Origin of the sequence: Dyadobacter sandarakinus (assembly GCF_016894445.1) — a bacterium.
Classification (GTDB): Bacteria; Bacteroidota; Bacteroidia; order Cytophagales; family Spirosomataceae; genus Dyadobacter; species Dyadobacter sandarakinus.
The window spans coordinates 3,002,933-3,118,275 of sequence record NZ_CP056775.1 but is presented as its reverse complement, the minus strand read 5'-3'; the positions used below and the strand labels follow the sequence as shown (position 1 = coordinate 3,118,275).

The following is a 115,343-nucleotide window of genomic DNA, read 5'->3' as shown; positions in this document are numbered from 1 at the left end:
ACCAGGAAAAGAACGACACCCAGGAAAAAGCACATCTTGAAATGATCCGCGACGGGAATAGATTCCGCAAAGGAGCCCAGAAAAGCCATAAAGCCTTCGCCCAGCTGCAACACGGATGCCTTGGGCTCGGGGATGGCTTCGGTTTTCTGGTACCAGTAGAAATAGGCGAACAGCTGAACCGCACTGATGACAAGCCACAGCGCAAACCGTTTTCTGTTATGGGTCAAAAACAGCAGCAATGCCCCGAGCGGCAACACCAGCAGGCCGTTTCCGCTGGTCAGTACCGTCAGCACCGACAGCACGATCGCCAGGCAAAATGGAATGACATCAGGCTTGATGCACAGGTACAATGTCCAGAGTACGAGCGTGACAACCCCGAAGTTCTGAATGGCAGCCATGCCCCAATACATATTTTCCCAGAAAGCAAGCGTCAGCCAGAGAAAAGGTACCGGTATGAGCGCCGAGAATGGTTTTTTGTTTTTTTTCAACAACTCCCACCACAAAGGAATGAAGCCCAGCAGCAGGATATTGCCGGCCATCATCATGTGGCGGTAGTTGAGGTGGCCGGTCATGGAGAAATCCAGCCAGGCAAATGCGCGCGTGAGGGCTACGCGGTGCTCATTGTGCTGGCGGAGCAGAGCTTTGAGCTTGCCCTGCCAGCCGGGAGCGGCGGCATATTCAATAATAAATGCCTTGAATGCATGATCGTCCCATTTGGGAATATTAATGGCATAATAATCCCAGACTGTGAAATAGACCAGTACCGGTATCAGAAGAATCAGGCTCAGGATGATTGTAAAAGCCTTTTTTGTCATGCCGGAGTCAGAATTTGGCTAAGCTGTTCAAGAATCGAATTCGCATCCAGTCCTGATTTTTTCTGGTGAAAACCCTGGCTTCCGTACAGTCCGTCCGGGTAGCCCTGTGCACGCAGGCTCCGGAAGCTTTTCGGGGCAATGCCTTTTTCAAGCAGCTGAATCGATAACTGCTGCGCCAGCCCGCCGATGCTGATATGTTCTTCGACCACCAGGAGGTGAGGCGTTGCGGAAATGAGTTTCGTGATGTCGGCTGTCAGTTCAAGCGGAAAGCGAAGGGCAGTGATCACGTTCACTTTCTGACTCAAATCTTCTGCCAGGGTCAGTGCATTAAGCACATTGTTTGCCACCGGGCCCAGCGCGAAAATGGTGATTTCTGCCACGGGAGACTGATGAATCACTTTAAATGAGCCCGACACAAAGCTGTTGGCAGGTGTTACCTTGCCTGCTCCCAGTCTGAGGTAAGCCGGCCGGCCTTCCCCGCTGATGGTATGTACAATTTCACCTACTTCATCCGAAAATCCCGGTACCCATACTTGTGCATTCTGCATGCCGCTGAGTACAGCCAGGTCTTCAATAGCATGGTGGCTGCTGCCCATGATCCCATAGCCGTAGCCGCCGCCATTTCCTACCAGGAAAACAGGCAAGTTGTTAAAGCACACATCATTGCGGAATTGTTCCAGGCAGCGGTAGACGATAAAAGGCGCAATGCTGTAACAAAAAACTTTATAGCCTTTATGTGCAAAGCCTGCTGCTACGCCCACCATATTCTGCTCAGCAACACCTGCATTGATAAAGCGCCTGCCTAGCTTTTCCTGTAAATTTTCGAGGGCATTATAGCCAAGGTCGCCTGTAATAAAAACAATGGAGTCGTCCTCCATTGCGAGCTGTTCCATGGCATTTGAAAATTCTTTTCTCATGGGTGAATTCAGGTAAATATGCCTGCGTTGCTGTTTCTAAACATTCCTGAGTAAAAACCCTGGATCAACGCCTAGCTTTAAATAAACTGCTTTCAGAAACGATACGTCCGGCTCTCTTTTTCCATTCAGTATTTGTGAAAGCTTGTCGGTAGTAATTTCAAGCAGTGCGGAGAGTTGCTTCTGAGTGATCTTTCGTTCGTACATCTTTAATTCGACCATCTCGATAACCGTTTCCGGCTTTGGAATAGGATAGTAGCGTTTCTCATATTCCTGAATCGATTTGGCCACTTCCAGAAATTCCTTTCTCCCGGCTTCGCTTTCCTCGAACTTGCCGGCAATCAGCGCATCAATTTTCCGGAATGCGTCATTGTACTCGTTTTCCGTTGAAATGCTCATGACAATTTTCATTTAGATTTTCGTCACATCGATCTTGCTGTATTCAGCATGGGTACCAAACCATCTGATGTAAACAGTCCGGACTGTAAAAAAGATCATCGCTACCATCCGGTACTTGTTCCCCTTTATGTTGAAGACATACCGGTCGTCACCTACGTAGTCTGTGCTGTTAAACATTGACTTAACTTCTGAAAAGTTAGCCCAGTCGGCACGTTCTGTCTTCTCTGCCCACTCGCTGATTGCAATTTTGGCTTCGGGGTATTCACGTGAATAGGTGTGTAAAGTCTTCTGTTTAATGATAACCATCTAATCTCAATATTATTTGAGTATTTCAAATTTTCTTTGACTTTTTCAAATTGTTGAGATATGCTACTTATTTCCTCAGCTGCTCCACCAGCGTTCTGATTTCCTCGGCGGTTTTATAGGCTTTGGCACCGCGGCGAATTCTGGTGCGGATGTACTTTGGCCGTTTTTTGGTTTCTTCAAATATCTTGGTAATGTATTCGCCCAGGAAGGATATGCCCAAAATGGTCAGCCCGCCGAAAAATACGATCAGTACAATCACTGTGCTGATACCCCGGGGCGTGTCGGGAAAGAAGAATAGTTTTGCCAGTATCTGCCAGATAATGCCCAGGATGGACAGGCCCGTCAGTGCAAAGCCTGCATAGCTCATCAACTCAAGAGGAGCAAAGCTGAAAGAGAAAATAGCTTTTTTCGCCCACCAGATATTTTTTGTCCAGTTGTTGGTTGATACCCCGAACATACGTTCCGGCCTTACATAGGGTACACCGGTTTGTTTAAAACCGACCCACGCACGCAGTCCGCGCAGAAACTGCTCTGTTTCGGGCAGGTTCACAAGCTCTTTTACCACCTTCCTGTCAATCAGTGAAAAGTCGCCGGCGTCACGGGGAATCGGGATGTAGCTTAGTCCCTGGAATATTTTGTAAAATGATTTATAAAAAAAGTGGATATGCGGCTTCATCTCACGCTGCACCCGCACGCCGTACACGACATCGTAGCCTTCCATCCATTTTTCATAGAAAGAAGGAATGATCTCGGGTGGGTCCTGCAAATCGCCGTCCATGAGCACCACACTGTCACCCGTAGCAATTTCCATCCCGCTCAGGAAAGCGGACTGCGACCCGAAGTTACGCGAGTGGCTGATCCCCACCACATTGGGGTCCTTGTCACAGATGGCATTGATCACTTCCTCCTGATTGTCGGGCGAATTATCATTTACAAAAATGATCTCATACCTGACTTTCAGTTGATTGAATGTTTTTACCAAGCGCTCATACATAAAAGGTATCGCCTGAGCATCCTTGTAGCAGGCAATGATGGCCGTGATAACCGGGTTCAGCTTGGGGTTTTCAAATGCCGGGATCACTGCGGATTCGTAGCCGATCTGCTCCTGCCACTGCTCCGTTTTGCGCAGGCCTGCTTCCAGCGAAGTACGCGGCAGCCAGCCAAAGTCTTTCTCAAATGCCGTTGGATCGCCATACCACTCAGCCAGGTCCCATTTACGGTTCGACATGCTGCCCCATTTTGGTTCCTGCATGATCCCGAAGGCTTCCCGCGACGTATCTACGAGGTCTCCGATGGTGGTTTTGCGGCCGGTAGCAATGTTGTAGGACCGTCCCGAACTGGTTGCATCAATCTTTAATGCCGCATCCAGAAATGCTTCCACGCAATCTTCCACAAACACGAAGTCGCGGCTGATTTCCGGGGAGACAAGCGATGGCAGCTGCTTTTTGCGCGCAGCTTCGACCAGCTTGGGGATCAGCCGGTCGGGTTCTTCCCAGTAGCCGTAAATGGAGTAGAGGCGCAGATTCAGCGTTTTCAGCTGTGCTACTTTGGCATAGTATTCCAGCAGATAGGCAGCCGAGACCTTGGACACGGCATAGTGACTATTGGGCTCTACGCGATCCGTTTCTTTGGGGGAAGTACAATTAAAACCGTATTCAGAGCTGCTGCCGGCATGAATGTAAACCATCTCACGCGTACAGTTCTGCAGAATATTGACCGTCCCGAGCACATTGGTATCGTAAGTCAGATGAACATTACTTTGCTTGCTGTAAGCTCCATACGCTGCCAGGTTAAAGATCGTTTGTGGTTTATACCTTTCAAAAACCTCCTGTACCGAGCTGCTGGATGTGATATCGCAATGGACAATGTTCTCAAAGGGAACATCCAGCAGTTTCAGCCGCCATGCTTTTGTAGCATCGTGCGTGAGCGCATAACAGTCTTTCCTGATCCTGAAAATGTCATTGAAAAGGTTGGCACCAATGAAGCCGCTGGCACCAAAAACGAAGACCGGCCCTTTTAACTGTTCAATTTTTTCGCGGTAAACCGGTATATGATCAAGCATTCGTTAATTCATTAAGGTAGCGTTCCTTCACTTCCGCAACAGCCTGCTCGTACTGCGCCTGGTTCATGGGCAGGTAATGCCATTCGAGGCGGTTTTCCATGTACGATACACCTTTGCCTTTCACAGTGTTGGCGATAATAGCTTTGGGAAGTCCGTTTTTACGACTTTTTAATTCATTCACGGCATAATGGATGGTAGCAATATCGTGTCCGTCCAGCTCAATGGTTTCGAAACCGATCGCATTCCACTTCTCCACGGATGCTGTTTCGCCCAGCACTTTATCGGTAAATCCAAAACCCTGCAACCCGTTTTTGTCGATAAACATGATCAGGTTGTCCAGCTGATTCTGGATCGCATAATGTGCAGCTTCCCAGGTGGTACCTTCGTTGGTTTCACCATCGGACAGCAGCACGTAGGAGTAGGAGTCTTCCCCGCTGATTTTGGCAGCATGGGCAATGCCGGTTGCGATGGGCAGCCCGTGACCCAGGGAGCCAGTGGCAAATGGAATGCTTTTGTACTGGCGGGGTGCAGGATGCGCGGGCAGGGTAGTGCCGTCCAGGTAAAAGGTGCCGAGCTGCTCGTCGGTGATCTCTCCCAGCATGTTCAGGCTGGCATACAGCGCAGCCGCAGCGTGCCCTTTGGACAGAATGAAGGTATCTTCCTCCGTTTTTTGTAAAAACAAAACAGAAATGATCAGGTCAATGCAGCTGAGCGAGCATCCGATATGGCCGGCATTGGCCTGGTGGTAGAGACCCAGGATTTTCAGCCGGAGCTCCCCGCTGATCTGCCTGGGGTCATTCAAGATTTCTGCTGCTGTCATGGCTGATGGTGTATGTCTGTGTATTGGCTTACTGGAAAAATGACGGCCCTAAGCGGGATATTTGCCGTGCAATATACAAAATCTTATTTGACCGCTCCCAAGTGTCAGGCCACCTACTCCGAGCCGTAGCGCAGACCTTTAAGACGCATAATTTCTATTGGTTTGGTGCTGCCGGGCCTTTTCAGAAGGATACTTTCGGTTTGTGTTGTATCCATTGCCTGTACATAGGCAGCATCTTTGGGAAGGTAGAGATTGGTCAATTGCGCGTCCTGCACGGAGTAGGGCAGGAAGGTCCTGTCCATTTCGGATAAGATGATAAAGCCACGTGCCGGATAGCGTACCGTATCACCTTTCTGGTACATCATTTTGATACGTTCCGCGGCTTCATAGTACGGGTTGGGCTGGCGCGGGTTGGGAAAGTAGCCGTATTTGACAGACCTGTCTTCATAAAATTCCTGCAACCGTAAAGCCACAAAGCCCAGCTGCAATGCCAGGAAACCATACACGATCAGCCTGAATGCCGGAGCCAGCCTCAGGTAGTACTGCAGCAAAAGCGAAAGCAGGATAATCACATAGGGAAAGGAAAAGCCCGAGTACCGCTGCGTGATCCCAAAGGTATGCCCGTTTTTGAAAGACATTAATATCAGGAAAAGCGTGGGCACCAAGCCCATAATATAAAGCATCCACAATCTCCTGCGCTGAACCTGGTTGGCCTCTGCATGCAGGGCCGGGATAAACGACAATGCGAAAACCGCCACCGGGAGGATGGTAAACTGGATGCGGTGATTGGTGTAAACCGCAAAACCCACAGCCAGAAGCACAAAAGGTACTATACCCGCAACCGACTCTGAAACCCGCACTCTTCCCTTCACCCGGTTCCAGATGATGAGCAGGATGCCGATCAGGATGGCAATAACTACATTTCTTTTACCCAGAAGCGCATCCGTGAGTCCGTTTGTGAAAATGATCAGATCCGCAAAGACAGGCAGTGCCTTGTTGAACACATTCAAAGGCGTAGCCGGCAGGATCACACCGAAAGGATTGTTGTAGGGCATTGTTTCGGCCATGCGGCGGTACAGGTCGGCCTGGTAGCTGAGGGAATACAGGGTGTACTGCCCGCCGCCCGCTACCATCCACCACGTGACCCCGCTCAATGCAACCAGGGCCGTGACCGCCATTTTGATCCAGCCCTGCACATTTCTCAGGAAAAGCAATGCATAAAATGCATGCGCCAGCAGCACCGAGATCGTGAGGAAATGGGAGAGCAGGCTCAGGCCGGCAGCCAATGCATACCCTGCGTACAGCCAGAGGTTTCTGTTTTTTTCTTCCATAATCCGCAGGAAGAAATAGGTAGCCAGCAGCGTGAGGAAAAAAGTAAGGGAATAGTTACGCGCCTGATGGCTGTAAGCAATAAAAAAAGGCTCGACGGCCACAATGGCAGCTGCGATCAAGCCCGTACGTTCATTGAAAAATCTTTTACCAAAAATATAGGTAAGCCCGATGATCAGGACACTGAAAATCACCGAAAAAAACCGCACTGCATAGTCCGACATACCGAAAAACTTTATCCAGTAATGCAGCAGCAGGTAGTAGAACGGGCTGTTTCCGATATCGCTGCGCGTCATGGCATCATAGTAATCCTCAATGGACTTGGGTGCCCAGAATTCTGCCGGCGTGAAGGTTTTGGGGATAAATGTTTCCTTGTAGGTAAATGAGCGCAGCACCTGCAAAGGCTTGTAGTCCAGCTCCGGTTTTTTCCAAAACTCGGGTACCGAACGTACGGTATGCGCAAAAACGTCTTTCTGGTTGGCACCTTCAAGCACAATGCCCTGACTTACGACGAGCGTGCTTTTTTCGTCAAAAAATATGCTGTAATTATCAAGTTTGTACACCCGGAGCAGAAATCCCCCGACGAGGATTATGCACAGGAATATCCAGGATCTCCTATCATTTTTGACGCTGCTAAAAGGCATTATTTAAGTAGGGTATGCTGACGGACTGGCGCGAAATTAAGGAAAATTCGATTTTCCGGGCATTTTCTAAATTTTAAGGATCGTGAACTCCACGCGCCGGTTCCTCTGGCGGGTCTGCTCGGTAAGGTTGCTTGCGATGGGCTTAGCCGGTCCCCAGGCCTTGGTCTGAATGCGGCGCGCGTCTATTCCTTTGGAGAGGAGGTACTTCTTGACCTGCTGCACGCGGTCTTCGGACAGCTTCACATTCTTCTGCACCTCGCCCTGGTTGTCGGTATGGCCTTCAAGCAGGATTTCCATAGCAGGATAGTCGTTCATGGTGCTCACAATGCGGTCGAGCTCCGAGAAGGAGGAAGGTATTACTTCGGCACTGCTCTGGCTGAACATGGTATTGTTCAGGCGGATCTGCTGCCCGGGCTTGATAGGTTGCAGATACAGGTTTTTCCGGATTGTCCGGTAGGTAGTTTCATTGGAAAGATCAACCTCCTCCGTGGCTGGAAAATAGCCTTTCTCGACGGCAGATATGCGGTAAATCTCCTTTAAGGGAAGGATCAGCCGGTACTCGCCGGACTCCGGTTCGAAGCTCGCCGTGGTAAATACCTCATTATTTTTCTTGATATCGGCAATGATGTCGGAGCGGAGCGGCTTGCTGGTTTCGGCCTCGAAAATGGTCCCCGTAATGATGGCTACCGGCTCGGGCTTCATTTCGGGCGTCATGCGGATCCTGAAAATATCTTCCTGCCCGATTGCTTTGTCGCTGGCGCTGAAATACGCGTAGTCACCCGTGGCCGGAATGTTGATGTAGGCATCCCACAGGGGCGTGTTGATCGATGGTCCGAGATTCTGCGGCTCCGACCAATGCACCCAGGTATCATCCAGGCGCCGGGTCACAAAAAGGTCGCCTTCGCCGTAACCGCTGTGTCCCTGCGACGAAAAATAAAGCGTTTTGTTATCAAGCGCCAGAAAAGGTGTACCCTCATAATCAGCCGTATTGATCACATTGCCCAAGTGCCGCGGCTCCGACCAGCTGTCGTCTTTTTGTAAAAATGAAACATACAAATCCTTGCCGCCCTCGGTATCCGGGCGCTGCACGGAAATGATCATGACGTTTCCAAAAGGTGAAACCGTAAGCTCCATGCTGCCTACATATCCCGCCAGGTTCTGGATCTTGTATTCCTTCGGGAAGGTCCAGCCGTTTTTGGTCCTGAATGACCTCGACAGACCGAAGTACATGCTGCCGTCGGGCCGGTAAATGTTGATCAGGTAAATGGTTTTACCATCTGCGGAAATGCTGGTAATTGCATTATCACCCGCATTGTTGATGGGAGGTCCGATATTTACCGCTTCGCTCCATTGATTTTTGTCGTTGAGTGTGGCATACCATACATCCTGCTTTTGGGGTGAGCCTATATTCCCTGCAAAATTACTCCTCGTGAAATACAGCGTTTTGCCATCAGGAGAAATGATCGGGGCCACTTCCTGTCCCTTGCTGTTAACTTCTTTGCCAATATTCTCCTTCTGGTATTTCAGCTGCGTGTCTGCCAGGTTGATCGTGGCCTGTACAGGAATGTCAGAGGCGGAAATGCCGATCGCGTCGATCTGGTTAAAACCGGAAACCCTGTCGGGCTGCATGACAATTTTCACGGCATTGGCAGTAATACTTTCCTGCTTTGGAAAAACATGCAGCATCCTGCCTTTCACCTGTTGCTGACCGGCAGGCGTATTGTAAACCAGGTACTCCTTGCCTGCGGCATCATAGGCATAAATGCGGGTGATGGAGCCTGGATTGAAGTTTTCAGCTACCGCGATCTGTTTCAGCGCAATGGTTTTTTCAAACCCGACCTTAATCCATTCTTCATTACGGCTGTCGGCCTCAGCAGGTGACCAGGCGCACGGGCTGTCGCCAAAGTCGGGCAGCTTGTTGGGTTTTCCGAGGATTTGTTTGGCGCGGTACGCGTGGCCGTATTGTGCAGGACGTAATTCTGACGAGTACCCGAGGATTTTGCCCGCCCATACTACCTCCTGTCCGTACCCTTTAATGCATGCAATTACCAGCAGGAGATAAATTGTAAAGCTTTTATAAAACCAATTCATGGGTGAGCTGCAAGCCGTCAGGCCTCATTTTAAATGCGCAAAAGTCAGGTCTGACTAAGAATATGACTGAATTTTCAACAACTAGTAATATTATCAAGAATCCGACGGAATGTCAAACGAAGCAGCTGTAAGCGCCGGCCTAGTTCTTAACACCCACCAGTACAATCCAGTCCCAGCCCGGCTGCGCATCGGGAGGCTGTATGGCGGCATCCGGTCCCGGTTTCAGGTCCGGACCTGTCCATCGCCGGCCAGTCCTCGGACTGTACCACACCACCCCGAATTCACTGCCATTGAGGTAGGAAAGATTGAGGCGGGCAGGCCGCGATTCCGGGAAGTACATCATGGCCATTTTCTTGTTGGACAACGATACTACGCCTATTTCACGCTGGTCGGTGGAGTCGGGCAGGAGGGTCTGTTCAGGATCGGGCTGCATGTATTCCCAGGGGATCCCTTTCAGTATTTTTACCAGTTCATGAATGTATTCGGCCCCATCTTTGGTAATGTTCGCTTTCCAGGTCGGGTAAAAGTTTTTGATCGTGCTCATGTGGCAAAACCCGGCCGCAGAGCTCAGTATAGACTGGTAGGCCTGGTTCCTGATCTGCACGGACTGGTCTTTCAGCTCCCGCGGAAACTCCGAGTTTGCGATCAGAAACGGCCGTAATGATGCCTCAGCAGAGTTTTTCTGCCAGTTGGCCAGCGCTGCATATTCGGAGTGGGTTACGGTGGAGTCGGGGATAATGAATTTCAGATCCGAGCGGTTTGCATTGCCATTGTCGACAGGAGCCGGCGAGCAGGTACTCAGGGAAGCGATAATCTGGTCGCCACCGGCAGCACGCAGCCCGGCCGAGATCGCCTTGAACTGGGCTGAGCTCTGGTACTCCTCCTCGCTCACGATCCAGAGCACATTCGGGAAGCTGGCAAACTGTTTACCGACATACTCCCCGTATTGTTTCCAGGCATTTTCGCCGAAACCATCAAATACCACGTTCCAGCTTTTTCTTGAAACCACAATACCCACTACCAGATCGCGCTCGCGTGCCGCAACGATGATTTTTGTCAGGTAGTCAAAGTAAGCTTTATTGGGTTTGGCAAGATCATTACCTGTAAAAGGCTGGACTTTCTGATAGTTTCGCTGGGTAGGAAATGCCGGCAGCAGCTGTATGAGGAAAGTATTAAATGATTGCGACTTGCGGATGTCCATGTACCGGACTGCATCCGTGTAGCTCATGCGCCGCAGCAGTTGCCAGGCTACATCTGCCACCATCAGGAACGGCGTGCCATGATTATCAACGATGTGATGGCCGTTCGGGCTTATTTTAAGCGGAAACCGCTGGGCTTCGGACACCTGATTGGCGGCCAGAGAGGTGTTTGCAATGATCAGCATCAGGAATATCAGCTGTGTTGCCCGGGTTCTCAAATCAAAAAAATGGATCAGGGTAGTGGGGATCAATGGTCTGTCAGCTTTGTTTCAGTTGCGCAATGGTTTCGCGCGGATTTTCTGCACTAAAAACGAAACTTCCTGCCACCAGTATATCTGCGCCTTCCTTTACCAGCAAAGGTGCATTGCCCAGGTTTACGCCCCCGTCCACCTCAATCCTGAAACTGAGTCCGCGTTCCTGCCTGATCCGGTGAAGACGGGCAATTTTGTTGTAGGTGTTTTCGATAAATTTTTGTCCTCCAAATCCGGGATTGACCGACATGATGAGCACGAGCGAAAGTTCGGGCAGTATGTCTGTCAGCAGCTCCACCGGTGTATGCGGGTTCAGTGCCACGCCCGGGGCAGCTCCCGTTTCGCGAATGTGCTGCACCGTGCTGTGCAGGTGCGGACAAGCTTCGTAATGCACCGTAATACCATTCGCGCCAGCTTTTCGGAAAGCTTCGAGGTAGCGGTCGGGCTGCTCGATCATCAGGTGTACATCCAGCGGCTTGCGCGCATACCGGTTGACAGCCTCACAAACAGGCATGCCGAATGAAATATTAGGCACAAACATCCCGTCCATAATGTCGACGTGAATAAAGTCTGCATCGCTTGCGTTGAGCATTTCAATGTCGCGTTGCAGGTTGGCAAAGTCAGCGGCAAGTATGGAAGGGGCAATGGAAGCCATAGGTCAGGTGAAATGGTTAAGTGCGTGAAAATAGTGATTGTGGGGGTACCGGCCAAAAAGTGAGGGAGTAGGTCAGGTCGCCTCGGCTAACACCGTAAGCTGAAAACCAAATGAATATTTGTCCTGTAAGAAATAAAACGGTTGGCAAAAGTATGATTTGGAAAGTAGTTTTATTCTCTTTTTGCATTTTCATCCAGTTTGACATTTTCGTTCAGGATGTATTCTAATGCGCCAGTAACTGAATTCTTAATGGTATTTACCCTGTTATAAGGAAACTTGAACTCAATGTAGTTGCGAGCATCGCTTTTACCAATCTCATACTTATTGTTCCTACGCCCTTGTTGATCTGGAACTCGACAAGTACACACTCAGCCGCATGCAGGAAGTTTCTAAAATGCCGGAGGCTGACCACAAATAGATTTTTATGCTCATTGATGCACTGATACGCGATTTTAATGCCGAAAGGCACTATGCCGTATAAAAGAATAGGCTCCACTCCGGAGCCTGTTCTGTTATAAGTTATCACCCTGTTTAGAATCTAAATACTCTCATCAAACCAAACATCTTCAAAGTTATCAGCCACCATAAAGCGCCATCCTGGCCCAAGTCCTAAGTATTTCGATATATTTGGGACCCAATTTTCAATGTGTTCGATATGGAGCGGAACAAAAAAATCATCATCCTGAGATAATTCTTCTCCTGCCCAAATATACCATCCCGTTGTATCGCCTTCGGGGTTTATTCTCAATCCATTTATGGGAAGAATTCCACTTTTTACATTTTGAGAGATACCCATTTTAAGATGTAACGGGGATTCCAAAAAAGTAGCTTTATACTTCTCACAGATGTCTTTTTGCTGGCTTATTATGTTAGTCCAATCCATTTTTCTTCTTTTGCTCAACCAACATCTGAGATATAGAAAGCACGATTTAGCGGATCAATTATTGATTCAATAAAATATCCTAACTCATTTGGCTCTGAATCTGGTCTGACTCCTTGTTCTGAGAGCAGCTTTGATAATCCATCCAACAAATATTCAATCTGTTCATTTTCTAAAGACACAATATTACTTTGAAATTTTACTGTACTTTTTTCAAAGACGGGCATCAAATCTGGAAAGTTGTCTATTAGGAAATCAAACTGGCTGTGTGAAAATTCTATTTCTTTCATTATCGTATTTTTTTCGGATCATACTCTAATCCTAGTTGCTTGGCTCTATTTAATGCATTATTGCCTTTTCCGTTAGGATATATCATTTCTCCCCTAGGTTTCCCAAAAGTACTTATGACTTTTCCATTTGAATTTACTACAACTTAGCACCAGCACCATCGTATTTTACTCCACCGTTGTCTTGGGGAGTCACCTTTTTAGGATTTTTAACGGCTTCTACGATTTCTGAGGCTTTAACACCCCTACCACCATCTCGTCCGATGGATTGATTTATTCCATGCCTAGTATAACCGGTTATTACTCCTTCAACTCCATCCCTACCTGCTTTTACAACCTGTGATTCCGCGCTGGTCTTTGAAAGCAAATTCCCAGGATTTGCAGGGCTTGACCCGGCCGTGGCAACCAAAGCAACATCAGCTACCGTATTTACGGCCTCTCTTACTACACCTCCAAGCGAGTTGTCAACGGATTGTCGATAGATTTGGGTCTCAAAGGTCTGATTTTCCTCATTATCCGTTTTGTACCCCGCCCGGATATCCGAACCCAACAGCCTTGCCCCTGTATTGATGATGGCATGCTTGGTATCGTAAAATGCCGTTGTTATCAGTCTTGCGATCAGGAAAGGGTCATTCCCTTGATTTTCCGGCCACATCCCATCCGGATCAATAAACCGCATTGGATTATCAAATCCATAATTGTATGGAGACCAACGCCTTCCTTGCTCTGCTAGTGGATCTATCTTTCCCCATCGCCCAATCTCCGGCATATAGAACCTGGCCCCATAATCCAGATACCCGCTCCCGACCTGCAACTCCTTGCCATTGTACAAATACCTGTTCACTCCATTCCTGGCCTTCTGCGAAGCCCCGTCCCGGTTAATCCCCAGCCCAAACGGATAATAATCCGTTCTTTGCAACACATTCCCTTTCTGATCAAAGACAATGCGGATGTTGCCCAGATGATCTTTGAGGTAGTACTCAAAGACCAGCTTACCACTGCGCATCACGGCCTGGCCTTCGCTCAAACTAACCCGGTACAAGTTGTTTGCATTGCCCACCTGCCGGTACTCAAAGGCACCTGCGTATTTAAGCGTCAGGGTGTCGGAGGTATACTTGTGCTTTTCTCCTGAGGCATCGTAATCGTAGAGCTGGGTCTTGCCTGCGATGGTGATGGTCTTAGGCTGGTCAATTTGATTGTAAGCAATTGCCGCTCCCCGGGTGCCATCGCTGGTCATGTTCCCATTCAGATCGTAGGCAAAGGTGCTGCTGCCGGACTTCACCCCGGTGTTACTGGCCGAGTTGTCGCTAACGGCCGAAAGCCGATTGCCGGTGTAAGTATAGGCCAGGTTGTCAGTAGCCGCTCCGGCGCGGTTCAGCGTCTTGATGTTACCGTTCTTGTCGTAAGTGATGCTACTTTCTGTATCGGCATAGCCGTTGATTCCTGTCGAGCCCGTCAGGCGGTTTGCCCCGTCGTAGGTGAAGGTGAGCCCTTTGGTAAAGCTGGCTTCATCGGGGTTGGCCCATTGCATTTGGCTAATGTTGCCGTTGGTGTAGGTGTTTGCTTTCTGGTAGGTGAGCCCAAAGCCAAAGTAGGGCAGCTCAGGGCCGTTTTCGTTTTTCTTGTAGACGGTTTTCCCTTCTGAAAGCCAGCCTCTAATATTGTGGGTGTAATTGGTTTTTCGCAGGTAATGGATGCCGTCTGTGGAATGCAGCCACTTGCTTTGCAGCTGCCCCAAGGCATTGTAGCGCTGGGCGGTGGTGTAAGCCTCGGCTGTACCAGCACCCGCAGTTACTTTTTCTTTCACGTCCAGCAGCCGGTCTGCATGGTCGTAGGTGTAGCTGGCAAGGTGGGTATTGACGATATTGCCCGAAAGTAGCTGCTCGGTTTTTTGCTGGGCAGCTATGGGGGCCAGATCGTACTTGTACTGGGTTGATGCCCGCTCGACAGCGCCAGCGCCCAGCTCATACAGTTCCCGGCTCACCTGGATAGGCCGGTACTCGGTGTCATAGTAGGTCACAGCAGTCAGCCAGCTGCCTAGGTTCCCACTTCCCAAAAGCATGCGGCTGCGGCTGCCGGTCAGCTGGCCTTTTACGGCCGGATTGTAGGCGGGGTAGTAGACAGGTGTATAGGCCAGTCCTGCTGCTTTGGAAAACAAGTAATCATCATAGAAGGTAACGGAAAGCAGATCAGCCTCACTGGCCGTTTTCGGCGCGGTTTTATCCAAAGTATAACCTGAAACACTCCCATTCACCCGCTCTTCATGGTGCTGGGTCAAGGCATCTACGATCACCGACCAGTTGGTGCGGGTAGCATTGGAAATAACCTCCCCAGATGCAATCGGCCTGTCCAAAGCATCGTACTTGGTAAAGCCCCACACGCCCCGGCCCAGCTGGCCCGGATCGCGCGATAGTGCCAGCCGGTCATACTGGTCATAGACCAGCTCGGTAGCGCCCTGGCCGGGCACACGTTTGACGATCAGCCGCTGGCGCTCGTCGTAGTCGTAGGTGAATGCATGATCAGAGAGCGAAGCTAAATCCTGGTAGGCAGGTTGCAAAATGCCCCGCAGCAGTCCCAGATCATCAAAGACGTAGTAGGTGGAAAGAGAGCTGCCTGCCGCAGCGATCACCTGCCGGCAGATCATTTGTCCCAAAAGATCGGTAAACTCATTGACCACATTGCCCTGCTCGTCGGTAGTGTTCAGGTACACCAGGGTGCCGGGTGCATACTGGCCTACCTGGATGATCTTGTTAGAAGCCACATCATAGTCATAGCGGTTAACCTGGTTGGCCCCGTTCACCTTGCGCTTGATGGTGGAGGCTGCGCTTTTATCGCCGGCAAACCGCTGGCCCGACACCCGCCCCAGGGCAGAAGGCTCAAAGAAGGTCTCCGAATATGGCCTTCCCAGATCAGAGGCCAAGAGGCCAGCAGCGTTGGCAGAGTACCAAGCCGTACCATTGGCAGCGGCATTGAGCTGAAAGGCGCCTTTGCCCGAAACAGCATAAGGCAGATACTTCTTAAACAACCTGCCGGCTGCATCGTACTCAGCGGTTTCTACCAGGTCCTGACCCGAAGGGCTCTGTCCCACCAGCACGCGCTGGACAGGCCGGCCCAGCCCGTCAAAGTACTGCACCTGGGTGATGACTTTGCTGACATCATCGGGAGCAGCACCTGATTGTTTGAAGGTGCGATGCAGGATGTAGTTGCGCGAGTTGGTCTGCTGGGCGTGGACGGGGAAGCAGGCCAGCAGGAGGATAAGTGGAAGGAAAAGTTTTTTCATTGATTGTCGTTCAAATTCAACCCACCTGAAAGACGGGCAGCGACAATGAAGCAAACTTCCGATAGGTACCCGCAAGCATTGATCCGGCGGCAGGGTTCGTCGAGCAAGTGGAAGCAGCGGTGGCAACCTTTGACCTAAATCCACCCTGCATCCATGAAAATCGCCCGGTTTTCTCATTAAATTTGGCCACAACATCATTAGTCGTCAACATCATGGATCCCCAACAGCAGATCATTGATCTTACCCGGAAACTCAACCATTACAATACCCGCTACTATCAGGACGATGTTTCCGAAGTGTCGGATTTTGAGTTTGATCAGATGCTCAAACAGCTGAAAGCGCTTGAAGATCAGTATCCTGCGTTCATGCAGGGTGATTCACCCACACAGCGCGTCGGTGGCACTGTGACGAAGACATTCAGCGCGGTATACCATCGTTATCCCATGCTTTCGCTGGATAATACTTATAATGAGCAGGAGCTGCGCAACTTCGACGACCGGGTGCGCAAGGGACTTGATGGTGAGGCTTACGAATACATTTGCGAGCTTAAATTCGATGGTATTTCACTCAGTTTTACCTACGAAAACGGCGTACTGGTGCGCGGGGTAACCCGGGGCGACGGTACCCGGGGCGACGATATTACCACCAATATTAAAACCATCAGGACATTGCCTCTCCGGGTAAGCGGAGAAGCTTTGCCGCCGGTGTTTGAGGTCAGAGGGGAAGGTTTTATGCCAATCAGCTCTTTTCAGAAGCTCAACGAGGAAATGGAATCGCTGGGAGAAAATCTCTATGCGAACCCCCGGAATGCAGCTTCGGGCTCATTCAAGTTACAGGACTCTGCCGAAACTGCACGCCGGGCACTTGACTGCTACCTTTATTCTTTTATCACCGACAATGATTTTTTCAAAAGTCACGAGGAAAGCCTGCTCAGCCTGAAATCCTGGGGCTTCAATGTATCGCCGGGTTGGCGGAAAGTGCAGACCATCGACGAAGTAATTGCATTTATTCACGAGTGGGAAGAAAAACGCCTGTCGCTGCCGCTTGCTACGGATGGGATTGTGATCAAGGTAAACTCTTTTGAGCAGCAGCGTGAGCTGGGTTTTACGGCTAAGAGTCCGCGCTGGGCCATTTCATACAAGTATAAGGCCGAAAACAAGCCGGCTGTGCTGCGGTTTGTAACCTACCAGGTCGGGCGGATCGGGACAATTACGCCGGTAGCCAACCTGAGCGACCTCACGGAGCGTACTCTGCCGTACAATCAGGTGAAAGGTGTGCATTTGTCGGGCACGCGGGTGAAGCGCGCTACGCTGCACAATGCCAATGAGCTCGAACGCCTGGGGATTCGTTTGTACGACACCGTTTTTGTAGAAAAAAGCGGTGAAATCATTCCGAAAATTACGGGAGTAGACGTTTCTCAACGTGAAAGTTATGAGACGAAGCCTATTGTTTTCCCAACACATTGCCCCGAATGCGGCCATGAGCTGCAAAGGAACGAAGGAGAGGTAGCCTATTTTTGTCCCAACGACAGCCACTGTCCTCCCCAGCTCAAAGGCCGGATCGAGCATTTTATCCATCGCAAAGCCATGAATATCGAGAGTTTGGGCGAGGGGAAAATCGAGCTGCTGTTTGATCTGGGACTGGTAAAAACGCCCGCAGACCTGTATGATCTCAATGAATCAAACTTGCTGGGGATTGAAAAAAGCATCCTGAATGAAGAAACCGGGAAGGTCAAGAAGATCAGCTTCCGCGAAAAGACCGTGGAAAACATCCTGAAAGGCATAGAGCTGTCCAAAACGGTTCCGTTTAAGAATGTCCTTTTTGCACTGGGCATCCGGTTTGTAGGCGCTACGGTGGCTGAAAAACTAGCCACCTACTTCAAGTCCATCCGTGCGCTACGGGCGGCTACCTATGAGCAGCTTACCGGCGTTCCCGAGATTGGCGGCCGCATTGCCATGAGCATTGAATCCTATTTCAGTGTGCCCGAAAACCAGCTGCTGGTGGAGCGCCTCGAACAGGCTGGCCTGCAAATGGAAACCAATGAAAAGCCAGTCGAAAAGGAAAGCGAGGTGCTGGAAGGGAAAACTTTCGTGATTTCAGGCGTATTTGAGCATTTCGAAAGGGACGATCTGAAAGAGAAAATCGAGGCAAACGGCGGACGTGTACTGAGCGGGGTTTCGGGTAAGCTCAACTACCTGCTGGCGGGTGCCAACATGGGCCCGTCCAAACTGGAAAAAGCCAGGAAGCTGGGCGTGACCATTCTGAGCGAGGAAGAATTTTTAGCAATGATTGCCAACATTTCATGAAAAACGGGCAGGAAGCCTAACTTTGCGTTTTAAAATCTAACATTTATACAGGAATAATGCCATTAGACCAACGTTTCAAAGGGGTAGGGGCCGCCCTGATCACTCCCTTTGATGAGCAGAATGAAATTGACTATGCGGGTTTGAAAAACCTGATTGACCTGGTTTCGGAAGGTGGGTCGGATTACCTGGTAGTGCAGGGTACTACCGGCGAGTCGCCTACCGTGACGCCTGCTGAAAAGAAGGAAATACTGGCATTTACCATTCAGAATAACTACAAGTCGCTCCCCATCATCTACGGGATCGGCGGGAACAATACCAGAACAGTACTGGATACCATCCGCGATACGGACTTTACGGGCGTGGACGCGATCCTGTCTGTTTGCCCATATTACAACAAACCTACGCAGGAAGGTATTACGGCGCATTTTACGGCTATCGCTGATGCTTCGCCTGTGCCGGTAATTCTCTACAATGTACCCGGCCGGACGGTCGTGAACATGAAGCCCGACACCATCGTGAAGCTTTCGGAGCACCCCAATATCATCGGGATCAAGGATGCCGGCGGCAGCCTGGAACAAAGTATGGAGCTGGCGGCCCGGGCACCTGAGGATTTCCTGCTGCTTTCAGGTGATGACAACCTGGTGACGACCATGATCAGCGTGGGGTGGCACGGTGTGATTTCTGTGATTGCCAATGCATTTCCGAAGGAATTTGGCGAACTGACATGGCATGCGCTGGAAGGACGGTTTGAGGAGGCTGCAAGGTTGCAGCTCGCATTCCTCGAATTTGATACGCTGCTGTATATTGAGTCCAATCCCGTCGGCATCAAGAAATGCCTTGAAATTAAAGGTATCTGTCGCTCGGATGTACGTCTTCCGCTGCTGAAAGCTTCCGCTGAACTGGGCGAAAAGCTTGAAAATGCAATGAAACGTGAAGGTTTTATCTGAATCTATACTTGAACTACCGCCCTGCGGCCATGAAGGTTTTAGCCGGATGATCACATTTTATCCAGGTCCGTCCAAGGTATATCCGCAGGTCGGGCAGTATGTACAGGAAGCATTTGAAAGCGGGCTCGTGAGCGCCAATCACCGCAGCGAGTCATTTATGAAAATGCTGCGGGAAACCATTGATCTGCTCAAATTCAAGCTGGCCGTGCCCGATGAATACGAGGTGTACTTGGTTTCTTCCGCTACCGAATGCTGGGAGATCGTGGCCCAGTCGCTTGTAGAGCATGCAAGTCTGCATATTTACAATGGTGCATTTGGAGAAAAATGGATGGAGTACACCCAGCGCCTGGTTCCCCAATCGTTCGGTGCGGGCTACGACTTCAACGCGGCACCGGCCATGGATGCACTGGATGTGCCGGTGAGCCAGGTAATCTGCTTCACGCACAATGAAACTTCCAATGGTACCAAGCTGCCCGATACATACCTCGCCGGGGTGAGGCAGCATGTGGGCAATGTAATTGCGGTAGATGCTACCTCCTCCATGGCAGGGGTAATGCTGCCCTGGTACGATGCGGACCTCTGGTATGCTTCCGTGCAAAAATGCTTCGGCCTGCCCGCAGGACTGGGCGTGATGATCGCCTCTCCGCGGGCTATCGCACAGGCTGAGCGCGTGGGTGAGCGAAATCATTATAACAGTTTTCTTTTTGTCCGGGAAAATTTCCTCAAATACCAGACACCTTACACGCCCAATATCCTCGGTATTTACCTGCTCAACAGGGTAATGCAGCTGGTACAGCCCATTCAGGTGGTGGACGGAAGTACCCGGGCCACAGCCAAAATCTGGTATGATTTCCTTGCTGCCAACCATTACCAACTTCACGTTGAAAATGAAGCGGTAAGATCCGATACCGTTATTGCGGTCCGTGCTTCTGCAGCGCGTATTTCGTACCTGAAAACAGCTGCAAAAGAGCAGGGGATCATCCTGGGTAATGGATATGGTGCGGACAAGGAAACCACTTTCAGGATTGCGAACTTTCCTGCAATTACCGGGCAGGAGATGGCCATTTTGCAGGGTTTCCTGGTTCGCGAGGCCGAAAATCCATCTCATGAGTAGTAATAATGCCTGTGTGCATTTATTAACAGAAACAGGAATTACTCACTCCGCAGCTAACCATTGTGCGATTAGATATTTTAAAACAGTACCAGGCACAAACCAAATGCCTGGTTGCCCTTGATTCTATCATTTTCGGGTTCGACGGCGACGAGCTCAAATTGTTACTTGTAAAAAGGGGCATTGAAGAGGAAGACCATACCTGGTCGCTCATGGGCGGCTGGGTGCAGCCCGACGAGAGCCTTGAAGGTGCGTCCACACGCATCCTGTATGAGCTTACTAACCTTACCGACATTTACCTTGAACAGCTCCATACCTTCGGAAACCCCCGTCGCGACCCGGTGGAACGGACGGTTTCGGTGGCGTATTTTGCGCTGATCAATGTGGAAGATTATGATCACCGGATTTCCAAAAATTTTGAAACGCATTGGTTTTCACTGGATGAACTTCCAAAAATGCTTTTTGATCACGACGCGATGGTGAAAATGGCGATCGATCACCTCCGCTACAAAGCATCACAGCATCCGATCGGGTTTGAGCTGCTGCCTGAAAAATTTACCATTCCCCAGTTGCAGAAACTGTACGAGGCGATTTTCGGGACGGAGCTCGACAAGCGGAATTTCAGCAGAAAGCTCCTGTCGACCAACCTGCTCATCAAGCTCGACGAAAAGCAGAAAGGGTACTCCAAAAAAGGCGCTTTTTTTTACAAGATTGATGAAGAGAAATACCGCAAACAATTCAACAACTTTCTCAATTTTCTTCCCGGCAGCGCCTCCTGACCAGTCTGATTTTCACCGAAAGACAGGTGAACGTTGCGTAAACACAGGGATTTGATCAACTTTGCGGGATAGTCTCGACAAGTACTTCCCATGTTCAACTTCAAGGAAATCGTTTCGATTACACTTATTCTGTTCTCGGTTATTGACGTATTGGGCTCGCTGCCTGTGATTGTGGACTTCCGCAGGAAGCTGGGCAAGATCGAGTCTGAAAAGGCGACCCTGGTAGCGGGCATTATCATGGTGGTTTTTCTTTTTTTAGGAGAAAAACTGCTGGACCTTTTTGGTGTGGATGTTGCTTCGTTTGCGATTGCAGGGGCGATCATCCTGTTTCTCCTTGGCATGGAAATGATCCTCGGGCGCAACATTTTCAAGCACGACGACCTGGATGTGGGTGTGGCATCCATTGTGCCTATCGCATTCCCGATCATAGCTGGCGCTGCTACCATGACCACCCTGCTCGCACTCCGGTCTACCTACCAGATCCAGAATATCCTGGTCGGTATCCTGCTCAATCTTTTCTTCGTGTACCTCGTTCTCAAATCATCCAACTGGCTTGAAAAGAAGCTTGGGCAGGGTGGCACCGATATACTCCGGAAGGTTTTCGGGATCATATTGCTGGCAATCGCCATCAAGCTTTTTAAGACAAACCTTACTTTGTAACAATCCATTGATTTAAATCATCATATCCCATTCAATATGCAGCAGCTCGACAGCCTGAACCAGGTCGCAGAATTTCATAAGACATTCAAACATCCTATCCTTGACAAACCTGCCATCCCGTCCGAAGACCGCAGCAAATTGCGCGTAGCATTGCTCGCCGAAGAGCTCAAAGAGCTGGAAGTAGCGATTCTGGAAAAAGATATCGTGGAAGTGGCCGATGCATTGTGCGACCTGCAATATGTCCTGGCAGGTGCCGTACTGGAATTTGGTTTGGGCGAAAAGTTCAGGGAGCTGTTTGATGAAGTGCAGCGTTCCAACATGTCCAAGGCCTGTCTGACGATAGAAGAGGCCGAAGCCACCGTGGCGCATTATCAGGCCAAAGGGACCGAGTGCTATTACAAGGAAGATGAAGGCAAGTACCTTGTGTACCGCAAGGCAGACGACAAGACGCTGAAAAACATCAACTATTCGCCCGCAGATCTGGCTTCCATCCTGGTTTAACTACTCCGTATTATGTCATCCGTTCTTGAACGTTTTCTCCGCTACGTGCAGATCGACACCCAGTCGGATCCCAATTCGGCCACTTTCCCGAGTACCGCCAGGCAAAAGGACCTGAGCCTGCTGCTGGTGCAGGAGCTGCGGGAAATCGGCATTGCCGATGCGCACCTGGACGAACATGGTTACGTTTACGCGACCATTCCGTCCAACACCGATCAGCATGTTCCTGTGGTGTGCTTCTGCTCTCATGTGGATACGTCGCCCGATGTGACAGGTGCGGGTGTGAAGCCCATTGTGCATTACAATTGGGACGGAACCGATATTGTACTGCCCGACGATCCTTCGCAGGTGCTGCGGATCATTGAGCTGCACGACCTGGATCAGCAGATCGGGAACGATATCGTGACGGCCAGCGGAACAACCCTGCTCGGAGCGGACAACAAAGCCGGCGTGGCCGAAATAATGGCTGCTGCCGAATACCTGCAGGCACATCCCGAGATCGTTCACGGAGCTGTTAAAATCCTTTTTACGCCGGATGAGGAAGTAGGCAGGGGAACGGAGCATGTAGATTTGCAAAAGCTCGGCGCAGACTTCGGCTATACTGTGGACGGAGAGGCTGTAGGGACGCTGGAAGATGAAACATTCTCGGCCGATGGGGTCAGGATTACCATTCATGGCGTGAGTACCCACCCGGGATACGCATTGGGCAAACTCGAAAATGCGCTGAAAATTGCAGGTGAGATCCTCGCCGGGCTGCCCAAAGAATTATCTCCCGAAGCGACTACGGGTAAGGAAGGGTTTATTCATCCCGTACAAGTGGAAGGTATTCAGGAAAAGGCAGTTATACAGTTTATCATCCGCGACTTTACTACGGCTGGTTTGCATGAAAAAGAAAACCTGCTGCAAAATATCATGCAGGAAGTGCTGGCCCGCTACCCGCATTCCACCGCTGAATTTACGGTTCAGGAACAATACCGGAACATGAAGGAAATCCTCGACCAGCATCCGAAAGTGGTTGAGTATGCCTTGAAGGGCATGAAAAGGGCCGGTCTTGATCCCATTCAAAGAAGCATCCGGGGCGGAACCGACGGCTCCCGTCTCTCCTTCATGGGCTTACCCTGTCCCAACATCTTCGCCGGCGAACACGCCTTCCACTCCCGGCTCGAATGGGTGTCCGTGCAGGATATGGAAAAAGCAGTGGAGGTGATTGTGGGCATTTGTGAGGAAGTAGCGAATTTAGTTTTGAATGATTGAATGACTGAATGAGTTTTGGGAGAGAGGAGGAGGGAGGATGGATAAAGATAGGATCATGAACTTCGGAAGTTGTCCTGTGACATCGTTTTGACATCGTGAGGGAGGAAGTGATCATTGATCGGTTTATCATGATGGTTAGCAGGTATACCATAGTCCAAGTTTTGTTACTATGTTCTTCTGAGCGCTGTTGCCTTGTCACCTAAGCGGAGTTGGCTTGTGACCTGAGCGGGCCGCTTTGTCACCCTGAGCGGGGCCGCCTTGGTACCGTAGCGGAGCTGCTTTGTCACTGAGCGATGTTGCCTTGTAACCTGAGTGGAGTCGCTTTGTCACCCTGAGCGGAGTCGAAGGGCATTTTGGCGACCGCATCTCCCTTCGACTCCGCTCAGGGTGACAAAGGTTGACCGCATCTCCCTTCGACTCCGCTCAGGGTGACAAAGGTTGACAGTCCATAAATACTCACTAACTCACTCCCTCACTAACTCAAAACTCATTCAATCATTCAATCATTCAATCATTCAATCATTCAATCATTCAGTCATTCAAAATTGAAAAAGACCAAATTCTACGTAGTCTGGCAGGGAAGAAAGACGGGCATTTTTACCGACTGGAAGGAATGCGAGAAGCAGATCAAGGGTTTTGAGGATGCGAAATACAAGTCCTTTGATTCGATCGCCGAGGCGGAAGCTGCGATCCAGGGTAGTTACTGGGAATTTGTGACCAAAAAAGAAGCCAAGCCGGCATTGAAGGAAGCACCCGCATCCATAGGCAGTCCCATTAAGGACAGTATCGTGGTGGATGCCGCCTGGAATACCGCCACGGGCGATATGGAGTACCAGGGAATTTATTACCAGACCGGTCAGCGTATTTTTTTGCAGGGGCCATTTGCCGACGGTACCAACAACATCGGCGAGTTTCTGGCGATCGTACATGCACTTGCGTATCTCCAGAAAAAGGAAAGCAACCTGCCGGTTTACAGCGACAGCCGTACGGCCATCAGCTGGATCAGGAAGAAGCATGCGAATACCAAACTTGCGCTGACACCCCGGAATAAGCCTGTATTTGAAATGCTGCAACGGGCAGAGCGCTGGCTTGCTACCAATACATTTTCCAATAAAATCCTGAAATGGGAGACCGAGTACTGGGGTGAAAATCCGGCTGATTTCGGCAGAAAATAAGTATGGCAGGCAATTCCTATTTCCGTTTTAAACAATTTACCATTCAGCAGGACCAGTGTGCCATGAAGGTGTGCACGGATGCATGTGCATTCGGCGCGTGGGTACATATTTCAGATGTGAAAAGTATCCTGGACATCGGCACCGGTACAGGATTACTCGCATTAATGGCGGCACAGCGCAATGAGCTCGCGCACATTGATACCGTGGAGATCGAGCCGAATGCATTTTCGCAGGCGGGACAAAATATTGCAGATAGTCCCTTTGCAGACCGTATTAAGCTGTACCATGAGGACATCCGGCGGTTCAGACCCGGATACCGGTACGACGCCGTAATTACCAATCCGCCCTTTTTTCAGGCCGACCTTTTATCTCCCGATCAGGAAAAAAACCAGGCACACCATGCGCATTCACTTGCATTCGATGAGTTGCTGACTGCTTCGGATCAGTTACTGGCTGACGATGGAAGTTTTCATGTGCTGCTACCTGTGGCGGAAGCTGGTATTTTTATCAAAAAAGCAGAACGCTGCGGCTGGAAGCAGGTCCGGGGTACTACACTTTACCATCAACCTGGTAAAAAGCCTTTCCGCCAGTTTATGACCTTTAAGCGGACTGCCACCGAAGATTTGCAGCCTGCATTTTCAAACCTTTTCATCTACGAAAATGATGGAAAAACCTATCATCCTGACTTTGTCAGCCTTTTGAAAATGTTTTATTTGAAATTTTGATCAGGAAAACACGAAATTTGCCTGCCGCTTCCAGGTGGGCAGCGCATTGCAATCAATTCATGACCGATCCAGTTATTCAGATTTCCGTTATCGTTCCGCTTTTCAATGAAGAGGAATCATTGCCCGAGCTTACCGAATGGATTGAAAGGGTCATGAATGAAAATGCCTTTACCTACGAAGTAATCCTGATTGATGACGGAAGTAAAGACCGCTCCTGGGATGTGATAGAAGTATTGTCGGCCCGGCATGTACATATCCGCGGCCTCCGGTTTGTGCGTAATTATGGTAAAACTGCTGCGCTGCAGACAGGCTTTCAGGTGGCGCGCGGTGAGGTCATCATTACAATGGACGCGGATTTGCAGGATAGTCCGGACGAGATCCCCGGCTTGTACCGGATGATCCAGGACGAGCAGTACGACCTGGTGTCGGGCTGGAAGAAGAAACGCTATGACCCCCTCACCAAAACCATCCCGACCAAACTTTTCAATGCAGCGACCCGGGGTATTTCGGGCGTGGCATTGCACGATTTCAACTGCGGACTGAAAGCGTATCGCAGGGAGGTTGTGCGCAATATTACCATTTACGGTGAAATGCACCGGTACATTCCCGTGATTGCCAAATGGAACGGTTTCAGGAAGATAGGGGAAAAGGTGGTGCAGCACCGGGCGCGCAAGTACGGCTACACCAAGTTTGGGCTCGAACGCTTTATTTTTGGCTTTCTGGATTTGCTTTCGATTGCCTTTGTGAATAAGTTTGGGCGTAGGCCTATGCATTTTTTTGGTAGTCTGGGAACCCTTATGTTTTTTCTCGGAACCATTATAGCCTTTTGGCTTCTTGGTAAAAAGATTTACAACATCTACCATCTTTTGCCCTACCGCAATGTTACCGACAATCCATTATTTTTTCTGGCACTCGTCGCGATCATGGTAGGCTCCCAGTTTTTTCTTGCGGGCTTTCTCGGGGAGCTGCTGGTCAAACAATCCGTCTCGAAAACAGGGGATTATACAATCGCTGAAAAAGCGGGCTTCTGAATTGCTGAACAAAAGAGTTTTATATAAAAAGTTATTACCTATTACGTAAATAATGATCGCTAACGTACACAAAGCACACCCGTGGCACGGCATTCCCATGGGCGAAAACGCCCCTGAACTTGTAACCGCATTTATTGAGATTGTTCCTACCGATACCGTAAAATACGAGATTGACAAAACAACCGGTTACCTGAAAATTGACCGCCCGCAGAAATACTCCAACATCGTTCCTGCACTTTACGGATTTATCCCTAAAACCTACTGCTCCGAAAAAATTGCTGCACTGGCGCGCGAACGCTCCGGACGTGATGTGACAGAAGGTGACGGCGATCCGCTGGATATCATTGTACTTTGCGAGAAAATCATTTCGCACGGCAACATCATGTGTGAGGCCAAGCCTATCGGCGGCATTAGGCTGATCGATGGCGGCGAGGCCGACGATAAGATCATTGCCGTACTGAAAGGAGATGAAGTTTACGGTTCTTACTCCGATCTGAGCCAGCTGCCAGAGGGGATCGTGGAACGTTTGAAACACTACTTCCTGACCTACAAAAACCTGCCCGGCGAAAAGGCACATATTGAAATTACAAACGTGTACGGCAGAGAAGAGGCGCATGAGGTAATCCTTACTTCGGTGGAGGATTACAAGCATTCATACTATTGAATATCAGCCGCTGCCGAAGTTACTGCCGACTGCAACTGAATTTGGGCTGTCCCTCTCCGGGACGGCCTTTTTTCGTTATCTTTGCAGCATTTTTAAAATGAATTTTCGTCAAAGCTGACCCTGCAAGGTCCTATGAGTAATACAGAAGAAATCAAGAAGCGCCGCACGTTTGCGATCATCAGCCACCCGGATGCCGGAAAAACCACGCTTACCGAAAAGCTGCTGCTTTTTGGCGGGGCCATCCAGACGGCGGGCGCAGTGAAGTCCAATAAAATCAAGAAAACAGCCACCTCCGACTTTATGGAGATTGAAAAGCAGCGGGGTATCTCGGTGGCTACGTCGGTAATGACATTCGAATACAGGGATCTGCTGATCAATATCCTCGATACGCCGGGCCACAAGGATTTTGCGGAGGATACCTACCGTACGCTCACCGCGGTGGACAGTGTAATCCTGGTAATCGACTGCGTAAAAGGCGTGGAGGAGCAAACCGAGAGGCTCATGGAGGTATGCCGCATGCGCAATACGCCGGTAATCGTGTTTGTCAACAAACTCGACCGGGAGGGAAGAAACCCGTTTGAGCTGCTCGATGAGCTCGAATCCAAGCTGGGCATCCGCGTGCGTCCGTTGACCTGGCCGATCAATATGGGTAATGATTTCAAGGGCGTTTACAGCCTCTATGAGCAGATGCTCTACTTTTTTGGGATCAATAAAACTAAAATAGAGCGGGACGTAGTGCAGGTAAACCTGGAAGATGAAGGTCTGACCGACCTGCTTGGCGAGCGTGACGCATCGCAGCTGACCGAGGATGTGGAGTTGGTGGAAGGGGTATATGACACGTTTTCGGAAGAAGCTTATCAGAAAGGCCAGCTGGCACCCGTATTTTTCGGAAGTGCAATCAACAACTTCGGGATCAAGGAGTTGCTGGATACTTTTTGTGAAATTTCACCCATTCCGCAGCCCCGTCCTACCGACGTGCGCGAAGTGGATCCTTTGGAGCCGAAGTTTACGGGGTTTGTTTTCAAGATACACGCAAACCTGGACCCGCGCCACCGCGACAGGATCGCCTTTCTACGGATTTGTTCAGGAAAATTCGAGCGTGGCAAGTTTTATAAACATGTCCGTTTGGGTAAGGAAGTGCGTTTTTCAAGTCCGTTCAGCTTTATGGCATCGGCCAAGAGCGTGCTGGACGAAGGCTTTCCCGGTGATGTGGTAGGGCTTTACGATACAGGAAGCTTCAAGATCGGTGATACCCTTACAGAAGGTGAATCCTTGCAGTTTTCGGGTATCCCCAGCTTTTCGCCCGAAATTTTCAAGGAGCTCATCAATATGGACCCCATGAAATCCAAGCAGCTTGAAAAAGGCATTCAGCAGCTCACCGATGAAGGTGTCGCACAGCTCTTTACATTGGATCTCGGGAATCGCAAGATTGTAGGAACAGTAGGAGAGCTGCAATTTGATGTAATCCAGTACCGGCTGGAACACGAGTATGGTGCCAAGTGCCGGTGGGTACCCATGAGCGTTTCACGTGCGTGCTGGCTTACTGCCGACGATAAGCCTGCGATGGACCAGTTTGTACGTTTGAAAGGCAACCAGATTGCCTACGACAAAGACCGCAACCCGGTATTCCTGGCCGAGTCGGACTGGATGATCCGTATGAACCGGGAAAATAATCCCGCGATCCACTTCCATTTCACCTCCGAGTTCAAGACGGAAATGGCCGTGTAAACTACATGGAATTGCAAATGAAAACGGACAGGCTTTCAAGTCTGTCCGTTTTCATTTGCATTAAATAGCCTACTATCCTACCTGAGATTACATGTTCTCAGTTTGCAGGAGATTCTTCACCAGATACTCCCATTCTTCTTTCAATGTTCCCGTAAATACCTCGCTTCCGGCGCGCCTGTACCAGTATCCTGCATTCCAGGTGTCGCCTTCTACCCGGTGCAGGTAGGCGTGCAGGCGATCGTAAGGCCGGGTGCCTTCTTTACTTTGCGCAATGTTGTGCGCTGCTTCCCAATCGCCCTTTGCATCGTACCAGAGGGCTTTCAGAAGTTCAGGAATATGGCCGGGCGGTGTTGATGCAGGCAGCGTTTCTGTAAATTCTTCGTATGTCATCGTAGAAAGATTTTCTAATGTATTTACAAGTTACAAAGTGCAGGTCGTCCCTACTTTCACGGGAAGATAGTATATTGTCTTTCTTATTTGTAAAACAACGGTGTACTAAATGATTAAACAGCTATCCACCTTTCTGGCGGGAATGATGCTCAGCTTTGTAAGTTTCGGGCAGCAGACTTTCCCTCAAAATGGCGCATTTGACGAACGTTCGGGCAGGTATGCATTTACCAATGCCACCATTGTAACCGATGCGAGAACGACCCTTGCCAATGCTACGCTCCTGATCGAGAACGGCCTGATACGTGGCGTCGGGAAGCAGGTGAAAGTCCCGGCCGGCACGGTGGTGATTGATCTGAAAGGAAAATACATTTACCCGTCGCTCATCGATCTGGACTCAGACTACGGCATGCCCGAAGTAAAGCGTGACCGGCCGGCGTCGGGAAGGCAGACACCCCAGCTTGAATCCAATAAAAAGGGAGCATTTGGCTGGAACCAGTCGATACAGCCTGAAAATGATGCAAGCCAGCTTTTTACACCCGATGAAAAAAAGGCCGCAGAGTTGCGCAAATTAGGTTTTGGTACTGTCCTGGCCCATTTACACGATGGTATTGTCCAGGGAAGCGGAACGCTGGTGACCCTGACCGACGAGCCTGCCAACATAGCATTGCTGAACCGCAGGGCATCCTCTCATTTTTCTTTCAGCAAAGGTACGTCGTCGCAAACATACCCGTCCTCAACCATGGGTGTTGCAGCCTTGCTGCGGCAGACGTACTACGACGCAGACTGGTTTGCCAAGACAGGTAAAACCCAGGAAGCAAACATCTCTCTGGAAGCATTTAACCAGATCAAGTCACTGCCTTCTTTTTTTGAAGCAAATGACAAGTTCAGCGTGCTGCGCGCAGACAGGATCGGGGATGAATTTGGTATACAGTATATCATTCGGGGAGGCGGAGACGAGTACCAGCGCATTAAGGAGATTAAAAATACCAAGGCTACCCTGATCCTGCCGCTTAACTTTCCCGAGGCTTATGACGTGGCAGACCCCTGGGATGCAGATGTGATCAGTATGGCCCAGCTTAAACATTGGGAGCTGGCACCAGCCAATGCAGCCGAAGTTGCAAAAGCCGATATTCCGTTTGCACTGACGCTCGCGGGTATGAAAAACAAAGGGGATTTCTGGAAAAACCTGCGCATGGCAGTGGAGTACGGGCTTTCAAAGGAAAAAGCACTGGAAGCACTGACCATCCTGCCTGCAAGGTTAATCAAAGCCGAAAATCAGATCGGAAGTCTTAGAGAAGGCTACCTCGCTAATTTTCTGATTTCCTCAGACGATATATTTTCAAAAGAAGCGGTAATCTATGAAAACTGGGTTCAGGGTAAAAAGTTTATCCTTGCACCGCTGCATGCGCCGGACCTCCGGGGGACTTACACTTTTGCTGTTAACAATCAGCCCTCAGGCAAAATACAGATCACGGGCACTCCCCAAAAGCCTGATTATAAAATAATTATCCAGGACAGTATTAAAATTACCCCGAAAGTTATCCAGGCCAATGAGCTGCTGACAATTACTTACCAGCCCGACAAAAAGACCGGCGCAACCGTGCGGCTGACTGGCTGGCGGGCAGGTACCGGCCTGGCAGGGGAGGGTGTAATGCCCGATGGGTCGATCGTATCGTGGAATGCAAACCTTACGGAAAAATTTGTTTCACCTGTCGCAAAAGATTCTGCCGCGGCCAAGCAGCCTGAACTGGGTAAAGTTGTATATCCTTTTGTCGGTTTCGGGAACGAAGAGCTTCCCAAAAGCAGCACGGTGCTGATCAGAAATACTACGGTTTGGACCAATGAAAAGGAAGGTATTGTTGGAAACGCGGATGTACTGGTGCAAAATGGCAAAATTGCCAGGGTAGGCAAGTCACTGGCTGCTCCTGCCGGCTCAACCGCAATCGATGGTTCGGGCAAGCACCTGACCAGCGGCATTATCGACGAACATTCACACATTGCGCTTTTTGCAATCAATGAAGGCGGACAGTCAAGCTCGGCTGAGGTGCGAATGAGTGATGTCATCAATCCCGACGACATCAATATTTACCGGCAGCTTGCGGGTGGAGTTACTACTTCTCATTTGCTGCACGGGTCGGCCAATTCCATTGGCGGGCAGAGTGCACTGGTAAAGCTGAAATGGGGTGCAGGGCAGAGCGAGTTGCTGATTCCCGAAGCCAAGACCATTAAATTTGCATTGGGGGAAAATGTGAAGCAATCCAACTGGGGCGATATCGTGCGTACCCGTTTCCCGCAAACCCGTATGGGTGTGGAGCAGGTGTATTTTGATCACTTTCTTCGGGCAAAAGCATACGCTGCGAAATGGAAAGCTTACCAGGCTGCTCCCAAAAAGAATGCAATGCCCCGCCGCGACCTTGAACTGGATGCATTGGCTGAAATATTGTCCGGTGAACGGTTTATCACCTGCCACTCGTATGTGCAGTCGGAAATTAATATGCTGATGCATGTGGCCGACTCTCTGAAATTTAAGATCAATACGTTTACCCACATCCTGGAAGGTTATAAAATGGCCGACAAGATGTCGCAGCGCGGTATCGGCGGTTCCACATTTGCAGACTGGTGGGCTTACAAAATGGAAGTAAAGGAAGCAATTCCCTACAATGCAGCATTGATGTACCACCAGGGCATTACCGTGGCCATTAATTCTGATGATGCTGAAATGGCCCGGAGGCTGAACCAGGAAGCGGCCAAAACAGTGGAATACGGCGGCGTACCAGAGGAGGAAGCCTGGAAAATGGTGACCCTGAACCCTGCGAAACTATTGCATGTGGACCAACGCATCGGGAGCATCCGGGAAGGCAAAGATGCGGATCTGGTGCTATGGAGCGCAAATCCGCTATCCGTATATGCGCGGCCGGAGTTTACGATGATTGAGGGCGCGGTTTACTTTGATAGAAACAAAGACCTCGAAAAGCAAAAAAGCATGCTGAAAGAGCGGGAACGGCTGATCCAGAAGATGCTCGACGAAAAAGCGTCTGGTAAGCCGGTACAAAAGCCGCAGTCGGCACAGCCTAAGATGTGGCATTGCGAGGATATTATAGGTATGGACACTCAAAGCGAGGCATCAAGATAATGAAAGCGATGTTGAAGGTTACTGATATTAAAATAGCCGCGCTGGCCTGCACACTCCTGATCTCAGGAAGTATCCTGGCGCAGAACCCGGCACCCGCTACATCTCAGGTAAAGCCCGTAATCCTCACAGGTGCTACGATCCATGTGGGTAACGGACAAGTGATCCAGAATGGAAGTATTGCATTCGAAAAAGGCGTGATCACCCAGGTAGGCCCGGCCGGCAGCATCACCGGCACCGGACAAGAAGTAGTGGATGTTAAAGGGAAGCATATTTTTCCCGGCCTGATTTCGCTCAATACGACGGTTGGTTTGCAGGAGGTAGCCTCTGTAAGGGCTACGCTCGACTTTAACGAAGTAGGGGAGATCAATCCGCATGTACGTGCACTGATTGCTTACAATACCGATTCTGAGGTGATTCCGACATTAAGGGGAAACGGGATTGTATTATCCCAGTCGGTACCTCAGGGGGGAATTATTTCGGGCTCATCATCGGTGTTTTATACGGATGGATGGAATTGGGAGGATGCTGTTCTAAAAAAAGATGATGGTATTTGGCTGAACTGGCCGTCTTTTCTGGCCAGCACCTTCAACCCGGCAGATTTTTCGGTTACCGTCAAGAGGAATGAGAACAGGCAGCAGGTACTCGACCTCTTTAAAACTACGTTTGCCGAAGCAAAGGCATATTCCGAAGAGGCGCAGCACGATGTGGTAAACCTTCGGTTGCTGGCCATGAAGCCGCTGTTTGAAGGCTCAGCAAACCTGTACGTACGGGCTGATTATGCTAAGGATATCATCGAGGCTGTCAAATTTGCCAGGGAAGTGGGTGTGAAACGTGTCGTCATTGTGGGAGGTGACGAGTCGTACAAGGTAGCCGGCTTTTTGAAAGAAAACGCAATACCCGTCATCCTGAACCCCTCACACCGCCTGCCTGGCCGTGTGGACGACAATGTGTACCTGCCTTATGAACTACCCGGACTTTTGCACAAGGCAGGGGTTAAAGTTGCTGTTTCTTATGCCGATGAGTGGTGGCGTACGCGCAACCTGGCATTTCTGGCCGGTACTTCGTCCGGATTCACGGAGGTAACACCCGAGGATGCCCTTCAATGGATCACTAAAAATGCCGCTGAAATCATTGGCGCGGAACGCCAGGCAGGTACCCTGGAAAAAGGCAAGGATGCTTCCTTTGTCGTGTCAGAAGGGGATATCCTTGACATGCGGACAAATGCTGTGCAGATGGTTTATATCAAAGGGGGAAAAGTAAATCTGGACGACAAGCAGAAGCGCCTGTACGAGAAGTATAAGGTAAAGTATGGGACGAAGTGATTAAACAAACGGGTTTACTATCCGGATCTTGCCTTTGATCCATAAACCATGCTGCATGTCTTCGGAATAAAGCACTGTGCACTGCGTATCCAGGAGAGATGCTACAATAATGGAATCAAAGATTTGTAAATCGTATTGACTGATAAGCTCTGCTGCGAGATGTATGTGTTTATTAGTAATCGGGACAATTGAACATAAGTCGAAGACTTGCCGGCACCTTGCGAAGGTGCTTTCTTTGGGTAATTTCAACAGTCTTTTCGTTACATTTAAATATTCCGATACTACCTGAGCCGATATTAAAGGCCCTTGTTCCACAAGCGATTCACTGATTGCCCTTTTTGAACTACTATTGGAATCGTACAGGTAGACAAGAATATTGGTATCCAGGGCAAAGGGGCTACTCATAGTCATTTGCCTCTTCTCTGTTGAATTTAAACCCGCTTAAATCAACCCGCACGTCCTCAAAAATCTCCCGTAAGTTATTTGGCTTTTGTGAAGATGTAACTGGTTTGTCAACAAATCCTTCATGAGTAGAAAAAGCCAGAATCTCAACTTCACGACCAATCATCTCATCCGGTAAAACCAGTATGTAGCTGTTTTCGGTTGGAACAACAATCTTTCTTATCATCGCAATAAGGATTAATTGTTTAATTTAAAAAATTGATCAGACATTCACACCAGCCGTATCCCATCTTCTTCAATCCTGATCAAACCCGCCCTGTATAATCCGCCGATTGCTTTCTTGAATACTTTTTTACTGATCCCGAAAGCCCGCTGGATTGTTTCGGGATTGGTTTTGTCGGAAAGAGGCAGAAAACCATCTGATTTTTTCAGCTCATTCAGAATATCCTGGCCAGTAGGTTCAATGCTCTCATAACCAGACTTTTGCAGTGAAATATCCAGCTTGTTCTCTTCCCGGATTTTCTTCACGTACCCTTTCAGTGCGTCGCCGGGGCCAAGCTGCCGGAAAACTTCATTCTGGTACACCAGACCTTTATGGTACTGATTTACAATCACGTTATAGCCCAGGTCCGTTTGCTGATATACAAGCAAGTCAACCTCGTCACCTTCCTGAACCGTGAGCCGCTCGTTTTCAAGGAACCGGTCTACTCTCGAAGAAGCGATCAGACGCTGCGATTTCTGGTCGAGATAAAGAAATACCACGTACCATTCACCTGCCTGCATAGGTACGCTTTGCTCGCGGAAAGGCACAAACAGATCTTTGATCAGTCCCCAGTCCAGAAAAGCCCCATATTCCGATACATCCTTCACTTCGAGATAAGCAAACTGGTTCCGGATGATTTTAGGCGTTTCCGTCGTAGCTACCGGACGATCCTCAGAGTCAAGGTATACAAACACCCTGATCGTCGCGTCCAGGTGTATATCGTCCGTTAAATACTGGTTCGGAAGGAGTACTTCCTCGCCCTCCACATCCCGCAGGTACATCCCTACGCTGGTCGACCGCTGCACGGTCAGGTCATTGTATTTTCCTATGAAAAGCATCTTGTTATCTGCATTGTACCACGCAAATGTAACGCTTTCGTGCTTGCATCAGTATTCTTCATTATTCTCTTCACGCTCGCGGGATTGCTTTTCCTTTGCGCGGTTCAGCCGGTAGGACAATGTGACAATCGCCTGCCGGGTACGCCACTGGAACTCAGACCTGGAATAATAACCCGCATTTTCAACAATGCTGCGCCTTTTTTGGGAGTTGAAAAGATCGCGTACACTGGCAGTAATGGTGCCCCGACCTTTCAAGATATCGCGCGAAAGTCCGAGGTCTATCGCGTACATCGACAGGTCGCGGCCCTGCGTTGTTTTGCGGGGAGCACGATAATTGACGGATGCCTGAAAATCGACGCTGCGAAAAAGGGTAAACCTGGAAGTTGCCCGGCTTGTCCAGGTGTAGGTATCACTTTTCAGTACCTGATCATTGTAAATACCTTCATTGACCGCCCTGAAAATATTGGCATTCGCGGTCATCTTCCACCAGGAAAAAGGATCATAAGTAAGGTTGAATTCAAAGCCATACGAGTCACCCGTAGCCAGGTTGACAGGCGTAATCGTGGTGAACCCCACAGAATCCACAGCGGTAATGTTCTCCACCACGCCCAGCCTGTGGCGGTAGTAAATGCTCGACAGGAGTGTTCCTTTAGGCATATTGAGCAGGTGACCTGCCTCAAAGGAATGCGTAAACTCGGGATTAAGCAACGGATTTCCCGCCCTGAACACGCGCGAATCGCTGAAACTTGAAAAAGGCAGCAGATCCCTGAACCCCGGGCGGCTCAGCCGGTAGCTGTAACTGAGTTGCAGGGTTTGTGCGTCTTTTATTTTATACGACAAATGAACGCTTGGAAAAAGATTGAAATATGCCCGATGGTTCCTCAGATTGGTCTTTTTCAGTTCTGTCAGAATGTCCGTGTACTCTCCCCGCAATCCCGCTTGGACAAAGATTTTCCCAAACTGGTTGCTGGCCATGACATAACCCGCGTGTATTTTTTCATGATAAGCAAGATAGTTGTCAAACTCCGGCAGTATAATCCAGCGCTGCTCACTGTCCTGCTGGTGCACCGAGAAATCATTGTCGAGCAGGCGTACCGACGTTTTTAGTCCTGCTTCAACTTTGCCGTCTTTTCCGATCGGGTGAATGTAGTCCAGCTGGGCCAGAAAATTCTTTTCATCTTCCGTATTATAGGAACGCTGCGCAATCGCGGCGGCATCCAGGCTGGATGATTCGAGGTATTTGGATGCTTCAGTTTCATCACTCAGAATGTATTTGGCGTCAATCGTGAGGCTCTGACCTTTGCGTTCGAAAGTTTTCCGGTAGTTCAGCGCCGCTTCCAGGTTGGTACGCGGCTCGGTTTCGCGCTCGCTGCGCGTGACGGTTTGCGTAAGGGTATTGTTAAAATCGAAATCACGGTAGGTAAGGTTTGACCTGTTCTTGTTCTGCGAATTTCTATATGAAAGCGTCGCAGTAATGGTGTTGAAATCATTAACAAAATAGTCCAGACCTGCCATGACATTGTTGGAGTAGCCGCCCCGGTTGCGTTCGCTATGCTGCTCGTATACAAAGCTCGTATCGGCACCTGTGTACGCCTGTCTGGAATTACCCCGGCCAGGCCCTTCGCGGTACATCAAACCATAATTTGCAATAAAGTTGACCTTCTTTTTTCTGAAATTCAGGTTGAACGAGCCTCCGAAATTATATGGGTATCCGGCGGTACCCGTGAACGACCCATTGAGCCCGTAGCGCACGTTTTTCTTCATTACAATATTCAGAATGCCCACTTCACCTTCCGCATCGTAGCGGGACGAAGGGTTGGTAATAATCTCAATGCTTTCAATCAAATCAGCTGGAATCTGCCGCAAAGCATCCGCAGGATTAATGCCCACCATACCCGACTGTTTTCCGTCAATCAGAATTCTTACATTCTGACTGCCCCGCAGGGCTACATTTCCGTCCACGTCTACGGTTACCGAGGGCATGTTGTTGAGGATATCCGACGCATTGGTCCCGATGTTGCTGAGGTCTTTGCCCACATTAAAAACACGCTTGTCGAGGTGCAGCTCCATCTGGCTTTTCTCTCCTTTTACAACCAGTTCTTCCAATGTTTTCGCATTAGCCGACATCGTAATCGTTTGCAGGTCAAGGTTCTGCCGGTCCACATTTACATTCGGTACTACTTTTTCGTCCAGTCCCATGAAGGTGATTTTGATAAAATACCTTCCCGGCTCTGCTGCAATTGAAAATTGCCCGTTTTCATCCGAAGTGTTGCCCCCAAGCAAAGTGGAGTCTGCGGCATTATATAACGCGACATTGGCAAACGGGACGGGCTTTTTACCGGTATCTTCCAGTTTTCCCGAAATGGTTTGGGAAGGAGCCGGTTCGTCCTGTGCACAAACGGTCGCGATGGAAATGTAAAATAATGCGGCAAGGAGCAGAGCATGCTTCATAAGTCTGGCGGATTGGTGTGACCTGCAAAGGCCGGATTAAAAAACAATGGTAAGTAACCGGCTGTAAGTCCCCCGGATTTAATCTGTTTTTAATGTCATTGGCATGAACAGTCCAAATCCTGTGCCATCCCCACAAATAAAAGCCGTAAATACCCTTGTTACAGGTATTTACGGCTTATCCGTGTTGGTATCAGTAAATATTATTGCAGGGAACTCGCGAGGCGTTTCAATTCAATTTCTGCTGCTTTGGCTGCGTAATTCAGATTGATCAGGCGGTAACCGGCGTCTTCAAAGCTCCGCTGTGCCTCCCTGACGTCGATGATGGTTGCCTGTATCAGTTCAAACCGTTGTAAAGTAAGGTTCAGCAGCTGCCGGCTGAGCTCATAATTCTGCTTTTGGGTTTCCAGCTGTGCCAGCGAGCTGACGTAGGTCTGGTACATTTTAACCATACCCGCATTATAATCTCTCACAATGATATCCCGCCTCAGTACTGCACTTTCCGTGTTGATCTCTGCTGCCTGCTGCTGCCGTTTGAATGCCGATCCGTTGTAAATGGGCACAGAAAGGGTCAGTCCGGCATTGGGCCCGACGGTCCGGTTCAAAAGGGTAAAACCTGCCGCACTCTGGTTACGGGAGTAATTATATGCCGTGTTAAAGCGCACGGTCGGATACCGCAGCGCAGCTGTTTCCTTCACGATCAGCTCATTAATGCGGATCTGATGATCAGCAGCCTTTACGTCGGGATTGACAACAACCCGCTGCAAAAGGTCGTCAAGTACCATGGTACCATCCACAAGAATCGTGTCACGGATAGACACTGCCGCTTTCGGATCCATAGAAATTACGCGCAGCAGCTCTGTTTTCGCTACCTGTGCGATCATTTGCTGGTCAAGAAAAGTCTGGTTGAGGGTATTCAGGTCAATTTGTGCCTGAAAAATATCCGCATTATTGGCCATGCCGGCCTCTTTACGCACTTTCAGGATTTCGAGCCGCTTTTCTGAGGCTTGTATGGATACACGCACGGTATTCAGATAGCTAAGCTGACGCACCACGTCATAATAGCTGGTCATCACCAGTGCAATGGTATTCTGGATTTGCGAGTTGAGCAGTTCCTGGCTTTGCAGCTGCAGTTCACCAAGGCGCTTTTTGGTGGCCACAACCCTCCGGCCATTGTAAAGTAAAATACCCGCCGACAAGTTTGCCTGGGTATTGTTACCCGCGGCAGCATTCCGGTTGATCTCGGTTCCGTCCGTCAGTTTTTGATTGATCTCGGTGATTTGCTCGGTGTTACTGGCATTCGCAGCTACCAGTGGCAGCCCGCCTGCCACCCCATAGTTGTTGAGGACCGTATTGACCTCAACATTATTCTTGGCTATTTCAATCTCGTAGTTGTTTTTGAGTGCGGCAGCTATGGCCTCATCAAGGGTGATCTGCAGGCTGTCGGTCGTTTGCTGGCTGAATGCGGGCGTCCCGCACAGGAGCAGCAACAGGGGTATGTATTTTTTGTTGGTAGAAAATCCGAGAAGGTTCATGCAAATAGTAATAAAATGGATCTAAACGGCCATTTCCTGGGCCATTTTCTGTTCTTCCGTGACTTTGTGCTTTTTAGGGGAAATAAAGGTGTAAATAGCCGGAATTACAAAGAGCGTCAGGATCAGTGAAAATGTAAGTCCGCCTACGATCACAACCCCGAGTGGTACCCGGCTGGTAGCAGCCGCGCCCAGGCTCAATGCAATGGGCAATGCGCCGAAAGCCGTAGCTAAGCTCGTCATCAGGATAGGACGTAGTCGCTGGGTGGCCGATTCAATTGCAGCTGCGGTCCTGCTCATGCCCTGCTCCCGTTTCTGGTTTGCAAACTCAACAATAAGAATCCCGTTTTTCGTCACCAGCCCGATCAGCATGATCATCCCGATCTGCGAGAAAATGTTGATGGTAAGTCCAAATGCATACAGGCTCAGCAAGGCCCCAGCCAATGCAAGCGGCACAGTGATCATGATGATAAACGGATCTGTAAAGCTTTCAAACTGACCCGCGAGCACCAGGTACACGAGCAATAAGGCAAGTCCGAATGCAAAGCTGGTATTGGATGAGCTTTCTTCGAAGTCGCGCGAAGGTCCCGTCAGTGAAGTCTGAAAACTTTCATCAAGCAGCTTGTTGCCGATCCGGCGCATGGCCTCTACACCGTCACCAATTGTTTTTCCTTCCACCAATGAAGCAGAGACGGTCGCACTTTTGTACCGGTTGTAGTGGTAAATGGTCGGCGGGCCGCTTTGTTCTTCCATTTTAACTACTGCAGTAAGCGGGATATTTTCTCCGCGATTATTGCGGACATACAGTTTCTCAATGTCGGCCGGCTTGTTGCGCTCATCGCGCTCAACCTGCCCGATCACCTGGTATTGCTGGCCATTCATGATAAAATAGGCAAGGCGCCGCCCGCTGAATGCTGACTGGATCGTTGCCGCCACATCGGTGGTCGAGAGTCCGAGATCGCGTGCTTTCAGACGGTCGATCGTAAGCCTGATTTCGGGCTTGTTGAATTTCAGGTTGACATCGACGTTCTGGAATGTAGGGTCCTGACGGGCTTCTTCCAGGAATTTTGGCAAGACGTCGTAAAGTTTTTCAAAATCAAGATTTTGCAAGACAAACTGTACAGGCAGCGAACCTCTGGATCCGATCCCCACGGAAATGGTCTGCTCCTGGGTGGCAAAGATCCTGGCGTCGTTAAAACGTGCCAGTTTTTTATTGATATCCTGCGCAATGTCGTTCTGGCTGCGTCTGCGCTCGCCGGAAGGTACCAGCCCGATTCGTCCCGTAGCGCTGTTCATACCACCTCCGCCGAAACCCGGCGTGGCTGAAAATGTAAATGCCCGCTCAGGCACTGAGTCATTCAGAAAATTCGTCAGCTCGTCCGAAACACCCTGCATCTGGTCAAAGCTCGTTCCCTCCGGTGCCGACAGGTTAAACCGGATGCTGTTCCGGTCTTCCATCGGCGCCAGCTCACTCTGAAGATTGGAATATGTGAACCAGATCAGTACTCCGCATATCACAACCAGCACCCATGATATCCAGCGAGCCTTCATAAATCCGCTGAGTGCACGGTTGTAGCCATTTTCCATTCCCTCAAAGAAGGGTTCTGTTTTGTTGTAAAACCACCCGTGACCCGCATTTTTCCTGTTCAGGAATACGTTCAGCACGGGGGTGATGGTGAGTGAAACAAATGCGGAGATCAATACCGCGGAAGCGACGACAATACCAAATTCGCGGAAAAGACTTCCGACAAAACCTTCCAGGAAGATCACGGGCAGGAACACCACTGCCAAGGTGAGTGAGGTAGAAATTACCGCAAAGAAAATCTCCCGGCTTCCTTCCAGTGCAGCCTGCCGGATCGGCAGTCCGCTTTCCAGCTTGCGGAAAATATTTTCTGTCACCACAATCCCGTCATCCACCACGAGCCCCGTCGCCAGTACAATCCCGAGCAGTGTCAAAATGTTAATGGAAAAACCAAACAGATACATGACAAAAAATGTGGCAACCAGCGAGATAGGAATATCAATCAGCGGCCGGACGGCTACCAGCAGGTTTCGGAAAAAGAAAAGGATCACGATCACCACCAGCGCAAAGGCGATGAACAATGTTTCCTCCACTTCCTCGATCGACTGCCGCACAAGTTGCGTGTTGTCGATCAGTACGCTGAATGTAATGTCAGACTTATTGGATTTCTGAATTTCGGCAAGCCTGCGATTGAACTCGTCGGAGATCTGCACGTAGTTGGCGCCGGGCTGCGGAATTACGGCCAGACCTACTGCGTACATGCCGTTGTATTTCCAGCTTTGCTCCTCATTTTCAGGGCCCAGCTCTATTTTGGCAAGATTGCCCAGCCGCACAATCCCGGTACTGTCATTGCGTATGACCAGATTTTTAAAGTCATTCTCACTCGTAAGCCGGCCCATGGTCCGGATCGTCAGTTCGGTACTCTGACCGTAAATTTTTCCCGCGGGAAGCTCTACGTTTTCGGACGCTAGCGTACTGTTGATATCGTTGAAAGAAACGTTGTAGGCGTTCATCTTATCGGGATCAAGCCAGATGCGCATGGCATAGCGCTTTTGCCCGAAAATATTAATCGCACTTACGCCATCAATGGTCTGCAGGCTTTGCTGCAGTACATTTTCCGCATAATCACTCAGTTCTAGCAAACCTTTGGAAGGGCTCTGTACGGCCAGGAGGAGGATAAAATCACTGTTCGCATCGGCTTTGCTTACAACCGGAGGTGCATCAATATCCTGCGGCAGGTTCCGCTGTGCCTGGCTTACCTTGTCGCGGACGTCGTTGGCGGCACCTTCGAGGTCAGCTTCCAGGTTGAATTCCACGGTAATGTTGCTGGACCCGATCTGGCTGGATGAGCTGATACTTTTGATCGCCGGAATACCATTGATGCTTTTTTCAAGCGGTTCGGTAATCTGGCTTTCAATGATATCGGCATTGGCACCCGTATAGCTGGTGCGCACGTTCACGATCGGCGGATCAATGGCGGGATAGTCCCGCAGGGAAAGAAAGTTATAACCTACAACCCCGAACAGGATGATCAGTAGGTTCATCACGACCGCCAGTACCGGCCGTTTTAGGGATAGTTCGGAGATATTCATAGGACCATTCTCGGGAAAAATTGTTGCTTCCGCTACTTACCTGCCACTTTCAGATTTCTCACGCTTCTCACTTTGACCGGGGCATCGGGCCGGGCAAACAATACGCCTGACACAACTACGGTATCACCCTGCTGAAGTCCTTTGGTCACTTCCACCACATCGGCCAGGCGGTCGCCCGTTTCAACGGTTACGAACGTGGCCTTGCCACCTTTTACCGTAACCACTTTCTTGCTTTGTGCCTCGGGAATAATACTGTTGGTAGGCACCAGGATGCTGGGTTTATTATTGTTGGACCGGAGATATACCTTGGCAAAAGAGCCCGGACTGGTATTGCCCGAGGTCAGTACGGCCCGTACCGTAATATTCCGGGTTGTTTCATTGACCTGTGGTTCGAGGGCAATGATGCGGGCATTCTGCCGATTGCTCTGGTCGAGGGCTACCTCCACGGTACCACCCTTTGCAATATATTTCTGATAACTTTCGGGTACTGTAAAATCAATGCGCAGGTCAGAAAGCTGCTGTATGGTTGCAATGATATTGTTGGGGGTCACATAGGCGCCTTCGCTTACTTTCCGTAAGCCGATCACACCTGTAAAAGGCGCGCGGATGATCGTTTTGTCGATCAATGCCTGTGTGTATACCATATCTGCTTTGAGCGTATTGACCTGGTTTACTGCCAGATCGTAGTCGGCCTGGTTAATTCCGTTGATGGCCACCAGCTGCTTCAATCGCTTCTCCGTAGTTTCGGCAAGATCAAGCTGAATTTTCGACTTGTCGAGCTGGGCCACCAGGTCGGCATTGTTGATCCTTGCAATCACCGTGCCTTTCTGAACAGTTTTTCCTTCGGGCACGTGGAGGAACGTAAGGATCCCGCTTACTTCCGGGCGTAGTTCGGCAAATTCGTTTGCGACAACCGTGCCATTTACTTCCACCTGATCATTCACCTGCTGTGACTTGACTACAATCACGTCAACCATGGTAGGGCCGCCGCTGCCTTTTTGCTGGAAGGTATCCTTTTTTTCACCGCAAGAAAAAGTAACGAGGAGCGTACCCGATATTAAAGCTGCTGATAGATAGTGTCTCGGATGCTTGATATCTGTTATAACAGACCTGAAAACGGCTGCATTCATAAAGGACAAATTGTCGGAAATACTGGTTTAGGGGCTTTTTTTGAGCGTTGAACAGATGGGCCTTTCTATTCTAAAACGGTTTAGATAGTTTTCTACTTTAAAAGTTTAAAGCCAAAAAAACTTTTTTAAAGCTCCGTAGCGATTACTTTCAGCAGCGTCTCGCATTTCAGTTCCGTTTCTTCCCATTCCCTTTCCGGAACCGAATCCTCGGTAATGCCCGCTCCTGCAAAAAACGTAGCCACCCCGTCTTTGAACCTGACGGTGCGCAAGTTGACAAAAAGGTGGGTGTCGCCGGAAACCTGTGCAGGCCCCAGGAAACCGCTGTAAAAAGACCGGTCATACCCTTCAACTTTCCTGAGGAAATCAAGGCTGGGCGCTTTTGGTACCCCGCAGATGGCCGAGGTAGGATGCAGCAGGCTGAGCATCACGGACGCCAGCTCGGGGAAATTCAATGCCCGGGTATCGACTTCAAAGTCCGTCCGTAAATGGTACAGGTTACCGGCCAGCGTGGTGCGCGGACCTGTTTCGGTGTACTCCCGTAAACGGATTTTTTTAAAGCATTCAACAATATAGCGGCTCACAAGCGCCTGCTCTCCGATCTCCTTTTCACCCCAACGTATGTCAAACCGGGGAATAAGGTCACCTGCATCATTGCGGGCTTTTTGCGTACCGGCCAGCGACATGGTCCTGAAAATACCGTCGGAGGTCTGCTGCACCAGAGCCTCAGGGCTGGCGCCAAGCCACATCTCATTTTGTTCGGGCAGGCTCACCAGGGATACAAATGCATGCGGGTAAGCCTTTGCGAGCTTGTAAAAAGCACGGGCAGGCTGAAAATGGTCGGAGTAGGGCAGGTCTTTCGTTCTTGAAAGCACTACTTTTTTAAAATGATTCTGTTTGATAGCGGCAACTGCCAGCGCTACAATCCGCTCGTACCGCTCCCTGCTGCCAGAGGCACCTCCGGGAACTGTATAGTGGACGGGCGTCTTGCTGACCGTATCGGCGGAAACTGATTCGGCAAGGCTGACAAGTTTTTGCACGTCGGGATGCTCTTCTCCCAGGGCATTTTCGACCTGCCGGATGGAAAGATCCTCTGCGAATGACAGGATAATGTCGCCTTCCAGAAAAAGGACGTCATCGCCACCATTCCGGTCAAAAGCTGCCATCAGGAAGCCTGGCGATAATTTATCGAGCTCGGGCTGGCATTTGCGGGCGCCTTCCCTGAGCGAGATCAGTAGTTTTACTTCATTGGAAAAAGGAAGCTTCCATAAAGCAGCGGGAAATCCAAGTTCTTTTGACGCTTTCCACAACTCATTCGGCTGCAATCCTTCAAATAATGAAAGCCTGGTGTCTGTCTGAACTGAAAACATTCAAGTTTTGGGGTTACTCTTGGGTAATGGATGCAAAATAACTTTAACGATCGGCATCTACAATAGCGACGGTAAGCCGGCTTATGCATACCAGTTTCTGTTCTTCATTGGTAATCCGGATATCCCAGATATGTGTGGTACGTCCCACGTGGATGGCGGTCACTTTTCCGTATACAAATCCTTCGCGGACAGGCCTCAGATGGTTCGCATTGATTTCCAGTCCCACCGCATGCTGCTTTGACGGATCGGGCAGGACGAGGTAGGAAGCAATGCTGCCCAGCGTTTCAGCCAGTACCACGGAGGCTCCTCCGTGCAGAATGCCAAAGGGCTGGTGGGTGCGTGCATCCACGGGCATTCTGGCAATCAGGTAATCACTGGTAATCTCCGTAAATTCTATTCCAATACGATGAGCGATCGTGTGCCTGCCGAGTTCATGGAGCGTTTCAATCGTTACCGAAGTGTTAAACATATCTAAAAAATGTATAAATTTGTATCAGTCCTGTGAATCAGAAACAAGGTATTTGAAAAAATAATATTTAAATAATACAAAATATTGAAAAGGAAGTCGATATACCTCATTCGCCACGGTGAAACCGATTTTAACCGCAGAGGCGTAGTTCAGGGAAGCGGGGTTGATTCTTTGCTTAACGAATGGGGAGAAGCCCAGGCGGCCGCGTTCTTCAATGCTTACCAGCATGTTCCTTTTGATAAAATATATACTTCCGACTTAAAGCGAACACATCAGACTGTCCGCGGGTTCATCAGGCAGGGGATCCCTCACGAAAGTTATGCAGGCCTCAATGAGATTTCATGGGGAATACGTGAAGGCCGCGAGCCCAACACGGGTGATAACAATTACTATCGCGAACTCGTGACTGCCTGGCGCAACGGTCAGGTAGACCTGGCTGCCGAAGAAGGAGAAAGCCCCGTGCAGGTCCGCGAGCGGCAGATTTCCGTCATCAATACGATCCTTTCGCGTCCGCACGAGCGCAATATCCTGGTGGCCATGCACGGCCGCGCCATGCGGGTGCTGCTGACCACGCTTTTTGAGCAGCCGCTTGAAAAGATGGACCAGTATGAGCACAGCAATCTTTGTCTATACAAAATCAACTACGCTTACGACACCGGAAAGTTTGAGTTGGAAGTATCCAATGACATCACGCATTTGCTTTCTCTCGAAATTCCCCAAACTTTGTAAAGGCCGCTTGTGTAGAGACAGTTCCTTTGGTGTATTCCGGGTGAGCCGGCCGGTACCTGCCTTTACATTTGCGCATTGTCGTAAATATTCAGCGTAACCGAAATTTCATGTCCAAAAGGAGGATTTACTGGACTCTTCAGATCCTGGGGTGGACCCTCCTGGTTATGTTCGAATACGTACCCTACGCACTCGAATTCGGATTTGAACTGAGCGTTTTCTACACGGCCATCGCCAATATTCTGCTCGGAATCTGTCTTACACATGTTTACAGGCTGGTCATCAGGCGATGGAACTGGTCATCGCTTCCTTTGCCCCGGCTGGCGCTGCGGGTAATCGGCTCGGTACTGTTGCTTGGACTGATCATGACGCTGGTGAACCAGCCCATGGATCGGGAGGTGCTCGAATACAACCTGCTTAATCAGCCGCTCGTTTTTTGGGGGTATTATGCCAACTGGTGCAAAAACCTGCTTGCGTGGATTCTTTCCTATACCGTGTACCATTACATTGAGCAAACACGGCTTGCGGGGTATGAGAAGATTATGCTGAAAATGTCCATGCGGGAGGCCGAAGCCAAAGTGCTGCGCTCGCAGCTCAATCCCCATTTTACATTCAATGCATTGAACAGCATCCGGGCGCTGGTGTATGAAGATCCCTCGAAGGCGCAGCTGAGCATTACGCAGTTGTCGAACATACTGCGCAACTCCCTGCTCGCCGATCGCCGCAAAACAGTTGATCTGCAGGAGGAGCTCCGCACGGTTGAAGATTACCTTGAACTGGAAAAAGTCCGCTATGAAGACCGTCTGAAATATACCATCACAACCAACCCGCAGGCTATTTACTGGCAGGTGCCGCCCATGATGCTGCAGACCCTGGTTGAAAACGGTATCAAGCACGGCGTGTCGAAGGAAGTACGAGGGGGTTTTATTGATCTTCAGTGCGATATTGACAATGACCTGCTCGTCATCCACATCATGAACTCGGGCCAGCTTGGTACTACGGAGTCGGGTGGGGTAGGGCTTAAAAATACGGCCGAGCGACTGTCCATCCTGTACGGGAAAGGTGCTTCTTTCCGGATTTTTCAGGAAAAAGAAGGTGTGGTTTGCTCTGAGGTAAAAATCCCGATGTTGTCCGAAAGTGTGATGGCGGCAGGAGAGGAAAGCAAGTCGGGTAACTAGGCGAAAATCTAAAATTTCATTATTCCTAACTTATATGCCATGAGAACACTTATTGTTGATGATGAGCGACTTGCCCGCAATGAATTGAAGCGGCTTCTGGAACCTTATACCAAAATTGAGATTGTAGGCGAGGCGTCGAATGCGGATGAGGCGCTCACGCTGATCGACCAGTTGCAGCCCGAACTGCTCTTTCTCGACATTCAGATGCCCGGAAGAAACGGTTTTGAGCTGCTTTCTGCCATCGAGGGGAAGACGCCAGAGGTTATTTTTACCACTGCCTATGACGAATATGCGATCAAGGCATTTGAGTATAATGCACTGGATTACCTGCTGAAACCCATTGATAATGAGCGACTGAAAGATACGATCCAGCGGATCGAGGAAAACCAGTCGCACCCGGAAGTACACGTGCATTCCGAAGAACGCGCCGGGAAGGTACTCGGAGCCGATGACCAGGTATTTGTAAAAGATGGCGAGAAATGCTGGTTTGTAAAATTGGGTAAAATCCGCCTTTTCGAATCCATGGGCAACTATGTACGCCTGCATTTTGACGATCAGAAACCACTGGTGCTCAAATCTCTGAACAACCTCGAAGAACGCCTTGATCCGATCACGTACTTCCGTGCCAACCGCAAGCATATCATCAACCTGAACTGGGTGGAGAAAATTGAGCCCTGGTTTAGCGGGGGATTGCTGGTAACCCTGCAAGGCGGCGATAAAATCGAGATCTCGCGAAGGCAGGCGATCCGTTTCAAAGAATTGATGAGCCTATAATGATACCTAACATAATGCGTTTTTTCGGGTTACTTCTGCTTGTTTCGTGGAGTTTGGTATTTCAGGCTTGTAACAGGCAGGCCCGGAAAGAAGAGGTGCAAACAGCGGATCGGAAGCTGGCAGGTGCTGTCAGGCATGAACAATATGGCAGCTGTGACTCGGTCAGCAATGCAGGCATTTACGTGAAGCTCAACCTTTGGCAGCCGACGGGTGAAGACACGCTTGCCAAAACAATGTCCGGCGTTCTGAACCAGAAAACGATTAAAAAAATCAATGCTTTTGGTGACCCTGATCTGATCAAAAGTAATCCCGCGGCATTGGAAAGTGTAGCGGGAGCTTTTCAGGTTTTTGAAAACAATTACAAAAGCTTCAAAAAAACCAATCCCGATGCGCCAGGCTGCTGGATGATGGAGCTTACAGGCGATACCCTTATGACAACCTCAAAGGCATTGTGCTATCAGCTTTTTGAGGTGTCTTTTGTGGGCGGTGCACATCCCAATAGTTTCAGGTCTTTTCATGTTTTTGACAGGAAAACAGGTATCGAAAGGCCTATGAAAGATTACGTGACCGACTCCGCTGCCCTGGTAAAGCTTGTTGAAAAAGAATTCAGGAAGGTGGAAAAACTAAGCCCGGAGGCCGATCTTGATCAATCGGGGTACTTCCTGCTCAACCATACATTTGTACTTCCTCTTAACTACATCTTTGCGCGCGAGGGGGTGCGGTTTTATTACAACCCCTACGAAATTGCCCCCTATGCCCGCGGCGCCATTGATTTTACCATTCCCTACACGGCACTCGAAGGCATCATCCGAAAAGACATATTCTGATCAGAATTCTTCAGAGTCGCGAAAGCTGTAATAGCCCGCATCTGTAAAAATCATGTGATCCAGCACGGGAAGGTCAAGGATACGTCCCGCCTCCCGTATCTGCTCGGTCAGGCGCTTGTCGGCCAGGCTGGGGATCAGCTGACCGGAAGGATGATTGTGCACGAGAATGATGGAACTGGCCAGGTGTTCCACAGCCAGCTTAAAGATCATTTTAACATCCGCAGGCGTACCCGAAACACCGCCCAGGCCCACCTGCGCAGTGCGGGTAACATGGTTGGCCCGGTTGAGCAGTAATACCCAGAACTCCTCATGGGGTTTATCGAGCAGGTAAGGCTTCATTTCCTCATAAACATCCTCCGAGCAGCAGATTTTGCGTTTTTGGACTGCAATGATGTCGCTCCGCCTGCGGCCCAGTTCCAGGGCAGCGAGGATGGTCACTGCCTTGGCCTGACCAATGCCGCGGTGTTTTTTAAGGTCTTTGACACTCAGCTTGGCGAGCGAATTGATGTTGTTACCCACCGAGTTCATGATGATTTTGGCAACATCCACTGCCGAATGGTCTACCGTACCTGAGCCTATGAGGATGGCGATCAGCTCGGCATCCGACAATGCAGACCTTCCTTTTTTGGTGAACTTTTCCCTAGGCCGGTCTTCTTCAAACCAGCTGAGGATACTCCGGGGATTATACTTTCTTCGGTCTGTCATAGGAAGGATACAAAAGCATGTACCCTTTGGACGTAGACATTGAAAAAGGTAACTGTCCGACCGGTTATTTCTTTTCGTTCATTTCTATCAGGTAGCCGTCCGGATCTGCAAAGTAGATTTGTACCACGCCCCCGAACCGCACCTGCTTGTGAAAAGGGATCTTTTTCGCAGTCAGAAATTGCTCCGCATTGGCGATGGATTGTACGAAAATAGCATAGTGGCCGCCATTTTTATCATTCACGACGGGTTCGGTGCGACCTGCCAGCAAGTGGATCATCTGTCCGTTTCCGGTGTTGAACCAACCCCTGATCGCTTTCAGACTGTCGGGCACTTCTATTGGTGCCAGGCCCATGATATTCTGGTAAAAGTTTTTGCTTGCAGGCATGTCTTTCACATGTAAAGCGATGTGATTGAGGCCGGTAAAGCCCAGGCTGGTAGGGCTAGTCTGTGCCACTGCACCAATCGCCGGCGCGAGCATCAAAATAAAAATCAGTTTTTTAATCATTACAATCAATGGATAAATGCCTGGAACATAATATCCGGCTAAGTTAGGGAATTGATGCTGAGCATAGACCGGTTACCCTGCTATTTCACTTTACTGCCGCCAAGCAATGTACCCAGCAGCATCTGGGTTTCATGATGTTCGTGCGAATGGTTCATGCCGAGCTTGTGATTCAGTTCTTCCAGTATTTTTTTCGACTCATCGGTGTTGATGGCTGCGACCCGCTGGATGGTGTAAGGCAGGATCTTCGGTAATCTTGCTTTTTCAGCCATTTGCAATGCACGTTTCATGTTCACCGCAGCCAGTGGCTCGGCAGCATACCATACCATCAGCGGCAGATTGTGGTCGTTTTTATCTTCTTCTTTCTGCATCAATGCTTCCACAACATCCCATCGCTGAGCGGGAACAAGCCGCGTCATGGCCGATGTCAGGTACAGACGGACCAATGCTGATGAATCCGTACGGGCCATTTCTGCGAACTGCTTCAAGGCTTCGGGGCTGACATCATTGTCCTCGGCAAGCAGTTGTATCGCCCAGCTCCGTATATATTCACTTTGGTTCGACAGCAAGGCTTCCAGCTCTTTTTCAGTCAGTCCTTTCGTCACGTGGAGCGTCCATAGTGCGCGCAGCTTGCGGGTTTCGTCCGGATTGTTGGCCAGTATTTCCTTCAATGCTTTATGCACCTTCTTATTGGGTCCACGCTCCTGAAGGATCGTCCGCGCTTGGCGCACGTACCATTCATTGCGGTGAAGCTGATAGTTCACGAGCTCCAAATCCGATGCGGCATTCAGATCAACCTTCACCCATTTATCATTGTCACTGGTGATTTTAAAAATACGTCCCATCGTTTTGTCATGTACGTCGGGATTCGGGCTGTGACACTGGTTTTTGTCGTACCAGTCAATTGCCCAGACCGATCCGCTGGCATCGTACTTCATGTTGAGCCACTGCGACCAGGAATCGTTCATGGCCATGAAATCAGGACGGTGAGAGGCAATGTAGCCGGAGCCCGATTTTTCAAAATGATCCACATTCAGCCGGGCACCGTTGATATTGTTCATGAAAATTTCATTGCGGTATTCCTTTGGCCAGGAGTCGGTCAGGTAGATCATTGCTCCTGCATGGGCATGTCCGCCACCTGCCGAAGCCGACCGGAAATTGCCCGCATGCGGCCCGCGCTCGCCCACCCAGTGCACATGGTCTCCGATGGTTTTGATATCGTCGTAAGTATAGGGATTGAAATGATTGCCGGCCTGGCGCTGGTACCGTGCCCCCTGGATGGTGTGGTACATGTGCGGAATCACGCAAACAGTAATAAATGCATGGCCAAAATCATTGAAGTCAATACCCCACGGATTGCTCGATCCTTCCGCAAAAACTTCGAACTTGTGCATAGTCGGATGGTACCGCCATACGCCTGCATTGATCTTCGTCCGCTCCGAATCGGGTGCGCCGGGTTTGCCTACATTGGAATGTGTAAACACACCGTGCGTTCCGTAGAGCCAGCCATCAGGTCCCCATCTCAGGTTGTTGAGTACCTCATGCGTATCGTGCAGGCCCCAGCCGTCCAGCAAAATTTGTGGAGGTCCGGCAGGTTTGTCATTCTTGGCATCCACAGGAATAAACATCAGGTTGGGTGCTGCTCCCAGCCACACTCCGCCCATACCGACCTCAATGCCGCTCACCAGGTTCAGACCTTCGGTAAAAACCTTTTTCTTGTCCAGCGTTCCGTCACCATCGGTGTCTTCCAGGATCAGGATACGATCGCGGCCCTGTCCCTCGGGTGCCCGTACCGGGTACGTATGTCCTTCCACTACCCAGAGCCTTCCCCGGGCATCAATGGTAAAGCTGATGGGTTTAACAACCTCGGGTTCCGATGCTGCCAATGTTACCTTGAAGCCTTTTGGCGGTGTCATCGCCTGCGCAGCCTTTACGCCCGATAAGCCCGCATGAAGGACCGGATCCAGAGGCGGAAGAATAATAATGTCCTTCTGTTTGAGCTCATTGGGAAACTCCGGCCGGCTGGGATAGAAAAGAAAGTCGTCAAAGTTGATGTGAGCCCATTTATCGTGGGGAATGTAGGGGATTTGTGAAATTCCGGTTTCGTTATCAATAATGCGGATAAAAATTTCCTGATTCAGATAAGGCTGCAGGTCAACCACCGCAGGCTGCAAAGTGGCCCTTCCCGAACCTGTAATATCGTAAATAACGCTGTCGCTGCCTGCCAGCACAAGTTCCACGCGGGTATCCTGCAATGCACCCCCGGAAACACGGAAAGCGGCAAAAGGCTGGGATACCTTGAAAGATGCGGAGGTAAGAGTGCCGGTAAGCCTGGCATTCAGCGAGCCGCCGCTGCTGATAAAGTGTGTGCCTTCAAAGCCGATATGCATGTCTTTTTCATGAACAGGGGAAGGGTCCTGGGAAACGATTGCATTTGCGAAAGCTTCGCCGGTCACAGTCCAGTCCTGCAACGTACCGGTTTCAAAATTCAGGTTTAAAGGTTTTCCGTTTTTCAGGGGAAGCTGTCCTGCAATGGTTTTGTCGCTGATTTCACCCTGCACGACTTCAAAACTGCCTACCATACCCGCAGCCCGGTGGCCAGGAACAGAGCAGAAGTAGGTGTCACTTTCTTTGGCCGTGAAGGTAATGCTGGTGCTGGATCCTTTTTCGAGAATCACCTTGCTTTTCAATCCCAGCTTTTCGAGAGAAATGTCGTGGGTCATCAGCTCGCCATTGGTGATCTTGATGCGAACCTTATCCCCCTTATTGGCCCGCAGGGTTGGATTGCGGGCTCCGTCGGTCCCGAAAAAGCCCAGCATCGTAGCTTCCAGTGCATAATCGCGGTCAACATTGGAAGTGTCAACAGCTGCGTTAGACTTGTTTTTTTGTGCAAAACCTGCCGGAATGAATGCAACCTCAGCCAGTAATGCAGCGGTAAGTAAGCAAAATAAGCGTATCATACAGTGGAAATTAGGATAGCAAAGTCGTATAATATGTCAATTGAAAGAGCTTGTAATCCGGCTTATACTGATCATGCCGGATCCAGCGGGAGAGGAGCGGGGAAGACGGAAGCTGCCGGGTGTACGTGCAACCTATATAGTACATCGTTTTATTTGTGGAATAGGTAGAATACGGGAATTTTTATTGATTGTAAATGATTTTAGAATGACTTTGCAACCATATCCGAATCTTAAGCGGAATACTAATAATCCTGTCCAATGAATCTATCCAACATGCTCGACGTGGTGATCGTCGGTGGCAGCTATGCCGGACTTTCAGCTGCATTGTCACTGGGCCGGGCGATACAGTCCGTCGTCATCATCGACAGCGGAGAACCCTGCAACCGGCAGACTCCCCACTCTCATAACTTCCTGACCCAGGATGGTTCTTCTCCGGCAGGTATTGCGGCCGAGGCATTACAACAGATTCTGAAATACCCGACGGTACACCACGTGAAGGACAAGGTGAGTAAGGTGCAGGGGCACGACCATCATTTTGTGGTAAAAACAACGTCCGGAAGCACCTTTGAGGCGCGGAAAATTCTTTTTGCAACCGGTATCCGTGACTTGCTTCCCGACATTCCGGGTATGTCGCAGTGCTGGGGGATTTCTGTGATCCATTGTCCGTACTGCCACGGATATGAATACCGGGGTAAGCAAACCGGCATCATGATGAACGGGGATGAAGGTGCCGAGCATGCGGTATTTATCAGAAACTGGGCGGGGCAACTTACGCTTTTTACACAGGGCAAAGCCAATATTTCCGCAGAAAAGCGTGCACTTCTAACAAGAAATCAAATCCGCCTTAACGAATCTCCCATTCGTAAGATCGTGCATAAGAATGGCTACATTTCCTCAGTGGAACTTGCCGATGGTACTAGCCAGGCATTGGATGCCTTGTATGCCCGGGTTCCCTTTGAGCAGCATTGCAGCATCCCGCAGATACTGGGCTGCGCCCATACGCCCGAGGGTTTTATACAGGTCGATGCATTCAACAGAACTACTATCCCGGGGATTTTTGCGGCAGGCGACAATGTGAATTCGATGCGCTCCGTGTCGCAGTCTGTAGCAGGAGGGACTATGGCCGGCGCGATGCTCAGCAGGGAGCTGATTATGCACAAAAATACACGCTGAGCATGGCGTAGACTATTCTGGAATAAGCACCTTTACGCCGGAGCATGGGGGGGGCAATCAGCGAGGGGAATTGTCGCAACTTTGCAGAAATCAATATCAGTTCCGGAAAGGCAGATTGCATGCAACACATTTTCAAATAAAAAAAGAGCCAGTTAAAAACCGGCTCCTTTATATACCCTTACACTTTATGTTCAAATTTTAGTTATCAATCCAACTGATAATATCCGTGCGAAAAACCCAGAGGCAGAAACAGATGAAGAATCCGATTGCAAGTACAATTTCCATAAGATAGAGGTTGAGGTATTTCATTATTTTTAGCTAAAGACTCAAATAAGGAGCACACTCTTCAACTAAATGGGGTGAAAGCGTTGATATGTGTAGTATCCGCGCGATTAGATGAGATCAAACTACTTTGGGTGTGCGCGTTATCGCTTAGGAACTATCTTAATGATTGATACATCCTCTTGGATGGAAATTATTGCTAGCATTGATCCTTAGTAATGAACTTATCGTAGATCGTTGCATAAGAGATGCGTGAGAGATTTCAAAAAGGGCTGGCAATGATGTCACGCTCTTTTTTGTTTGACAGAGATTCAGTCAGCATACTTTTAAGAGCCTACCCGCAATCTCACCTCCAAGCTTGCCAAGGAATATTCAGATGACTACAACTGGCCGGATCAGCACGGCATTGCATCGGATCTTTACCGGACCTGATGGATTTCAGTAATATTAAATGGCGTGATGAAGTTGCGTTTTGCAGCTTTACCCTGAGTTTGCTTGATAAGTAGCCTGTTAAATGCGTGCTTCGGTATTTCAAGTCCGAGAATAAATACATTCTACCGGAGCCATCGTGCAGCTGGCATGCAGCAGCGGCATCCTTGCCGGTATAACGGACATTGGATAATGCCTACATTATCGCCCGCTCAGCTCAGGGCAGCAACATGTATGGTGGTAGCTGGTACTTAACAATCCGTGGTGGATAATGACTGGTAGTCAGTCTTCCCGTCTGGTGAGCAGATAGTTTGCAAACAGTCTTTGCACGACTTCCATATCCATTAGATTTTCTTCTGTGTCAACCTTCACCAACACCTTCTTTTCTAAGTCGTGCAGGTAGTGATCATTTTTATAGGAGTATACCTTAAAAGGCCTTTTTGATATCCCATTATCAACATTCAACTCGGCATTATAAAGGTTGTACATGTTTTTGATCTTTATGGGTCTAAAATTTTCTGGAATCCTATTGCGAATATGTTTGATCTTTGAATGTAGTACTATATCACAAGGTAGTATTTTCCTCAGTTAAAATCCAATGCGCATTCACATTAAATTTTGTTAGGATTGCATATGATGCCCAATTTGGACACTTCGCTTCTCAGGATCGTTCTTTCGGTTGTTGTAATGACAAGTGCTCATACCAAGCTCTTGCAGCAGCGCGCAGGCTCATCACCTTTCCCTCTTTGACAAGGTTCTCGGCTGCCTCAATAAACCGCTTGTTGATCTGAATCGCTTCTTCTGCTTTTAAAAAAAAATAGCGGTGGCTTTTAGACCACGGCATGCTATTAAATGTTCGCGTTTAAGTGTTGGTTACTTCTGCAAAAAAGTTACCATATACGGGATGTACACAACCTGGTAGCTAAAATTGGTTGACTGGTATGCGGAATTCCTGGAAGCAGGATACCATACCGGTAGACACGAAAAAAGCAGAACCCACAAGGTTCTGCTTTTACGTCACTGAGTAAGCTTTTCATTGTCGGCGGTCTGGACGGGACTCGAACCCGCGACCCCATGCGTGACAGGCATGTATTCTAACCAGCTGAACTACCAAACCGTTTCGTTTCAGTGATAACGTGGTGCAAAAGTAGTACGATTTGTTTTCAGTGCAAGTCCTGGGCAGACTTTTTTGTCATTTATTTGCAAATAATTTTTTGCCTGGACGGGAAAGGTTTGAAAATGAATTTGTTGCAAACTCAAAAAAAATGACGAAAATTAAAGAGGTTATCGCTGCTCTGGAAACGCTTGCTCCGCCTTCGTATCAGGAAAGTTATGATAATGCAGGTCTGCTCGTCGGATCACCGGGAGATGAGGTTACGGGCGTACTGATTGCACTGGATACTACCGAAGCGGTCATTGAAGAAGCCCTGCGCCGTAACTGCAACCTGATTGTTGCGCATCACCCTGTCATCTTCAAAGGTCTTAAGCAGCTTACCGGGAAAAATTACGTTGAGCGCACCATCATCAGCGCCATCCGTAACCACGTTGCGATTTATGCCGCACATACCAACCTCGATCATGTCCACCATGGAGTCAATAAAATGATTGCAGAAAAAATCGGGTTGCAGCAGGTTAGGGTACTGGACCCTAAAAAAGGCATTTTGACAAAAATGACCTTTTTTACACCGGTTGACCATACACAAGCTGTGCTCGATGCCTTGTACGAGGCCGGAGCGGGCCGGATCGGGGAGTATTCGGAATGCAGCTTCTCTGCTGCGGGCACGGGTACCTTCACACCCAGTGACCAGGCCAATCCGGCAATCGGGAAAGCCGGAAAGCGAGAATCAGTAGCTGAAAACCGTTCCGAAATCATGTTTCCGTCCCATACGACGGCGAAGATGGTAGGCGTGCTCAAACGGGTACATCCCTATGAAGAAGTGGCATACTACCTGACCAGCCTTGAAAACGAAAATCAGGAAGTTGGTGCCGGGGCAATAGGAGAGTTGCCGGAGCCAGTGCCGGCTGAGCGTTTTTTAGAGATGTTAAAAAGCAATATGAACCTGCAGATCATCCGGCATACCGAAGCTCCCGGCCGGCCGGTTTCCCGCGTAGCCGTATGCGGAGGAGCGGGCAGCTTTCTTCTGCAGGCCGCGCTCAGGGCGGGTGCGGATGCATTTGTAACCGCAGACTACAAGTATCACGAGTTTTTTGATGCGGAGGGCAGGGCCATGATTTGTGACATCGGGCACTATGAAAGTGAAGTGTATACTAAAGATTTACTATATAATTATTTATCAGAGAAATTTAGTAATTTCGCACTCTGTTTGTCAGAAGTCAACACCAATCCGGTCCGATATTTTGTTTGAAATGCTAGGTTTGTCAGTACATTCTCCCGCTCATCTGCCGCAACAAACTCCTGACATTTTCTTCACTTACAACGCATTGAAACAACTCCATTAAAACATACATGGAAAATACAATCGCACAAAAACTAGACGCTCTCCTGAAATTGCAGGAAATTGATTCAAGCCTTGACGAAATCCGCAAGACGCGTGGCGACCTTCCTGAGGAAGTGCGCGACCTGGAAGATGAAATCATCGGCATCGAAACGCGTCTTGGAAAATTTAGAAGCGAAATTGCCAACCTGAACACGGAAATCGACAACTTCAAAAGCGCTCAGAAAGACGGCGAAAAGCTGATCAAAAAATATAAAGATCAGCAAATGAATGTTCGCAATAACCGTGAGTATGATGCGATTACCAAAGAAATCGAGCTACAGGAGCTGGACATGCAGCTTGCTGAGAAAAAAATGAATGAAGCACGTGCCCGTATCCGCCTGATTGAAGAGGATGCAAACCGTGCCGAAGCTACCCTGAACGAGCGGAACGAAGACCTGAAAGCAAAAAAAGGCGAACTTTCGGTTATTACGGGAGAGAGCGAAGCGGAGGAACAAGCACTGATCGCGGAAAGAGAAAAGCACATCGTCAAAATTGAAGATCGCCTGCTGAAATCCTACCAAAAAATCCGTGACAACTCCATGAACGGACTGGCAGTAGTTCACGTTTCACGGGGTGCATGCGGCGGATGTTTCAGCATCGTGCCTCCCCAGCGTCAGGCTGATATCCGTGAGCGTAAAAAACTGATTGTTTGCGAGCACTGCGGCCGTATCCTGGCAGACGTGGAAAGCGTTGAGCCGGTACATCAGAACCGCAGATAATCTGTCATCATACTTTACAGGAAAGGTTGTCTTTACAGGCAACCTTTTTTTATGTTCGTCAATGATTGTAATTTTTTTTAAAAGACGAGATCGCTTCCGGCATCTAGGCTGCATGGTTGCAGCTTTGCTGCTGCTGGCTGTACCTCATGCATTTGCCACTACCGTTAACTTCACCCCCCGGCTGCAAAAAGCGTATTTCGACATTCAGAAACTGCGCCTGAACACGGCCCGGCAGCTGATTGATGCCGAGCGCGCCGTAGCACCCGACAATGCTTTCCTCAGTTACCTCGACAACTATGCCGACCTGCATTATTTGCTCATTTCGGAGGATAAAAATGCATTCAAGACCTTATCGGCACAGGAGGACAAGCGACTTGCCATCATAGGCACGCTGCCGGACAATGCTCCATTCAAGCGGTTTTTTCAGGCTGAGATCAGGCTGCACTGGGCATTTGCCAAACTGAAATTCGGCAATGAACTGAATGGATCCTGGGAGATCATCCGCGCCTACCGGCTGCTGGAAGAAAACCGACGGAAGTTTCCGGACTTTGTACCCACACTTAAATCACTCGGCCTGCTGCATGTGCTGATCGGCTCCATACCCGAGAATTATGGCTGGGTAGCCCGGATCCTGGGTTTGAAAGGCAATATTCAGGCAGGTATTGCCGAAATACGAACCGTTGTGCGTGAAGAGCCTATGTTCAGGCAGGAGGCGGAACTGACGGATATTCTGCTTCATGCCTATACGCTTGGACTTTCCGCATCCCAGCTGGCGAGGGTACGGGAGTGGCCCAAAGAAGAGCCTGATAACCTGCTGCTGCATTTTTTTACAACAACAACCCTGATGAAAGAGGGTAAAAGCAGTGATGCGTGGCAGTACCTGGCCAGTGCCCCTCAGGGTGATGCATACATGGCGTTTCCATTTCTTGAATATCTGAAAGCCGAGATTCTTTTACAGAAGGGGGCATACGCGCAGGCACTGGGCCATTATCGCTCGTTTTTGAAAAATTACAAAGGATTCAATTACGTCAGGGATAGCTATTTCAAACAGTTTTTGTGCTTGTGGCTGGATGATGATGAGAAGAATGCCCGGCAATATGCAGAAAAAGCAGCGTCGCAGGGAAGTACCATCATTGAGGCAGATCAGTTTGCCCAGCGTGTGGCCGAGGCATACCTGTCCGGGAAAATCAATGCACGCCAGAAAGTGCTCTACCGCGCCAGATATGCGACTGACGGAGGTTACCTTTCCGAAGCTTGGAAAATAGTGGCAGCTCTGGACGAAAAATCATTTGACACACAGGAGGAAAAATGTGAACTGAACTACCGCAAGGCACGCATTCTTCATAAAATGGACAAGCCGGAAACAGCTGTACTATACTATGAGCGTGCATTGTTACTGGGGCGCAAACCGGCACCGGGCTTTGCGGCATCCTCGGCTTTGCAGCTTGGCTATATATGGTTGTCAAACCGGCAGAATGCCAGAGCCAAGTCTTACTTTCAGGAGGCGATGTCGTTCAAAAAACATGAATATAAAAACAGCATCGACAATAAAGCACGGGCTGCACTGACAGCGTTAGGGGACTAAACTAAAGCAAAATACCGGCCTGTTCTCCGGGCCGGTATTTTGCTTTTAGTAAAACCAGAAATTAGGTAGATAATGGACGCCCTGCTGGAATGTTAATCCGCTGGCGGCTGCCCGGGTAAGTTACCTTCTTGGCAGTAAAGCGGGCATTCACATATTCCACCATATCAATCTCGCCGGTAATAGTATCACCGGAAAGTTTTCCATAAAACGTCATGACCACATTATCGCCCGGCACGCTGTACCGGCTCTGAAAGCGTACTTCATCGCCGTCGATGTTTCCGAGCAGCTCACGGGTGGCAAAATCGCCTTTGTGGGTACCTGTCAAAAAGTTGCCATCCTGTTTTTCGATAATGAAAGTATGGCTGCTTTTGCTGGTGTAAAACTCAATGCTGACGTCCCATCTGCCGCTGATATCCGCAGCAGGAGCTTTCATCTCGACACTGGCTTTAGGCTCGCTCCGCTTGCGTGTGAGGATTTCATGAATGCGGTCGCCTACGATCTTGTCATTGCCGGGTCCCATCATGTACGAAGCCAGGGTGATGGAAGTTGTGGGAGCGGCATTTGTATCTGCTGCGGTACCCCGGCGCCCGGAACCTACCGCCACCCGCGGCTTGGTGGTTTGCAGCTCGTCGGCCACTTCCTGTCCTGTAATATAAAGTTTGGTAGGATCCCACGATACGGTCATGACGGGAGTCGCATTATCGAGTGCTCCTTCTTCGGGCTGGCGGATGTTGATGTTCACGCCTTGTATACCCGAAAGCCGTTTTGAAATATTTTCCAGCCACGATACCCAGGTTCTCATTTCAGCCTTGTGATCGCGGGTAGCCCAGGATTCCACGGCAGCCAGCATCCCGATGACTTCTTCACGGCCGATCTTGTTGTCGCGGCAGGGTCCATGGTGCGGCGCGCTTGCCTGCCAGGCCGACATCAGGATGTCTTTTTTACCCAGCATTAATCCTGCGCATTGCGGTCCTCTTAATACTTTTCCGCCACTGTATGCTACAATGGAGGCACCGGCCTTCAGGTGGATGTTCGGGATGGTAAGGCGCTCTGCCGCGGCATCCACGAGGATTGGCACATTGGCCGGATTGGCTATTTTTGCAACATTCTCTACCGTCCAGGGATCTCGGCCGGGCATCATGTAAATCATCGCCGTGCGGGGATTAATTGCACCTTTCAGCTCGTCAATAGTTTCAACCGTTATGATTTTGACGCCGCAGTTACGGATCGCATGGTCATATACGTTTCTGGATGAGCGTGGGATAATTACTTCTGTTTTTTCAAAGCCTTCCAGATTGGGAATACGGATAAGTTTTTCGGGGTTTCCGCCCGAAATAATGCCCGCTGTCACTTCATTCATACCCGCCGCACAGCCTGCTGATACCATGCCCCATTCAGCTCCGGTAATTTCCGCCAGCCGTTGACCAACACCAAAGGCAAGCTCGTCAATCTGCACATTGTACTGGCATGCATACTCCATCGCCTGCCGTACTTCGGGTAGCTCGATAGATGCACCGATGATGGTGAAAGTACCGCGGCAATTGATGATAGGTTCTACGCCGATAGATTGATAAATCTGCGGTCCGGCTTTGAGCGGTCCGGCGGCCCCTACCTGTGCCGCTGCCTTGTTGAGGCCGAAGCTTTTCTTTCCGTGATCGGCCAGGATATCCACTGCCCCGCCGGCCAGCGGAAGCAGACTGAGTTCTTTCAGTATTTCTCTGCGTTTCATAATATGTTTTTCAAAAAGGTTATTTGCGTGCGGGTTCAGGCCGTGGCAGGTTGACAGGTTCTACTCTTGCATTCAGCATGTATACGATACTGCCGCCTTTGATGGTGGCCTCGGTTTCAATGCGCTTTTTACCCTTGATCTTACCGTCGCGTGCATAGAAACCGAAATCTCCGTCACGCAGGTTAAGTACGGCTACGTCTGCCACTGAGCCTACGGAAAGGTTACCGAGGTTTTCACGTTTGATTTCCCGGGCAGGGTTCCAGGTACTGGCTGTGATCACACTTTTGAAGTCCATACCCATGGCCATAAAGAGCGACATGATGTTGTTCATGTCCTTCATTGGTCCGTTCATACTGCTGGTGTGCAGGTCGGTGCTGATGGAGTTGGGATAAAAACCCTGCTTTATCGCAGGCTGTCCCTGGGCCAGCAAGAAACTGGCGCCTCCAAACCCTACATCAAAAATCACACCCTTTTTCCGCGCTTCCAGTACGTAGGGTTTTACCTTATTGGTACTCACATCTACAATAGATTCGCGGCCGCGACCGCTGTTGTTGCTGTTTCCGCCAAAACAATGCGTGTAGATGTCGCCTGCGCGAAACTTTTTGAGATACAGCTCTTCGAGGGAAAGTACCGGGTTTGCACTCCCAAAATCCACCATGATCGGGATGTCCGCCAGTCGCGCCGCCTCTATGGCCCGGTCAGTAGGAGTCCAATCGTGACCGCTGAAATGTGCAAGCTTTACGCCCACGACATCATTCGGGTATTTTTTTGCCATTTCTGCGGTTTTTGCCGCATCCATTTCATCCAGGCTGTTTTCGAATTTGCCGCCTGCCATACCTTCCCCTACAATATTCAGCATGGCGAGCACACGCGTCTTGGAGAGATCAATGGTTTGTTTTTTAAACGTTTCAAAGGTTTTCCAGCCCGAACTGCCCGCATCCACAACCGTAGTTACGCCGCTGCGGAATGTAAAACCGTCTGCCGGCAAAGCATTGGGACCATTGCGATAAGTACCCTGCAAATCAGTTCCCCAGAAAAAATGCACATGGATGTCGATCAATCCAGGGGTAACATACAGGCCTTTGGCATCCACTATCTGTGCAGCAAGCGCAGGATCAATGTTTTTGGCTACTGCGGCAATCTTTCCGTCATCACCGCCGGGTGTACCTTCGATGGCGACGTCCATCACGGCATCAATGTTGTTTTTCGGGTCAAGTACGTGACCACCTTTGATCAGTATGCTATACTTTTTTTCCTGCGACCAGGCCGGTTTGAACAGGATGCACAGCAATGCCAGCATGATCAATGCATTAACTTTCATAAGGATTAAGGTTGTTTAGGATAAACTTTCTTTGATTTTAAATGCTAAATCGCCCCAAATATCGGCAGCTCTTTTTTGTCATAAGCCAAAAGCTGCAAATTTCTGCTTACGCTTTGTTCAAGGAAGATACTTTTTGTTTTGCAGGCCGGATAAATCAAAGCTTATTCTTTTCTTATTCTTACGGTAAGAAACAAGGTTAGATAGGCTGCGGTGGCAAACAGGCTGGCACAATTTTCTAGAAAGAACAACCTGCATCATCAAGATGTAAGTAACTACGGCACAACTTACCAGCCAATGCAGTACATGATCTTTTCACCTGATACAAGAAGCAATGTCGTAAAAGCGACGCGGCAGGGTAAAGTCACTTGCGATATTATGGGGCGGGGGAGAAGTTCAGGAGCGAGATGCCCGGAGGAAAGGATCGCAGATGAGCTGTATTTACATAAAAAAACACGCAGATTTCAAAATGAACCCGCGTGTCAAATTACACTTCATCAACAAACTAAAAACCAAATAAAACTAATACGAAAAAATTCGCTTGTCAAGTTTTTTTTGCTGTAGGAGGGGGATTCGAACCACCCACGGTGCGGTTAGCTACGGTACAAATACTGTTGGTGGTCCACCCCAGTCGACGTAAGTCGGCATTATGCCGCGTTTATCCCTTGATCACCACCCCCGAGACAGGAGGGCATGGCTGCCAGTTTCATCACCCTACAATGTGATTTCCAATTCACAAAAGTAAATATACATTCACGATTGCCTGAATTGTTCTGCAAAGCTAAGGCGAATGAATTTAAATATGAAGTATTTTCATTAGAAAAAGTGAAAATTTACGATTTTTTCATATTTTGCTTCTGATAATTAGCAAAAATTCAAACCAGACTAGTGGATGCAGAAATATTCTGATATCGATAATACTGATCTTCGCATACTTTCGCTGCTGATCGAGAATGCTGCCCTGCCTTATACTGAAATCGGAAAACGGGTATTCGTATCCGGCGGTACGGTGCATGTGCGAATGAAAAAGCTTGAACAAATGGGTATTGTCAAAGGCTCGCAGCTGGTAATTGACCCGGCAAAGCTTGGCTGGGACATCAGTGCATTTCTTGGTATTTATCTGGATAAAAGTTCTTTATACGAGCAGGTAGCGACCGAGCTGGAAAATATTCCCGAGGTGGTTAATATTCATTATACAACCGGTATTTACAGTATTTTCCTTAAAATCGTCTGCCGGGATACCGGACACCTGCGTGAAATCCTGCACGATAAAATTCAGAAGGTAAACGGCATTCAGCGCACGGAGACTTTTATTTCCCTGGAAGAGCGTATCAACCGCTCAATACCGCTCTCTGAAGTCTGACCTATACCATCAACATTCCCGAAAATAATTTTTTCGCATATTTGTATATATAAAAAACTTATATATACATTTGTATGTAAACATTTTGATATGGAAAATAACACAACCAGCAACGAATTTGTGCGTGGAACGCTGAAGACGATCGTGCTGACACTCCTGGCTGAAAAAGACCGCATGTATGGCTACGAAATCACGCAGGAAGTTAAGGACAGAACCAGCGGTGCCATATCGCTGACATTCGGTGCATTGTATCCCGTATTACATAAGCTGGAACAGGAAGGACTGCTGATCACAGAGTCAGTGGAAGTAGACGGCAGGCTGCGGAAATACTATTCGCTTACAAGCAATGGAAATGAAACAGCCCGTACTAAAACCACTGATCTTGAACGTTTTATAGAAGCAGTAAAACTTTTGCTGGCTCCCAGGAGCCTGGCTACCGAATAACTTGTCTTTACATGGTTGAAATCTAAACAGATTGTCCGATGAAACGCCTTCAAAAAAACCGGATCGACTTGATTGAACAATATCTGCGTGCCAGTAAGCTGGATCCCGGACTTATGCCGGAGATCCTTGATCACATGGCTTGCGAGGCAGAAGAGGGTTTGTGGGATGGAAAACCTTTTGAGCAGATTTATCATGAACTGCTGGATAATGCAGACCGACAGGTGCTTTTGAATCTGAGTGTGGACCATAAAAATCTGTTAGCCATGGAAAAATCAATGAATGACATCGTCTTTGAAGGCCGTAATAAGCTGTACGGTGCCTACGACCTCCGCAAAAACTACGGGCAGACCATGCAGCGTTCGGTAATTATGGGTGTGACGATCTTTCTGCTGATGGTCATGCTGCCTAACCTTTATGCGCGACTCGTACCGGAGAAAAAGCCGGGTGATGTTGCTTTTGTAGTAGAAGTGGCACCTGTGGACATCAAGCTGGAAGAAACGCAGAAGCCCAAGGAGCCTGAGCCTACCCCTGCGCAAAAAACCGTAAGATCTGTTAACCTGGAAGTAGTGCCGGACGACCGGGTAAAAGTGGAGCATATGCCGCCCACCGTCGATGATCTAGCGAAAGCCCAGCCTGGCGAATTTACAGCAGAAGGTGTGGAAGGTCTGGATATCGTGCCACCGCCGGTAGCCGTAATGCCTGGAAACGGCCATGATGCCTTCGTGCCCTTTGAGCCTAAAAAAGAAGAAGTTTTCAGCTTTGCAGAGCAAGCTCCCGAGTACCGCGGCGGTACAGCAGCGATGGGTGATTTCTTTCGCAAAAATCTGAGATACCCGGCTCAGGCTGCCAAAGCTGGTATTGAGGGAAAGGTTTTTGTAGAATTTACTGTTGGATCCGATGGGAAGGTTGAAAACGTATCAGCTATCAAAGGAATTGGATTTGGGTGTGATGAAGAAGCCGTACGTGTAGTGAAGCTCATGCAGAACTGGATGCCCGGCAAGCAGTCCGGCGTGCCGGTAAAAGTAAGGTTTACCCTGCCGATTGCATTTCAGCTCAATTAAAACACAACTTCCGGCATTGCGTAAATGCCTCCCTGTTATTGAGTGAAATCCTCGCGAAAGCGGGGATTTTTTTGTTTTTTTGTATTTAAAAAAAAGCGAAATAAGAAAGTTTTTGCATGTACGCCATTGTAGATATTGAGACGACAGGAGGAGGGGGAGGAGCACGTATTACAGAAATTGCGGTATTGCGGCACGATGGTACGCAGGTGGTGGATATGTTCCACTCGCTGATTAATCCCGAAATATACATTCCGCCATTTATTACCAGGCTCACGGGTATTGATAATGAAATGGTCCGTGATTCCCCTACATTCAGCGAGGTGCAGGATCTGGTGCGGACCATTACCAAAGATGCCTGGTTTGTAGCACATAATGCACGGTTTGACTATGGTTTTATCAAGCGTGAATTTGGTACGTGGGACGAATATTTTCAGCGCGACGTGCTTTGCACGGTGCAATTGAGCAGGAAAATATTTCCGGGCCTCAAATCGTACAGCCTCGGTAATCTTTGTGAAAGCCTGGAAATTATCATTGAAAACAGGCACCGGGCCCATGGGGATGCACATGCAACGGTGCAGCTCTTTGAAAAGCTGCTCATGCACGACCGGCAAAAGCTGATCCCAAGTGTTTCCTGCGTGTAGCGGAAAGGGTGAACGTTGGTTGGAACGATTTTTTATCATCCGACACCATATTCAACCTAAATATTCACTACATGAAAGCCTTCATTAACTTCCTTGTTGTACTGCTGATAGCCGTTTCTTTTACCAGCTGCCAGATGGTAGGCGATATCTTTAAAACCGGCGTCTGGACAGGTATCATCCTGGTTGTAGCCATCATTGCTATCGTAATCTGGGCATTGTCACGGGTATTTGGCGGCGGGCGCAGGTAGCGTATCGCATCCCTAAATTTTTTGCGGCAAATATGCTTTCCGCATTTGTTTATAAAGAAACTCTGATTCATCTTTGCACTCCCCGAAGGGCAGGCCTCACGGTCTGGTGCAAATGATACGGGGGATTAGCTCAGTTGGCTAGAGCGCTTGCATGGCATGCAAGAGGTCGTCGGTTCGAATCCGATATTCTCCACTTGATTATCAACCACTTACAGAAAAAATGTAAGTGGTTTTTTTCTTTAGGTCGAACATAGGTCGAACATTTTTAGCGAGTTTTAGCCAGTTTTACTGGAATACGGACTCGGATTTCTCGCTTCCTTGAAGTTTTTTACCCTCACATATTTTTATTTGACCACTATCATCGCGGCAAGATTTTAATTTCCCGAACTTGCGGAAGTTACTTAGACCCAATCCACCGGCAAGTATGCAATTCAGGTATATTCTCGCTTTCCTAATAGTCCTGTATTGCCAATCGTCTTTTGCCCAATTTCTGATAAAAGGAAAAGTCACAGATACAACTAGCAAGCAACAACTGGCTGGCGTCAATATTACAGCAGGGTCGGTCGGCACAGCGACGGGAGCCAACGGAGGTTTCGAACTACAATCCGCTGGGAAGATCAAAGAACTTCGTGTCAGCTACCTGGGTTATGTAACACAAATCGTAAGAGTCAACGATAACGATTCTTTCATCGAGATACCACTCGCAGAATCTTCTGGGCAGGATTTAGATGAAGGGAGGTTACCTCTAAGTACCTGACACCGATCAATCGCGGCCCGGTGCCCGAAGATGCGGCATTATCGATCGCGTCGAATTTATTAGAGGTCCTTCCGGCTTTATGAACAACATCGGCGGCCCGGCTGGTACATTCAATGTATTGACCAAACAGCCTACCGGAAAGAAGCATTACATCATTAATGCAATCGTGGGCAACTGGGATTTCTACCGGCCGCAGACCTGGACGGTTTGCTGGATAAAAAAGGCAAGTTGCAGTACCGGCTGGACGTGACGGGGATGACTTCCAATTCATTTGACAAAACCGATTTCAACAAAATACTGCTGGTGGCATCGGTCGTGAAATACCTGATCAGCGATAAAACGACGGTTTCGGCGAAGTATACTTACCAACGGTTCAGCTGCGCGATGATGAGCCCGATCGTGATGACGCCGGTTGGTTTCGGTACGCTGCCCTAATGATTTTACCATTAATGAAGAAAGTCTAAACCCCTACGAAGTTTCCGACCACACCGGGTTTCTGACTTTCAACCACGCATTTGAAAGTTTGGCATCACACGGGACAACTGTCGGTTACTGAATTGGAACAGTTATAGTATAAGTACAGAAACTTGATACTTACACTATGACTGACAAGAACCCCATTCGTGCTGAGAAGAAAATGCAAAGACGTGCATTTTTGAGCGGAGTTGTCCCTGCAATGGCGGGCACAACGCTTTTTCCTTTCGCACCTACACCATTGATAGAAAAGAATGATGCATTTCCCGGTTTGATTACCAGGGAGAAAGAGCCTTCCAACCTGGAATTCCCTTTTGCAACATTAAAAGGAAGAATTACCCCTAATGCCCAGTTTTTTGTCCGAAGCCACTTCCCATTTCCGAAGCTTGATCCTGACGTCTGGAAATTGTCAATAACGGGCGATGTAAAAAGAGCAATCACCATTTCGTATGATGAGCTTCGTAAAATGCCATCGAAGACCGTGATGGCGACATTGGAATGCGCCGGTAACGGTAGGGCCAAACTGGCCCCGAAAGTCAAGGGGCTTTTATGGGAGCAGGGTGCGGTTGGTAACGCTGAATGGACAGGCGTACCGCTGTCCGCATTGCTAGAAAAAGCGGGATTGAATGCGGATGTTTTAGAAATTATCCTTGAAGGGGCTGACAAGGGGGAAATCACGGAAGAACCCAGGTCGCCTGGGGAGATACATTTCGCCCGAAGCATTTCTCTCAAAAAAGCACTGGAAGCAAATGTGCTGATTGCCTACCAAATGAACGGCAAAGATCTTCCCATTGCTCATGGGTACCCTGTCCGGGCGATCATACCGGGTTGGTACGGTATGGCATCCATCAAATGGCTCACCAACATTATTGCGACAAGCAAGCCTTTCGAGGGGTATTGGCAGACTATTGAATATGCATATTGGAAAAGGCAAGCCAACCAGCCGACGCTTACCGCAGTTACGGCAGTCGAAGCAAAGGCGGAAATCGCACGGCCCATGCTACATGAGGTTGTTCCTGCTGGCAAACCATACCGCGTCCATGGGGCAGCCTGGTGTGGCGAGAAGTCAGTTATTAAAGTCGAAATAAGTACAGATAATGGACTGAGCTGGCAGGACGTCAAACTGTTGGACACGGAGATCCCAAATGTATGGCGTCTATGGGAATTCAATTGGCAAGTGCCTTCTAAGCCGTCAACGGCGGGGATTTTGGTCCGTGCTACCGATTCCGATGGGCGTGTCCAGCCCGATAAGCACGATCCCGACCGACGAACCTACATGGTCAATAAAACCGTGGCAATGGAGGTTGAAATAGGATAGAAGTCCATATTCCATAATTTAAACTGTATTTTATTAGACCATGCTAGCCATCTCTCAGATTTATCGACCTGATCAGGTAAAAATGCTTTTTGTCGCGGAGGCCCCTGGCGGCGGCGAGAAGCATTTTTATCATGGTAATACCAATTTATATCGAACGATCAGGAACGCTTTTGAAATAGTCTACGGCAACTTTAACTCGCCGGAAGACTTTATAAAGTTCTTTAAGTCAATCGGCTGTTTCCTGGACCATTTGAGCCAGGCCCCACTGGACAAAACCAACAGGCAAGCACGTTTGGAAGGTAGAAAAAGCGCGGTAGCATCGCTGTCCAGCCGGATCAATGAAATGAATCCCGAGATCGTGGTTGTGTTGATGAAAGAGATAACGGCCTTTGTTGAAAGTGCTCTGGGGCAGCCGAATATAAGGTCCGTACAGTCGCTACTGGTCGTCCCTTACCCGGCTGGAAGTCACGCGAATAAACAAAACTGCATTAGTGAAATAACCCGAATCTTGAAGCAGTACGGGCCGGAAAGTGATTTTGCCTAACCTGCCGATGATAACCTGAGGTGATTAACCATCACTTATTTTGATGAAAATCAACGGTGTTAGGATTGCAACTTTGCATATCAAAAACACACAGTGATATGCAAAAGCAAATAATAAACAACGGGCAAACATTTATTTTCCTTCGCAATGGCATCGGCAGCAAATTGGTATTTGCTATCTGCGCTGTTCTTTGCCTGACGCCCTGGGTCAGCCCGCCGGTGGCACTTTTGCTCGGTTTGACTGTCGCGCAACTTAGTGGGCATCCATATCTTCATCTAAACCACAAGGCAACACATTGGCTACTTCAACTTTCGGTGGTTGGATTGGGATTCGGCATGAATCTGCATAGCGCGGTCAAGGCCGGAAGTCAAGGGCTGGGCTTTACTGTCATATCAATTTCTATGACCTTGCTATTAGGGTTAATTTTAGGTAAATGGATGGGTATCGACCGGAAAACCTCATTCTTGATTTCCAGCGGTACTGCTATTTGTGGGGGCAGTGCTATTGCTGCCATATCACCGGTAATCCGCCCTGAGCAAAAACAGATGTCTGCTGCACTGGGATGCATTTTTATACTCAATTCTGCTGCATTGTTCATTTTCCCGTGGATCGGTGCTGAATTAAACCTGACACAAAGCCAGTTTGGCCTCTGGTGTGCGCTGGCCATCCATGATACCAGCTCCGTGGTCGGGGCTGCCAGCAAATACGGGCCGCAGGCACTGGAAATAGCAACAACAGTGAAACTTGCCCGCGCCTTATGGATATTACCGGTAGCGTTTGTGGCGTCCCTGTTGTTTAAAAATAAATCCGGTAAGGTATCTATCCCTTATTTCATCGGCTTTTTTATCCTGGCAATGGTACTGAATACATATGTCCCTCAGATAGCTTTGATCAGCCAATTCTTTATCAGAATAGCACACATGGGTCTGTCTCTGACGTTATTTTTGATTGGCGCGGGTTTGTCCAGGCAGGTTTTACGCTCGATCGGAGTCAAGCCGATGCTTCAAGGAATTTTACTATGGACGGGTATCTCGCTTGCAGCCCTGTACGCCGTGATGCATTTTGCCGGAGACTAATACAATGATCATCTACCTCTTAATTTTCGAGTATTGCCAGTTACCTAGGTATTTTATAAGATTTAAAATCTTTGCTTTTTATGGAAATTAAAGAAACACAAACCAGGCTCTTTGATCGCAGAGGGTTTCTTCGGACATCATCGCTGGCCACTTTGACAGGCCTGCTTGGAACCAATATCGTTTTTGCAGACCGGTTGCCAAGGCACTATCTCCCAGTCGCATTTAACATCGACCCGATGGCCGACAAAAATAAAAACCTTGTCATCTTAAATGATAAGCCCTGGAATGTAGAAACCCCGGCCTACTTACTCGATGATGAGATTACACCTGCTGACAAAATGTTCATCCGCAATAATGGACAGATCCCTGCCAGTATTGATATTAAGAACTGGAAGCTGACTATCAAGGGTGAGTCCGTTAAAGCAGTTAAGTCTTATACGCTGGCTGATCTGAAAAGTAAATTCAAACCTTATACATACCAGCTTGTGCTTGAATGCGGAGGGAATGGCAGGGCGGGCTATTTTCCCAAAACGTCCGGCAACCAGTGGACTGAGGGCGGCATCAGCTGTGCGGAATGGACAGGCGTGCGTTTAAAAGACGTCCTTGCAGACGTGGGGATCACCGATACGGCGGTCTATATTGGATACTACGGACAGGACCTGCATTTGAACGGTGATCCCAATCAGGCTGTGATTTCAAGGGGAGTACCAATCAAAAAAGCATTAGAAGATGAAACATTGATTGCCTGGTCCATGAACGGCAAAGACATTCCATTGGTACATGGCTACCCGCTACGCCTGGTGATAGGTGGCTGGCCTGCATCGGTATCAGGAAAATGGCTTCACACAATCGCGGTGAGAAATAAAGTGCACGACGGGGCGAAAATGACCGGAAAAAGTTATCGGGTTCCCATCCATCCGGTGGCACCGGGCGTTGACCCCGATGAAAGTGAGTTCAAAATTATCGAGTCGATGCCAGTCAAATCGGTAATCACGTACCCTAAAACCGGATTGGAAATGCCCCAGGCACAAAAACTGGGTGTTCGCGGCCACGCATGGGCGGGTGACAGAACGGTAAAACGGGTAGAGGTGTCGATCGATTTTGGCGAGACATGGATGAATGCTACTTTGAAAGACGCAAAGAACCGGCTTGCCTGGCAGCATTGGTCGGCCAATCTCGATTTCCCTATGCAGGGATATTATGAAGTTTGGGCCCGTGCAACGGATGACCAAGGGCGTTCGCAGCCTATGGTAATGCCTTCCTGGAATCCAGAAGGATATATCAATAATTCATGCCACCGGATTGCGGTGAAAGTGGTTTAAACAATTTCCGACATGCAGAGTATATTAAAAAATGGCCGATACTTGCTATTGTCAGCCGGAGTATTGACGTGGTTGCTTTGTGCCTGGGTTCAAGTCCAGCCCAACCCAGGCAGCAAGACGTCGTCAATGTCAACGACAACAGAGACGCGCGCTGAAAAGGCACATGCTAAAGTCTACGTAAGAGCGACACCTGAACAAAATTCGAGCGCAGCTAGCTCAGACACAATCCGAAACGCGCAAGGAGTTTTGGTCGATGGAGAAAGTGGGCTGGCGCTCGGCGAAAACATGTTCCTGGTCAAGGCGCAATGCACCATTTGCCATTCGAGCAAACTGATTTTGCAAAGCCAGTTTGACCGTGACAAATGGATCGAACGAATCCGGTGGATGCAGCGCACCCAGAAGCTCTGGGATCTGGGAGAGACCGAAAAGCCGATTTTGGATTATCTGGTAGAGCACTATGGCCCCAACAAAACTGGGTTCGATGGCCGTCGGCTACCCCTTCCGGCACAAACCTGGTACAAGTTGTAAAGTATATTATCTGCCTAATGGCGCTAACCGCGTTAGCTGTATTTTCAGTTACGACTTCTGATTCTGGTTGCAGAAAGTTTTTGGCCTGTGCTGCGTGCATACACAAGATGCTTGGCTTGGCCAATCTGCTGAGAACCGTAAATGCCGGAGTGGCCAGAGAAGAAATAGGCGACGATACAGGCAAGAGCTATGTAAACGCCACATTCGCTCCCAAATAGCTCCATCCCCATCAGCACACAGGCGAGCGGAGTATTGGCAGCACCGGCAAAAACAGCGACGAAACCCATGCCCGCCAGCAAGCCAACCGGCAACGGGATAAAATAGGAAAGTGCATTACCCAACGTGGCACCAATAAAAAACAGGGGTGTAACTTCACCCCCCTTGAAAGCAGCACCCAGGGTTACAGCGGTGAAGATTATTTTTAGCAAAAAGTCATAAGGTGGTATTTGCATTTGGAAGGATTCCAGTATCACCGGTATGCCAAGGCCGATATACCTGGTGCTACCCAATGCAAACACTGCCGCCGAAACCAGCGCGCCACCAATCAGCGGTCGAAATGGAGGAAAACTGATGTATCGTTTAAAAAATCCTCCAATCGCATGTGTGAGGCTACTGAAAGACTTGGATGCGGCGCCGAAGGCTATTCCTGCAATAATTGCATACCCAATATTGGGGATTGACAAATCCGGTATTTCTGGGATGTGGTAGTGGGTATGCCCCACCTGCCATGCCCGGGTGATCATATCGGCGAAGGTCGCGGCGGCGAATGCCGGAAGCAATGCATCGTACCGGATACTGCCGATTAAAAATACTTCCAGTCCAAATACCCCGCCTGCAAGAGGTGTCCCAAAAACAGATCCGAAACCGGCAGCAATTCCAGCAATCAGGATAAGTCTTCTGTCGCGTGGGCGCAGGCCTAAGATCCTCGTAAATTGATCTGAGATCGAGCCCCCGATCTGTAATGCCGTACCTTCGCGCCCGGCCGAGCCGCCAAAGAGGTGGGTAGCTATGGTCCCGATTAAAACGAATGGGGCCATTTTTAGCGAGATGATTTTAAATGGCCTGTTGATATTTTCAAGTAGCAGATTATTTCCCGCTTCAAGTTCTTTTCCAAAATAGTGGTACATACAGCCGATCATAAGCCCGGCAAGCGGAAGCAGGGCAACGATCCAGAGGTGAGTTTCACGATAGTGGGTAGCCCAATCCAGACAGACCAGGAAAAGCGCAGAGGCCGACCCGACAAGAATCCCTACTAGTGCAGTAAGGATAAGCCATTTAACGGTAAAGAATGCGATGGGGTATTTCCAGAAAAGGAAAACCAATTTTTTGGAGAGACGAAACCTTGAAACTGACATTTATATATATACCTATTAGTTGAACAAATACAATTTGATCCTAATAGGCGCCATCAGCCGTTTCGGGCGGTTTCCGCAGGAAGACACCATTTCCTGTTATGAGGACAAAGATATAATTAAATCCTGCAAATGCAGGATTTCCGGCGTTGATTCTATTTAATCCCCAAGCGCCTGGTGTTTGCACAAGAACTTAGCGTGAGAATGTTTAGTTGATTAATCCAACGACATTTATAGAATATGGAACCAACCCAGTCAATCATCAACTACCTGGACGCATCATTTAAAAGCTTTGAACCCGGGCTTCGAGACCGGATCGCCGAGGCAGGTGTCTTAAAGAATATCCCTGCCGGGGAAGTGATCATGAGGACGGGACAATACATAAAACATAGTGTCTTGATAGCCTCTGGGCGGGTAAAGCTGTACCGGGAGGGTGATGATGGGCAGGAAGTTTTCATCTACTACCTCGAAGAAGGCAATGCTTGCGCGTTGTCAATGATTTGCGCCACCAAACAAGAATCGAGCGAAATCATGGCCAAGGCCGTCGATGATACAACGATCATTATGATCCCGATACGGATGATGGATGAGCTGATGACTACCTATCGCAGCTGGTATTATTTCGTCCTGGAAAATTATCGGTCCCGCTTTGAAGAGCTGCTGACCGTCCTGGATAGCGTGATTTTTAAGGCGATGGACGAGCGCCTGGAATTCTATCTACGAAATCAATTTAAAAGCAGAGGCGTCGATGAATTGTCCATCACCCACCTTGAAATTGCCAACGACCTGAACACCTCCCGAGAGGTCGTTTCACGCTTGTTGAAGAAGATGGAGCAGAACGGAAAAATCAGACTGTTCCGTAACTCTATCGCCTGGGTGGGATAAACATGGTTTTTCCTTCTGTGATAAAAGTCACTTTCTGGCAACAATCGTATTGCTTGATTTGTGTGATTGATATCTGCAAATGGAAATTATGGCTTATTTGGCGTCTGTGTTGATTGGTATTTCGCTCGGTTTAGTAGGGGGAGGAGGTTCCATCTTAACGGTGCCCGTGCTGGTTTACTTATTTGGTGTACCGCCATTGCTTTCTACTTCCTATTCCCTATTCATTGTCGGCTCTACCAGTCTGATCGGAGCAATTCGGAACTATAAAAACGGGTTATTGAATGTCCGCACCGCCTTACTATTCGGGGCAACCTCGGTTACGACCGTGTTTTTGGTCAGAAAATTTCTCATTCCTCAAATCCCAAACCAACTCTTTGAACTAGGAGACTTTCAGGTCACGGAGCCAATTCTAACTATGGCCTTGTTCGGGGTGTTGATGATAGCTGCATCAGTGGGCATGATAAAAGACAACACTCAGTCAGCCAAAAAGGCCCAGCGTCAAGGTCATAGTTTTTTCAAGCTCTTTGCATTCGGCACAGGCATAGGACTAACAACCGGGCTTCTCGGTGCCGGTGGAGGTTTTTTACTAATCCCAACACTGGTTTTGCTACTCGGGATGCCCATGAAGGAGGCAGTTGGAACATCTCTTTTGATCATTGCTCTAAACTCTCTGATTGGTTTTGCGGGTGATTTGGGGCATTTTCAAATTTATTGGGGATTTCTTCTGACCGTTACCAGTATTGCTATTGCCGGTCTTTTTCTCGGTGGATTGATTGGAAATTACCTTAATGTGGACCGTTTAAAGAGGGGCTTTGGTTGGTTTGTCCTGGTGATGGGCGCTTACATTATCATCCACGAATTCATTTGATGGCGAATTATATATGAGAAAAAAGAAAGATCTCATCTTCGTTGGTATTCAGCTTGCCTTATTTGGCCTATATGTGTTTTTACCCGCCGTCAGGATTTTCAAAATTTGGTCGGGTGTAAAACTAGTGGGATTAGCGGTTGCCCTCACCGGAATGATCATGATTGTCACGTCAATGTTTCAGATAAGGAGAAGCCTTACACCGTTTCCATCGCCAGTGAAACGTGGGAAGCTTGTTACAACAGGAATATATAAATATATCCGGCACCCGATTTATTCCGGCATTTTTCTTCTCACTTCCGGTTATGGTTTACAGGCTACAGATTCTCTTAGGGTCATAATCAGCCTTGCATTGTTGCTGCTGTTTTACTTTAAGTCACGCTACGAAGAAAAGATGTTGGTGGCATTCTATGATGATTACCGGCAATATCGAAGTCATACCTACCGATTTTTCCCTTTTTTATAATAATGTCACACAATTGATTTTTATGCTTGATCTAATCCGCCAACCTTGGCCCTGGTATGCTTCGGGCTTTGCCATTTCCGCCATCATGGTTTTGCTACTCTATTTTGGAAAGTCTTTCGGGTTTTCTTCCAACCTGCGGACAATTTGCTCGATGGCCGGGGCCGGCAGTAAGTCAGACTTTTTTGACTTTGACTGGAAGGGTGAAATCTGGAACCTTCTGTTCCTGGTAGGTTCAATCCTTGGCGGCTATATCGTCTCGGTATGGCTTAATAGCCCAGCTCCGCTTCAATTGTCTGAGACAACTATTACCGATTTGCATAAACTTGGCATAAGCTTCGATGGGGGCCTGAACCCTGATCAGCTATTCGGCCGTCAAATTCTATCGTCTCCAAAAACAATTCTGCTTCTTTTGGCTGGCGGCGTGCTGGTTGGATTTGGATCCAGATATGCAGGTGGATGTACATCAGGTCACGCAATCAGCGGGCTATCAAACCTTCAAATTCCGTCCCTGATCGCAGTGGTGGGTTTTTTCATTGGCGGGCTTGCCATGACCCACCTTATTTTTCCTGTTCTTTTCAAGTTATGAAAGCTTTAAAATTTATAGTTACCGGAGTACTTTTTGGCATAGTGATGGCTAAATCCGAGGCCGTCTCCTGGTACAGGATTCAGGAAATGTTCCGCTTTCAGTCATTTCATATGTTCGGCATAATCGGTACAGCGCTATTGGTCGGCATTGTCGCCGTCTTTATGATCAAACGTTATCACATTAAAGATTACAGCGGCAATCCAATCACATTTCACGACAAAACCGGCCGTTGGCTACGGTATTTGCTCGGGGGTATCATTTTTGGTTTGGGATGGGCGTTGACCGGGGCTTGTCCGGGACCTATGTTCGTAAACCTGGGGTTTGGTTATTGGTCGATGCTGATCGTGATATCGGGGGCATTGGCCGGAACATTCTTGTATGGCCTGGTCAGGCGATGGTTACCTCACTAATCCTTCCTCAACATTAGATTTTACATTTTTGAAATAAAAAAGAGAATCATGAAAATCCATCAATTTGAAGATCAATATCTTTCGCATTACAGCTATGCTATTTTGAGCGAATGTGAGAGCAAAGTCGTATTAATTGATCCAGCCCGGAACCCGCAGCCATATTACGATTTTGCTGCACAGAATGGCGCAGTGATCATTGCAGTAATAGAAACCCATTCACATGCTGATTTCGTCAGCAGTCACTTGGAAATCAGTCAGACAACAAGTTCTCCAATTTACGCAAGTGCCCACACCGGGGCAAGCTATGACCATATCCCTTTCGATGATGGCAGTTCGCTTTCGTTTGGAAAGATTGTGCTGAAACCTTTGAACACCCCCGGGCACTCCGAGGATAGTATTTCAATTGTTTTGGAGCACAATGGCATCGCCAAGGCCATTTTCAGCGGGGATACGCTGTTTATTGGGGATTGTGGCCGTCCGGATCTGAGGGAATCGGATAGTGATGCCAGCAGTCAGCGGGGGAAACTCGCAACGAAGATGTACGATTCTCTGCGCGAAAAGATTCTCACCCTGGACGACGCTGTTGTGCTTTATCCGGCCCATGGTGCAGGGACACTTTGTGGAAAAGCGCTTAGCGATGCAAACAGCAGCACGATCGGGCAGGAGAAACTTACAAACTGGTCATTACAAGAAATGACCAAAGAGGACTTTATCCAAAGACTTACGTCAGACCAGCCTTTTATCCCCGTCTATTTTCCGTTCGATGTTGCACTTAATAAAAAAGGTGCTGCGCATTTCAAACCCGGTCTCGAAGGTGTAAAGAGAATTAACCTAACGACGGAGCCTCAAAATCGCTTGGAAGATAACATTCTGATCATCGATACCCGTGATGAACGAATTTTTAAAGAGGGACATTTGCCCAATTCGGTCAACATGATGGATGGAAAGAAGTTTGAGACCTGGCTGGGAAGTATCATCAAGCCAGAAGAAACATTCTACCTAACCGGAGACTCCTGGCAGGTTTTAGAAAGGCTAATTGAGCGCACGGCATCCATCGGATACGAACCAGCCATCAAATCAGCATTTGTGGCGGGGCCTGCGCCGCTGCAAACACCACTTCTGGATAAAGTACACTTCCGTCAGAATCAAAATAAGTATTCCATTATCGACGTAAGAAACCTTTCGGAAGCTGCTGAAGATAAAATTTTTGAAAGCAGCATTTCTATTCCCCTTGCCGACATACGTGAAAAAATAGGGTTAGTTCCACTTGACAAACCAATCGCGGTTCATTGCGCCTCAGGGTATAGAAGTGCAGTCGGAAGCTCATTGATTGCTGCATTACTTAATGGTCAGGTACAGGTTTTTGATATTGGTGATTTTGTGAAGGAGTTTAGCAAACAATCAATAGTATCCTGAATTATATGGAAAACAGGCCTTTCAATGATCACAAGAAGAATGCGGGGGATCACCTTGCCAACGAAAGGACCTTTCTGGCATGGGTCCGGACCAGCATCGGTATCATGGGGTTTGGTTTCGTTGTTGTCAAGTTCTCGTTGTTCGTTCGGCAAATTGCGGCTGCGTTAGGAAGCAAATCACAAGTACATTCCACGGGTTATTCGCCTGTTATCGGCGTGTTGCTGGTTAGCTTGGGGGCGCTGACAACGCTATTTTCCTATGTCCGTTATATGAATACAAAAAAGCAGTTGGAACAGGGGCAATACTATCAGTCCTCCCTTTTAATAAAATCGATGACGGCAGTGATCTTTTTGGCCAGCGTACTACTCATTATTTATCTGATTAAGACAACCTGATGATGGACAACACACTTCAACGCCATTGGGACAACACTTACTTATCCAAAGGGCCAGACCAGTTGAGCTGGTCGCAAAGCCTGCCTGAGCCCTCGCTTTCGCTGATAAAGTCCACCGGCATCACAAAGACAGATGCGATCATCGATATCGGAGGCGGCGATGCCGCACTGATCGAAAATCTGCTCAGCGAAGGCTATTCGGATTTGACCGTTCTGGATATTTCCAGTGCGGCCATTGACAGGGCGAGAAAACGACTTAGGGAACGGGCAGAAAAGATAAAATGGATCGTGTGCAACATCCTCGATTTTGCTCCCGCCCGGCCCTACATGTTATGGCACGACCGGGCAACTTTTCATTTTTTGACAGAAACCCAGGATATTAAAAAGTATAAGGATATCGTCAGCGAGTTTGTGGATAAGGATTTGATCATCGGCACCTTCTCTGAAAATGGCCCCACAATGTGCAGCGGATTGCCGGTGAGAAGATATAATCTCGAATCATTGGAATTATTTTTTAATGATGATTTTCAGATTAAGCAAAGCGTCATTTCCGATCATGTTACGCCGTTTGGTTCAGTACAGAGCTTTGTTTTTACACATTTTTTTAAGTGACAGCTCATAGACTATAAGGTTAGAAAGTCTTGATCCCACCCCGCCTATTACTATGAATTTTGATTTTCGCCTTCGGGTTTTTCATACTGTTGCCAAGCGGCTCAACTTCACAAAAGCGGCAGATGAGCTTTTCATTACCCAGCCAGCAATCACAAAACATATTCGCGAACTTGAAGCGCAGCTAAAAACCAAGGTTTTTGACCGGAACGGTACAAAAATCAAGCTGACACGCGCGGGCGAGCTGTTGCTTGCGCGAACGGAGCAGATCTTTGAGATTTACCGCGCACTTGAATTTGAAATCAATGCGCTGAATAATGAAAATAGTGGCATGCTAAGGATTGGGGCCAGCACCACCGTTGCCCAATATGTTTTGCCATCGTTGCTGGCGGCTTTTCATAACCGCTTTCCGGAAATCGAGGTCTCATTGGTAATCAAGAATACCGACCAGATCCAGCTGGCCTTAACCGAGAAGCAAATCGATATAGGCATCATCGAAGGAAGATCACGTGATCCTAAGATACATTATGCACCATTTCTGAATGATGAAATTGTCCTGGTCACCAGTGCCCGGAGCACCATTGCCAAAAATGGGACAATCACACTTGCTGAGCTGGCCCGCATCCCTATCATCCTCAGAGAGCCGGGCTCGGGTACCTTGGAGGTGATTGCCTACGCATTGAAAGAGAAGGGGGTCTCATTATCGGACCTGAACAAACAAATGCAGCTGGCAGGGAGTGAGAGTATCAAAAGATACATACAGAATGCGCCCTGTGCCGCCTTCCTTTCCATCCATTCCATTTTGGATGAGCTATCCCACAACCAGTGCCGTGTGATCGACATCGAAGGCTTTTCAATAGAAAGGGCTTTTCACTTTGCCACGCTCCATGGCCAACCGGATGGCCTCGCTGAGTTATTCATGAACTTCGCTGTTCATCACAAAAAGTAATTCAAAATAGGATTTTTACTCATCTCGTGTTGATTTTATATTACCTGAGGTTATCACAGATCACTTTTTACGATTTCTTTGACGGCAGCTTACCCCTCATCTTTGTAATGGCAATAGGCCAAAAACTTAACCATTTTCAAGATGAAAACGACCCATGAACTTCCGTTAAATGTCACACTCTTTGAAACAATTTTGAGGTTGTGCGTGATGATGTGGCTGCCTTTCCTGCTGTATTTTCCAGGACTGATCATTTATCTCCTCGTGGCGGCCTACTATCTGCTGGTGACAGCAATGACAAGCTTTTGTCCCATTAAGTATTTATGGCAGCGCTACCGTCACATCGAAATTCCCGTGGCCAAACAAGCATTACAATTTCACTGACAACACCAGCCAGACCCAATGGAAAAGATACAGAAAACACTGGCCTTACTCAGTAACCTGCTTAAAATCTTGATTACCATTGTCTCATGCCTGCTGCTCTTTCTGATAGCATTAATTTGTGCACCAGGGTATTTTCAAGAATTAGTAAAGCCACCTGAAAAAATTGCCGCTATGGATGCAACCACCAAAGTATCGCAACCCAGAGCAAAAATGTGGCAGGCACCAGACACATCAGATATCCCCAAGAATGAACAAGGTGATTTAATCCGGTACGGGCGTGAGCTGATTGTACACACAGCGGAGTACCTGGGGCCAAAAGGCAAAGTAATGCAGATCAGCAACGGCATGAATTGCCAGAATTGCCACCTGGATGCAGGGACAAAAATTATGGGTAACAACTACGCTGCTGTATATAGCACCTATCCAAAGTTCAGGGCGCGTTCAGGCACCAAAGAAACGGTGATCAAACGGATTTCGGATTGTTTTGAAAGGAGTCTGAATGGAACAAAACCCGACAGTGCCAGCAGGGAAATGACCGCAATGATGGCTTATATGAAATGGCTTGAAAAAGATACACCCAAGGGGGAAACGCCCAAAGGAACGGGTTTGGAAAAACTTGCTTATCTGGACAGAGCGGCAGATCCAAAAAACGGTAGTCTGATTTATCAAGCAAAATGCGAAAGTTGTCATGGCGTCAACGGGGAAGGAATATTAAACCCCGAGAAAAACGCTTACGTCTATCCCCCGCTTTGGGGCAAAAATAGCTACAACGACGGAGCGGGGCTCTACAGGGTTTCTTCCTTTGCAGGTTATGTTGTGAACAACATGCCCTTCGGCGCGAGTTATGAAAACAAGCTGTTGACCGATAAAGAAGCCTGGGACCTTGCTGCGTTCGTCAATTCTCAGCCTCGCCCTCACAAAGACCAGAGCAGCGACTGGGTAGATATCAGTAAAAAACCCATCGATTTTCCGTTCGCACCTTATGCTGATGGTTTTTCGCAGAAACAGCACAAACTCGGGCCTTTCGAGCCAATTTCAAAAGCAAAAAAAGAAAGTAAATAATGTAAATCGTATCATAACCTTTTAAAAACCAAACCAAATGAAAATGCTCAAAACAATGCTATTCGCTGCGTCAATGTTTGTTACAGCAGCAGCAATCGCCCAGAACAAGCCCGTCAACCCAGCCGATTTTCACGGGGCGACCGCCGATAAAAAATCCTACAAAGTGGTATACCAGCTTAACAGCGATGACGAAAAGGTGATTAAGGCGACGATGAAGAATATCATGAATGCCCTGGATGATCCGCGGTTAAAAGGAAAACTGGAAGTAGAGCTTGTCGCGCATGGCGGCGGGGTAACCGTGTTCAGGAAAGATCAGCCCTACGAAACACAGCTGAAAGTATTGCAAGAACGCGGGGTCATACTGGCTGAATGCGAGAACACAATGCGTGAGAGGAAAATCAGCAAGGACGAACTTTTTGATTTCATCTCCTATGTACCCAGTGGAAACGGGGAAATTATTATTCGGCAACAACAAGGATGGGCCATCGTCCATCCATAACATCAAGCACTATGAGAAACTACATCATTTTGATCATATTAACAATCAGTATCATGATTGATAATCAAGCAAAAGCACAGGAGCACAACTTCGATCCGCCGTGGAATAAACCCCCAACAGACGGCCTGCAATTTACCGTGAAAGGAATTGACAATGTACCAGACTTATATGGCGATATAACAGACCCGGAACTGACGATATTTTTCGCTGGTAATCAATTCATGGTCATTGACGAATTACTGGCAGAGTTCAAAAAGGCATATCCTGCCTATAACAGGATATTTGCGGAGACTTTGCCGCCCGGGATATTGGCCAAACAAATTAAAGAAGGCTCAATTACGATCGGTAACATGCACATATCACATAAGCCGGATGTATATACAGCAGGGAAAACGCGCATCGAAGAGTTCGCTCCGCTTTTCAACCGGACCGAGGCGTATGCCGGAAATAAGTTAGCAATCATGGTGCAAAAAGGGAATCCGCTCAATATAAAGGGACTTAAAGACCTGGGGCGTAGCGATGTAAAAGTAAGTATGCCAAATCCAGAGTGGGAAGGTATCGGAAAACGGATTGAAGACGCTTATGTAAAAGCAGGCGGCCAAGCACTGAAAGAGCAAATAATGAAAGAAAAGGTAGCCGCGAAAACTACATTTTTAACGCAGATCCACCATCGGCAGACTCCCATGAGAATACTTTATGGACAATCCCAGGCAGGTCCGGTTTGGTACTCAGAGGCGTTCTACCAAAAGATGATCGGACATCCGTTGGAATTGGTCAGCATTCCGGATAGCGAGAATATTGAAGCAACTTACATGGCAGGTAAACTGCGGGAAGCGCCGCATCCCAAAGCGGCGTCAGATTTTATGGATTTTCTGGTGAGCGCTAAGGCCAGGGAAATTTACCACAAGTATGGTTTTACCGATTTAAACAAATAGTCGCGATGAGAAATTTGGTTCATATCATAGGTTTTCTGCTGCTAGCCAATCAAGCTTATCCGCAAACTGATACCCTATTTGTATACGGTCCGGGCGGGCCTTCGGCAGCGATAAAGGAATGTGCGGATATTTTCTCGAAAGAAACTCGAATACCTGTCGTAGTTAATTCTGGCCCTGAAACTAAATGGATAGAAAGGGCCAAAAAAGATGCTGACGTTGTATTTGGTGGCTCCGAGTATATGCTCACGCAATTTGCTGCTGATCATCGGGGGCTGCTGGATGAGACAACCAGAATTGAGCTTTACAAGCGCAGTGCAGCAATTCTGGTTCGCCCAGGGAACCCTAAGAAAATTAAGATGTTTGTTGATCTGGCCAAACCGGGTGTCAGGCTATTGGACGTGAATGGAGCTGGACAGTTGGGGATGTGGGAGGACATTGCTGGCAAATTCGATGTGATCGCCGGAATACAGCACAATATCAAATCTTCATTCTCGAACACCGCCCTGGGTATCGAAGCCTGGAAATCGGACACGACTTACGACGCTTGGATTACATATAAAACATGGCATTTTCCATTGAAGGAAATCACCCAATTGATCGAAATCCCAAATCAGGCCACAGTTTTTAGAGGTACCCCTATTGCTTTGACATTGAAAGGCAAGGACGGTCCCGACGGCAAACGCTTCCTGGATTTTCTAAGAAGTTCGGCAGGGCATCGGGTATTTCAGCGTTGGGGTTGGGAATAGGTTACGGCCTTCCAACCGCCTCCGCGCTAAATCCGGCCTGAATAACTGCTTCGATAACATTTTCTCCAATCCTGTTGTCGGTAGTTTGGACTGTAAGCAGCTTGTCAGAGTCGGAAAGATCGATGTTCCAACCATCTACATGCTTCAAATTATTTAGAAAGGGTGTCACTACGGTGACGCCCTCTTTATCTTTTATGCTGGTCTTGAAATTTAGCGTTTCCATTGTTTGCAAATGTTTAGATCACTGTATCCACACATTCTTGGTGAATGTAATGTGAGCGAAGCTAGCTAGACCGATAAAATCGTACCAACTCTAATAGCTTACGCATGGATAAATGGCAGAAGTGAAGTTGAGGCAGGATTTTTGTATCACCAACCAATAATTATGTAATAATTGCTACTTTGGATTTTGGACATTTGTTGATCCAGTCAAGAACGATTTTTTGAAGCAGTAATTTATTGGTTGGAATTGTGTACTGTATTGTGCTCACTAGGGTATAGAATTGAATTTGAGGGTTGATAGACCATTATATTGCTAGTGGGTAATATCGAAAATATTTTGGTTTTAGGCGAGATTTGCATGCTATTATGGATTCTTGTCTTAAAGTTGCCTCTAATTTATCACTCATCTTTGAGTGCATGTTAAATATATGATATATAGGGGTTTACATAATTTTTATTAGAGAGTAAAAACGACTTGAGGATTTTGGCTATTGGGCTTTAGCTGCCTGCCCCGATAGCAGATTTACACAGTTGTCTCATTCTTCGTATTGGCCTACCTTTTTTTTTGTCTGTTGATATATTGGGGTTAGATCTTTTGTGCATAGGTCGGCGCATAAGCCTTAGTGAATCCACTGGCCAATATCGCTTTTGTAAATAAAGGCTATCAAGCCAAGTGAATAGTTCAGGCTCCAATTCCTGCGCCGAGGTGTACTTAATACTCATGTGTTTTAATTGTTCATTCTCATTGGAAATGAATTTCAAGGCAATGACCCCGCAAGTGGCCATGATAAGCAGAACGGATGCTGCGAGTAGGAGACCGCCTGACCTCCAATTCATGCTAACAGCGCTCTTATGAACAAGATCACCAAAAATCTCGTCAATGCTTTTTCGTAGTCGATAAATCTCAGATAGCATCAGATGTCCAGACGGCATTTTAGAAACACTATCCCTGATTTCTGCGAGCACCGGGTCACTTGATGCCTTAACTTCCTTTTTCTCATAATGCAGGTTTTCCAATCCGGAAACTTTCTTTATCAGGATTGTGAGCACCTCTTCAATGCTGTCCAACTTTTCTTCTATCTGTTTCATAAGTGTAATCCGCGGGATTTTTTACGTTTTTTGATCTGTTGTTGTCTGATTTGTTCAGGGTCGTTTTGATGTACAGGGGATAGCAGCGTATCTATCAGGTCCGGTTCAGAGCTTGGTTGCTCAGCGACAGTGACCTGAGCTGATTTGGTGGTGGGAATATTCATCTTTGTGCCAGTGTTAACCGTTGATATTCCCCGAAACTGCCTTCGCGAATTGGCGCTTATAGTATTGTTCAACCGGCCATAACTCAGGCTCCGGTCAACCTTTGATCCTTTAAAAACCATCCCATCTTTCTCAAAACTGATCCCTTCTACTTGCTGCGTGCCGGACTTGTATTTGTAAATCAACCGGATATCCTTCGATGCCAGCACCGTTTCAAGCTCTCCCCAGCTGGACGCAAATTTGCTGGCCCGCTGGATCGTGTCGGAAAGCTCGTATCTGATTTTGTCAGCGCCTTTAAGCTGCTGGCGGTTCACCTGCGATTTGTCCTTTGCCAGGTGGTAGCCGTGCTCCAAGGTCATTTCCTTACAAACCTTCTGGTTTAGCCGTCGTTGGAACTTGTCCGAAATCGAGCGGCCGGAGTTATCGACCCGGTTATAAAGTATGTGGATGTGCGGGTGTTTTGTATCCCGGTGCTCGACGACCAGGTACTGGGTATCCTGGATTTTCATTTTTTCCAGGTACTGTTTAGCCCTTTCCATCAGGATTTTTTCAGAGAGTTTGGGCGCATCCATCTGGCTCCAACTTAGTACCAGGTGACCGACCGCTTTGCCGAGCTCGGGATTAAGCATGCGCTGCATATTGAAATCATCCACCATCGATTTGACGTTCATTAAACGTATACCTTCCCCACCCAGCACTTTGGCCTGTTGCTTTTGGACAATGTACTTGACAGCCCCGGAGAAGCTGCTCCCGACTATCACTTTACCGATCATCGCTTCTGAGTTTTTGTACTAGATCGTCAATATCGGAGATGAGTTTTCTGGACCGGGTCACATCATGTAGCAGCCCTTGCATATTCGCAAATCGCATCAGCTGATTGAGGTTATTGGCCAGCCCTGCCAGCATCCGGAGTACCGATGCATCGCCCGGCGATAGCCTCGCGATGACCTTCGCTTTGTTTGCAGCCTGCCTGATCCAGGCGCTTGGTTTGAGGCCCGCATCTTTGGCTTTTGAGTCGATCAGGAACCGCTCCGTTTCTGTCAACCTGACCATCAGTTGGCTGCTTCGCTTGACCTTCTTGGGAGGCCTGCCGCCCCTGGATTTCTTGAACCTTTGACTTTTCTCTACACCCTCTTCCATATCATTTCAAGTCTGTTATTGTCCTCTTTTGCGACCACCGGGAGAAAAAGCAAGTTTGAGTCCGAGCGCAGCCGGACGGGTTTTTGCGAAGCGAAAACACAAACTTGCTAGTAAAAGACACTTAAAAGCCTATCCCCCGGGACCTCTTGTATATCTGTTGCTTTTTGAGCGAATTCTCCGGTATCTTTTCTGCCATCAGCATCTCATTGAGATCCTTATATTGCCGGTAGCTGTGTGAGAGATCAACTGGCTCGATGCCGGCTTTCTGAAATGTTTCGATCACCTTCCGACCGGCTGGATCATTGTCTGGATAGATGAACACGTTTTCATAGTTCTTGGCGATGCTGATTGCCCGATCCGCCAGGGCGACTGAATTCAGGATCAGGAAATCACTCAGGATAGGCTCCGGTTTTCGCTGTGAAAGCAGGGAGAGGAAATCGATAAACCCTTCCAGCACGCAAACCGACTTTGCCACATTTTGGATATGCGTGATGTCCTTGGGAGATGTAGACCCTTTGAAGTATTGGCTCCGCAATTCATAGCCGCCAGCCCTATTCTCAAACCCGGCAGCGAAGTAACTTTTGCCTCCAACATCATAGTAAATCTCCTTCAAGAATTTCCTGGCTACAGCAAGGTCTATGGCGCGGGATTCCAGGTATCTGCTAATCGCGGGGGTGCTACCTAAATCCTTGATAGCCGTAACTTGGATGCCGTCCTGGTTATCTGCTGGGATAATGCTTTGGCGTATATGCAGTAGCCTTTCTAAGCCCGGTTGCTGGTGAAAGGAAAAATTTCCTGACTCCAATTTCCGCAGTAGCTCTTTGGTATCGCATTCATAAAGCTTCTTGCCCAGATCGATAATATCGCCTCCCTGACCGCTCCCGTGATCAAAATAGAGGTTCAACCTAGTGTTCACTTTGAATGAAGGCGTGTTCTCTTTCCGGAATGGTGACAGGTACCAGTGATCACTTCCGCGAATATGGTCGGGCTGAATATTGCAGCTTCTGAGAAGCTCGATGATAGGTATCTCTTTGGCTTGCTCGCAAGTCATAATTACTGGGGTTTGAACGTGAAAAAATTGATGAATTGATGCGGAGAACCTATAACTGATTGGTTTTTAGCTATTTATGTCCGCATCAGAAAAGCATCAAAATGCATCAGGGGCCGCATCGCTATTTTGGGATTAATGCGCGTTGATGCGGATTTTGATGCGCTGTAATTATTTATTAATCAATTAATTAAATATGATGCGCATCAAAGCATCAAAAATTAGGGCAATTCGTTGAGCTCATTTATAAGTCTTCGGGATAGGGTATAGAACCTGCCCTTGCCGGTCTGCTCGAAGATGGAACCTTCGGTTAAAAATTTGTATTGCGGGTAAGTCAGTGAATTACTCGCCGGGCTCAACTTCCAGGCATTTTGCAGGATCCGCTTGATCTGTGAGAGGTCTTTGAAACGGATGTGCTTTTTATTGAGCCAGTCCTGGACATCGCCGGTGCAAAACCGGATTTCGTCCAGCTCCTTTTCGTCTGCGATCGTCAGCAGGATATGGGCGATCTCCACTTCCAGCTTATTCCGATTTTGGTTCAGCAGCTTTTTCAATGCAGGTGTTGCAATTTGATCAGCGGTAAACCACATTCTTGTTTTACTGGGATGAACGAAGTCACGGCTCACCAGAAAATGCAGAAAGAACGGGATCTGGGCCCGTAGCTGGGCAAGCAGGTGGTGGTTCTCTGATTTTAGTGGTGGCACCTTTCTCACCCAGTACCGGATTTCCCCGGGCTCGGCGATGATGAAATGATCTTCATTGTTGCTACACAAAACGAATTTTCCGAAAAATTCCACTTCCTGCCGGTCATGGCCTTTTGCCTCAACTTTGTAAAACCTGGCCGTGCTCAGATTCTTGATCCGCTCCGAATCCTCCTTTCTATCCAAGAACGTTTCGTCCACGCCGATGACCAGTTTCTGCGCCCATTCGATGTTGAAGTTGGAACGGAAATCCTCATTGCTGTTGATTGTCATGTTTTCGCCGAAAATGGATTTGACAAAATGCAGAAACGTGGTCTTTCCGGTTCCACGCTCCTCGCTGACCAGGCACAGGATCGGCAGGATTTGGGTAGGACGTTCGAGCAGGATTTTGAAGTAATCATAACCCATCTCGATCTGTTCGCCGAAAATGTGGCCTAGGAATTGGAATATTACCGAGGCATCGCCGTGCCGCGTCTCATGCTGGAATGGCTGGTAGCGATTGTAGAACCCGCCGACCTTTTGTTGGTAGTCCAAGTGGCTCGGCACAAAACAAAATCCGTCGAAGCAATCCACCCGGTCTTTCAAATAGTCCCGGCTGTGATCCAATCGGATGCATTCAGCAGACCAGGGAATTAATGAGGAAATCGTGTCGCCGGAAGATAATGGCCGGTTGACTTTCTTAAAGTAACTGGTCCCAATGCGTAGGTAAACCGGATTATCTTTCATGGCTACCTTCGATTTTCTGCTGACCGTTGGCAATCCATTCCAGAAGCTCTTTGCGTGAAAAGAGCAACTTGCCTTCCATTTTGCAGAACGGGATCTTCTTTCTTTTCACCAGCCCATAAATGGAAGTCTCCTTGTATTTTGTCAGGCGTGCCGCCTCCTTGGTGTCAAGCAAAGTGTCACTGGTATCGGCGGCAGCCTCCGGTTTTGACTCTAAAACCCGGCGCAGTGAAGACTCAATCAACTCTGATAATTGCTGATCGTTCATCGAAACTAGAACTGTTGTGCTCATCCCTTTTGCGTTTTGGTGATGGGCAAAGCAAGGCTAGAAAATCGGGGAAAAACAATATGAAGTTGACTAAGTCAGGTCGCCGACGCCGTACTCGTTTATTTTCCTTAATGTTTTCAAAACATTTTTAGAATGCGGGCTGTCAGTCAGATTACCAATGCTCTGCACGATGTTGCCACGTGCTTTATTGATGTTACTGCGAAGGCTTTCCAGCTTCGTTTTCGAGTAGCACGAAAATGTATCGAGCAGCAATTGACAGTATCTGTCAAGCCCAATATTGTTTCTATCTGTATTCAGCTTATAGGTGGCATGCATGAGCAGGTTTAAAACTCTCTCATAGTTTCCGGGAGGCATTTCAAAGTACTTGTGTTCAGGTCTCGGAAGTCTGCCTCCTTTTTCTTCAAACATCATCCCTAAGAGCTGCAATACTTCCTCTTCACTGGTAAAAACCTGAATCGAGCCCACTGCCCTACATTTCCACGCATCTACCAGGATCAACCACATGGCTATGATTTCATCAACCGCATAGTCCAGCGGAATCCGCTCCGGCCCTTTCGTTTGCAAATCGGCTACTGGTAATTTTTGCTTCTGTGCCACAACCCGATGTTGGTGCTTAGCCAGGCGAAGCGCATTTACTCTATCGCCACACGCTCGCACAAGGTAAGCCTGAATGAATCCGAGCGTGTATATACAGGATGGAACAGCAAATCCTTCGAAGTATAAATGATAGGAGCAAAATTCAATGAATTGCTCCAAATGAGCGATTTTGCTTTCGTTGTCAGGATTATAGAGAATGGAGACTATTTGTTGTGGATACTCATTCACCGCGTCGAAGTACCCTTTTTCAAATTCCGTTCTCAGTTCGTCGGCATAAGACTCCGAGATTGGGCTATGATGGTCTACGATGATATTCTTCCGGTCTTTCGGGTCGAAAATGGCAGTGAGATTCGGTTCACTGAGAAAGACTGGTGGCGCTGCTTTATCAGCAATGTTCTCGAACTGGAAGTTGCGAGATAGGTAGTCTACGTTTCCTCTGTGAAAAACATGATCCACGAATCTTAGGTACGGAAAACGTCCCTGATCGTCCAGGTTTATACCGAGATCAGGATCGAAGCCTGGCAAATTGAAAAAATACATGCGTTCAAAGTGTTGAGTTGATCAGATCATCCAAAATTGGATCCCCGATGTCTTCCAGATAAATATCAGTTGTTTTTAAGCTGTCATGTCCCAATGATCTGCCTATATTCTCCTTGGATACTCCGTTTCTCCGGAGTGTGGTTGCATATGAATGTCGGGCCACGTAAGTAGTCAGGGTCTTCTGAATGCCTAAGGCGGCACCTAATTCTTGTAAGTCCTTGTTAACTCGCGTTCGAATCTTCTGCTTTCTATATCTGATCGACTGTATGCTGTCGTGTCTTTTGTACAATATTGGAAAGATGTAGCCCGCATCGCTATTGCCTCGAAGGTTTCGGTAAAAATCAAGGATCCGCATAGCTTCGGGATGGAGCTTAAAGCGAAATTCTTCCTTGGTTTTCGATCTGATATATTCGAGTTCGTCATCAACAATGTTATCCCATTTCAAACTCGCAAGATCCGTAAAATTGATTCCTCGGCAATAAAAACTGAAAAGGAAGTAATTACGTGAATTAATGAGAGTATCATTTATTGGATCGATCTCCAGGGCTGAAATTTGATCAATCTGCGATTTTTGAATCGCTCTTTTTTTGGTTCTAGGGTTATTGTATTTACCAAATGCGAGCTCTTTGAAAGGGTAGTGAGCTTCGGGACAATATTTTTCCCGGATTGCCACCTTCCACATGGTTCTGAAGGTTCTTAGATAAACACTTCTTGTCGTAATAGCGCATCCGCGCTCCATCAAGTATTCTTCATATTTCTTCAGAAAATTTAGATTGATAGATAGAAGATCTCGGTCTTTGTTTTTCACAAACCCTTTCAAGCTACTCAGCGTAAATTTAAAGGTGTCCGCATAGCCAATCCGGTTTTGCTGATTGAGCAGAGAAATATGGTCTTCAAAGAGCTTAAAAAGTGATTTGCTCTCTGGTTCTTTCGTTGCGCCAGTCAAACTACGTACCACAGTTTTCATTTCGTCGAATGTTGGCTTCCGACCTTTTTTTCCTTCTGAAATGATCAGGAAATCTAGCTCAGAGACTATTGTTCTCAGTAGTAAATTGATCTCCTGATGCTTAGGGTGGCCGCGGGCAACTTGCTGTTGACTAACTAACCAATTTTCTTGTTTACAGCTCTTCTTTGTGCTGACTAACTGGTTCTTACGATCAATAATGATTCGGAGCATTATCGGATACTCGCACGAATCGTTAACTTTGGAAGCTAGGATGAACTTGGTTGAGAGTGCCATCAGTGCATATTTTGATCAAAATTAGGTCGAACATAGGTCGAACATTTCTTGTCTAAGGATAATTAAGCAAACTTAAAGAAACTCAATTAACTAACTTATATTCAATATCTTAGGCTGTTTTTTATAAAAATCAAATATACAAAAAATCCTCAAAAATCTGGATGGCATGCAAGAGGTCGTCGGTTCGAATCCGATATTCTCCACTTCAAACCACCTGCAACGATTTTGCAGGTGGTTTTTCTTTTCAATGCAGGAGGACGGCCTCCCCGCTGTGGGAACCGAACCGGGACGGCCCGGCCTAAAAAGGTCACCCATATGTCCTGGATTTATCTCTTTTTTGCAGGCCTGCTCGAAATCGTCTGGGCCTACTTCATGAAGCAGTCTGAAGGTTTTACCCGGCTTGTTCCTACGTGCATTACCATTATAGCCATGATGGCCAGCTTTGGTCTGCTTGCGCTCGCAATGCGTACCCTGCCGCTCAGTACATCTTACATGGTTTGGACAGGAATAGGTGCCGTAGGTGCATTCCTGGTGGGAATACTGGTGCTTGGTGAACCGGTTAATACCCTGCGTATTGCGTCGGCTCTGCTGATTACAGCCGGACTTATACTTATGAAGCTTTCCTGAAAATAGTCAATCTCCGAAAAATGGAACCGATAACAATCACCGAAGCTGGTCTGGCGGACCTGGCCGCAGTACAGCAAATTGCCAGGGAAACTTTCTTTGAAACCTTTGTAGGATCGAATACCGAGGCTGACATGCAGCAGTACCTGGCCGAAAATTTCAGCGATACGAAGCTTGCAGCAGAGTTAAGTAATCCGGATTCATGGTTTTTTGTTGCCCATGAAGGTGAGCAGGTGATCGGCTACCTGAAACTGAATGCAGGAAAGGCGCAAACGGAGTTGCACGAAGACGACTCACTGGAAATTGAGCGGATTTATGTGAAACATGCTTATCATGGTAAAAGAATCGGCCAGCTGCTGTACGAAAAAGCACTCAGCATGGCGGAGGATAAAAAGGTGTCGTCTCTCTGGCTGGGCGTGTGGGAGGAAAATGCAAAAGCCATACGGTTTTATGAAAAAAACGGGTTTACTGCATTCAGTAAGCACATTTTCAGGTTTGGTGAAGATGAGCAAACCGACGTGATGATGAGAAAGGTGCTTGTTTAAGCCCAGTCTTAAAAAATAATCTTTCAATGGACCTGATTTTCAGGGGCGCCAGAGTCTGAGTAAGGCATCCGGATAATGTAGCAGGCTTCTGTTTAAAGCCTCACAAGTGTTTTAAACAAACCGGGCTGTTCAAAACTTTGTAACTTTCGGCCTAATATCAGGAATGGAAGTGAAGCTGAACTAACGCTGTATGTTGAAGAATACGAACGTAGCCCTGCTGGTGCACGCATGTGACAGATACCAATTGTTATTTAAAGGCTTTGAATCCATTTTCAGCCAGTATTGGGATTTTTCAACGCAGTGCAACCTTTACTTTGCCACGGAGGAGCTCCATGTGCAGCTCAATGGATTTCAGAATATCAGGTCGGGAAAAGGGGAGTGGTCGGACCGGCTCGCCTACCTGCTCAAAAATGAGATCCGCGAGGATTATGTGCTTTATTTACAAGAAGATGTATGGTTTACAAAACCAATCAGCGCCGCTTTTTTCAATAATCTTTTTGCTTTGGTTCAAACGCATAATTACCGGCAGGTGAAGCTGCATAGTGCAGACATTTACCAGACCAAAAAAACAGATGAGTACCTGCATGGCTTCAACGTATCGGTTCTTGACAATGCGAGGTCACGCTATTTGATGTCGCACCAGGTTACGCTCTGGAACCGGAACTTCCTCATTGACCAGCTTCCGAAAGGTGAAAATCCGTGGCGCAATGAAAACAGGGGAAGTAAAAGGTTGAAAAAGGCCGATCCGGTGATCCACCACATCGACTATTTTTCACAAAACCATTCAGCGCCCATTAACGAAAACCTGGAACTGGCGGAAAGGAGCAATTTTCACACGGTTTCGCTGAATGGCATGTTTAATGAGGAATTCCTGCATTTTGTAAATAAGCTCCCCAACCAATCGGAAGCGGATGACAACTACGTGCAAAAACTCCTTTACCATTACAATCACGAGCTGACGCACGACGGCAGGGAGCGGCCGAGGAAGGACGATATTTTCAAACGGGTTAAAAACTGGATTCTTCAAAAATAGAGTACGGATAATTACTCAAACAAATTTTTCACCACTTCTACACCCGCAATGCTGCCCGGCCTGCCCGATCCGAGCAGAAAGCTGACCACCAGCTTTTCCTGAAAATGATCTTTATCAAACTTGCGGGCGATGATCTCGGTGGCCCCAAGCGCATCCTCACTCGCGCGCATGACCAGGTACTCTCCCTCAGGCACTGTGAACGTATCCGCTGAAACTTCAGGCAGAACGTAATTTACAAAGCTCGATACCAGATCGGCAGAGTAGCTCAATCCCGGCATTTCAAGGATCTTTTCGATCTCTCCCTGTACTTTTCCTCTCAGCCGGGCTATTTCCGCCGGGTTCTGGATCGGGTCACCTACGGCCACAAGCCGCACTACACGCCTGAGCGAATAGGGACGTTCAGGGTCCAGGAATTTTTCAGGCAGTATTGTAAAAACCTGCATGGGCGCTTTCAGGCGGATTACATCATATTCCCTGACAGGTGCCTTGCTGAGGGTAGGCTGATAATTTGTGGTGGTAGGCATAGAACTTCGTTTACAAATACTACAAAATGTTTGACAGTATAAATATAGAAGTTATTCTGTACATCTAAAATCGCGGTATTGATATTTTATCCGCTTCTTCCAACAAAAATCCCTAAAACCTCATCTGGAACCCAAATTCCCTTAATATTGCAGGTGACTTTATTTTAGACTTTACTACTATGTCAGATAATGCATTCGACTTTGGAATGATCGGCCTTGGGGTAATGGGGAGGAACCTGTTGCTGAATATGGCCGACCACGGTTTTTCCGTAATCGGTTTTGACAAGGATGCTGCCAAAAACGCGGCACTTGAATCGTCGGCCTCGGCAGGTACTACGGTGAAAGGTGTAGGCGAGCTTGCGCAGATGATACAGCTTTTACAACGTCCCCGGAAAGTAATGATGCTGGTACCTGCGGGTCAGCCGGTGGACGATGTGATTGCCTCATTGCTCCCTTTGCTGGACGAAGGCGATGTGGTCATTGATGGCGGTAACTCACATTATACAGACACCCTCAGAAGGGTTAAGTACCTGCGTGACAAGAATATCCATTTCATGGGTATTGGTGTTTCGGGTGGTGAGAAAGGTGCACGTACCGGGCCGAGTATTATGCCCGGCGGTGACCAGGAAGCCTATCAGAACGTACGTCCCATGCTCGAAGCAATCGCTGCCAAGGTGAACGGAACCCCCTGCGTGGCCTACCTGGGCAGGGAAGGTGCCGGACATTATGTCAAAATGGTACATAACGGGATCGAGTACGCCATCATGCAGCTGATCAGTGAATGTTATGCATTGCTCAAATCGGCCGGTGCGACCAATGCCCAGCTTCATGAAGTTTTCAGGCAGTGGAATGAAGGTGACCTGCAATCGTTCCTGGTTGAGATTACCTCTGAAATTTTTTTACAAAAAGACGAAAAATCCGGCGCTGACCTCGTAGATGTAATATCTGATAAAGCGGGTTCCAAAGGTACCGGCAAATGGACGTCCCAGGATTCAATGGAGCTGCCTGTGGCCGTGCCGGTGATCGACACCGCGGTAGCCATGCGGACATTGTCGGGTTATAAAGAGGAGCGTGAAGCTGCCGCACAGATTTATGGTGATGAGAGCAAAAGTATCCTCACGCTGGATGAGCTGCTTCCGCTTGTACATGACGGATTGTTGTTTTCAACGATCCTGGCCTATGCACAGGGACTGGCCATGCTTTTCCAGGCTTCCAAGGACCTGGCTATGGAAATTCCATTGCCCGAAGTCGTGAGTGTATGGCGTGGCGGTTGTATTATTCGTTCTTCCCTGCTCGAAGTTTTCACAACTGCATATCAGCAATCGCCGGAATTGTCCAACATTCTGCTGAACCAAGACGTAGCTGCACTCGTTAAATCGAAGGAAGAGAATATGCGCGCCCTGGTCACTTTTGCAGCTAACTCGGGAACAGCAGCAGCAGGTCATATGTCAGCTCTTGCGTATTTTGATGCTTACAGGACCGGCCGGATGCCTACCAACCTGATCCAGGCGCAACGCGATTACTTTGGAGCGCATACTTATCAACGAATCGATATCCCCGGCACTTTCCATACGGAGTGGGGACAACAATAAACAGTCGTCATATGCAAACCAACAAACGCCCGCCTGCCTCGGTACTATTTATCTTTGGTGGAAGCGGCGATCTCAATTACCGGAAACTTACTCCTGCTTTATATAATCTTTTCCTGGACCAGTGGATGCCCGAAAAGTTTGCCATCGCCGGGATCGGACGCAGTCCGTATTCCAATGATGCATACCGCACGCACCTGCTGGATGGCGTAACCAAGTTTTCACGCCGGAAAGGCAAGCTCAACGGGCATTGGCAGGAATTCAGCGAGCATGTCACTTACCTGCAGATGGACGGGGACGATGCCGAAGCCTATCACCTGATCACCGATCTGGTGAAAGCCAAGGAGGAAGAGTGGGGAGTTCATCCCAATGTGATATTCTACCTGGCAGTAGCTCCGCAGCTGGTACCTTCCATTGCGCAGAAGCTGGGTGCATTACAGATTTGCTCAGACCGCGGTACTGCACGCATTGTGGTTGAAAAACCATTCGGTCACGACCTGCAAAGTGCGCACGAGCTCAATCAGCTGCTTTCGAGCATGTTTACGGAAGAGCAGATTTTCCGGATTGATCATTACCTCGGAAAAGAAACCGTACAGAACATTCTGGCACTGCGCTTTGCAAATGCATTGTTTGAGCCACTATGGAATCGTAACTACATTGACCATATTCAGATCACTGCCGCAGAAAGTGTCGGGCTGGAAGGCCGTGGCGGGTACTTTGAGCATGCGGGTGCTTTGCGCGATATGGTGCAAAACCATATTCTGCAGATACTCTGTATGATCGCGATGGAGCCGCCGGTATCCTTTGACGCCAATGAAATCCGGAATAAAAAGGTGGATGTGCTCAATGCGATCCGGCCGATTACGAAGGATCAGGTGCACGACTTTGCCGTACGCGGCCAGTATGCAGGAGGCTGGAAAAAGGGTGAAAAGGTAGTAAGCTACCGTCACGAGGAGGGGGTTGACCCGCATTCCAATACAGAAACATTTGCTGCTGCCAAGTTCTACATTGATAACTGGCGCTGGCAGGGTGTACCTTTTTATGTGAGAACCGGAAAGTACCTCAACCAGAAAGCGACGCATATTACCCTTCAGTTTAAAGCTGCTCCGCACTATGCGTTTCCAAGCGAAGCTGCCGAAACCTGGCGTTCCAACCGTTTGACGATCAGTATTCAGCCGGATATGGATATCAGTATCCGCTTTCAGGCCAAGCGCCCCGGACAAACGATGACGCTGGATCCGGTGGAAATGACCTTTGATTATGACGCAGTAGCCGGTGACCATGCACCCGAGGCATACGAAACACTGCTGCTGGATGTGATGGAGGGTGATGCAACCTTGTTTATGAGAAATGACCAGGTAGATGCTGCCTGGAAGGTGATCATGCCGATTCTGGAAACCTGGGAAAGCAGAAGTCCGCAGGATTTTCCGAACTATGCGCCTGATTCATGGGGCCCCGATGAGGCGGATGCGCTCATTGCGCGGGACGGACATACCTGGATAAACCTGCCTCCGGCAGACTGATAGCTTATGAAACTGCATATTGCAAAAGATTCCACGCAGCTTAGCGAAAGCCTGGCTGCGTGGATGGCCACTTACATTGCCGACGTACTGACGACCCAGGACAGGTTTACACTGGTACTTTCCGGTGGAAGTACGCCCAAACAGCTGTATGCGCTGCTGGCTGCCACACCTTACAAGGAGCTGATTCACTGGGAAAAAGTCCATTTTTTCTGGGGTGACGAGCGTGCAGTGCCTTTTGAGGATGAGAGGAACAATGCCAGAATGTGCTTTGAAGCCTTGCTGGATAAGGTAGGAGTGATCCGGGAAAACATTCACGTTATGCGTACCGACATTACGCCCGAGGAGTCTGCCGCTGCGTACGAGCAGGTACTGAAATCCTATTTTTCAGATTCGGAAACGACTTTCGATCTGACGCTACTGGGTATGGGCGATGATGGCCATACACTTTCTTTGTTTCCGGGAATGCCCGTGGTACATGAGGAATCCGCCTGGGCTACCTCATTTTTCCTGCCTGCACAGGATATGCACCGCATTACCCTCACTGCCCCCGTGGTGAATAAGTCGGCTGCGGTGGTGTTTCTGGCAGCGGGAGCCGGAAAAGCAGAAACGCTCCGGCAGGTTTTACAGGGAGACCTTGATGTAGATAAATACCCGTCACAGATCATCAGTCCTGAAAACGGACAGCTGCACTGGTTTGTGGACGAAGCTGCCGCGGCAGGGTTGCATACAAAGTAATCTTACAAGAAGTTTTTAATCGTAAATACGAAAGCAGGCACCTTGAGAAGGGTGGCTGCTTTCGTATTTACAGGCATACCGTGGCAGTTAATTGCCTCAGTGTATTTTGAAACTGCGTGAGATATTTAAAGGTTGATAAATCTCTGGTACATTTCCTGATCTAACTAAATTTAATATCATTGTATAAGTAAAACTATACACGCATACAATGAAAGAATGTTACAAAACCCGTCAGGAGCTGGCTATTGAGCTTGGTATATCCATTAAGACACTTTCCCGGAAGCTTTCCGCAATGAACATCACATTGCCAGCAGGTCTTATTCCGCCGCATACTTACTCCGAAATACTTCGGCAGCTGAAAGGTTAACACTGTTGTCCAGCTTTGTCCGGTTTTGACCAACTTTTTCCGTTGTAAAGTGAACAAATTCCTATCAAGTTTGCACAAGCTGCGCAGCTGATCAGAAAAGGTTTTCACACTAACTTCAAACATATGAAAAAGGTCAAACTGGCCATGTTGAGTTGCTGTATTGCAACCATGTTCACTTACAATTTATATGGCAAAGCTATATTTTGTACTGGCGCTGATACAGTAATTGATAATGGTTTTGTCGTGTATGGGCAAGTTAGTTTTAGTACTCAGAATGGTTGTTGCAGCCCTGCATCCGGATCTGCTTTGGTTTCCAAGTCATTTTTTATGAATGGCATGTACCTGGGTACTTCATCTTATTATATCAGCATAAGTGATGCTCAGCAAGCCATAGGATGTCAGTACGTTTAGCTCAAACCAATCAACTTATGAAAATGATAACAAACCTGATTGTTACGGGAATATTGATCTTTCTGGCAGGTTGTACGGACAAGGAGCCGGCAACTACAAAGCCCGGCATGGAATACCATTTTACGAGGAAAGATGATGGACAGGAAAAAGCCTTCCCAACATACAGGATCAGTCAGGGTAATAATCCGACTGACAATGACTTTCAGCAAGAGGCGCAGGTAGCAGCTACATTGGATCACCTTCATCCAATCGCAATTCCTGACAAGCATGCAAAATCAGATGCCCTGGAACGGCAAAATGCATGGATTGCTTATAAGAAGTTTTTAGTTGAGCATCAAAGTGATACTGTGCTGATCCGGCACTTCCGCGATAAATATGCCAATTCCTTGTTACATCAATACGATTTGCTGCATCAATCCAAACACGAGCAACTGCAGTTTTTAGTTGAAGAACTGATTGCTGCCAAAACCGGCCGGTTTGCTACCATTCTGCAAGGGCTTACTGCATTGAAGCAGACAACCGACCCTGAGGTATTTTCAAAACTGGTAGCTGAAACGCAAAAGCAGGTTCAGGTTAGTCTTGAATTACATCAGATTGCCCGCCAGCGTTTACCCCAAATGCTGGAAAATCTCAAAAAAGGCACGCTCGAACCCAAAGGCACATTAAAGAAGGATTTTACAGTGGCGCTGATTGCGGAAGATGATTTTCAGGAATCCATTCAAATGCTTGAAGATTACAGGAAGCAACTGGCCCGTCTGTGACTTTTGTACGTATCAGGCAAGTCCCAAATCTACAAACCCGTCGATTTCAACAACTTTTCATAATCCTCGTGAGTATCGATGTCTGTTTCGCCCGAGGGAAAATGGACCGAAGAAAGCTGGCTTGCATGTCTGGTAAAAAGCTTTTTGGCACCTTCCTGTCCGGTTAATGCTTTCAGTTCGTCAAAAAAGAGATTAGGAAAAAGGGCGGGTGTCCCCATTGTACCTGCATAGGCGCTCGCAATGATATTTTCGGGGGAATGTTCTGCTGTGGCGATCAGCTGTTTCAGATGTTCGGCATTTACAAATGGCTGGTCGCACACTGCAATTATAACTGCTTGAAGTTGTGGATACATGGAGCAAAGTGCCTTAACCCCGGCAGCAATGGATGAGCCCATGCCCGTTTCCCAATCGGGATTGTAAATCAGGTGAACGGGTTTCTGCCCGATTTCAGCGTCAATCAGCTCCTGCTTTGCACCTGTCACTACAAATACTACTTTTTCCTGTACGTTCAAAGCTTCCTGTACCATATGTGACAGCAGGGACTGGCCGCGAAAATGAAGCAGCTGCTTGGGCTTGCCCAACCGTGAAGAATTGCCCGCCGCAAGGATGATAATCCCGGTCATGACAATTCAGCAGTTTGAATAGCGCAGGCAAAATCGCTCACCTTACTGGCCGAAGTCTGCTGCTGAACCGGATGACGGCTATGTATTGTATCAGCTTTCTCCCGGAGCGAGGTGCCATTTTTGCCTTCGAGTACCGCCTTGATTTCTGCCAGGACAGCAAGCGCAATTTCTTCCGAAGTTTCCGCACCAATGTCCAGACCGATGGGCCCGTATATTTTGCTCTTTTGTTCGGGTGTCAGAACAATGTTTCTTTCAGCAAGGTCGGAAAACATTCTTTCAAGCTTCTTTTTGGGGCCTAGTGCGCCTATGTAATGGCATTTTTCTTCCCTGATCAGGGCTGCCAGCAGGGTAAGGTCATAGTTGTAATTGTGTGTCATGAGCGTAAAAAAGGTACGCTCGTCGGGTTCAATCTGCGTCAGTACATCCTCTGCCCGTGCAACAATCACCTGGTCAGCCGTCGGAAACCGCTGGATCGTGGCATGGGCCGGGCGGCCATCTACCACCGTAATTTTCCATCCCAGAACGCTGGCCATTTGCATGAGCGGAATGGTATCATTTCCCGCCCCGACAATCACCAGTGAAGGCGCCGGTGCCAGGTACTCGACAAATGCTGTAAATTGCTGTCCCCGGAATTCTACCTGCCTGAAATCAGACTGCTTCATGTTGCGAGCCCTGGTAGCCTCCGCTGTCAGCAAGCCGGCTTGCTCGGGTACAGCCTGGTATTCAGCATCATTTTCAAGCTGAAGAAAACAGGTGCCGGGCTGAGCTGCTGTTCTGGAATGCAGTGCAAAAAGGGTTATCACCACGGCATACTGTCTTTTTTCCGCTACCTTTTTCAGCAATGCTACGGGGTTTTCAGGATTTGCAATGTCGATCGGTTCAAACAGAATATGCACGATGCCATTGCATCCCAGCTGCACACCGAGCATCGGGTCGCTCTCGTCAGTGGTATCGTATGTGACGAGCTTATTTTTACCCTGACTGATGGCCAGCAATGCCTTTCGTAGCGCATCGCCTTCCAGGCAGCCGCCGCTGATGGCGCCGGTAAGCAGGCCATCGTCCGTAACGAGCATGCGTGCACCAGGCCGGCGGTAGGAGGAGCCTTCTACATGCACTACCGTCGCAAGTGCCATTTTCCGGCCGCTGATCCGGGCGGCCTCATAGGATTTTATGATATCCGATATTTCTTTCATCTCGATGTTCCTTCACTAGCCGGGATATGATATTAATGGCATAAGTTGCCTGTTCTTCAGTGGAAAAGCGACCAAAACTGAACCGGAAAGAATTATGCACCAGCTCATCAGAAAGTCCGAGTGCCCGGAGCACGTGGCTGGGTTCCAGGGTTACAGAGGAGCATGCAGAGCTTCTTGAAAAAGCCAGGTCACTTCCCGCGGCGAAAATCAGTTTTTCCCCATTGATGTTTTCAAATGACATATTGGTCGCATGTGCAAGCCGGGGCGCATCTTTTCCATTGATCCGGCTGCCTTCTATTGCAAGTAGTTGTTCTTCAAAATGGTCGCGCAAAGCTGCGAGCCGCTTTGATTCCGCATTCATTTCCTCCATGCAGATTTCTGCGGCTTTGCCCATGCCTACGATCCCGGGCACATTGAGCGTGCCGCTGCGCATGCTGCGTTCGTGTCCGCCCCCGTCGATCTGCGCAATAACAGGTGTATGATGTACTTTTTTTCCAACATACAATGCCCCGATCCCTTTGGGACCGTACATTTTGTGCGCGCTCATGGCAAGCAGGTCAATGCCGTCTGCATGCACGTCAATGGGTATTTTCCCTGCTGCCTGCGTGGCATCTGTAAAAAACAGCAGGCCATGCTTGTGGGCAAGTGCCGCAATCTCCCGGATCGGCTGGATAACCGCAGTTTCATTGTTGGCATACATGACCGAAAGCAGCACCGTACGCGGAGTTATGGCCTGTTCGAGCACATGGAGGTCGATCAGCCCGGATGGAAGTACCGGCAGGTACGTGACCACCGCGCCCATTTTTTCAAGTTTCCGGCAGGTATCCAATACTGCTTTGTGCTCCGTAGCGACGGTAATTATGTGGGCGCCGGGTTGCAGGGATTCGTATATGCCTTTCAAAGCCAGGTTGACGGCCTCAGTGGCACCCGAAGTAAAAACGATTTCATTGGGTCGGGCACCGATGAGCGCTGCCACATTTTCCCGTGCCATGTCCACGCCTTCTTCTGCTTCCCAGCCATATGCATGGATCCTGCTGGCTGCATTGCCAAACTTTTCGGTAAAGTAGGGGAGCATCTCCTGTAAAACACGCGGATCGACCGGTGTAGTAGCATTGTGGTCCAGGTATACGGGAAGTTTGAGCGACATGGGCGGCAAAGTTGGGAGCGGGGCGGGATGCCTGCGCATTTCTTGCTTAACCAAATTAAACAAAAAACCATCTCATTTTATGCATGAGATGGTTTAATCAACTAAAACGAACAGGTTAACTATAATTGTAAAATCTGCAAGCGGCACGCTTGTCACCAATCCTGTTTCCGGCGTAACAATCATCCAGGCCGGAAGACCTGATTATTTGAATGTGGAGCTACCAGCGAAATTGGTCGCCGGAACATGCGGCCTTTCCGGGACCCTGCCGATAGCTGAAATGTTATATTATATGCCGGTACCCGGCTTTATTGTCATGCAACCTTTCCCAAAGGATGATAACTTCAATTAAAACGCAATTAAACGTGGCTTAAAATGGCGTTAAAATAGATATTGTCACAGGCTGACGAGGTCAGATGGCTGTTTTTGGCCGAAATACCTTGCTGGTTAATGCACTGGTGCATCCGATTTTGAAACTAAATTTTTACATTTGTGTTATAGTCTAGTATATTAATAGATTAAAAAATCCACCTTAATTCATTCAATACTATGTCACTCAGACTTGGAGATATTGCTCCGGACTTTGAAGCGAATACTACTCAGGGGCCTATCAAATTTCATGAATGGCTCGGCGGCAGCTGGGGTCTTCTGTTCTCTCACCCTGCTGATTTTACACCGGTTTGTACGACAGAGCTGGGTAAGACGGCACTTTTGAAGGGAGAATTTGAAAAGCGTGGTGTAAAGGTGCTGGCAGTCAGTGTAGATGACATTGATTCGCATAACCGCTGGATACCCGATATTAATGAAATCAATGATACCGAAGTCAATTTCCCGATCATTGCTGACGAAGGTCGCAAAGTGGCGGAATTGTACGATATGATTCACCCCAATGCAAGTGAAAAATCGACCGTACGGTCGGTGTTTGTAATCGGGCCGGATAAAAAAATTAAGCTGACACTTACATACCCGGCTTCCACCGGCCGGAATTTCAATGAAATTCTGCGGGTGATTGATTCATTGCAGCTCACTGCCAAATACTCTGTGGCTACGCCGGCAGACTGGCACGATGGCGAAGATGTAATCGTGGTACCGGCGGTGAGTACTGAGGATGCCGAGAAGAAGTTTACAAAAGGGCTGAACATTGTGAAACCCTATTTGCGCTACACGCCCCAGCCTGACAAATGATCCGGACTGGACCGGCCAACAAAAAAGAGGATGCCACAAGCATCCTCTTTTTTGTTGGCGTACAGTATGGTTTCAGTCCCGATCTTCGGCAGCGACCTTTTCGGGTACAATCAATTCATCCCCGTAATAGATCATGTTTCTCGCCCCTTTGTAGTAGTACCAGATAGACGTAGCCATCGCAATGTGGCTGATATCATTGTAATTAAACCAGGGTCCAAAACTGAACTTCAATGCGTGCAGGCCGGCTGCGATGGCACCCCAGAGTGTCGCAATGAATATGTTGACGGAGCCAGGATCTTTTCGTTTTCTGTAAACATAAACTTCAATCAGGGTAAGCATCAGGAACAGTCCGTAAAATGCATGTATCTCGACAACGATGAAGTTGAGGGTAACAAAGGTCAGAATGAAAAAAGTAGCAAGTTCCACATAGTTAAGCCACCCCAGAAGCAAACCTCCGCGCTTGTGCAGCAATGGTTTGATATGCCATATGGCGGCTCTTTCGAAAAGTGCCACTGCGATCATACTTGCAAACCAGCCCGGAATTTTACCACGCTGACCTGTCAGGTACAGAAATCCGTGGCCCAGCACACCGCCGATGGCCGTAGCAATAGCCATAAAGAAGAAGAAATACTGGATCTGCTTGTACATCCGGTGAGCCCGGCCCAGGCGGTTGAGGTGAAAAAATGCATAAAGGCATATCACCGTCATCATCAGGCTCGAAATAACAGTAGAAGGCTCCATAATGGTGATCCCGAAAACCTGGATCTGGTGGACCTTACTGAAATCAATGGCGACATCATTCATCTAAAGAAACGTTTTTGGGGAAAAGCGGAGTGAAACCGGTTGTCCGGCCGGCATTCAAAGTACCTACTTAACGGCTACTTTACAAAATGCGGACGGTTGCATTGGCGGCCAACAAAACCATACCACCTGAAAACTGTCGTGAAATTCCACAGGATTGCACGTCTGAAACGGGCTGTTCGCAGATAAAAAACTGCCGCTGATCTATTATCCCGCCGGTTATTGAAGTCTTCAATTTCCTTTGTATTCGAATTGTACAAAATGATGGCGCCACCATCGCCCTGCCTTATCAAATTATTCTATCATGAAAAAATGCTTTCTGCTCGCAGCTATCCACTTTCTGCTTGCATTTATGTCAGCCCCGGACGCTCATGCACAATCGCCCGCCGGAGATCCATCCAAAGGAAGTTCAACTATTTCAGGTATGGTGCTGGATAGTACCGCGGCTAAAGGGATCGAGTTTGCCAGTGTTGCCCTTTTTAAGCTCGACAACAATCAGGCTGTGGATGGTACCACTGCTGATGAAACAGGCAAGTTCAGCATTGTGAAGGTTGCGCCCGGAGATTACAAGCTTCTGATCTCGTTCATTGGTTATAAAGACAAAGTGATCGACCGTATCCACGTGGAAAAAGGCAAGGATGTTGCACTAGGTAATATTGGGCTGGCATCCAGTGTTCAGAACCTTCAGGAGGTGACTGTCACCGGTGAAAGGTCGTTGGTAGAAGAAAAGGTCGACAGGCTGGTTTTCAATGCTGAAAAAGATATTACAAGCAAAGGGGGTGATGCCTCCGACCTGCTGCGCAAGGTACCCATGCTTTCTGTGGACCTGGACGGGAATGTATCCCTGCGCGGCAGTGCCAACATCCGGGTACTCATCAACAACAAGCCTTCGACGATCATTGCCGCCAATGTAGCCGATGCGCTGAAACAGATTCCTGCGGACATGATCAAGTCCGTGGAGGTTATTACGTCGCCCTCGGCCAAGTATGACGCCGAAGGGTCAGGCGGAATCATCAACATCATTACAAAAAAGAACAACCTGCAGGGCCTTACCTTGAACATAGATTCAGGGGTGGGTAACAGGGGTACGAACCTGGGCCTGAACGGAAGCTACCGCAAGGGTAAAATGGGATTTACGCTGGGTGGGTTCGGACGTGCATTTTACAACAAGGCGGAGTCGGTACTGGATCAGACCACCTACTCAGGCAGCAATGCTTTTTTGACGCACCAGCAGTCCAATGCAAAGGATCGCGGGCTTTTCGGCCAATACTCGCTGGGCTGGGATTATGATCTGGGTAAAAACCAGGCACTATCAGCCGGATTGCGTTATGGTACACGCAATTTTATCCAGAAACAAAATCTTGCGATTTCACAGTACGAAAACAATGCATTGACCGAAATCTCGGACCGGAAAGTGAACCGCAAGGATCTGTCGGGAACGGTTGATTTCAATATCGACTATATCCGCACGTTCAAGCCGCAGCAGGAATGGAGCATTTCTACCTTGTACAGCCGTACGGGCCTGACCAACAATTTCAATACGGACCTGCTCAATGAATCAGGATCGGTCAGCAGCCGTTTGAAAAACGAAAACAAGAACCATAACCAGGAAGTAACGATTCAGACAGACTATCAGACGCCACTGGGCAAAAACCAGCTGATTGAATTTGGTGCAAAAGGTATTTTCAGGACTGTCGACAGCGATTTCCAGTACCTGATGGCCGGAGAAGACGGAGCATTTGTGTTTAATCCCCGCCAGCCTTCCGGCGCATTGAACTACAACCAGAATGTGGCAGCTGGCTATGCTTCCTATACCCTTACCACATCCAATAAATATACGATCAAGGCAGGTACCCGCTATGAGTATACGGGCATCAGCGCCGACCTGGGCAGCGAGGGGAAAATCAATATTCCTGATTACGGGAATCTGGTACCGAGCATCAATGTTTCCAAAAGCCTCTCATCAAGCACAACTTTGAAAGCAGCCTACAACCGCCGCATCCAGCGTCCGGGTATTCAGCAGCTGAACCCGAATGTGAACCTGTCCAACCCGCAGAGCATTTCTACGGGTAACCCTGCATTGAGCCCCGAGCTTACGGACAATTTCGAGCTAGCTTTGAGTACCAATATCAAGAAAACCTACCTGAACGTTTCCGCATTTGCAAGGCAGACCAATAACTCTATCACGCAGGTGAGAATGGCGATAGATACCCTGCAGGGTGCCATTGTGACAACTTTCGAGAATATCGGTACACAGAAAGCTTATGGTTTTAATATTTTTTCCAATGTGTACCTGACGCCCAAATGGACGCTGAACGGAAGTCTGGATATCCTGCATACCTACCTGGAAGGACAGGCTGTAAATGCAGAGGGTACTTCGGAAATGATGAGTAACTCAGGCTTTAATTACGGCGGAAGGCTGATGTCGCAGATTTCGCTGCAGCATGGCTGGGGATTGCAGGCTTTCGGTTTTTACCGGGGCAAAGAAATCCAGCTGCAAGGTACGCGTACTGGTTTTTACATGTATTCACTAGGTTTCAAAAAGGATCTGCCCAATAAAAAGGGAAGCATTGGATTCGGAGCTGAAAACTTCCTGACCAAAGGCGTGAAGTTTACCTCAAACCTTAATTCCGCACAGTTTACACAAACCGGAAGTACGCAGCTTTATAACAGGAACTTCAAGATCACTTTCAATTATGCGATTGGGAAAATGAGCTTTGACGCGCCGAAAAAGAAGACCAAGTCCGTCAACAATACCGACGTGATGGGCGGGGACGGAAAGTAAGCCCCGGAGTATATAAAATGAAAAAAGCAGGCGTAAGCCTGCTTTTTTCATTTAAATATAAAGAAGATCATTGTCCGACTTTCCGGCCTTTCAGTGTTTCACGGGTATTTTTAACCTGTTTCAAAAGGTCTTTTTTCACGAAAAGACGAGCGCCATTTCCGCTTTGGAGGTCGAACGTACGTCCTTTGTACTCGAATTTATTATTAGAAAGTACGTCCAGAAAGTAATTTTGGCCGCTCAGGTTGAATTTCATTCCTTTGGTATCCTGCTGCGTATCGTCCCACGAAACGTTGATCACACCATTATCTGTCCCCAATGCAACGCCAGGCGTAAACGGAAGCACATTAATCGTCTGAATGCTCTTGCCGTTGCTCATGGTAATCTGGCCTTCCGGGTTCACCTTAATGTCGTCAGGATTAGTAACTTCCCGTTTGATATTGATTGCCTTGTCATTGAAAAACTGTACTTTCTCCAATGGAATGCCGGCTGTCTCCAGATCGCGCCTGAGATCCTCCGTAAAGACGGTGTAGTTGGAAAGAGGAACTGAGTTGATGGTAGTGCAGGCTGATACGAGGCCCGCAAGCAGTGCAACAGCAACAAATTTTTTGATACGATACATAGGATGGAAATGGGTTCTTCCGAACGCTACTGAATTTTAGTTTTTGCCTGGTTGAGGTTCGCAATATTAACAAAAAAGCAACTGACAATCCAAAATACTGATTATCCCGTGCATGCTGCACGATGCTCTGACAATGTGGCAGAACCAGGCTTTTAAGCTGTATTTGGAACGCATATTTATGTCGCGTATTGCAAACAGGTAATTTTTCCAGCACTTAAATAAATCAAAACACAATTACTATGGAATCAGTAATTCAGGAAAAGGGAAACCTCAGCATTCACACTGAGAACATTTTTCCAATTATTAAGAAATTCCTGTATTCGGACCACGAAATCTTCCTGAGAGAACTGGTATCCAATGCGGTGGATGCCTCTCAGAAAATCAAAAAACTCGCTTCTTACGGAGAATTCAATGGTGAACTGGGCGAGCTCAAAGTAACTGTCGGGCTCGACAAGGAAGCCAAAACCATTACGATCAGTGACCGGGGTATCGGGATGACGGCTGACGAAATTAAAAAATACATCAACCAGATCGCGTTCTCAGGCGCTACCGAATTTGTAGAAAAGTACAAAGACAAAGGTGAGGACGGAAAAGGCGATAAAGGCATTATCGGTCACTTCGGGCTGGGATTTTACTCTGCCTACATGGTGGCTGAGGATGTGGAGATCATCACCAGATCGTACAAGGAAGGTGCGGAAGCGGTACGCTGGAAATGCGATGGTTCTACCGAGTTTGAACTGGGGCCAGCCGAGCGCGAAGACCGCGGATCGGACATTATCCTGCACATCGCGCCGGATTCCGAAGAATTCCTTGACGAGCACCGCCTCCGGGGTATTCTTGAAAAATATGGCAAGTTCCTGCCCATTGAAATTGAGTTTGAGGAAAAAATTATAAATAATCCCAGCCCGATCTGGACCAAAAATCCATCGGAGCTGAGCGATGAGGATTATCTGGGTTTTTACAAAGAGCTTTATCCTTTCAGCGAAGACCCGCTTTTCTGGATCCACCTGAACGTGGATTATCCGTTTAACCTGACGGGCGTATTGTATTTCCCAAAACTGCGCAACGACTTTCAGGGACAACGTGAGAAAATCCAGCTGTACAGCCGGCAGGTGTTTATTACAGATGAAGTAAAGGATATCGTACCTGACTTCCTGCAACTGCTGCACGGGGTGATCGACTCTCCGGATATTCCGCTGAACGTATCAAGAAGCTACCTGCAGGCAGATGGAAATGTCAAAAAAATCAATGGGTATATTACCCGTAAAGTTGCCGACAAATTGCTTGAAATCTTCCGCAACGACCGTGAAGGCTTTGAGAAGAAGTTTGATGACATTGGTTTGTTTGTCAAATACGGCATTATCAGCGATGAGAAATTTTATGATAAAGCCAAGGATTTTTGTCTGCTGAAAAATACGGAGGGCAAGTATTTTACTTTCAATGAATACCGTGAGCAGGTAAAAGATAACCAGACCGACAAAAACGAAACGCAGATCTGGCTGTATACCACAGACCTGAAAAAGCAGGATGCTTTTGTACAATCTGCCAAAAAGCGCAGCTACGACGTGCTTGAACTTGGCACTGTCATTGATTCACACTTTATCAACGCATTGGAGCAAAAGCTTGAAAAAGTAAGCATCAAGCGGGTGGATGCTGATACACTGGACAAGCTGATTGAAAAGGATGTAGCGCTTGAAAGCATTCTTTCTGCCGATGATCAGGAAAAAGTGAAGAAGGTTTTTGAGGAAGTAGGAGAGAACAAAACCGCGCATATCGTGGTGGAAGCGATGCCGGTGGATGAACTTCCCGTGGTCATCACATTCCCGGAATTTATGCGCCGCATGACGGATATGCAGGCGAGCTCGGGGCAGCGCTCAATGTTCGGCGAAATGCCGCTGATGTACACAGTATCGCTGAATGCAAATCACCCGCTGATCGGACGTATTTCCACCACGGAAAGTGAAGACGAGCAGAAGGCACTTGCCAAGCAGGTATATGACCTTGCATTGCTTTCGCAGGGTCTGCTATCCGGCAAAGACCTGACACAGTTTATCCAAAGAACCGTAGCGACTTTGTAATTCTTTTTATTTTATGAAAAATCCCGCCTTCGAAAGAAGCGCGGGATTTTTTTGTAAATCTATTTTCCTGAAATCAGAAGCGTTTTCAGCTTTTCCAGTTCTTCCCATTTTTTCTCGTGCGCAAGCTTGGCCTGTTTGGGCCAGAGCGTCGGATCCTGAACCTGGAACCTCGGGCCGGCATTTTTCAGGATGCGTGCAATCCGCAGAATGGAAGCCTCTGCCAGTTGCTCAAAAGTTTGTATACCTTCCTTGTTCAGCAGTTCGGCCGTACGGGGCCCGATCCCATCAATGATGGTCAGGTCGTCGGGTGCATGCGGCTCAGGTGCCGCCGGGTACACCACTTTTGAAGCGTGAGTGGCTACAATCGCTTCGTTTTTTGGCTTTTTAGCTAACCTGGCCTCTTCCAGTGCTGCTTTTTTGACTTCAACCAGTTCACTGAGCTCGTTCACTTTTTGGTCAGCGGTCTTGCCTCCCATGATCCAGCCGACAAATGCAGCTGCACAAAGCAAGACCAATAAAACGCCGGTAGAAATTGCGACCTCCTGCGTGTGGGTAAGCATTGCGTACGTCATTTTTCCCGCGCTGCGTATTTGTTCAGTTCATTATTGATGCGAACAAGCCTTTGTTTCAGCTCTGTCAATCTTTTACTCTCTGTACTATACCGGACCAGGAAACCCAGCAAACCGGAAATAGCCAGCATGATCAGGTAAGTCAGTAGGGTAGTTGGATTTGTAAGGTCGGCGTCTGACATGGGACGAAATCAGGGTGTGTTACTGGATGTTGTATCAGCTACTTGTATTTCAATGCCGCCATGAATGGAGTCCAGCTTGTTGGCAGGCTCGGGTATCAGGCGGCTTCGCAATGTGAATATAGAGTCGGGAAGGCGTCGCCGCAGAAAAAATCTTCTTACACTTACCGCCCGCGCCAGTCCAAGATTTCTGAACAAGGTAGGATTAATTTCGTCGGGGTGAAAAGAGCCGGTAATAGTCACCAGGCTGGAAGGATTCACAGCCAGGTAAATGGCCAGAGAGTCAAGCTCTTTGACGACGGGTGCGAAGTTTGCGGAATCATCTGACTTTGCAAAGCTGATTTCTCCTCTTGAAACCAGCTTAAAACCATTTTCTCCGTTAATGCTGAGATTGTTATAAACCGGCGTGGAGTCAGTGGACGTTTGCTGTGCCTCGGCATTAAAATAGAAGTGCTCTATTTTAAATACATGCCAGTAAAGGGATCCGGACATCCAGAAAATGAGGAGAATCCACCATAAAACCCGGGTTCTGTACATGTAGTGTGATAAAGTTTTTTCTAAATAAAGCCTGCTGATTAGTTGGAAATGGCTATTCGAAGCTGTGTGTATAAGAAAAGAGCCCGAGTAAACTACTCAGGCTCTTTTTTACCGGTTCATGGAGATGAGGAACTCTTCATTGTTCCGCGTCCCTTTCATATGTTCGAGCAGGAAGTCCATAGACTCCATTGCATTCATATCGGACATGTGCTTGCGCAGGATCCACACTTTTTTCAGTGTTTCTTTATCCAGCAGGAGATCTTCACGACGTGTACCGGACGCCATCACATCAATTGCAGGGAATACGCGCTTGTTGGACAACTTCCGATCCAACTGCAGTTCCATGTTACCGGTACCTTTGAATTCTTCAAAGATTACCTCATCCATTTTGGAACCTGTATCAATCAGGGCTGTGGCAATAATCGTCAGCGAGCCGCCATTCTCAACATTCCGCGCCGCTCCGAAGAATCTTTTCGGCTTGTGCAATGCATTGGCATCCACACCACCTGAAAGTATTTTTCCGGACGAAGGTACTACTGTATTATACGCCCTTGCCAGACGGGTGATAGAATCGAGTAGGATCACTACATCATGACCGCATTCCACCATTCTTTTTGCTTTCTCCAAAACAATGCTCGCCACTTTCACGTGACGGTCGGCTTGCTCATCAAAGGTCGATGCAATAACTTCTGCACGTACGCTCCGCTGCATATCCGTTACCTCTTCCGGACGTTCGTCGATCAGCAGGATCAAAAGGAATACTTCCGGGTGGTTGCGGGTAATTGCATTTGCAATTTCCTTTAAAAGAACCGTTTTACCTGTTTTTGGCTGGGCAACGATCATTCCACGCTGACCTTTCCCAATGGGTGCAAACAGATCCAGGATACGTGTCGAATATTGCTCCGGACGTGAGCTCAGGCGAAGGCATTCTTCCGGGAAGAGAGGGGTCAGGTATTCAAAAGGAATACGGTCCCTGATTTCTTCGGTGGTTTTACCATTTACCGTTTCCACGCGCAGGAGGGCAAAGTATTTTTCGCCTTCTTTGGGCGGACGGATCTGTCCTTTCACGGTATCACCTGTTTTCAGACCGAAAAGCTTGATCTGTGAAGGTGATACATAAATATCATCCGGGCTGGCCAGGTAATTGTAATCCGCAGAGCGCAGGAAGCCGTAGCCACCGTCCTGCATGATTTCAAGTACCCCTTCATTGACGATCAGACCATCAAATTCGCGGACGTAATTGTTATAGTTGCGTTTAATTTTAGAAGAAGGATCTTCGCGCTGAATGTTCTGCTGACGATCGGCTCCTTCCTGATTATTCGGGTTATTATTATTCTGACGTGCATTGCGGTCATCCCGTCCTGCCGGAGCATTTTCGGATGTTCGCTCAGCTGTTTTTTCCGGTGACACTTCCGGTGCCTGTGAAGCTTCGGGTTCCGCCTGTGCTGGTGCAGGGGCAGCTCCAAGATCATTCAGCGTATCGTTGTCCGAATCAACATCCGCCGGGAAGTCGAGGTTTGGACTGCGTTCGCGTACAGGAGCAGGGCGTTCAGTACCGTTTTCTGCTTTACTTTCCGCAGAAGTATGTGCATCGTGGGAAGGAGCTCTGTCTTCTGCCACGATCGGCTCAAAAAGCGAGGGCAGATTTCCCTGGTTTTCTTTCCTGTTTTTACCCTGACGCAGGTTATTTTGCTTTACAGCAACCGGTGTAGGTTCTACAGGTCGCCGTGCCCTTTTCTTTTTAGGCTCGTCTGTGCCTGCTAACCCAGTATCTTCATCATCAGTAGCAACTGGTGCCGAATTGGCAGCAGCAGGTGCTTCCTGTTGCGTTAAAATCCTGTTAATCAATTCTTTTTTTGGGAGTTTATTGTGATCGGGTATCCCAAGACTACCTGCTATTTCTCTAAGCTCGGAAAGGAGCTTAATGTTCAATTCATCAATTGTAGGCATACGAAAAATGAAAAGTAAAGTAAGACTTTACCAATGGTCATTGTGTTTGTGAATTTTTATTGAGTACGATCCTTGAAAAATCCAGGATTACGGATGGTCTTAGCTACCAGAACAGCGGTTTTTCAGGAGGAAACACCGGGGGAGGGACCTTTCGATCTTAAAAATTACGTTGGATCAACTGAAAGTTTGCAATTATAAAAATTGGAGTATAGACAATAAATCGGCAAGATTTTAAAAACCTCGATAACGTTGAGAGCTATCGCGAGATGGATTTGGGATTTATAAGTCAATACCGGACTTAGTGAAACGAAGGTAAGTAATTGAAGTTTCACATCCAAAAAACAAACTCAAAAACATAGCATGATAGTTCCTGAAAAAACGTATTTTATTGCAAATGAGCGTCTTTTAAAGAACTTACGGCACGGCTGCATTGCGATTTTCCTTCTAAATTTGCGAAAAGATCTGGATTAAATATGAATGTAGTAATTGATTCCGGCAACACTTTTTCCAAGGTCGGCTGGTTTGAAAATGAAAAACTCTTACGCTATACGACACGCCTGGAATTTGCTGAAATGATCGCCGAAGTGCGGAGCCAGCGTCCCGAACATGTACTTTTTTCGTCCGTCAGCACCACTGTCGAAGAGTTTGTGCATGCACTTGATCTTCCTTCAAACATTTTAAGCCTTACGCCTGACACTCCGCTGCCTGTTACCAAAAATTACGACACCCCGCATACGCTCGGTGCGGATCGTATAGCTGCTGCTACCGGGGCAAACTACCTGTATCCGCAGGAAAACGTGCTGGTAATTGATATGGGTACCTGCATTACCTATGATCTCGTGGATCAGATGGCCGTATTTCAGGGCGGATTGATTTCTCCGGGTGTGAAAATGCGATTTAAGGCTATGCATACGTTCACTAAGAGGCTTCCGCTGGTGGAAGAGGAGAAAAATCCCGCGTTCATCGGCAAAAGTACCCGGTCCGCTATTTCAAGTGGTGTTATGAATGGGGTGCAGGCCGAAATGGAAGGAATAATTGCACGCTATCGTCACAGTTACCCCGATTTGCGCGTAGTATTATGCGGTGGCGACGCTCCATTTTTTGAAAGTAGCCTGAAACCACCCATCTTTGCGGTGCCCGAACTCGTTTTAATTGGACTGAACAGAATTTTAACATATAATGTCTCTTTACAGTAGATTCAGATTATTCACTTTAAGCATTTTACAACTCTCCTTGTTTTTCGGGCTGCATAAGGAAGCAAGTGCCCAGGGATTGGGAAATTCGCCATATTCTTCACTGGGAATGGGGGAGTTTTACGGAGAGGGGTTTTCTGATAATACCGGTATGGGGCAGTCGGGTGTAAGTACCGCAAGCGGCTTTCAGATCAACAATCTGAATCCCGCATTATGGGTACGTAACAGGTTTACCACCCTTGACATAGGTCTTATTGGCCAGTACAAGGATATTACGTCTGGCAGCCGTAACCAGCGGAATGCGGGCGGTAACCTGGGGTATGTTTCACTGGCTTTTCCGGTACATCCGCGCTGGGTCATTGGGGTGAGTATCAAGCCTTACAGCTTTGTGGATTACGGTGATTCTACCAGTCGCCAGGTACAGGGTACCGGCGCGATCGCCAACTATTTCACCACCGGTAAAGGTGGCCTGAACAAAGCGTCCATTACCAATTCTGTACAAATAAATAGATACCTGAGTCTGGGTCTCGAAACTTCCTACTTTTTTGGAAACGTAAGAAAAGCCACGGAAGTGTCACTTCCCGTGTCCGGATCGGGAGATTACCTGGTGAGCCTTAATGAGCGTACAACCTACTCGGATATTGCTTTCCGAGCCGGCGCAGCAGTACGT

At 48.3% G+C, this 115,343-nt stretch carries 111 protein-coding genes, 2 tRNA genes and 1 riboswitch (2 of these 114 running past the window's edge); of the genes, 63 read left to right on the top strand and 50 right to left on the bottom strand.

Going from position 1 to position 115,343, the window contains the following annotated elements:
- The 13 genes from HWI92_RS12540 to HWI92_RS12480 all read right to left on the bottom strand — a co-directional run.
- Positions 1-815, bottom strand: partial view of a hypothetical protein gene (locus HWI92_RS12540; RefSeq protein ID WP_204655505.1) — the start only. 883 nt of this gene lie to the left of the window's left edge; 815 of the gene's 1,698 nt are visible here — the first part of the coding sequence; its start codon is at positions 813-815; the stop codon falls past the left edge of the window.
- Positions 812-1,732 (bottom strand): transketolase family protein, encoded by a 921-nt coding sequence (locus HWI92_RS12535; RefSeq protein ID WP_204655503.1) that lies wholly within the window; start codon positions 1,730-1,732, stop codon positions 812-814. The genes HWI92_RS12540 and HWI92_RS12535 overlap by 4 nt, the downstream gene beginning before the upstream one ends.
- Positions 1,733-1,768: 36 nt before the next feature.
- Positions 1,769-2,128, bottom strand: a complete 360-nt coding sequence (locus tag HWI92_RS12530) for a helix-turn-helix domain-containing protein (RefSeq protein WP_204655502.1) — start codon at positions 2,126-2,128, stop codon at positions 1,769-1,771.
- Between the two features lie 12 nt (positions 2,129-2,140).
- A complete protein-coding gene (locus HWI92_RS12525) occupies positions 2,141-2,434 on the bottom strand; it encodes a type II toxin-antitoxin system HigB family toxin (protein ID WP_204655500.1) in 294 nt (97 codons plus the stop codon).
- Between the two features lie 67 nt (positions 2,435-2,501).
- Positions 2,502-4,496, bottom strand: a complete 1,995-nt coding sequence (locus tag HWI92_RS12520) for an NAD-dependent epimerase/dehydratase family protein (protein WP_204655498.1) — start codon at positions 4,494-4,496, stop codon at positions 2,502-2,504.
- Positions 4,489-5,316, bottom strand: a complete 828-nt coding sequence (locus HWI92_RS12515; protein WP_204655496.1) for a transketolase — start codon at positions 5,314-5,316, stop codon at positions 4,489-4,491. Before HWI92_RS12515 ends, HWI92_RS12520 begins: the two co-directional genes overlap by 8 nt.
- Before the next feature lie 113 nt (positions 5,317-5,429).
- Positions 5,430-7,289: a glycosyltransferase family 39 protein gene (locus tag HWI92_RS12510; RefSeq protein ID WP_204655494.1), complete on the bottom strand. Its 1,860-nt coding sequence runs from the start codon at positions 7,287-7,289 to the stop codon at positions 5,430-5,432.
- Between the two features lie 66 nt (positions 7,290-7,355).
- On the bottom strand, positions 7,356-9,380 hold the full coding sequence (locus HWI92_RS12505) for an OmpA family protein (protein ID WP_204655492.1): 2,025 nt from the start codon (positions 9,378-9,380) through the stop codon (positions 7,356-7,358).
- A gap of 139 nt (positions 9,381-9,519) precedes the next feature.
- On the bottom strand, positions 9,520-10,830 hold the full coding sequence (locus HWI92_RS12500) for an apiosidase-like domain-containing protein (RefSeq protein WP_229247902.1): 1,311 nt from the start codon (positions 10,828-10,830) through the stop codon (positions 9,520-9,522).
- 7 nt (positions 10,831-10,837) lie between these two features.
- Positions 10,838-11,485: a ribulose-phosphate 3-epimerase gene (gene rpe / locus HWI92_RS12495; protein WP_204655490.1), complete on the bottom strand. Its 648-nt coding sequence runs from the start codon at positions 11,483-11,485 to the stop codon at positions 10,838-10,840.
- 538 nt (positions 11,486-12,023) lie between these two features.
- The gene (locus tag HWI92_RS12490; protein WP_204655488.1) at positions 12,024-12,368 is read right to left on the bottom strand and encodes an immunity protein Imm33 domain-containing protein; all 345 of its coding nucleotides are present in this window, start codon (positions 12,366-12,368) and stop codon (positions 12,024-12,026) included.
- Positions 12,369-12,382: 14 nt separating this feature from the next.
- A complete protein-coding gene (locus HWI92_RS12485) occupies positions 12,383-12,655 on the bottom strand; it encodes a hypothetical protein (protein ID WP_204655486.1) in 273 nt (90 codons plus the stop codon).
- Between the two features lie 136 nt (positions 12,656-12,791).
- Positions 12,792-15,932 (bottom strand): DUF6443 domain-containing protein, encoded by a 3,141-nt coding sequence (locus HWI92_RS12480; RefSeq protein ID WP_204655484.1) that lies wholly within the window; start codon positions 15,930-15,932, stop codon positions 12,792-12,794.
- A gap of 212 nt (positions 15,933-16,144) precedes the next feature.
- On the opposite strand from HWI92_RS12480, the gene ligA reads away from it, so the two are divergent.
- From ligA to HWI92_RS12420, 12 genes are all read left to right on the top strand, one after another.
- Positions 16,145-18,238 (top strand): NAD-dependent DNA ligase LigA, encoded by a 2,094-nt coding sequence (ligA, locus tag HWI92_RS12475; RefSeq protein ID WP_204655468.1) that lies wholly within the window; start codon positions 16,145-16,147, stop codon positions 18,236-18,238.
- 56 nt (positions 18,239-18,294) lie between these two features.
- On the top strand, positions 18,295-19,185 hold the full coding sequence (gene dapA / locus HWI92_RS12470; protein ID WP_204655466.1) for a 4-hydroxy-tetrahydrodipicolinate synthase: 891 nt from the start codon (positions 18,295-18,297) through the stop codon (positions 19,183-19,185).
- Positions 19,186-19,231: 46 nt separating this feature from the next.
- A complete protein-coding gene (locus tag HWI92_RS12465; RefSeq protein ID WP_204655464.1) occupies positions 19,232-20,299 on the top strand; it encodes an aminotransferase class V-fold PLP-dependent enzyme in 1,068 nt (355 codons plus the stop codon).
- Between the two features lie 62 nt (positions 20,300-20,361).
- On the top strand, positions 20,362-21,075 hold the full coding sequence (locus HWI92_RS12460) for an NUDIX hydrolase (protein ID WP_204655462.1): 714 nt from the start codon (positions 20,362-20,364) through the stop codon (positions 21,073-21,075).
- A 90-nt stretch (positions 21,076-21,165) separates the two neighbouring features.
- Complete coding sequence (locus HWI92_RS12455; RefSeq protein WP_204655460.1) at positions 21,166-21,735, top strand: MarC family protein; 570 nt, start codon at positions 21,166-21,168, stop codon at positions 21,733-21,735.
- Between the two features lie 36 nt (positions 21,736-21,771).
- The gene (locus HWI92_RS12450; protein WP_204655458.1) at positions 21,772-22,236 is read left to right on the top strand and encodes a pyrophosphohydrolase domain-containing protein; all 465 of its coding nucleotides are present in this window, start codon (positions 21,772-21,774) and stop codon (positions 22,234-22,236) included.
- Between the two features lie 12 nt (positions 22,237-22,248).
- Complete coding sequence (gene pepT, locus HWI92_RS12445; protein WP_204655456.1) at positions 22,249-23,487, top strand: peptidase T; 1,239 nt, start codon at positions 22,249-22,251, stop codon at positions 23,485-23,487.
- A gap of 545 nt (positions 23,488-24,032) precedes the next feature.
- On the top strand, positions 24,033-24,662 hold the full coding sequence (locus HWI92_RS12440; protein ID WP_204655454.1) for a ribonuclease H1 domain-containing protein: 630 nt from the start codon (positions 24,033-24,035) through the stop codon (positions 24,660-24,662).
- A 2-nt stretch (positions 24,663-24,664) separates the two neighbouring features.
- Positions 24,665-25,387, top strand: a complete 723-nt coding sequence (locus tag HWI92_RS12435) for a tRNA1(Val) (adenine(37)-N6)-methyltransferase (protein WP_204655452.1) — start codon at positions 24,665-24,667, stop codon at positions 25,385-25,387.
- A gap of 59 nt (positions 25,388-25,446) precedes the next feature.
- Complete coding sequence (locus tag HWI92_RS12430; RefSeq protein WP_204655450.1) at positions 25,447-26,418, top strand: glycosyltransferase family 2 protein; 972 nt, start codon at positions 25,447-25,449, stop codon at positions 26,416-26,418.
- A gap of 52 nt (positions 26,419-26,470) precedes the next feature.
- Positions 26,471-27,082 (top strand): inorganic pyrophosphatase, encoded by a 612-nt coding sequence (locus HWI92_RS12425; RefSeq protein ID WP_374757873.1) that lies wholly within the window; start codon positions 26,471-26,473, stop codon positions 27,080-27,082.
- 132 nt (positions 27,083-27,214) lie between these two features.
- The gene (locus HWI92_RS12420) at positions 27,215-28,810 is read left to right on the top strand and encodes a peptide chain release factor 3 (protein ID WP_204655448.1); all 1,596 of its coding nucleotides are present in this window, start codon (positions 27,215-27,217) and stop codon (positions 28,808-28,810) included.
- Positions 28,811-28,897: 87 nt separating this feature from the next.
- On the opposite strand, the gene HWI92_RS12415 is transcribed toward HWI92_RS12420, so the two are convergent.
- Positions 28,898-29,200, bottom strand: a complete 303-nt coding sequence (locus HWI92_RS12415; protein WP_204655446.1) for a hypothetical protein — start codon at positions 29,198-29,200, stop codon at positions 28,898-28,900.
- Between the two features lie 109 nt (positions 29,201-29,309).
- On the opposite strand from HWI92_RS12415, the gene HWI92_RS12410 reads away from it, so the two are divergent.
- Both HWI92_RS12410 and HWI92_RS12405 read left to right on the top strand, forming a co-directional pair.
- Positions 29,310-32,333 (top strand): amidohydrolase family protein, encoded by a 3,024-nt coding sequence (locus HWI92_RS12410; RefSeq protein ID WP_204655444.1) that lies wholly within the window; start codon positions 29,310-29,312, stop codon positions 32,331-32,333.
- Positions 32,333-33,655: an amidohydrolase family protein gene (locus tag HWI92_RS12405; protein ID WP_204655435.1), complete on the top strand. Its 1,323-nt coding sequence runs from the start codon at positions 32,333-32,335 to the stop codon at positions 33,653-33,655. Before HWI92_RS12410 ends, HWI92_RS12405 begins: the two co-directional genes overlap by 1 nt.
- Here the strand turns inward: HWI92_RS12405 and HWI92_RS25630 are convergent, their stop codons facing one another.
- The 9 genes from HWI92_RS25630 to HWI92_RS12360 form a co-directional block, all read right to left on the bottom strand.
- Positions 33,656-34,060: a PIN domain-containing protein gene (locus tag HWI92_RS25630; protein ID WP_374757901.1), complete on the bottom strand. Its 405-nt coding sequence runs from the start codon at positions 34,058-34,060 to the stop codon at positions 33,656-33,658. It abuts the gene before it with no gap.
- A complete protein-coding gene (locus tag HWI92_RS12395) occupies positions 34,053-34,283 on the bottom strand; it encodes a hypothetical protein (RefSeq protein ID WP_204655425.1) in 231 nt (76 codons plus the stop codon). The genes HWI92_RS25630 and HWI92_RS12395 overlap by 8 nt, the downstream gene beginning before the upstream one ends.
- A gap of 44 nt (positions 34,284-34,327) precedes the next feature.
- Positions 34,328-35,158: a CvfB family protein gene (locus tag HWI92_RS12390; RefSeq protein WP_204655423.1), complete on the bottom strand. Its 831-nt coding sequence runs from the start codon at positions 35,156-35,158 to the stop codon at positions 34,328-34,330.
- Positions 35,159-35,206: 48 nt separating this feature from the next.
- Complete coding sequence (locus HWI92_RS12385) at positions 35,207-37,609, bottom strand: TonB-dependent receptor domain-containing protein (protein ID WP_204655421.1); 2,403 nt, start codon at positions 37,607-37,609, stop codon at positions 35,207-35,209.
- A 200-nt stretch (positions 37,610-37,809) separates the two neighbouring features.
- Complete coding sequence (locus HWI92_RS12380; protein ID WP_204655419.1) at positions 37,810-39,141, bottom strand: TolC family protein; 1,332 nt, start codon at positions 39,139-39,141, stop codon at positions 37,810-37,812.
- A 21-nt stretch (positions 39,142-39,162) separates the two neighbouring features.
- Positions 39,163-42,252, bottom strand: a complete 3,090-nt coding sequence (locus tag HWI92_RS12375) for an efflux RND transporter permease subunit (RefSeq protein WP_204655417.1) — start codon at positions 42,250-42,252, stop codon at positions 39,163-39,165.
- A gap of 32 nt (positions 42,253-42,284) precedes the next feature.
- Positions 42,285-43,382 carry an efflux RND transporter periplasmic adaptor subunit gene (locus tag HWI92_RS12370; RefSeq protein WP_204655415.1) on the bottom strand — a complete coding sequence of 366 codons (1,098 nt, stop codon included), beginning with the start codon at positions 43,380-43,382 and terminating at the stop codon, positions 42,285-42,287.
- A gap of 125 nt (positions 43,383-43,507) precedes the next feature.
- Positions 43,508-44,749, bottom strand: a complete 1,242-nt coding sequence (locus tag HWI92_RS12365) for a chorismate-binding protein (protein WP_204655413.1) — start codon at positions 44,747-44,749, stop codon at positions 43,508-43,510.
- 43 nt (positions 44,750-44,792) lie between these two features.
- Positions 44,793-45,218 carry a hotdog fold thioesterase gene (locus tag HWI92_RS12360; protein WP_204655411.1) on the bottom strand — a complete coding sequence of 142 codons (426 nt, stop codon included), beginning with the start codon at positions 45,216-45,218 and terminating at the stop codon, positions 44,793-44,795.
- A gap of 84 nt (positions 45,219-45,302) precedes the next feature.
- Between HWI92_RS12360 and HWI92_RS12355 the strand changes: the two genes are divergently transcribed.
- The 4 genes from HWI92_RS12355 (at position 45,303) to HWI92_RS12340 (ending at position 48,723) form a co-directional block, all read left to right on the top strand.
- Entirely contained in the window at positions 45,303-45,947 is a 645-nt protein-coding gene (locus HWI92_RS12355) for a histidine phosphatase family protein (RefSeq protein ID WP_204655409.1), read from the top strand.
- Positions 45,948-46,054: 107 nt separating this feature from the next.
- Positions 46,055-47,122, top strand: a complete 1,068-nt coding sequence (locus HWI92_RS12350; protein ID WP_204655407.1) for a sensor histidine kinase — start codon at positions 46,055-46,057, stop codon at positions 47,120-47,122.
- Between the two features lie 39 nt (positions 47,123-47,161).
- Positions 47,162-47,896 (top strand): LytR/AlgR family response regulator transcription factor, encoded by a 735-nt coding sequence (locus HWI92_RS12345; protein WP_204655405.1) that lies wholly within the window; start codon positions 47,162-47,164, stop codon positions 47,894-47,896.
- Positions 47,896-48,723 (top strand): RsiV family protein, encoded by an 828-nt coding sequence (locus HWI92_RS12340; RefSeq protein ID WP_229247900.1) that lies wholly within the window; start codon positions 47,896-47,898, stop codon positions 48,721-48,723. The genes HWI92_RS12345 and HWI92_RS12340 overlap by 1 nt, the downstream gene beginning before the upstream one ends.
- On the opposite strand, the gene radC is transcribed toward HWI92_RS12340, so the two are convergent.
- From radC to HWI92_RS12325, 3 genes are all read right to left on the bottom strand, one after another.
- Positions 48,724-49,428, bottom strand: coding sequence for a RadC family protein (gene radC, locus HWI92_RS12335; RefSeq protein WP_204655403.1), 705 nt, complete (start codon positions 49,426-49,428; stop codon positions 48,724-48,726).
- A gap of 64 nt (positions 49,429-49,492) precedes the next feature.
- Positions 49,493-49,933, bottom strand: a complete 441-nt coding sequence (locus HWI92_RS12330) for a VOC family protein (protein ID WP_204655401.1) — start codon at positions 49,931-49,933, stop codon at positions 49,493-49,495.
- Positions 49,934-50,013: 80 nt separating this feature from the next.
- Positions 50,014-52,890 (bottom strand): PVC-type heme-binding CxxCH protein, encoded by a 2,877-nt coding sequence (locus tag HWI92_RS12325; protein ID WP_204655399.1) that lies wholly within the window; start codon positions 52,888-52,890, stop codon positions 50,014-50,016.
- Between the two features lie 258 nt (positions 52,891-53,148).
- Between HWI92_RS12325 and HWI92_RS12320 the strand changes: the two genes are divergently transcribed.
- A complete protein-coding gene (locus tag HWI92_RS12320; RefSeq protein ID WP_204655398.1) occupies positions 53,149-54,063 on the top strand; it encodes an NAD(P)/FAD-dependent oxidoreductase in 915 nt (304 codons plus the stop codon).
- A 1,372-nt stretch (positions 54,064-55,435) separates the two neighbouring features.
- Here HWI92_RS12320 and HWI92_RS12315 read toward each other — a convergent pair.
- Both HWI92_RS12315 and HWI92_RS12310 read right to left on the bottom strand, forming a co-directional pair.
- Positions 55,436-55,618 carry a hypothetical protein gene (locus tag HWI92_RS12315; RefSeq protein ID WP_204655396.1) on the bottom strand — a complete coding sequence of 61 codons (183 nt, stop codon included), beginning with the start codon at positions 55,616-55,618 and terminating at the stop codon, positions 55,436-55,438.
- Between the two features lie 199 nt (positions 55,619-55,817).
- Positions 55,818-55,891: transfer RNA gene (locus HWI92_RS12310), tRNA-Asp, on the bottom strand.
- 148 nt (positions 55,892-56,039) lie between these two features.
- Here HWI92_RS12310 and HWI92_RS12305 point away from each other — a divergent pair.
- The 3 genes from HWI92_RS12305 to HWI92_RS12295 all read left to right on the top strand — a co-directional run bounded on the left by HWI92_RS12305 (position 56,040) and on the right by HWI92_RS12295 (position 59,576).
- Positions 56,040-57,140 carry a Nif3-like dinuclear metal center hexameric protein gene (locus tag HWI92_RS12305; protein ID WP_204655395.1) on the top strand — a complete coding sequence of 367 codons (1,101 nt, stop codon included), beginning with the start codon at positions 56,040-56,042 and terminating at the stop codon, positions 57,138-57,140.
- Between the two features lie 101 nt (positions 57,141-57,241).
- The gene (locus HWI92_RS12300; protein WP_204655392.1) at positions 57,242-57,991 is read left to right on the top strand and encodes a zinc ribbon domain-containing protein; all 750 of its coding nucleotides are present in this window, start codon (positions 57,242-57,244) and stop codon (positions 57,989-57,991) included.
- A gap of 112 nt (positions 57,992-58,103) precedes the next feature.
- Positions 58,104-59,576: a tetratricopeptide repeat protein gene (locus HWI92_RS12295; RefSeq protein WP_204655390.1), complete on the top strand. Its 1,473-nt coding sequence runs from the start codon at positions 58,104-58,106 to the stop codon at positions 59,574-59,576.
- A gap of 61 nt (positions 59,577-59,637) precedes the next feature.
- Here HWI92_RS12295 and HWI92_RS12290 read toward each other — a convergent pair whose 3' ends face one another.
- Together HWI92_RS12290 and HWI92_RS12285 are read right to left on the bottom strand one after the other, a co-directional pair.
- On the bottom strand, positions 59,638-61,305 hold the full coding sequence (locus HWI92_RS12290) for a selenocysteine synthase (protein ID WP_204655388.1): 1,668 nt from the start codon (positions 61,303-61,305) through the stop codon (positions 59,638-59,640).
- A gap of 19 nt (positions 61,306-61,324) precedes the next feature.
- Positions 61,325-62,626, bottom strand: coding sequence for an amidohydrolase/deacetylase family metallohydrolase (locus tag HWI92_RS12285; RefSeq protein WP_204655386.1), 1,302 nt, complete (start codon positions 62,624-62,626; stop codon positions 61,325-61,327).
- Positions 62,627-63,515: 889 nt separating this feature from the next.
- On the opposite strand from HWI92_RS12285, the gene HWI92_RS12280 reads away from it, so the two are divergent.
- The 13 genes from HWI92_RS12280 (at position 63,516) to HWI92_RS12220 (ending at position 72,399) form a co-directional block, all read left to right on the top strand.
- Positions 63,516-63,986 (top strand): Lrp/AsnC ligand binding domain-containing protein, encoded by a 471-nt coding sequence (locus HWI92_RS12280; RefSeq protein ID WP_204655384.1) that lies wholly within the window; start codon positions 63,516-63,518, stop codon positions 63,984-63,986.
- Between the two features lie 90 nt (positions 63,987-64,076).
- On the top strand, positions 64,077-64,430 hold the full coding sequence (locus HWI92_RS12275; RefSeq protein ID WP_204655380.1) for a PadR family transcriptional regulator: 354 nt from the start codon (positions 64,077-64,079) through the stop codon (positions 64,428-64,430).
- Between the two features lie 38 nt (positions 64,431-64,468).
- Positions 64,469-65,491 (top strand): energy transducer TonB, encoded by a 1,023-nt coding sequence (locus HWI92_RS12270; RefSeq protein ID WP_204655378.1) that lies wholly within the window; start codon positions 64,469-64,471, stop codon positions 65,489-65,491.
- 116 nt (positions 65,492-65,607) lie between these two features.
- Entirely contained in the window at positions 65,608-66,132 is a 525-nt protein-coding gene (locus HWI92_RS12265) for a 3'-5' exonuclease (RefSeq protein WP_204655376.1), read from the top strand.
- A gap of 71 nt (positions 66,133-66,203) precedes the next feature.
- Positions 66,204-66,380, top strand: coding sequence for a hypothetical protein (locus HWI92_RS12260; protein WP_204655374.1), 177 nt, complete (start codon positions 66,204-66,206; stop codon positions 66,378-66,380).
- Positions 66,381-66,499: 119 nt separating this feature from the next.
- A tRNA-Ala gene (locus HWI92_RS12255) sits at positions 66,500-66,573 on the top strand.
- Positions 66,574-66,804: 231 nt separating this feature from the next.
- Complete coding sequence (locus tag HWI92_RS25625; RefSeq protein ID WP_204655372.1) at positions 66,805-67,137, top strand: carboxypeptidase-like regulatory domain-containing protein; 333 nt, start codon at positions 66,805-66,807, stop codon at positions 67,135-67,137.
- Positions 67,138-67,344: 207 nt separating this feature from the next.
- Entirely contained in the window at positions 67,345-67,572 is a 228-nt protein-coding gene (locus HWI92_RS12245; protein WP_204655364.1) for a hypothetical protein, read from the top strand.
- 166 nt (positions 67,573-67,738) lie between these two features.
- Positions 67,739-68,929, top strand: coding sequence for a sulfite oxidase (locus HWI92_RS12240; protein ID WP_204655362.1), 1,191 nt, complete (start codon positions 67,739-67,741; stop codon positions 68,927-68,929).
- Positions 68,930-68,969: 40 nt separating this feature from the next.
- The gene (locus HWI92_RS12235) at positions 68,970-69,473 is read left to right on the top strand and encodes a hypothetical protein (protein ID WP_204655360.1); all 504 of its coding nucleotides are present in this window, start codon (positions 68,970-68,972) and stop codon (positions 69,471-69,473) included.
- 98 nt (positions 69,474-69,571) lie between these two features.
- Positions 69,572-70,549 carry a YeiH family protein gene (locus tag HWI92_RS12230; protein ID WP_204655358.1) on the top strand — a complete coding sequence of 326 codons (978 nt, stop codon included), beginning with the start codon at positions 69,572-69,574 and terminating at the stop codon, positions 70,547-70,549.
- An 80-nt stretch (positions 70,550-70,629) separates the two neighbouring features.
- The gene (locus HWI92_RS12225; RefSeq protein WP_138366732.1) at positions 70,630-71,871 is read left to right on the top strand and encodes a sulfite oxidase; all 1,242 of its coding nucleotides are present in this window, start codon (positions 70,630-70,632) and stop codon (positions 71,869-71,871) included.
- Positions 71,872-71,997: 126 nt separating this feature from the next.
- Positions 71,998-72,399: a hypothetical protein gene (locus HWI92_RS12220; RefSeq protein WP_229247898.1), complete on the top strand. Its 402-nt coding sequence runs from the start codon at positions 71,998-72,000 to the stop codon at positions 72,397-72,399.
- Between the two features lie 44 nt (positions 72,400-72,443).
- On the opposite strand, the gene HWI92_RS12215 is transcribed toward HWI92_RS12220, so the two are convergent.
- Entirely contained in the window at positions 72,444-73,721 is a 1,278-nt protein-coding gene (locus tag HWI92_RS12215) for a voltage-gated chloride channel family protein (RefSeq protein ID WP_229247887.1), read from the bottom strand.
- A 70-nt stretch (positions 73,722-73,791) separates the two neighbouring features.
- Positions 73,792-73,857: riboswitch (Fluoride riboswitch) on the bottom strand.
- 134 nt (positions 73,858-73,991) lie between these two features.
- Between HWI92_RS12215 and HWI92_RS12210 the strand changes: the two genes are divergently transcribed.
- The 14 genes from HWI92_RS12210 (at position 73,992) to HWI92_RS12145 (ending at position 83,954) form a co-directional block, all read left to right on the top strand.
- On the top strand, positions 73,992-74,636 hold the full coding sequence (locus HWI92_RS12210; protein WP_204655348.1) for a Crp/Fnr family transcriptional regulator: 645 nt from the start codon (positions 73,992-73,994) through the stop codon (positions 74,634-74,636).
- Between the two features lie 79 nt (positions 74,637-74,715).
- The gene (locus HWI92_RS12205) at positions 74,716-75,504 is read left to right on the top strand and encodes a sulfite exporter TauE/SafE family protein (protein WP_204655346.1); all 789 of its coding nucleotides are present in this window, start codon (positions 74,716-74,718) and stop codon (positions 75,502-75,504) included.
- A 13-nt stretch (positions 75,505-75,517) separates the two neighbouring features.
- Entirely contained in the window at positions 75,518-75,967 is a 450-nt protein-coding gene (locus HWI92_RS12200; protein ID WP_204655344.1) for a methyltransferase family protein, read from the top strand.
- Positions 75,912-76,553 (top strand): YeeE/YedE family protein, encoded by a 642-nt coding sequence (locus tag HWI92_RS12195; RefSeq protein WP_310589469.1) that lies wholly within the window; start codon positions 75,912-75,914, stop codon positions 76,551-76,553. The genes HWI92_RS12200 and HWI92_RS12195 overlap by 56 nt, the downstream gene beginning before the upstream one ends.
- Positions 76,550-76,963: a DUF6691 family protein gene (locus HWI92_RS12190; RefSeq protein WP_138366738.1), complete on the top strand. Its 414-nt coding sequence runs from the start codon at positions 76,550-76,552 to the stop codon at positions 76,961-76,963. Before HWI92_RS12195 ends, HWI92_RS12190 begins: the two co-directional genes overlap by 4 nt.
- Before the next feature lie 48 nt (positions 76,964-77,011).
- The gene (locus HWI92_RS12185) at positions 77,012-78,379 is read left to right on the top strand and encodes an MBL fold metallo-hydrolase (protein ID WP_204655341.1); all 1,368 of its coding nucleotides are present in this window, start codon (positions 77,012-77,014) and stop codon (positions 78,377-78,379) included.
- A 5-nt stretch (positions 78,380-78,384) separates the two neighbouring features.
- Positions 78,385-78,774, top strand: coding sequence for a YidH family protein (locus HWI92_RS12180; protein WP_204655339.1), 390 nt, complete (start codon positions 78,385-78,387; stop codon positions 78,772-78,774).
- Positions 78,774-79,385 carry a class I SAM-dependent methyltransferase gene (locus tag HWI92_RS12175; protein WP_204655337.1) on the top strand — a complete coding sequence of 204 codons (612 nt, stop codon included), beginning with the start codon at positions 78,774-78,776 and terminating at the stop codon, positions 79,383-79,385. Before HWI92_RS12180 ends, HWI92_RS12175 begins: the two co-directional genes overlap by 1 nt.
- Positions 79,386-79,437: 52 nt before the next feature.
- A complete protein-coding gene (locus tag HWI92_RS12170; RefSeq protein WP_204655335.1) occupies positions 79,438-80,331 on the top strand; it encodes a LysR family transcriptional regulator in 894 nt (297 codons plus the stop codon).
- 141 nt (positions 80,332-80,472) lie between these two features.
- On the top strand, positions 80,473-80,712 hold the full coding sequence (locus HWI92_RS12165) for a DUF2892 domain-containing protein (protein ID WP_138366747.1): 240 nt from the start codon (positions 80,473-80,475) through the stop codon (positions 80,710-80,712).
- 18 nt (positions 80,713-80,730) lie between these two features.
- The gene (locus tag HWI92_RS12160) at positions 80,731-81,774 is read left to right on the top strand and encodes a c-type cytochrome (protein ID WP_204655333.1); all 1,044 of its coding nucleotides are present in this window, start codon (positions 80,731-80,733) and stop codon (positions 81,772-81,774) included.
- Positions 81,775-81,811: 37 nt separating this feature from the next.
- Positions 81,812-82,273 carry a DsrE family protein gene (locus HWI92_RS12155; protein ID WP_204655331.1) on the top strand — a complete coding sequence of 154 codons (462 nt, stop codon included), beginning with the start codon at positions 81,812-81,814 and terminating at the stop codon, positions 82,271-82,273.
- Between the two features lie 11 nt (positions 82,274-82,284).
- Positions 82,285-83,208, top strand: coding sequence for a molybdate ABC transporter substrate-binding protein (locus HWI92_RS12150; protein WP_204664118.1), 924 nt, complete (start codon positions 82,285-82,287; stop codon positions 83,206-83,208).
- Positions 83,209-83,213: 5 nt separating this feature from the next.
- Positions 83,214-83,954 carry a substrate-binding domain-containing protein gene (locus HWI92_RS12145; protein ID WP_204664116.1) on the top strand — a complete coding sequence of 247 codons (741 nt, stop codon included), beginning with the start codon at positions 83,214-83,216 and terminating at the stop codon, positions 83,952-83,954.
- Between the two features lies 1 nt (position 83,955).
- On the opposite strand, the gene HWI92_RS12140 is transcribed toward HWI92_RS12145, so the two are convergent.
- The 9 genes from HWI92_RS12140 to HWI92_RS12100 all read right to left on the bottom strand — a co-directional run bounded on the left by HWI92_RS12140 (position 83,956) and on the right by HWI92_RS12100 (position 91,705).
- Complete coding sequence (locus HWI92_RS12140) at positions 83,956-84,177, bottom strand: copper chaperone (protein WP_138366751.1); 222 nt, start codon at positions 84,175-84,177, stop codon at positions 83,956-83,958.
- A 497-nt stretch (positions 84,178-84,674) separates the two neighbouring features.
- Positions 84,675-85,265, bottom strand: a complete 591-nt coding sequence (locus HWI92_RS12135) for a hypothetical protein (protein WP_204664114.1) — start codon at positions 85,263-85,265, stop codon at positions 84,675-84,677.
- Positions 85,262-86,200, bottom strand: coding sequence for a relaxase/mobilization nuclease domain-containing protein (locus tag HWI92_RS12130; RefSeq protein ID WP_229249336.1), 939 nt, complete (start codon positions 86,198-86,200; stop codon positions 85,262-85,264). Before HWI92_RS12130 ends, HWI92_RS12135 begins: the two co-directional genes overlap by 4 nt.
- Positions 86,190-86,567 carry a plasmid mobilization protein gene (locus tag HWI92_RS12125; protein WP_204664112.1) on the bottom strand — a complete coding sequence of 126 codons (378 nt, stop codon included), beginning with the start codon at positions 86,565-86,567 and terminating at the stop codon, positions 86,190-86,192. Before HWI92_RS12125 ends, HWI92_RS12130 begins: the two co-directional genes overlap by 11 nt.
- A 121-nt stretch (positions 86,568-86,688) precedes the next feature.
- Positions 86,689-87,618, bottom strand: coding sequence for a DUF8464 domain-containing protein (locus HWI92_RS12120; RefSeq protein ID WP_204664110.1), 930 nt, complete (start codon positions 87,616-87,618; stop codon positions 86,689-86,691).
- 218 nt (positions 87,619-87,836) lie between these two features.
- Entirely contained in the window at positions 87,837-89,042 is a 1,206-nt protein-coding gene (locus HWI92_RS12115; RefSeq protein WP_204664108.1) for a primase-helicase family protein, read from the bottom strand.
- Positions 89,032-89,307: a helix-turn-helix domain-containing protein gene (locus tag HWI92_RS12110; RefSeq protein ID WP_204664106.1), complete on the bottom strand. Its 276-nt coding sequence runs from the start codon at positions 89,305-89,307 to the stop codon at positions 89,032-89,034. Before HWI92_RS12110 ends, HWI92_RS12115 begins: the two co-directional genes overlap by 11 nt.
- A 90-nt stretch (positions 89,308-89,397) precedes the next feature.
- On the bottom strand, positions 89,398-90,465 hold the full coding sequence (locus HWI92_RS12105; RefSeq protein WP_204664104.1) for a hypothetical protein: 1,068 nt from the start codon (positions 90,463-90,465) through the stop codon (positions 89,398-89,400).
- Positions 90,466-90,469: 4 nt separating this feature from the next.
- On the bottom strand, positions 90,470-91,705 hold the full coding sequence (locus HWI92_RS12100; RefSeq protein WP_204664102.1) for a site-specific integrase: 1,236 nt from the start codon (positions 91,703-91,705) through the stop codon (positions 90,470-90,472).
- Between the two features lie 315 nt (positions 91,706-92,020).
- Here HWI92_RS12100 and HWI92_RS12095 point away from each other — a divergent pair, with 315 nt between their 5' ends.
- The 3 genes from HWI92_RS12095 to HWI92_RS12085 all read left to right on the top strand — a co-directional run bounded on the left by HWI92_RS12095 (position 92,021) and on the right by HWI92_RS12085 (position 93,907).
- Positions 92,021-92,332 (top strand): DMT family transporter, encoded by a 312-nt coding sequence (locus tag HWI92_RS12095; RefSeq protein ID WP_204664100.1) that lies wholly within the window; start codon positions 92,021-92,023, stop codon positions 92,330-92,332.
- 20 nt (positions 92,333-92,352) lie between these two features.
- Entirely contained in the window at positions 92,353-92,874 is a 522-nt protein-coding gene (locus HWI92_RS12090; protein ID WP_204664097.1) for a GNAT family N-acetyltransferase, read from the top strand.
- A 190-nt stretch (positions 92,875-93,064) separates the two neighbouring features.
- Complete coding sequence (locus tag HWI92_RS12085; RefSeq protein WP_204664095.1) at positions 93,065-93,907, top strand: hypothetical protein; 843 nt, start codon at positions 93,065-93,067, stop codon at positions 93,905-93,907.
- Between the two features lie 11 nt (positions 93,908-93,918).
- Here the strand turns inward: HWI92_RS12085 and HWI92_RS12080 are convergent, their stop codons facing one another.
- A complete protein-coding gene (locus HWI92_RS12080; RefSeq protein WP_204664093.1) occupies positions 93,919-94,431 on the bottom strand; it encodes a hypothetical protein in 513 nt (170 codons plus the stop codon).
- 179 nt (positions 94,432-94,610) lie between these two features.
- Here HWI92_RS12080 and gnd point away from each other — a divergent pair, with 179 nt between their 5' ends.
- From gnd to HWI92_RS12050, 6 genes are all read left to right on the top strand, one after another.
- Positions 94,611-96,023: an NADP-dependent phosphogluconate dehydrogenase gene (gene gnd / locus HWI92_RS12075; RefSeq protein ID WP_204664091.1), complete on the top strand. Its 1,413-nt coding sequence runs from the start codon at positions 94,611-94,613 to the stop codon at positions 96,021-96,023.
- A gap of 11 nt (positions 96,024-96,034) precedes the next feature.
- Positions 96,035-97,543 (top strand): glucose-6-phosphate dehydrogenase, encoded by a 1,509-nt coding sequence (gene zwf, locus HWI92_RS12070; RefSeq protein ID WP_204664089.1) that lies wholly within the window; start codon positions 96,035-96,037, stop codon positions 97,541-97,543.
- A 6-nt stretch (positions 97,544-97,549) separates the two neighbouring features.
- Positions 97,550-98,278: a 6-phosphogluconolactonase gene (pgl, locus tag HWI92_RS12065; RefSeq protein ID WP_204664087.1), complete on the top strand. Its 729-nt coding sequence runs from the start codon at positions 97,550-97,552 to the stop codon at positions 98,276-98,278.
- Positions 98,279-98,486: 208 nt separating this feature from the next.
- Positions 98,487-98,645 (top strand): hypothetical protein, encoded by a 159-nt coding sequence (locus tag HWI92_RS12060; protein WP_204664085.1) that lies wholly within the window; start codon positions 98,487-98,489, stop codon positions 98,643-98,645.
- A 123-nt stretch (positions 98,646-98,768) separates the two neighbouring features.
- Positions 98,769-99,056 carry a hypothetical protein gene (locus HWI92_RS12055; RefSeq protein WP_204664083.1) on the top strand — a complete coding sequence of 96 codons (288 nt, stop codon included), beginning with the start codon at positions 98,769-98,771 and terminating at the stop codon, positions 99,054-99,056.
- Positions 99,057-99,073: 17 nt separating this feature from the next.
- Positions 99,074-99,817 (top strand): hypothetical protein, encoded by a 744-nt coding sequence (locus HWI92_RS12050; RefSeq protein WP_204664081.1) that lies wholly within the window; start codon positions 99,074-99,076, stop codon positions 99,815-99,817.
- Between the two features lie 29 nt (positions 99,818-99,846).
- On the opposite strand, the gene HWI92_RS12045 is transcribed toward HWI92_RS12050, so the two are convergent.
- The 3 genes from HWI92_RS12045 to HWI92_RS12035 are packed head-to-tail and all read right to left on the bottom strand — an operon-like array spanning position 99,847 to position 102,780.
- A complete protein-coding gene (locus HWI92_RS12045) occupies positions 99,847-100,440 on the bottom strand; it encodes a nucleotidyltransferase family protein (RefSeq protein WP_204664079.1) in 594 nt (197 codons plus the stop codon).
- Entirely contained in the window at positions 100,437-101,633 is a 1,197-nt protein-coding gene (locus HWI92_RS12040) for an XdhC family protein (protein ID WP_204664077.1), read from the bottom strand. The genes HWI92_RS12045 and HWI92_RS12040 overlap by 4 nt, the downstream gene beginning before the upstream one ends.
- Positions 101,599-102,780 carry a cysteine desulfurase family protein gene (locus HWI92_RS12035; RefSeq protein WP_204664075.1) on the bottom strand — a complete coding sequence of 394 codons (1,182 nt, stop codon included), beginning with the start codon at positions 102,778-102,780 and terminating at the stop codon, positions 101,599-101,601. The genes HWI92_RS12040 and HWI92_RS12035 overlap by 35 nt, the downstream gene beginning before the upstream one ends.
- 546 nt (positions 102,781-103,326) lie before the next feature.
- Here HWI92_RS12035 and HWI92_RS12030 point away from each other — a divergent pair.
- The gene (locus tag HWI92_RS12030; protein ID WP_204664073.1) at positions 103,327-103,962 is read left to right on the top strand and encodes a peroxiredoxin; all 636 of its coding nucleotides are present in this window, start codon (positions 103,327-103,329) and stop codon (positions 103,960-103,962) included.
- Between the two features lie 72 nt (positions 103,963-104,034).
- Here HWI92_RS12030 and HWI92_RS12025 read toward each other — a convergent pair whose 3' ends face one another.
- Positions 104,035-104,766, bottom strand: a complete 732-nt coding sequence (locus tag HWI92_RS12025; protein WP_204664071.1) for a DUF6962 family protein — start codon at positions 104,764-104,766, stop codon at positions 104,035-104,037.
- 301 nt (positions 104,767-105,067) lie between these two features.
- On the opposite strand from HWI92_RS12025, the gene HWI92_RS12020 reads away from it, so the two are divergent.
- Positions 105,068-107,548: a TonB-dependent receptor gene (locus HWI92_RS12020; protein ID WP_204664069.1), complete on the top strand. Its 2,481-nt coding sequence runs from the start codon at positions 105,068-105,070 to the stop codon at positions 107,546-107,548.
- A gap of 67 nt (positions 107,549-107,615) precedes the next feature.
- Here the strand turns inward: HWI92_RS12020 and HWI92_RS12015 are convergent, their stop codons facing one another.
- Positions 107,616-108,167: a hypothetical protein gene (locus HWI92_RS12015; protein WP_204664067.1), complete on the bottom strand. Its 552-nt coding sequence runs from the start codon at positions 108,165-108,167 to the stop codon at positions 107,616-107,618.
- Positions 108,168-108,406: 239 nt separating this feature from the next.
- Between HWI92_RS12015 and htpG the strand changes: the two genes are divergently transcribed.
- The gene (gene htpG, locus HWI92_RS12010; RefSeq protein ID WP_204664065.1) at positions 108,407-110,245 is read left to right on the top strand and encodes a molecular chaperone HtpG; all 1,839 of its coding nucleotides are present in this window, start codon (positions 108,407-108,409) and stop codon (positions 110,243-110,245) included.
- A gap of 59 nt (positions 110,246-110,304) precedes the next feature.
- Here htpG and HWI92_RS12005 read toward each other — a convergent pair whose 3' ends face one another.
- The 4 genes from HWI92_RS12005 to rho form a co-directional block, all read right to left on the bottom strand.
- Entirely contained in the window at positions 110,305-110,817 is a 513-nt protein-coding gene (locus HWI92_RS12005; RefSeq protein ID WP_204664063.1) for a helix-hairpin-helix domain-containing protein, read from the bottom strand.
- Positions 110,814-110,996 (bottom strand): hypothetical protein, encoded by a 183-nt coding sequence (locus HWI92_RS12000; RefSeq protein WP_204664061.1) that lies wholly within the window; start codon positions 110,994-110,996, stop codon positions 110,814-110,816. The genes HWI92_RS12005 and HWI92_RS12000 overlap by 4 nt, the downstream gene beginning before the upstream one ends.
- Positions 110,997-111,005: 9 nt before the next feature.
- Positions 111,006-111,530, bottom strand: coding sequence for a hypothetical protein (locus HWI92_RS11995; protein ID WP_204664060.1), 525 nt, complete (start codon positions 111,528-111,530; stop codon positions 111,006-111,008).
- Between the two features lie 108 nt (positions 111,531-111,638).
- The gene (rho, locus tag HWI92_RS11990; protein ID WP_204664058.1) at positions 111,639-113,480 is read right to left on the bottom strand and encodes a transcription termination factor Rho; all 1,842 of its coding nucleotides are present in this window, start codon (positions 113,478-113,480) and stop codon (positions 111,639-111,641) included.
- Between the two features lie 473 nt (positions 113,481-113,953).
- On the opposite strand from rho, the gene HWI92_RS11985 reads away from it, so the two are divergent.
- Together HWI92_RS11985 and bamG are read left to right on the top strand one after the other, a co-directional pair.
- Positions 113,954-114,676: a type III pantothenate kinase gene (locus tag HWI92_RS11985; RefSeq protein WP_204664056.1), complete on the top strand. Its 723-nt coding sequence runs from the start codon at positions 113,954-113,956 to the stop codon at positions 114,674-114,676.
- Positions 114,660-115,343: the 5' portion of a BamG family beta-barrel-assembly machinery protein gene (bamG, locus tag HWI92_RS11980; RefSeq protein WP_229249335.1), read on the top strand. The gene runs 609 nt beyond the window's last position; 684 of the gene's 1,293 nt are visible here — the first part of the coding sequence; it begins with the start codon at positions 114,660-114,662; the stop codon falls past the right edge of the window. Before HWI92_RS11985 ends, bamG begins: the two co-directional genes overlap by 17 nt.

Excerpts from the sequence above, each read along its gene's own strand:
- HWI92_RS11985 (WP_204664056.1), top strand. The coding sequence starts at position 113,954 with ATGAATGTAGTAATTGATTCCGGCAACACTTTTTCCAAGGTCGGCTGG.
- HWI92_RS12360 (WP_204655411.1), bottom strand. The coding sequence starts at position 45,218 with ATGTTTAACACTTCGGTAACGATTGAAACGCTCCATGAACTCGGCAGG.
- HWI92_RS12275 (WP_204655380.1), top strand. The coding sequence starts at position 64,077 with ATGGAAAATAACACAACCAGCAACGAATTTGTGCGTGGAACGCTGAAG.
- HWI92_RS12105 (WP_204664104.1), bottom strand. The coding sequence starts at position 90,465 with ATGTATTTTTTCAATTTGCCAGGCTTCGATCCTGATCTCGGTATAAAC.
- HWI92_RS12260 (WP_204655374.1), top strand. The coding sequence starts at position 66,204 with ATGAAAGCCTTCATTAACTTCCTTGTTGTACTGCTGATAGCCGTTTCT.
- HWI92_RS12410 (WP_204655444.1), top strand. The coding sequence starts at position 29,310 with ATGATTAAACAGCTATCCACCTTTCTGGCGGGAATGATGCTCAGCTTT.
- HWI92_RS12160 (WP_204655333.1), top strand. The coding sequence starts at position 80,731 with ATGGAAAAGATACAGAAAACACTGGCCTTACTCAGTAACCTGCTTAAA.
- zwf (WP_204664089.1), top strand. The coding sequence starts at position 96,035 with ATGCAAACCAACAAACGCCCGCCTGCCTCGGTACTATTTATCTTTGGT.
- HWI92_RS12180 (WP_204655339.1), top strand. The coding sequence starts at position 78,385 with ATGGAAAACAGGCCTTTCAATGATCACAAGAAGAATGCGGGGGATCAC.
- HWI92_RS12380 (WP_204655419.1), bottom strand. The coding sequence starts at position 39,141 with ATGAACCTTCTCGGATTTTCTACCAACAAAAAATACATACCCCTGTTG.
- HWI92_RS25625 (WP_204655372.1), top strand. The coding sequence starts at position 66,805 with ATGCAATTCAGGTATATTCTCGCTTTCCTAATAGTCCTGTATTGCCAA.
- HWI92_RS12405 (WP_204655435.1), top strand. The coding sequence starts at position 32,333 with ATGAAAGCGATGTTGAAGGTTACTGATATTAAAATAGCCGCGCTGGCC.
- HWI92_RS12115 (WP_204664108.1), bottom strand. The coding sequence starts at position 89,042 with ATGAAAGATAATCCGGTTTACCTACGCATTGGGACCAGTTACTTTAAG.
- HWI92_RS12325 (WP_204655399.1), bottom strand. The coding sequence starts at position 52,890 with ATGATACGCTTATTTTGCTTACTTACCGCTGCATTACTGGCTGAGGTT.
- HWI92_RS12025 (WP_204664071.1), bottom strand. The coding sequence starts at position 104,766 with ATGAATGATGTCGCCATTGATTTCAGTAAGGTCCACCAGATCCAGGTT.
- HWI92_RS12155 (WP_204655331.1), top strand. The coding sequence starts at position 81,812 with ATGAAAATGCTCAAAACAATGCTATTCGCTGCGTCAATGTTTGTTACA.
- rho (WP_204664058.1), bottom strand. The coding sequence starts at position 113,480 with ATGCCTACAATTGATGAATTGAACATTAAGCTCCTTTCCGAGCTTAGA.
- HWI92_RS12030 (WP_204664073.1), top strand. The coding sequence starts at position 103,327 with ATGTCACTCAGACTTGGAGATATTGCTCCGGACTTTGAAGCGAATACT.
- HWI92_RS12015 (WP_204664067.1), bottom strand. The coding sequence starts at position 108,167 with ATGTATCGTATCAAAAAATTTGTTGCTGTTGCACTGCTTGCGGGCCTC.
- HWI92_RS12265 (WP_204655376.1), top strand. The coding sequence starts at position 65,608 with ATGTACGCCATTGTAGATATTGAGACGACAGGAGGAGGGGGAGGAGCA.
- HWI92_RS12135 (WP_204664114.1), bottom strand. The coding sequence starts at position 85,265 with ATGAAACAGATAGAAGAAAAGTTGGACAGCATTGAAGAGGTGCTCACA.
- HWI92_RS12240 (WP_204655362.1), top strand. The coding sequence starts at position 67,739 with ATGACTGACAAGAACCCCATTCGTGCTGAGAAGAAAATGCAAAGACGT.
- HWI92_RS12525 (WP_204655500.1), bottom strand. The coding sequence starts at position 2,434 with ATGGTTATCATTAAACAGAAGACTTTACACACCTATTCACGTGAATAC.
- HWI92_RS12295 (WP_204655390.1), top strand. The coding sequence starts at position 58,104 with ATGGTTGCAGCTTTGCTGCTGCTGGCTGTACCTCATGCATTTGCCACT.
- HWI92_RS12150 (WP_204664118.1), top strand. The coding sequence starts at position 82,285 with ATGAGAAACTACATCATTTTGATCATATTAACAATCAGTATCATGATT.
- HWI92_RS12000 (WP_204664061.1), bottom strand. The coding sequence starts at position 110,996 with ATGTCAGACGCCGACCTTACAAATCCAACTACCCTACTGACTTACCTG.
- pgl (WP_204664087.1), top strand. The coding sequence starts at position 97,550 with ATGAAACTGCATATTGCAAAAGATTCCACGCAGCTTAGCGAAAGCCTG.
- HWI92_RS12110 (WP_204664106.1), bottom strand. The coding sequence starts at position 89,307 with ATGAACGATCAGCAATTATCAGAGTTGATTGAGTCTTCACTGCGCCGG.
- HWI92_RS12515 (WP_204655496.1), bottom strand. The coding sequence starts at position 5,316 with ATGACAGCAGCAGAAATCTTGAATGACCCCAGGCAGATCAGCGGGGAG.
- HWI92_RS12375 (WP_204655417.1), bottom strand. The coding sequence starts at position 42,252 with ATGAATATCTCCGAACTATCCCTAAAACGGCCGGTACTGGCGGTCGTG.
- gnd (WP_204664091.1), top strand. The coding sequence starts at position 94,611 with ATGTCAGATAATGCATTCGACTTTGGAATGATCGGCCTTGGGGTAATG.
- HWI92_RS12090 (WP_204664097.1), top strand. The coding sequence starts at position 92,353 with ATGGAACCGATAACAATCACCGAAGCTGGTCTGGCGGACCTGGCCGCA.
- HWI92_RS12455 (WP_204655460.1), top strand. The coding sequence starts at position 21,166 with ATGTTCAACTTCAAGGAAATCGTTTCGATTACACTTATTCTGTTCTCG.
- HWI92_RS12485 (WP_204655486.1), bottom strand. The coding sequence starts at position 12,655 with ATGAAAGAAATAGAATTTTCACACAGCCAGTTTGATTTCCTAATAGAC.
- HWI92_RS12125 (WP_204664112.1), bottom strand. The coding sequence starts at position 86,567 with ATGGAAGAGGGTGTAGAGAAAAGTCAAAGGTTCAAGAAATCCAGGGGC.
- HWI92_RS12145 (WP_204664116.1), top strand. The coding sequence starts at position 83,214 with ATGAGAAATTTGGTTCATATCATAGGTTTTCTGCTGCTAGCCAATCAA.
- ligA (WP_204655468.1), top strand. The coding sequence starts at position 16,145 with ATGGATCCCCAACAGCAGATCATTGATCTTACCCGGAAACTCAACCAT.
- HWI92_RS12130 (WP_229249336.1), bottom strand. The coding sequence starts at position 86,200 with ATGATCGGTAAAGTGATAGTCGGGAGCAGCTTCTCCGGGGCTGTCAAG.
- HWI92_RS12120 (WP_204664110.1), bottom strand. The coding sequence starts at position 87,618 with ATGACTTGCGAGCAAGCCAAAGAGATACCTATCATCGAGCTTCTCAGA.
- HWI92_RS12050 (WP_204664081.1), top strand. The coding sequence starts at position 99,074 with ATGAAAATGATAACAAACCTGATTGTTACGGGAATATTGATCTTTCTG.
- HWI92_RS12450 (WP_204655458.1), top strand. The coding sequence starts at position 21,772 with ATGCAGCAGCTCGACAGCCTGAACCAGGTCGCAGAATTTCATAAGACA.
- HWI92_RS12055 (WP_204664083.1), top strand. The coding sequence starts at position 98,769 with ATGAAAAAGGTCAAACTGGCCATGTTGAGTTGCTGTATTGCAACCATG.
- HWI92_RS12285 (WP_204655386.1), bottom strand. The coding sequence starts at position 62,626 with ATGAAAGTTAATGCATTGATCATGCTGGCATTGCTGTGCATCCTGTTC.
- HWI92_RS12220 (WP_229247898.1), top strand. The coding sequence starts at position 71,998 with ATGTCAACGACAACAGAGACGCGCGCTGAAAAGGCACATGCTAAAGTC.
- HWI92_RS12165 (WP_138366747.1), top strand. The coding sequence starts at position 80,473 with ATGAAAACGACCCATGAACTTCCGTTAAATGTCACACTCTTTGAAACA.
- HWI92_RS12270 (WP_204655378.1), top strand. The coding sequence starts at position 64,469 with ATGAAACGCCTTCAAAAAAACCGGATCGACTTGATTGAACAATATCTG.
- HWI92_RS12390 (WP_204655423.1), bottom strand. The coding sequence starts at position 35,158 with ATGCTTTTCATAGGAAAATACAATGACCTGACCGTGCAGCGGTCGACC.
- HWI92_RS12370 (WP_204655415.1), bottom strand. The coding sequence starts at position 43,382 with ATGAATGCAGCCGTTTTCAGGTCTGTTATAACAGATATCAAGCATCCG.
- HWI92_RS12005 (WP_204664063.1), bottom strand. The coding sequence starts at position 110,817 with ATGACGTACGCAATGCTTACCCACACGCAGGAGGTCGCAATTTCTACC.
- HWI92_RS12480 (WP_204655484.1), bottom strand. The coding sequence starts at position 15,932 with ATGAAAAAACTTTTCCTTCCACTTATCCTCCTGCTGGCCTGCTTCCCC.
- HWI92_RS12060 (WP_204664085.1), top strand. The coding sequence starts at position 98,487 with ATGAAAGAATGTTACAAAACCCGTCAGGAGCTGGCTATTGAGCTTGGT.
- HWI92_RS12315 (WP_204655396.1), bottom strand. The coding sequence starts at position 55,618 with ATGCCGTGGTCTAAAAGCCACCGCTATTTTTTTTTAAAAGCAGAAGAA.
- HWI92_RS12185 (WP_204655341.1), top strand. The coding sequence starts at position 77,012 with ATGAAAATCCATCAATTTGAAGATCAATATCTTTCGCATTACAGCTAT.
- HWI92_RS12140 (WP_138366751.1), bottom strand. The coding sequence starts at position 84,177 with ATGGAAACGCTAAATTTCAAGACCAGCATAAAAGATAAAGAGGGCGTC.
- HWI92_RS12345 (WP_204655405.1), top strand. The coding sequence starts at position 47,162 with ATGAGAACACTTATTGTTGATGATGAGCGACTTGCCCGCAATGAATTG.
- HWI92_RS12505 (WP_204655492.1), bottom strand. The coding sequence starts at position 9,380 with ATGAATTGGTTTTATAAAAGCTTTACAATTTATCTCCTGCTGGTAATT.
- HWI92_RS12340 (WP_229247900.1), top strand. The coding sequence starts at position 47,896 with ATGATACCTAACATAATGCGTTTTTTCGGGTTACTTCTGCTTGTTTCG.
- HWI92_RS12080 (WP_204664093.1), bottom strand. The coding sequence starts at position 94,431 with ATGCCTACCACCACAAATTATCAGCCTACCCTCAGCAAGGCACCTGTC.
- HWI92_RS12190 (WP_138366738.1), top strand. The coding sequence starts at position 76,550 with ATGAAAGCTTTAAAATTTATAGTTACCGGAGTACTTTTTGGCATAGTG.
- HWI92_RS12170 (WP_204655335.1), top strand. The coding sequence starts at position 79,438 with ATGAATTTTGATTTTCGCCTTCGGGTTTTTCATACTGTTGCCAAGCGG.
- HWI92_RS12280 (WP_204655384.1), top strand. The coding sequence starts at position 63,516 with ATGCAGAAATATTCTGATATCGATAATACTGATCTTCGCATACTTTCG.
- HWI92_RS12045 (WP_204664079.1), bottom strand. The coding sequence starts at position 100,440 with ATGACCGGGATTATCATCCTTGCGGCGGGCAATTCTTCACGGTTGGGC.
- HWI92_RS12210 (WP_204655348.1), top strand. The coding sequence starts at position 73,992 with ATGGAACCAACCCAGTCAATCATCAACTACCTGGACGCATCATTTAAA.
- HWI92_RS12385 (WP_204655421.1), bottom strand. The coding sequence starts at position 37,609 with ATGAAGCATGCTCTGCTCCTTGCCGCATTATTTTACATTTCCATCGCG.
- HWI92_RS12490 (WP_204655488.1), bottom strand. The coding sequence starts at position 12,368 with ATGGATTGGACTAACATAATAAGCCAGCAAAAAGACATCTGTGAGAAG.
- HWI92_RS12320 (WP_204655398.1), top strand. The coding sequence starts at position 53,149 with ATGAATCTATCCAACATGCTCGACGTGGTGATCGTCGGTGGCAGCTAT.
- HWI92_RS11995 (WP_204664060.1), bottom strand. The coding sequence starts at position 111,530 with ATGTACAGAACCCGGGTTTTATGGTGGATTCTCCTCATTTTCTGGATG.
- HWI92_RS12040 (WP_204664077.1), bottom strand. The coding sequence starts at position 101,633 with ATGAAAGAAATATCGGATATCATAAAATCCTATGAGGCCGCCCGGATC.
- HWI92_RS12415 (WP_204655446.1), bottom strand. The coding sequence starts at position 29,200 with ATGACATACGAAGAATTTACAGAAACGCTGCCTGCATCAACACCGCCC.
- HWI92_RS12035 (WP_204664075.1), bottom strand. The coding sequence starts at position 102,780 with ATGTCGCTCAAACTTCCCGTATACCTGGACCACAATGCTACTACACCG.
- HWI92_RS12085 (WP_204664095.1), top strand. The coding sequence starts at position 93,065 with ATGTTGAAGAATACGAACGTAGCCCTGCTGGTGCACGCATGTGACAGA.
- HWI92_RS12535 (WP_204655503.1), bottom strand. The coding sequence starts at position 1,732 with ATGAGAAAAGAATTTTCAAATGCCATGGAACAGCTCGCAATGGAGGAC.
- HWI92_RS12100 (WP_204664102.1), bottom strand. The coding sequence starts at position 91,705 with ATGGCACTCTCAACCAAGTTCATCCTAGCTTCCAAAGTTAACGATTCG.
- HWI92_RS12530 (WP_204655502.1), bottom strand. The coding sequence starts at position 2,128 with ATGAGCATTTCAACGGAAAACGAGTACAATGACGCATTCCGGAAAATT.
- HWI92_RS12290 (WP_204655388.1), bottom strand. The coding sequence starts at position 61,305 with ATGAAACGCAGAGAAATACTGAAAGAACTCAGTCTGCTTCCGCTGGCC.
- HWI92_RS12230 (WP_204655358.1), top strand. The coding sequence starts at position 69,572 with ATGCAAAAGCAAATAATAAACAACGGGCAAACATTTATTTTCCTTCGC.
- HWI92_RS12225 (WP_138366732.1), top strand. The coding sequence starts at position 70,630 with ATGGAAATTAAAGAAACACAAACCAGGCTCTTTGATCGCAGAGGGTTT.
- HWI92_RS12395 (WP_204655425.1), bottom strand. The coding sequence starts at position 34,283 with ATGATAAGAAAGATTGTTGTTCCAACCGAAAACAGCTACATACTGGTT.
- HWI92_RS12095 (WP_204664100.1), top strand. The coding sequence starts at position 92,021 with ATGTCCTGGATTTATCTCTTTTTTGCAGGCCTGCTCGAAATCGTCTGG.
- HWI92_RS12365 (WP_204655413.1), bottom strand. The coding sequence starts at position 44,749 with ATGTTTTCAGTTCAGACAGACACCAGGCTTTCATTATTTGAAGGATTG.
- HWI92_RS12520 (WP_204655498.1), bottom strand. The coding sequence starts at position 4,496 with ATGCTTGATCATATACCGGTTTACCGCGAAAAAATTGAACAGTTAAAA.
- HWI92_RS12435 (WP_204655452.1), top strand. The coding sequence starts at position 24,665 with ATGGCAGGCAATTCCTATTTCCGTTTTAAACAATTTACCATTCAGCAG.
- HWI92_RS12235 (WP_204655360.1), top strand. The coding sequence starts at position 68,970 with ATGCTAGCCATCTCTCAGATTTATCGACCTGATCAGGTAAAAATGCTT.
- HWI92_RS12420 (WP_204655448.1), top strand. The coding sequence starts at position 27,215 with ATGAGTAATACAGAAGAAATCAAGAAGCGCCGCACGTTTGCGATCATC.
- HWI92_RS12020 (WP_204664069.1), top strand. The coding sequence starts at position 105,068 with ATGAAAAAATGCTTTCTGCTCGCAGCTATCCACTTTCTGCTTGCATTT.
- pepT (WP_204655456.1), top strand. The coding sequence starts at position 22,249 with ATGTCATCCGTTCTTGAACGTTTTCTCCGCTACGTGCAGATCGACACC.
- radC (WP_204655403.1), bottom strand. The coding sequence starts at position 49,428 with ATGACAGACCGAAGAAAGTATAATCCCCGGAGTATCCTCAGCTGGTTT.
- HWI92_RS12195 (WP_310589469.1), top strand. The coding sequence starts at position 75,912 with ATGATGATTACCGGCAATATCGAAGTCATACCTACCGATTTTTCCCTT.
- HWI92_RS12510 (WP_204655494.1), bottom strand. The coding sequence starts at position 7,289 with ATGCCTTTTAGCAGCGTCAAAAATGATAGGAGATCCTGGATATTCCTG.
- HWI92_RS12200 (WP_204655344.1), top strand. The coding sequence starts at position 75,518 with ATGAGAAAAAAGAAAGATCTCATCTTCGTTGGTATTCAGCTTGCCTTA.
- HWI92_RS12305 (WP_204655395.1), top strand. The coding sequence starts at position 56,040 with ATGACGAAAATTAAAGAGGTTATCGCTGCTCTGGAAACGCTTGCTCCG.
- HWI92_RS12350 (WP_204655407.1), top strand. The coding sequence starts at position 46,055 with ATGTCCAAAAGGAGGATTTACTGGACTCTTCAGATCCTGGGGTGGACC.
- htpG (WP_204664065.1), top strand. The coding sequence starts at position 108,407 with ATGGAATCAGTAATTCAGGAAAAGGGAAACCTCAGCATTCACACTGAG.
- HWI92_RS12430 (WP_204655450.1), top strand. The coding sequence starts at position 25,447 with ATGACCGATCCAGTTATTCAGATTTCCGTTATCGTTCCGCTTTTCAAT.
- HWI92_RS12330 (WP_204655401.1), bottom strand. The coding sequence starts at position 49,933 with ATGATTAAAAAACTGATTTTTATTTTGATGCTCGCGCCGGCGATTGGT.
- HWI92_RS12465 (WP_204655464.1), top strand. The coding sequence starts at position 19,232 with ATGATCACATTTTATCCAGGTCCGTCCAAGGTATATCCGCAGGTCGGG.
- HWI92_RS12300 (WP_204655392.1), top strand. The coding sequence starts at position 57,242 with ATGGAAAATACAATCGCACAAAAACTAGACGCTCTCCTGAAATTGCAG.
- HWI92_RS25630 (WP_374757901.1), bottom strand. The coding sequence starts at position 34,060 with ATGAGTAGCCCCTTTGCCCTGGATACCAATATTCTTGTCTACCTGTAC.
- HWI92_RS12425 (WP_374757873.1), top strand. The coding sequence starts at position 26,471 with ATGATCGCTAACGTACACAAAGCACACCCGTGGCACGGCATTCCCATG.
- rpe (WP_204655490.1), bottom strand. The coding sequence starts at position 11,485 with ATGGCTTCCATTGCCCCTTCCATACTTGCCGCTGACTTTGCCAACCTG.
- dapA (WP_204655466.1), top strand. The coding sequence starts at position 18,295 with ATGCCATTAGACCAACGTTTCAAAGGGGTAGGGGCCGCCCTGATCACT.
- HWI92_RS12205 (WP_204655346.1), top strand. The coding sequence starts at position 74,716 with ATGGAAATTATGGCTTATTTGGCGTCTGTGTTGATTGGTATTTCGCTC.
- HWI92_RS12175 (WP_204655337.1), top strand. The coding sequence starts at position 78,774 with ATGATGGACAACACACTTCAACGCCATTGGGACAACACTTACTTATCC.